This is a genomic window from Nonomuraea sp. NPDC005730, assembly GCF_040630865.1.
Taxonomy (GTDB): Bacteria; Actinomycetota; Actinomycetes; order Streptosporangiales; family Streptosporangiaceae; genus Nonomuraea.
This window is the reverse complement of the sequence record NZ_JBEXYK010000026.1, coordinates 1-111946: the sequence shown is the minus strand read 5'-3', so window position 1 is coordinate 111946 and position 111946 is coordinate 1. Positions and strand designations below refer to the sequence as shown.

Below are 111946 nucleotides of genomic sequence, written 5' to 3'. Positions count from 1 at the left end.
TTGGGGGGGTCGTTGTTATCAAATAGTCTCGTTCACCAGAAGTGAAGCTCGGGACAAAAGCCCGATAAATCGAAATTCTTCCCTTTACGGAGCATTACGGGAGGGTGTATTGGTCCACCATTCAGGCGCCGGGGGGCGGTGCGGGCGATGCGGCAGCGACACCGGCGCCCTCACACAGTGCCCCCGCTGCGGCGCCCTCCTCCCCGCCCCCTCACCCCCTGCCCCCTCACCCCCTGCCACCTCGCCCCCCACCACCTCGCCTCCCGCACCCCACACCATGGGTGCCGGCGCGCCGGACGTCGGCACCGGTGGTGTTCCGCCCGGGGTCCGCCCGTCCGGGGAGGGGGCGTTCGCCGGGCTTTCGCAGGGGCCGTTGGGGGACGAGCATCCGCCGCCGCCCTCGCGGTTGCGTCCGCCGGGGTGGCGGCGGCCGGTGGTACTGGCCAGCGTGGCGGCGGCGTGTGCGACGACGGCGCTGGTCTGGTGGGTGGCCGGGAGCCGCCCGTCCTCCCCGGCGGAGGCGGGCGGGAGCTCGGGCGGCGCGCCGTCGGCCGTCCAGCCTCAGGCGTCGGACGAGGCGACGGAAGACCCGCCGACCGGGGACGCCACCCCCACGGACGACCCGGCCGCGAGCGCCGGCCCGACGCCGGGCGCGGACCCCACGGCAGGCGCGGCCGGGCAGGCCGGGCAGGTGGACGAGCTGCTGTCCAGCAGCAGCTCCACCCGTTCCAGCCTGTCGGCGGCGATCGCGGAGGCGACCGGTTGCCGCCGAACCGGCGTGACCACGATCGAGGACATCACCGCGAGCCGCCGCGACCAGCTCGCCGCCGCCCGGACGCTGGAGGTGACGGCCCTGCCCGAGGGCGCGGCGCTGAAGCAGACGCTCATCACCGCACTCGACGCCTCCTACGACGCCGACACCGCCTTCCTGTCCTGGGCCCGGCGCCATCTGGCGGGCGGCTGCACCGGCCCGGTCTCGGACGACCGCGATTACCGGCGCGGTCTCAGCAGGTCGGAGGCCGCACAGACGGCCAAGGCACAATTCGCTCAGGCGTGGCGGCCGATAGCGGAGACATATGGCCTGACAATATGGAAAGCCGACCAGATCTAGCCATATTGGCCCATAATTCAGGCATAAGCACCGTAATTCCGAACGCCGATCAACGAGAGGTCCGCAGACGACACGTCCCGTCAGGAGCGTCGGCGGCACGTCCCAACAGGGGCTCCGGTGACGACGCCGCCGGTGACGACGCCGCCGGTGACACGCACCGCCGGTGACACGTTCCGTCCAGCGACATGTCTCGTCAGTGACACGAAGGAGTGCTGCGATGTTCCTGCCACGCCGTCTGTTCCGGCTGGCCACGGGTGCGGCGGCCGGGTACCTGCTCGCCGTGCGCCCCTGGCACCTGCGCTGGGGCGCGACCGACAGAGAGGTGCACGAGGACCTGCCGGGTGACGACATCGTGCCGCTCCCCCAGCTCCAGGCCACCCGTGCCGTCACCGTGGACGCGCCGCCGGCGGTCGTCTGGGCCTGGGTGGTCCGGCTCGGCGGCTACCCGGGCCCCGGCACCCGTTCCGGCACCCGTCCCGGCACGGGGCCCGGCACGGGGCCCGATGTACGAACGGAAGCAGCCGACGAGCCCGCGCAGCCCCCGCACGACCTCAAGCCCGGCGACGTCATGGACGGCGGCGGCTTCGTCGTCGAGCGGATCGAGGCCCCGCACAGCCTCGTGCTGGCCGACCGCGGCGCCGACGCCACCACGACCTGCTCCGTCGCGCTCCGCGACACCGGCGGCGGCACCCGGCTGGTCTACCGGCTCCGGATGCGCGGCGAGCCCACCGTACGCGGCGCCGCCCACGTCGCGATGACGGACGTCGGCGACTTCGTCGCGATGCGCAGGCAGCTCCTCGCCGTCAAGGCCGGGGCCGAGTCGGCGCGGTGAGCCACTGAACCGGCCCACCGGGTTGAGCCGGACCGAGCCGGGCTGACCGGCCCTGGTTCGGCTCCTCCGCCACTGCCCTATGGTTCATGCTGTGGATCAACGGGGAGCGAGCGCGACGGCCGAACGCGCATCCGCCGGCAAGCGTCCCTCACCCCGGCGGCGCAGGCGCTGGTTCGCCTGGACGGTGGTCGCGCTGCTGGCGGCCTGGGCGGCGCTGCGGGTCGGCGGCCTGGAGACCGGTTCCTTCCTCATCCAGCTCATGACGGTGACGCCGATCGGCGCGGGGCTGGCCGCGCTGACCGCGCTGCTGGCGATGCTCAGGCGCAACCGTCCGGCGGGGCTGTCCGCGGCGCTCGTGGGCATGGTGTTCATCGCGTGCCTGATCCCGAGGACGTCCGGGGTGGAGGCGGGCAAGGTGATCGACGGCGTCCCGCTGCGGGTGCTGTCGGTCAACCTGTTCGGACGGGCCGACGCCGAGACCGTGGTCCGCCTGGTGCGCACGTACGAGATCGAGGTGTTCAGCGCGCTGGAGCTGACCCCGGAGGCGGTCCGGCGGCTCGACCAGGCGGGGCTGCGCAAGCTGCTCCCGTACCGGGTGCTCCAGGCCGCGGACGGCGCGATCGGCAGCGGCCTGTTCGCCAGGCACCCGCTGCGGCCGCGGCGGGGGCTGTTCACCCCGATCGGCCACAACATGCCTGCCGCCACGCTGTCCCTGCCCTCGGGCGGCAAGGTCGAGGTCGTGGCGGTGCACCCCAACCCGCCACTGGGCCGGATGGCGGACGAGTGGGACGCCTCGCTCAAGGCGCTGCCGTCCCCTTCCCCGTCGGTGGTCAGGATCCTGGCCGGCGACTTCAACGCCAGCCTCGACCACCGCGCCTTCCGCGACCTGCTGGCCCGGGGTTACGTCGACGCGGCCGACCAGGTGGGCAAGGGGCTCGTCCCGACCTGGCCCAACGGCAGGGCGATACCGCCGATCATCACGATCGACCACGTGCTGGCCGACCGCCGGGTGGGCGTGGCCCGTACGGAGATCCTCGACGTGCCCGGCACCGACCACCGCGGCGTCTTCGCCGACCTGCGCCTGCCCGCCATCGGCTGACCCGCCGCTCCCCGCGCGGTCACCGCCCCTGCTGCTGCCCGTGCAGCCTTCTGAGGGACGCCCTGAGCAGCTTGCCGGCGCCGTTCCGCGGCAGTTCGGGGACGAGCTCCAGATACCTCGGGATCTTGAAGCGGGCCAGGCGGCCGTCCAGGTGGGCGAGCAGCTCCTCGGGCTCCGCGCTCGCGCCCGGCCGCAGCACGACCAGCGCCTTGCCGGTCTCCCCCCACTTCTCGTCCGGCACGCCGATCACCGCGCACTCGGCCACCGCCGGATGGGTGTGGAGCAGGTTCTCGATCTCGGCCGGGTAGACGTTCTCGCCGCCGGAGATGTACATGTCGCTGATCCGGTCGCGGATGCGGACGTACCCGTCCTCGTCGGCCACGCCGATGTCGCCCGACCTGAACCAGCCGTCGGCGGACAACACCTTCGCCGTCTCCTTCGGACGCCGCCAGTAGCCGGGCATGACGTTGGGGCCCTGGACGTACACCTCGCCGGGCTCGCCGGGGGCGGCGGGCGAGCCGTCGGGGGCGACCAGCCGCACGTCGGAGAAGAAGCACGGCACCCCGGCCGAACCGAGCCCGGCGTCCGGGTGCCCCGCCCCGAAGAAGAGCGCGCCCGGGGAGGTCTCCGTCATGCCGTACCCCTGCAGGAACGGCAGCCCGCGCTCCCGGTACGTCCTGATCAGCGGTTCGGGCACCGGCGCTCCGCCGCACAGCAGGTGCCGCAGGCTGGACAGGTCGGCGCCCGCCCAGCGCGGCGATCGCGCGAGGGCCGCGAACATCGTCGGCACGCCGAACATCATCGTGACCCGCTCGGACTCGACCAGGTCGAACGTCCTGTCCACCCCGAACGACGGCTCCAGCAGCGCCCTGCCGCCCTTCAGCACGGTCGGCACGAGCGTCTGCGCCAGGGCCGCGATGTGGCACAGCGGCGCGCTGACCAGCGTCACCTCGTCGTGCGCGAGCGGCACGTCGACCAGCAGGTTCACGGCGTTCCAGATGAGGTTGCCGTGGGTGAGCATCGCGCCCTTGGGGCGGCCGGTGGTGCCCGAGGTGTACATGATCAGGCAGATGTCGTCCTGGCTCACCGGCTCGTCCACGGGGTCGGCGGGCGCGTCGGCGATCAGCTCCTCGTAGGCGTCCTGGCTCAGGTGCCGGCCGGGCAGGCCGCCGCCGTCCTGGCCCTCGCCCTCGCCCTCGCCCGCGCCGAGGACGACGACGCGGGCGCCGGAGTCGTCCAGGAGGAAGCGCAGCTCGGGCGGGGCCAGCCGGGCGTTGAGCGGGACGAACACCGCGCCGAGCAGTCCCGCGGCGAAGAACGTCTCCACCAGGGACGGGTGGTTGGGCCCGAGGTAGGCGATCCGGTCGCCGCGGCCCACGTCCAGGCCGGTCAGCCCGTGGGCCAGGCGGGTGACCCGGTCGTACAGGTCGCCGTAGGTGCGGTCGATTCCCGGGTAACCGACGGCGGGCCGGGCGGGCGTCATCCGCGCCCTGCGTGCCGGCCATGACCCAAGCCCCTGATTCCGCATCGGCACTCCTTGACGGTCAGGACTCAAGGTAGGTCACCAAGCGCTTGCTGTCACCGGAATGCCACACTTTCTCCCCCCCTCACTCTCCTGCGGGCGGCAGTCGGGCCGGACGCCCGACGAGGCTCGGTGGGGTGGTCTCGGCCGGACGTCCGGGCGCGGTCAGTGGGGTGGCTGGGGCGGTCTGGCCGGACGTCCGGGCGCGGTCAGTGGGGTGGCTGGGGCGGTCTGGCCGGACGTCCGGGAGGGTCGGCGCGGTGGCTGGGGGCTTGGGCGGGGCCGACGGTCGGTGGTTTTCCGTCGGTGGCGGGCCCTTTCAGCGGCGGCACCCGCGCGTGACACTGGACGGCGTGTCCCCAGTCACGCGCGTTCCCGTGTTACGCGGCCGCGGCGCGGAGGAGAACGTCCTGCGGCGGCTGCTCGACGACGCCCGGGCCGGCTCCGGCGGGGCGCTGCTGCTTACCGGCGCGGCAGGCATGGGCAAGACGGCGCTGCTCGACCTGGCCGCCGCGCTGGCCCCCGGGTTCCGGGTGCTGCGGGTGTCGGGGGTGGAGTCGGAGTCGCGGGTCCCGTACGCGGGGCTGCACGGCCTGCTGAGGCCGGTGTCCGCGGCCGTCACGGCGCTGCCGGCCGTCCAGGCCCGCGCGCTGACCGAGTCACTGGAGTCCGGGACCTGCGGGACGGGGCTCGCACTGCCCGCCGCCGTGCTCGGGCTGCTGTCGGCGGTCGCCGCCGAGCGTCCCGTACTGGCCTGCGTGGACGACGCCGACCGGCTGGACGCGGCGAGCCTGGACGCGCTCTCGTTCGTGGCCCGCCGCCTGTCCGGCGAACCGATCGCCATGCTCTTCAGCACCAGACCCCCGGCCCCCGACGTACCGCCGCCGACCGGCACCTCCGCCTCCACCCCTGGCACGACACCCCACACCGGCCCTCCCCCGCCCTCCCATGCCGCCCCGGACGGCGAGCGGGAGCCGGAGGGGTTCGACGGCGGGGCGATGCGGGGGCTTGAGGGGGTACCCGCGCGGGAGTTGCGCGGGCTTGACGGGCCGGCGGTGCGGGAGCTGGCCGCGGACCTGGTGCCCGGCGGGCTCGCCGAGGACCTGTCGGCCGCGCTCGACCAGATCGCCCGCGGGAACCCGCTGGCGCTGCGCGAGCTGATCGGCGCGCTCACCCCCGACCAGCGGGCCGGGCTCGCGGCGCCGCCCGCAGTCCTGCCTCCTGGTGGGCGATTGTGGCGGGAGCACACGGGCGTGCTGGCCCGGCTGCCCGCGCGTACGCGGTGGCTGTCGCTGCTGATCGCCGCCGATCCGGCCCTGGACGTGGCGACCCTGGCCAGGGCGGCGACCCCGGCGTGCGCGTTGTCCGTGCTCGAACCGGCCGAACGGGTGGGCGTCCTGCGGGCCGACGGGGACACGTTCGTGTTCCGGGAACCCGCGATGCGGGCGGTCACCTACCACGCGGCGTCGCTGGCCGAGCGCCGCCGTGCCCACCGCCTCCTCGCCGACCTGCTCACCCCACCCCGGAACCTGCCCGCGAACGCCGCCGGCGCGGAAGCGGACGGCTCGGGAACGGGCGTCCCGGACGGGGGTCTTGCGGAGGTGGATGGGTGGCGGAGGTTGCGGGGGGCTTGGCATCGGGCTTGGGCTGGGGGTGGTGGGGAGGAGGAGGCGGGAGACGAGCTGGCGCGGGCGGCGCCGGCCGTCCGGTGGGCCGCCGGGAGCTCCGAGCCGTGCCTCGCCTCCGAGCGTCGTGCCGGGTTCCCCGAGCCCTACCTGGCGTTGGAGCGCGCCGCCGAGCTGACCGCCCATCCCGCGGTCAGGGCCGAGCGGCTGGCCGCCGCCGCCAGGCACGCCTGGGTGTCGGGGCGTCCCCGGGCCGCGCGTTCCCTGCTGGCCCGGCTCAGGTCGCCCGGCGCGTCCGAGGAGCTGCGCGGCCACGTCCAGCTCCTGCGCGGCAGCCTGGAGCTGCTGGGCGGCGAGACCGGCAGTGCCCGCGAGGAGCTGCTGGCGGCGTCCCGCCGGCTGCTGGACAGCCACCGCGTGCTCGGCGTGCGGGCGCTGGTCCGCGCGGCGGACGCCAGCTACCGGGCGGGCGACAACCGGGCGTTCATCGCGATCGCCCGGCAGGCGGCGGCGCTGCGGCGTCCGGACGAGTCGGCGCCGGCGCAGCTCATGTTCGAGTACCTGGCGGGCATGGCCCACACCTTCAGCGGCCTGCACCAGGAGGCGGCCGGGCCGTTGCGGCGGGTGCTGGAGCTGGCCGGGTCGGTACGCGACCCGGCCGTGCTCACGTGGGCCTGCGTGGCGGGCATGCTGCTGGGCGAGGACGCGGTGGCCCACCGGCTGTCGGCGCGGGCCGTGGAGGAGGCCCGGCTGCGCGGGGCCGCGTCGGCGGTGCCGCAGCTCCTGGAGTTCACGATCTACCCCGACGTCTGGATGGGCCGGTACGCCTCCGTCGCCGCGACCGCCGCGAAGGGCCTGCGGCTGGCCCGCGAGACGGGCCAGCTCAACACCGCCGCCCAGCATTTGGCCTGGCTGGCGATCAGCGCCGCCGTGGAGGGCGACCAGGAGACGTGCAGGATCCGCGCGGACGCCGCCATCGAGCTGGCCGACGCCCACGAACTGGGCCTGGCCGGCGCGGTCGGCAACTGGGCGCTGGCCTGTCTCGACCTGGCCGCGGGCCGCGTGGCCGACGCCGCCGGCAGGCTGCGGGCCGAGCGGCGCAACCACCACGTCGTCATCAAGGTCATGTCCACCCCGCACTACATCGAGGCGGCCGCCCGCACCGGCGACCGCGAGCGGGCCGCGGCCGCCCTGCGGGTGCTCGAACGCTGGGTCGGCAGCACGCGCAGCCCCGACCTGCGGGCGCTGGTCGCGCGCTGCCGGGCGCTGCTGTCGGTGCGTCCGGGCGAGGCCGAGGAGCTGTTCCGGGACGCCCTGCGGCTGCACGGCCAGGGCGTCTGCGCGTTCGAGGCGGCCCGTACGCACCTGCTGCTGGGCAGCGCGCTGCGGCGTGACCGGCGGCCCGGCGCGGCCAGGAACCACCTGCACACGGCGCTGGAGACGTTCGAACGGCACGGCGCACGGCTGTGGACCGGGCAGGCCAGGGCCGAGCTGCGGGCCTCCGGCGAACCGGTCCGCCCGGCCGCGGACGCGACGGTGTCGCAGCTCACCGCGCAGCAGGCGCAGATCGCCCGCATGGTGGCCGCGGGCGCCACCAACAAGGAGGTCGCCGAGCAGCTCTTCCTCAGCAGGCGCACGGTCGAGCACCATCTCAGGAACATCTTCAGCAAGCTCGGCATCCGCTCACGGGTGGAGCTGGTCAGGTTCATGTCCTGAGCGATGCCGCCGGAAGGACCCAGGTGAACGTACGACGTCCGCGTGCCCTGCTCGTCATGGACCCCGCCAGCTTCGCCGAGCAGTTCCGCGAGCCGCAGTTACGGCGGCTGCGCGAGCTGGCCGAGGTCGGCGATCCCGTCTCGACCGCCGATCTGGACGCGCCCGCGGCGCGGCGCGCGCTGAACGCGGCCGACGTGCTGGTGACGTCGTGGGGCTGCCCGCCGCTGACCGCCGAGCGCCTGGCGGAGGCGTCCCGGCTGCGCGCGGTCTTCCACTGCGCCGGCTCGGTCCGCGGGTTCGTCACGGACGAGGTCTGGCGCCGCGGCCTCCTGGTCACCACCGCGGCCGCCGAGAACGCGATCCCGGTGGCCGAGTTCACCCTGGCCGCGATCGTCTTCGCCGGGAAGAAGGCCCCGTTCCTCGCCCAGGACGCGCGCCTGCACCGCGAGGACCGGTCCTACCTGGCCCGCCGCGGCGAGCTGTCCAACCGCGGCAGGACGGTCGGCGTCGTCGGCTTCTCGCGGACGGGCCGCCGGGTCGTGGACCTGCTGCGCGTGCTGGAGCCGGCCGAGGTGCTGGTCGCCGACCCGTACGCGGCCGCGGACGAGGTGCGTGCGGCCGGCGCCCGCCTGGTGCCGCTGCCCGAGCTGCTGGCCCGCTGCGACGTGCTCACCCTGCACGTCCCGGCGCTCCCTGCCACCCGTCACCTCATCGGGGCCGCCGAGCTGGCCCTGCTGCGCGACGGCGCGACCTTGATCAACACCGCCCGCGGCTCGGTCGTGGACACCGCCGCGCTGGAGCGCGAGTGCGTGGCCGGCCGGATCGACGCCATCCTCGACGTCACCGACCCCGAGCCGCTGCCGGCCGGTTCGCCGCTGTACGACCTGCCCAACGTCATGCTCACCCCGCACGTCGCCGGCTCGCTCGGCTCGGAGACCCGGCGGCTGAGCGAGAGCGCGCTCGACGAGCTGGAACGGCACGTGTCGGGCCGTCCGCCGCGCGCCCCGGTGACCGCCGGCGACCTCGGCGTGAGCGCCTGAGCCGGGCGGCGCGCGGCACGAGACCGGTGATTTCACCGATGCACGGCTGACTGCGGGTCCCGACAATGGCGACAGACAGCAGTCATCCCCGATGAGCAGGGAGTTCGACGACGTGCAGCTCTCCACCCCCCACTTCGGCGCGCGAACGTTCACCAAGCTCGCCCTGGCCGTCACGCTGCTCGCCGGCGGCGTCGCGACGGCTCCGGCCGCCCACGCGGCCGGCCCGTACGAGCGCGGCCCCGACCCGACCGGCGCGGTCCTGGAAGCCGCGCGCGGCCCGTTCGCGACCGCGGAACTCAGCGTCTCGCGGCTGAGCGTCTCCGGCTTCGGCGGCGGGACGGTCTACTACCCGACCGACACCAGCCAGGGCACCTTCGGCGCGATCGCCATCTCGCCCGGCTACACGGCGACCTGGTCCAGCCTCGCCTGGCTGGGGCCGCGGATCGCCTCGCACGGGTTCGTGGTGATCGGCATCGAGACCACCACGATCTACGACCAGCCGGCCAGTCGCGGCCGTCAGCTCCTGGCCGCGCTGGACTACCTGACCTCGGGCAGCCCGACGGCGGTGCGGAGCAGGATCGACCCGTCCCGGCTCGCGGTGGCCGGTCACTCCATGGGCGGCGGCGGCACGCTGGAGGCCGCCGACGCGCGCCCGTCGCTCCAGGCGGCGGTGCCGCTCGCGCCGTGGAACCTCACCAAGAGCTGGTCGGGCCTCCGGGTGCCGACGATGATCATCGGGGGTGAGGCCGACACGATCGCGCCGGTGGCGACCCACTCCGAGCCGTTCTACCAGTCGATCCCGTCGTCGGTGGAGAAGGCGTACCTGGAGCTGAACGGCGCCTCGCACTTCTTCCCGCAGGTCACCAACACCACGATGGCCAAGTCGATGGTGGCCTGGCTGAAGCGGTTCGTCGACGACGACACCCGCTACGACCAGTTCCTGTGCCCCGCCCCGCGCGGGACCGCGATCGAGGAGTACCGCGACACCTGCCCGATCACCTGACGGGCCGAGCCCCGGAGCCGGTGACGACCGCCGTCACCGGCTTCTCCGGCGTTCCCGGCAGTTCCCCGGCGCACCCACGCGAGCCGCGCGAGCCCGTGCCGACCACGCGAGCCGTGCAGACCACGCAAGCCCGTGCAGACCACGCGAGCCGTGCGAGCCCGTGCAGACCTACCGATCGGCCGTGAGGGAGCCGTGCGGCGAGGGATCTCCCTGTCCGGCCGCGCCCCGGGGCTTCCAACCGGCCGGCGGGTCCTCGCCCACCAGGCCGTCGACGGCCTCGCGGAGGAGGTCGGCGTGGCCGGTGTGGCGGCCGTACTCCTCGATGAGGTCGCACAGCAGGCGGCGCAGGCTGGCGTGGCGGCCGTCGGGCCAGGACAGGTGGACGAGCCGCGCCGGGCCGCCGTCGGCCAGCGCCGCGCCGATCCGGGCGCGTGAGCGCTCGACCGCGTCGTCCCACAGGGCGTAGAGGTCGGCGGGGCTGTCGTGCACGGCGGAGGTGAACGACCAGTCGGGGCCGTTCCAGTCGGCCGACTCCCACGGCTCGCCGAGCGGGGCGCCGGTCAGCCTGACGGTGGACAGGTGGTCTTCGACCAGGGCCAGGTGTTTGAGCAGGCCGCCGAGGGTGAGCGCGGAGGCGCCGACGCGGGCCCGCAGCCCCTCGGCGTCGAGGCCGTCGGCTCTCCAGCGGAAGGTCGTGCGGAGGCGGTCGAGCGCCCCGAGCAGCTGTTCGGCCTCGCTGCCCGCGATGGGCGGCTCCCAGGGGGTGTCACTGTCGGTCATGCCGACCACCGTAGAACCCGCCACCGACAAAACCGACGGCCTTCCACCGGGCCACGCCCTCCCGCAGCGCGCCCACCGCGCCGCGCCCGGCTCGCCGTACGCGCTGGGCCGCGTTCGCCGCCGGTGGTCAGCGGAAGGCGGCGGCGTTGCGCCGGGCCCAGCCCGCGAACGTGCCGGGGGCCCGGCCGAGGATCTTCTCGACGTCGGGACTGACGGTCCGCTCGCGGACGGTGGGGGTGCCGAGGATGTCGAGGGTGGTGTCCGCGACGGGGGCGGGCATGAACGTGCGCATCTGGGCGTGGGCCTCCTCGCGGGACTGCTCGGTGAAGGTGACGGGCTCGCCGATGGCCTCGGCGATGGCCGCGGCCCGCTCGCGCGGGGTGGTGCGGGCGGGACCGGTCAGTTCGTACGTCGCGGCAGCGTGGCCCGGCTCGGTGAGGACGGCGGCGGCCACTGCCGAGATGTCCTCCGGGTCGACGATCGGCAGGCCGACGTCGCCGAAGGGCGCGGCCACCGCACGACCGGACCGGACGGACGGGGCCCAGGCGTAGGCGTTGGAGGCCAGGCCGCCCGAGCGCAGGATCGTCCACTCGGCGCCGGAGTTCATGACGGCGTGTTCGAAGGCGGCGAAGGACTTGCCGTGCGAGGCGGAGTCGGGGCGCGTGGCCACGCCCTGGGAGGAGAGCAGGACGATCCTGCCGGCCCCGGCGAACGGGGCCACCACGCGGGCCGGGTCCCCGGACATCATCAGGTCGCCGCCGATGAGCAGGAAGACCGCGTCCGACGTGGTCGGCAGGTCGGCGGAGGGACGGGACAGGTCGGCGGCGACCGCGCGCACGCCGGACGGCACGTCCGACGGGGTGATGCGGCGCGACACGGCGGTGACCTCGTGGCCCTGCTCGGCGAGCAGGCGGACCAGTGTGCGGCCGACGTTCCCGGTGGCACCCGTGACAACGATCATGGTGGTTCTCCTCAGTCATTAGTCAGTTGCCTGACTAAGAAGAACAGTAGCACAGAAACTAAGTCAGGCAACTAACTTGTCTCGGCGAAGGTGTGAGACCTGCCCACGCCGGGGACATCTGGGCAAATGGGGACGGCGTTCGCCACGGCGGCACTGGCCGGGCAAGGATGGACCCAGCTGGGAGAACTGGGCCTGGCCCTGCTGCTGTCGGCCGCCATCGGGCTCGAACGCGAGGTCCGCCAGAAGAGCGCCGGCCTGCGCACCCATACGCTGGTCGGCTTCGCCTCCGCGCTGATCATGCTGGTGTCCAAGTACGGCTTCGCCGACGTCCTGGGCGACCACGTCACGCTCGACCCCTCCCGGGTGGCCGCGCAGATCGTGTCGGGCATCGGGTTCATCGGCGGCGGCCTGATCTTCGTCCGCCGGGACGCGGTGCGCGGCCTCACGACCGCCGCGGTGGTCTGGCTGACCTGCGCGGTCGGCATGGCCGCCGGGGCCGGACTGTGGCTGCTGGCGGTCGCCGTCACCGCCGGCCACTTCCTGGTCCTGTTCGCCTTCACCCCGCTCAGCGCCCGGCTGCCCCGCTCGAAGTACGCCCAGTCCCGCCTGCACCTGACCTACCTCGACCGCCACGGCGCGCTCCGGCGGGTGCTGGCGCTGTGCAGCGAGAGGGGCTTCGTCATCGCCGAGCTCACCCTGGAACGTGACCACCCGGGCAAGGACCGGGAGTCGATCTCGATCTGGCTCGTCGTCCAGGGCGCGGGGCCGGTCGGGGAGCTGATCACCGAGCTGCTGGACATCGACGGCGTGCTCGGCGTCTCCAGCGTCGACCTCGACGTCACCACGCCCTGACACCGGCGGGAGCCGCACAACCGTTCAAGACCGGAGCCCGTCCCTGCCGCTACAACGGTGGCGGCGGGACACGGAGAGCGGGAGGGTGGATGGCCGGAACGGGATTCATCGGACTGGGGATCATGGGCCGGCCCATGGCGCTCAACCTGGTGCGGGCGGGCACGCCGGTCGTGGTCTGGAACCGTACGGCGGCCGGGTGCGAGCCGCTGCGGGCGGCCGGCGCGCGGGTGGCGGCGAGCCCGGACGAGGTGTTCGCGCAGGCCGGGGTGGTGCTGCTCATGCTGGCCGACGAGGCCGCCGTGGACGCGGTGCTCGGGCGCGGCACGCCGCGGTTCGCGTCCATGGTCGCGGGGCGGATCGTGGTGCACATGGGCACGACGTCCCCGGCGTACTCGGCGGATCTGGGCGCGGCGGTGCGGGCGGCCGGCGGCGACTACGTCGAGGCGCCCGTGTCGGGCTCGCGCGGCCCGGCCGAGGCCGGGCGGCTGTTGGCGATGCTGGCCGGTGAGCCCGCCGCGGTCGAGGAGGTACGCCCCCTGCTCGCGCCGATGTGCGCAGGGACGATCGCGTGCGGCCCGGTCCCCGGCGGGCTGCTGATGAAGCTGGCGGTGAACATCTTCCTGATCACCATGGTCAGCGGCCTGGCCGAGGCCGCGCACTTCGCCGCCCGGCACGGCCTGGACCTGGACAGGTTCGCCCAGGTGCTCGACTCGGGCCCGATGGCCAGCGACGTGTCGCGGGGAAAGGTCCGCAAGCTGCTGGACGGCGACTTCGTCGCCCAGGCGGCGATCGCCGACGTGCTGAAGAACAACCGGCTCATCGCCGGGGCGGCGCGGGCGTCGGGCGTGGCCTCGCCGCTGATCGACGTCTGCCACGCGCTGTTCGCCGAGACCCTGGCGCTCGGGCACGGCACGCTGGACATGGTGGCCGTGGTCCGCGCGATCGAGGCCAGGACCGACGGCCGCCAGGTGAGCGCCGCGATGGACGCGCCGGGCGTCAGGTGAGCGCCGGGGTCCATTCGCCGGGCGTCAAGGTGAGGGCCGCGGTCCATTCGCCGGGGGTGAGCCCGTAGGCGCGCTTGAACATGCGGGTCAGGTGGCTCTGGTCGGCGAAGCCCGCCCGCAGCGCAACCTCCCGCAGCGGCAGGCCGCCGCGCATCGCCCGCCGGGCCACGTCCAGCTGCCGCATCGTCCTGAACCGGGTCGGGCTGGTGCCGAATGCGGCGCGGAACTGGCGGGCGATCGTCCAGCGGTCGAGCCCGGAGACGCGTTCGAACTCGGCCACCGGGTGCCGGGTCGCGGGGTCGGCGGCGATGAGCTCGCGCACCCGTGCCAGCGCCTCGACCGCGAGGGGGTCGCGCCGCCGCCGGACGGGGACGTCGGCGTGGCGCTCCAGGGCGGCCGCGACCAGCAGCGCCACCTCCAGCCGGGCCAGCTCCTCCAGGGGCTCGTCCAGGTGCCGCAGCCAGGCGAGCAGCGCCGGCGACATCCCCTCCGGCCGCACGACCGGGTCGGCGACGAACGGCAGCGGCCGGCCGCCCAGCGCCTCCTGGATCAGGTACGGGTCGATGTAGAAGATCCGGTAACCGAAGCCCGCGTCGGTGCCCGCGGCCCCGTCGTGCAGCTCGTCGGGGTGCAGGACGTGCCACTCCCCCGGCAGGCATCGCCGCAGCTCGCCGCGGTAGCGGAAGGTCTGCACACCGGCGAGCGTGACGCCGATCGCGTACGTGTCGTGGCGGTGGGGCGCGAACGCCTCGCCGACGAGCGAGGCCGCCAGCCGCTCGATGCCCTCGGCGGCCGGGCCGAAGCGCAACCGGTGTCCCGGCCGCCCCGCCCCGCCGCGGACAGGTCGTGTCTCCACCACCCCAGTGTCGGCCCGGTGCCGGCCGTCGAGCCAGACTTCACTCCTCCGGCACGGTAAGCGCCCGCGCGTCGTTGCCGACGATCGGGTTGCGCACGCTGCCGAGGCGTTCGGCCTCGACCTCGACGACGTCGCCGGGCCGCAGCAGCCACGGCGGGGTGCGCGCGTAGCCGACCCCGGCGGGCGTGCCGGTGGCCAGCAGGTCGCCGGGCCGCAGCGTGAACGTGCGCGAGATCAGGGCGAGCGTGTCGCCGACGCCGTAGACCATCTCGTCGGTACGCCCGTCCTGGACGACCTCGCCGTTCACCCGGGTCCGCACCCGCAGGCCCGCACGCAGGTCACCGACCTCGGACGCGGGCACCAGCGGGCCGAGCGGGCCGGAGCGGTCGGCGTTCTTGCCGAGGATCCACTGGCTGGTGAGCTTCTGCGCCCTGCGCGCGGTGAGGTCGTTGAAGACCGAGTAGCCGGCGACCGCGGCCAGCGCCTCCTCCGGGTCCGCGTCCACCAGCGGCGCGCCGACGTACGCGACCACCTCGCCCTCCCAGTCCAGGCCGTCCTCGCCCGAGGGCACCGGCACCGGGACGCCGCCCACGGTCAGCGACCGCGTCCAGCGGGCGAACAGCGTCGGGTGCGGCGGCACGCCCTCCCCGGCGTAGGAGCCCTCGGCGACGTGCCTGAGGTAGTTCAGCCCGACGCAGATCACCCGGGCCTCCGGCAGCACCGGCGGCACGAGGGTGACCGACGCGACCGGGACCCGCTCACCGGCCGGCTCGCGGGCCAGGAACGCGGCCGCGCCGGCCCAGAACCGCTCCAGCGGGGCGAGAACGGTGACCTCGGCCCCGTCGGCCGACAACGCGCCCGCCTCGACGCCCCCGGCGGCGTTCCGGCGGATCCCGACGATCCTCATCGCTCATCTCCTCACGGCGGCGAAAACCTGCCAAAGGTTCGCAGGTTTTGTGGTTGGATCCGGACTATGCCCTACCACCCCTCGCCCGGACAACCGGCCGCCGCGCTCGGGCAGGGCGCGGGTACGCGGGCCGAGCGGCTGGCCGCCGCGCTCGACGACCGGATCAGGTCCCGCGGGCTGGTCCCCGGCGAGACGGTCGGCACGCTGGAGTCGCTGCGTACGGAGACGGGTCTCGGTTACGCGACGGTCAGCGAGGCCGTCCGGCTGCTGCGCGACCGGGGCGTGCTGGAGATCCGGCCGGGCCGCGGCGGCGGGCTGTTCGTCGCCGACCCCGGCCCGGTGGTACGGCTGCGGCACACCCTGCTCGGCGTCACCGAGGAGCCGGGCACGATCGCCGACGCCGTCGAGCTGCGCGACCACCTGGAGGAGCTGATCGACGTCGGCGCCGCCCGCCACCGCACCCGCCGGGACGTCGCCGACCTGCGCCGCCTGCTGCGACGGCTGCGCGCCGCGCCCGGCTGGGACGCCTTCATGCGCGCCAACTGGGCCCTGCACGAGCGCATCGCCGCCATCAGCCCGAACGCCATGGCCCGGGCCGTCTACATCGGCACGCTCGGCCATCTGGGCGCCGCGTCCCCGCGCCCCGACGACGCGGCCGGCGCCGGCTACCGCGAGCTGCGCCACCAGATCCACGCCGACCTGGTCGAGGCGATCGCGGCCGGCGACGAGAGCGCCGTACGGGCCGCCGTCGCCCGGCACAACACCACCGCCTGAGACAGACCGGAGAGCCCTCATGCCCGGCGAGTACCGCCAGTACCTGTTCCCGCACGACCACCCGCGGCTGGCCGGCGTACGCGGCCTCGACCCCTACGCCTACCGCGAGCTGGCCAGGAGACCCGGGACGTTCACCGGCGGCCTGATCGAGGGCTGGACCCCGCTGTACGGGAACGACTTCCGCGGCGTCACCGAGGACGGGATCCTCCGGGACGGCCTCCACCCGCTGACACCGGCCGCCCCCGGCGAGGAGGCGCCGGTCGCCGCGATGGTGTCGGCCGCCCGCGACCTGCTGGCCTGCCTCGACGGCGAGGACCGCGAACGCCTCTCGCACGAGGTCGACGCCGTGGCGTGGCAGACCTGGGCCAATCCGGAGTTCATGCAGTTCGACACCGGCCTGCGGCTGGACCTGCGACCGCCGGCCGTCAGGGAGAAGGCGCTGGCGCTGGTGGCCGCCTCGCTCTCGCCCGAGGGCGGCCGGCTCGTCCGCGCGGTGATGCGGGTCAACGGCTTCCTGGGCGAGGTGGTCGGCCTGGAGACGATACTCAACGAGTTCAGCTACAACTTTGCCCTCTACGGCACGCCCGGCCCGCGGGCCCCCTGGGGCTGGCAGCTCTACGGCCACCACTGCGCGCTCAACTGCCTGGTCGTCGAGGGCCGCATGGCGCTGTCGCCGGTGTTCCTCGGCGCCGAGCCCGACGAGATCGACGCCGGTCCGCACGCCGGCCTGCGCGACCTGTTCGCCGACCGGGTCGCCCGCGGCCTCCGGCTGATGGCCGCCCTGCCCGAGGAGCAGCGCCGGCAGGCCGTCCTCTACGAGCGCATGGTCGACCCGGCGATGCCCGAGGGACGGGTGCATCCGGGGGACGAACGCCATCTGGCCGGGGCGTTCCAGGACAACCGCGTGATCCCGTTCGAGGGGGTACGGGTCGCCGCGATGCCCGCGGCGGCCCGGGAGCACGCGCTGGCCGTCGCGGAGCCGTTCGTCGGCCTGCTCCCGGCGGGGCCGCGCGCCGCCCGGCTGCGGGAGATAGCCGCGCACCTCGACGAGACCTGGTTCTGCTGGATCGGCGGCCACCAGCCGGGCGACGTCTTCTACTACCGGCTGCAGTCACCGGTGATCGTCGCCGAGCTCGACCACCACCGCGGCGTCTTCCTCGACTACGACACGCCCAAGCCGTTCCACGTCCACACCGTGCTGCGCACGCCGCACGGCAACGACTACGGCCGCTCGTGGGTCCGGCAGTGGCGGGCGGGTCAGGACTCGGGCTGGAGGTAGACGACCGTGGACATCGGGACGCGTTCGCGGATGCGCCGCTCGGCCTCGGCCAGCGCCTCGGCCACGGCGTCCCCCTGGTCGGCGACGGTGACGCGGGCGGCGACGAGCAGTTCCTCCGGGCCCAGGTGCAGGGTGCGCAGGCGGGTGAAGGAGGCGACGGCGTCGTCCTCGCGCAGGGCCTCCTCGATGGCCCGCTGGACCTCCGGCGACGCCGACTCGCCGATGATCATGCTCTTGGTCTCGGTGGCCAGGGTGACGGCCACGATGATCAGGAGCACGCCGATGGCGATCGAGCCGATGCCGTCGTAGACCGGGTCGCCGGTGACCAGCGCGAGCGTGACCCCGATGAGGGCGAAGGCCAGCCCGAGCAGGGCGGCGGTGTCCTCCAGCAGGACCACGGGCAGCTCGGGGGCCTTGGCCTCGCGGATGTAGCGCGCCCACGACCGGCCGCGGCGGGCCCGGTTGGCGTTGCGCACCGCCGTGCGCAGGGACAGGCCCTCCATGACGATCGCGCCCACGAGCACCCCGATGGCCCACGGCCAGCTCTCCAGGGGCTTCGGGTGGCTGATCTTCTCGTACCCCTCGTACAGGGCGAACAGGCCGCCGCCGAAGAACAGCACCACCGAGACCAGGAAGGCGTAGAAGTACCGCTCGCGCCCGTAGCCGAAGGGATGGGACGGGGTGGGCCCGCGCTTGGCGCGGGACTGGCCGAGCAGGAGCAACCCCTGGTTGCCGGAGTCGGCGAAGGAATGGATGCCCTCGGCGAGCATCGAGGACGAGCCGGTGAAGAAGAACGCCACGAACTTGGTGACGGCGATCCCCAGGTTGGCGGCCAGCGCCGCGTAGGTCGCCTCCTGCGAGCCCTTACCGCTCACGCCGTCCCCGCAACCGGTGCTGCGACCAGTGCTCGTACAGGCTGTCGCGTCATCACGTTCCTCCCGTGCGGGTGAGCTGTCGGATGCGTGCCTTTGCCCCGTGGGCCCGCGGACACACCTTGATCCGGCGTCCGAATGGAGATGCACAACGTGCATTGATGCGCGTCGTGCATCTTTGTAGGGTGGAACGGCCCGCATCCGAGAGAACAGGACGTGCCGATGAGCGACCGCAGCCTGACCGACGACTCCCCCGGCGCGAGCCCCACGGCGATGCGCCGGATCCTGCCCGCCGACCTGGTCGAGCGCGGCGGATGCCCGTTCGACCCGCCGCCGGGCCTGCGGGAGCGGCGCGGCCAGGACCCGGTCCGGCCCGTGGAGCTGCTCAACGGCGCGCGGGCGTGGCTGGTCACCGGCTTCGACGAGGCCCGCACCGTCCTGTCGGACGCCCGCTTCAGCGCCGACCGGGTCCGCCACCGCGAGGCCACGTCGCTGCAGCCGCACGAGGTGACCGAGCAGGCGGCCGGCGCCCTCCCGGCGGGCCCGTCCGTCGAGAGCCGCGAGGACGGCTTCTTCGTGTTCATGGACCCGCCCGAGCACACCCGCATCCGCCGGCTGCTGACCGGCCAGTTCACCGTACGGCGCATGCGGGAGCTGGAGGCCCGGGTCACCGAGATCGCGGTCGAGCACATCGAGGCGATGAAGGCGGCCGGCACGGAGGCCGACCTCGTGCCGTCGTTCGCGCTGCCGCTGCCGTCCCTGGTCATCTGCGAGCTGCTCGGCGTCGACTACGCCGACCGCGCCGAGTTCCAGGAACGCACCTCCGTCGGGCTGAACGCCAACGCCACCGACGAGGAGCGGGCCGTGGCGGGCGTCGAGCTCTACGCGTTCATGCAGCGGCTGGTGGCCGCCAAGCGCGCCGAGCCGGCCGACGACCTGCTGTCGGGGCTCGTCCACGACGCCGACCCGCCGCTGACCGACGCCCAGCTCGTGGACGTCGCCCTCGTCCTGCTCGGCGCGGGCCACGAGACCACCGCCAACATGCTGGGACTCGGGGCCTTCGCCCTGCTGGAGCACCCCGCCCAGCTCGCCGCCCTGCGGGCGGACCCGTCCCTCGTCGACAACGCGGTCGAGGAGCTGCTGCGCTTCCTGAGCATCATCCAGCTCGGCGTCAGCCGCGTCACGACCGAGCCCGTCACGCTGGGCGGCGCCGACCTCCCCGCCGGCGCGACCGTCGTGATCGCCACGCCCGAGGTCAACCGCGACCCCCGCCACTGGCCCGACGCCGACCGCTTCGACGTCAACCGCGCCCGCGTCCCGCATCTGGCCTTCGGGCACGGCGTGCACCAGTGCCTGGGCCAGCAGCTCGCCCGGGTGGAGATGCGCATCGGCCTCAAGGAACTGATCACCCGCCTGCCGGACCTGCGGCTGGCGGTGCCGGCCGACCAGGTGCCGGTGCGCAACGAGATGCTCATCTTCGGCGTGCACTCCCTGCCCGTCGCCTGGTCCTGATCAGGTGCGGTGCCTGCCGGAGCCCATAATGAGGACCGTGGCAGAGGAGGCCGGGGTGGTTCAGCTCGCATCGGGCGGCGGGAAGCCCGCGTCGCCGGCCGTCGGCCGCCGCGAACGCAAGAAGCAGGCCACCCGCGCCGCCCTCCGCGAGGCGGCGCTCCGGCTGGCCCTGCGCCACGGCGTCGAGAACGTGACCGTCGAGCAGATCGCCGGCGAGGCCGACATCGCGCTGCGCACGTTCTTCAACTACTTCTCCAGCAAGGAGGAGGCGGTCGTGGCCCCGCTGGCCGCCGCCGCGCAGGAGCTCATCGCCCGGTTCAGGGCCCGGCCGCGGACCGAGCCGGTCCTGCGCGCCTTCCGCGAGGCCGTGCTGACCGTCATGAACGAGAGCGACGCCGCCGGCCGCGAGCACGTCCGGGCGTTGCAGCTCGTCCGGTCGGCGCCCACGCTGGTGCCCCAGCAACTGGCCGTGCTCGCCGCGCAGGAACAGGCCCTGGCCGAGGCGATCGCCGAGCACATCGGCCACCCCGCCCCCGGACGTCCCGGCGACACCGGCTATCCCCTGCTGTGCGCGGCCGCGGCCCTGACGGCGCTGCGCGTCGTCCTCGACCAGTGGCTCCGGCAGACCGCGGCCGCCGCGGGGCCGCCGGACACCGCCCTGCTCGGACGTCGGATCGATACGGCCATCGACCAGCTCACCGCCGGTCTCGACCATCCCGGCCACCCCGAGCCCGCCAGGCAGCCGGCCGCGAGGTGAGCAGCCCCTTCGGCGGGCGGCACGGGCTGTCCGGCGGGCAGATCCGGCGCTAGTGTCGGCAGTCTCCGGTGCTGATCGACCTGGGAGGGCGTCGTGCGGCGTGTCCTGATCCTGCTGGCCCCGATCGCGGCCCTCGCCACCGGGCTGGTCGTCGCCCGGCGGCGCCTGGTCATCGTCCGGATCAGCGGGGCGAGCATGCTGCCGACCTACCGCACCGGCGACCGGGTGCTCGTGCGCCGGACGACGGGGGCGGGCGTCGGGCGCGGTCAGGTCGTGGTGCTGCAGACGTTGCCGCCCGGGGGCGAGTGGCGTACCGGGCCGCTGCCGGCGCCGGGGGCGGCCATGTGGTTCATCAAGCGGGCGGTGGCCGTGCCGGGCGACCCGGTTCCGCCCGAGGTCGCGGGCCGGGTGGGGGCGTCGCCCGGCGACCCGGTCCCGGCGGGCCGGCTGGTGGTCCTGGGTGACGGGCCGGTCAGCGAGGACTCGCGGGTGTGGGGTTACGTGCCGTTCGACCGGGTGCTCGGCGTCGTCGTCCGGGCGCTGTCGCCTGCCCGTGAGCCCTGAGGGGCGGTCGGCTCGTAGCCCTGGGCCTGGAGGGTGAACAGGCTCGCGTACTCCCCGCCGAGCGCCATCAGCTCCGCGTGCGAGCCCTGCTCCGCGATCCGGCCCTCGGCGAGCACGACGATCACGTCCGCCTCCCGGACCGCGCCCAGCCGGTGGGAGATCAGCAGGCTGGTGCCTCCGGCGCGGTGGCGGCGCAGGCTCTGGTGGATGGCGTGCTCGGCCTGCGCGTCCAGGCCGGAGCTCGGCTCGTCCAGCACGAGCAGGTCGCGGCCCTTCCGCATCAGGGCGCGGGCCAGTGCGAGGCGCTGCCACTGACCGCCGGACAGGACCACTCCGGCCTGGGGGTCGTCCCGGTCGCCGAAGAAGATCCGGCTCAGCAGCGTGTCGTAGCCCCGCGGCAGCCCGGCGACCGTCTCGTGGACGCCGGCCAGCCGGGCGGCGGCCTCGACCCGCTCCCGGTCGCCGATCGCCGCGACGTCGCCGAGCCCGATGTTCTCGGCCGCGGTCAGGTCGTAGGACATGTAGTCCTGGAAGACCGCGCCGATACGGCCGCGCAGCTCGGCGGGGTCCGTCTCGCGCAGGTCGACGCCGTCCCAGAGGATGGACCCGCGCACCGGGTCGTACAGCCGGCAGATCAGCTTGACCAGGGTGCTCTTGCCCGCGCCGTTCAGGCCGACGAGGGCCAGCGAGCCGCCGCGGGGGACGAAGAGGTCGACCCCGCGCAGCACCCACGGATGGGCCTCGTCGTACCGGAACCAGACGTCGCGCACCTCGATGCCCTCGCGCAACGCCGGGACGGGCCGCGGCCGCCCCGGCACGGGCAGGTCCGGCGGGTCGGCCACCACGTCGAGGTAGTGCCCGAACATCAGCAGCGCGTTGTGCGCGTCCGCCGACTGGCCGACGATCGACGCCAGCGCCGACTGCACCCCGGCCACGGCCGCGACGAACACGGCGACGTCGCCGACGCTCAGCGCGCCCGACGCGGCGGCGATGATCGCCCAGAGCAGCCCGGCCGCCGCTACGGCCGCGCCCACCAGCGACAACGCGCCCTGAGTACGCAGGGTCCGGCGGGCGAGCCCCTGCTCGGCGGCGTTGACCGCGCGCAGCTCGGCCAGCATCCGGCCGCGCAGCAGGTCGCCGAGGCCGAACAGGCGGATCTCCTTGGCCGCGTCGGGGCTGGTGAGCAGCCCGGCGAAGAAGATCTGCCGCCGGGCCCTGGAGCTGACGCCCCACATCATGCCCGCGCGGCGCCTGGACAGGTCGAGCTGGGCGCGGACCGAGGGGATCGCGGAGAGCACCACGACGACGATCATCCCCGGCGCGAGCACGGCCAGCGCCGCGGTGAACCCGGCGAGGGTGACGGCTCCCTGGGCGATCCCCAGGGTCGAGCGGACGATCCGCTGCGGCGCGTTCTGACCGGCCTCCTGCGCCAGCCGTACGCGGTCGTGGAAGGCCGGGTTCTCGAACCGGCTCAGCCCCGGATGGGCGTTGACGGCCTGGAACAGCCGGTCCTGGATCAGCACCTGGAGCGCGCGGCGGAGCTGCTCCTGGGCGTACTCCGCGACCGCGGGCAGGGCCGCGCCGGCCAGGCCGGTCACGCCGAGAGCCACGCCGGGCGGCAGCAGTTCGGCGGGCCCCGCCCCGGCGGCCAGGCCGTCCAGGACGAGCTTGGTCAGCCACGCCGCGGCCACCGGGACCAGGCCCATGAGCAGCACCGCGATCCCCGACCCCAGGACGGCGGCCGGGTGCGCCCGCCAGGCGAGCGCCACGGCCGCGCGCACCCGGCGTCCCCGGGCGGCCCCGCCGGGCCCGGCGGGAGGGGTCATCGGCGGGTGACCGCCGGCAGCCTGCCCGGGGCGGTGTCGGCCGCCACGACCACCGCGTCGCCGTCGACCAGGAAGAAGCTGGGGAACTGCGAGACCTGCAACGCCCTGCTCACCGGGCCGCCCATCGGCTCCACGACGACGGTGGCCGAGGTCAGCTCACGGGTGAACCGCCTGGCCTCGTCCGGGTCGCCCGTCACCACGGCCAGCACGCGCTCGGGACGCGTGTCGGCGAGGTAGGACGTGAACTCCGGCAGCAGCTCGTGGCAGGACGCGCACTCGGTGGAGAACACCGCCACCACGGAGACCCCCGAGAAGAACGCGCGCGACACGGTCCCGCCGTCGGCGGTGGTCGCGCTGAACTCGCCGATCGTCGTGCCCGGCTGCACCGTCGGGGGACGCGTCGGCCCCAGCTCCGCCAGCCGCAGCGTGTGCGCCCGCAGGCGGCGGATCACCGCCAGGGTCAGCACCAGGTTCACCAGGCACAGCAGTCCGACGATGACGACGGCGGCGACGAGATAGGGCATGCGGGCTCCTCAGGGGTGACGCGGTTGTGCGGCGAACAGGTCGGCGAGGTCGTCGAAGAAGATCACGATGACGGCGAGGAAGCCGCCGGCCAGCACGCTCAGGGCGACGCCCGCCGGATGCGGCGCGGCGTGCCCCGGGACGAGCCCGGCGGCGACGAGCGCGAGCAGCCCGGCGTTGCGGACGAGGTGGCGGCGGCCGAGCGGCGTCCCGGCGGCGCCGAAGCACCGGCACGGCGTCGTGGAGCCCGAACGCGTCGCCCTGACGATGCCGGCGCAGAATCCCACCAGGACGGTGCCGGCCAGCATCATGCCGGCCCGCACTGTCCCGGGGATCGCCAGCAGTACCACGACGCACCCTTCGGCCAGGGCGACGGCGCCGCTCAGCACCGTGACGGCCCGCGGCCCCAGGGGGACCAGGCCGCGCACGGACCCGCGGAACCCGGCGAACGCGGACCTGCCGCGCACCTTGCCGGCCACCGCGACCAGGAAGACCACGCCCAGCGCCACCCGGCAGGCCAGCGCGACGTACTGCATGGCTGTCATGGGAGATCGGGAGGGGTCGTCAGCAGTAGTCGAAGCTGCCGCAGCTGACCGTGCCGCTGGAGTCGTGGTAGCAGCAGGTCCGGCAGAACTTGCCCTGGCAGCACCAGTCGGTCCAGCACGCGGCCGAGGCGTTCGCCGAGGGGAGGAGTTTGTCGAGGAGGCGGTCTCCCAGCTGGTTGAGTGCGCGGATCATGGCAGCTCCTTGCGTGGGGATCTTTACGCGATCAACGTCGCCCAGCAAGAGACCGGAGTTAACGGAGAGATCGGCTGAGACTGGAGATGGCTTTGAGCAGCAAGTGATCTTGACATTTCGGATCTGATCTTTATGCGCACGTAGGCCGTCGGTGTCGTTCACTGTCCGTTCTGGTGAACCGGGGGGCCCGATTTCTTGAACGCCGCGCGCGAGGCGTCCTTGAGCCACTTGGCCGCGCTGGCGGCTCGGGTGAGGTTCGTGTAGACGGCCAGGGTGCGGATCACGTACCGGCCGCGCTGCCCGGTCCACGAGTAGAGCTGCACGTCCCACCAGTTCGACGTGTAGCAGATGCCGGTCGACCCCGGACCCGTCTGTGGGCACCGGATGCCCCACTCCTGCGCGTAGACGTTCTTGAGCCTTCCGTACGCGGCGCGGGCCCGGCCCGAGTCCTTCAGCGGGACGACCCAGACGGTCACCATGATGCGTCCCTTCGGGGCGCCCGAGCTGACGTAGGCGCCCACGGCCATGTCGTCGCAGCGCGCCTTGCGCAGGGCGGACTTGACCCTGGCGACGGGCCACGGGCTCGGACAGTCCTCCACCCCGGCCGCCTTACGGCTGAAACGCACCCCCATGGCGCTCGTGAAGGACTGCGGGAGCAGGGCGTCGGCCGTGATCGGGGTCGGGTCCGTGCTCTCCTTGTCGAGGTCGGCGGGGGTGAACGGGTCCTCGCGCGGCTTATCCGAAGCCGTCTGCGAAGGCGCCTCGGAAGGCGCCTGGGAAGGCGTCGGTGTGTCAGAGGGGCTCGGCTGGGGGGAGGAGGCAGCGGTGGAGGGACTGCCGCTCGACAGCGCTCCCCGTACCGCGTTCTTGACCACGGCTCGTACGCCCACCACGACCAGCACCAGAGCGACCGCTCCGGCGCCGACGGCCAGGCCGATCCTCTTCGACCGGCCGCCGCCGTCGCCGTCGCCGGGAGGACGGGGAGGGACGCTCCATCCGGTCGGCCCGTGCGGCGCCGGTGGGACGGGAGGTTCGTCGCCGGTCAGGCGGCGTACCAGGGCGGCGGCGCCCGGCCGGGCCGCGGGGTCCTTGACCAGGCACGCCGCCAGCGCCGGACGCAGTTCCGGCGGCACCGAGGACAGGTCGGGTTCGCGGGTCATGATGGCGTGCATGATCGCGGGGAAGGTGTCCCCGCGGAAGGCCTGCCGCCCGGTGGCCGCGTAGACCATGGTGGCCGCCCAGCTGAACAGGTCGGCCGCCGGGGTGATCGGCGCTCCGCCGAACTGCTCCGGCGCCATGTAGACGGGGGTGCCCATCACGCTGTACGTGGCCGTCTGGGCGGTCACCCTGGCGATCCCGAAGTCGATCACCACGGGCCCCTCAGGGCCCATGATCACATTGTGCGGCTTGAAGTCGCGGTGGACGATCCCGGCCCGGTGAATGGCCGCCAGCGCGGTGAGCGTGGCCACCGCTAGCCGCTCCAGCCCGCTGCCCGAACGCGGCCCCTCGGTCCTGACCAGCAGGTCGAGCGACGGCCCCGGGATGTGCTCGCTGACGATGTACGGCCGCCCGCCCACCAGGCCCGTGTCGAGCACCCGCGCGGTACAGAACGCGGCGACCCGGCGGGCCGCCTCGGCCTCGCGCAGGAACCGGCGGCGCGCGTTCTCGTCCGCCGCGGCATCGGCGTGCAGCACCTTGATCGCGACCTGCTCGCCGGACGGCCCCTGCCCCAGGTAGACCGTTCCCTGACCGCCTCGCCCCAGCACTTCGACCAGCCCATAGGGGCCGATCCGAGATAAGTCTTCCGGCGTGAGCGACTGCACGAGATCTTACCTTAGCGTTCGCCGGCAAGATCTCCTCAATGTCACACACAGTGGGTCAAGTCACTGTGGAGCACCCGGTGACCGCCATCGGGATCTCCGGGCGGCGTCGGGGCGGCGGCCGGGCGGCGGTCGGGCCGCCAGGTGTCGCAGGCTCGGCGGCACCCGGCGGTCGTCACCGTCCGGCCAGGACGCCGGGCCTACTCGGGCAGCAGGCCGTTCAGCGCGCCGGCACCCCCGCGGCCGGACTTCGCCTTCCGGCCTGCGGCCGGAGAGGTCCCCGCCTGCTCGGCGGCGTCGAACCTGGCCAGGTAGGCGTTGATGAAGTGGTCGCGGATGCCGTCGGCGCCGGGGGCCAGCGGGTCGGCGGTGGCACCGGCGAACCGGTCGATCAGACCGGTCACGGTCGGCATCCTGTCGTGCAGCTTCCCGTGGGTGTCGAAGTACCGTTCTTCGGCGACGTGGTGGAACAGCGGGGCGGGCGGGAGCTGGGCGACGATGTCGTTGTTGTTGACGAACCGGAAGGTGCGCCCGCCGAAGGCCTGGTCGTAGGCGGCGGCGAGCTTGGGGCAGCAGGTGCGGGGCTGGCCGTAGGTGTAGACGCCGTCGGCGAGCAGCGTGGGATCCTCGAAGTGGGTACGGGCGGCGGCGAGCATGGCCAGCGCGCCGCCGAGGCTGTGCCCGGTGAACCACAGCGACTGGCGTGAGGTGTGCCACTCTTCCAGGGTGTGCAGCAGGGCGGGGTGCACGACGTCCAGGGCGCGGTAGAAGCCGGCGTGGATGTTGCCGTCGGCGGCGGTGTACGGGGTGAGCAGGGTGTCGGCGTCCGAGAGCCAGTCGCGCAGCTCCTCTGGCTGGGTGCCGCGGAAGGCGACGATGATCATGTGATCGCTGGCGGCGACGTACGCCTGGGTGTCCTCCAGCGGGAACGGCGCGGCGTGCGGCACGCGGAAGCTTCTGACGCGGTCGAAGCCCCAGCCGTTGGCGGTGGCTCGGACCTCGGGTTCGTCCTTGTAGGCCAGGGCGGCGGCGTGGGCCAGGCGGCGGGCCTGGGCCAGGGTGTAGCCGGTGGCGGCGTGGTCGAAGGTGATCGCGGTCATGGACGTCCCCCGTGTGAAGCGCTCCGAGCTGTCGTCACTGTCCGTACCCGCTGCTTGACCAAGCGTCCGCGCTGTGCGGGTATGCCGCCCTCCATGTCGGCGCGCTCGGACGTCTAGCGGCCCGGTCGCGACGGGTTGCCGGTCAGGCCGCTCGCGTCGAGGGTGAAGGTCTGCCCGTCGACGGGGAAGACGATGTTGGGACGGTCTGAGCCGGTGACGTCGTCGCCCAGGTGGGTGGGGATGAAGGTGCGGTCGGGCCAGCGTCCGGCCAGGGCCTCGACGTCGTCCAGGCCCATGTGACCGGCCCTGGAGGTGCGGAAGGACGTGTCGAGCACCACGACCGCGCCGGTGGCGGCGAGGTCTTCCACCGACGGGCAGTACACGGTGTCGCCGGTGTAGCCGAGCGTGGTGGACTCGTCGTCGGTGACGGCGTAACCCAGCGCGATCGGCGTGGTGTGCTGCACCGGCAGGGCCCGCACCAGGTAGTCGCGCCCCTGGCCGGGGCCCTGCCATCGGCCGCCGTCGTGGCCGAACTCGACGAATCGCGGCCGCAGGTTGGGCTCGACGGTCTCCCAGGTGCCCGGATAGCCGATCTGGAACAGGTGCCGGATGCGTTCTTCCAGCCCGGTGGGACCGAGCAGGACGAGCTCACGGTCGCGCTCGCGCAGCAGCCCCTGCTCCATGAGCAGGAAGATGATGTCGAAGAAGTGGTCGGCGTGGAAGTGCGTGATCAGGCAGATGTCGATGGCCGTCAGGTCGATCCCGCCGCGGCGCATCGCCTTGACCTGCCGAGGGGCTTGGCGTCGCGCATGCCGACCGGCGGCAGGTGGAGAGCCGGGGATTGGGGATGCGGCGACTCCATTGGGGGCTTCGCCGGCGCCGCGGGAGTGCGGGGGAAGATCCGGAGGCCGGCCCTGCGAGGCGCGTGCGGAGGGCCGGCGGGAGTGCTCGGCGCTGCCTGGCGGATCGGCCCGCCGGGTGAGCGGCCCTCCGGCCGCTCCCGGCCGCCGCCGGACCGGCGGCGCTCACGATGCAGTCACCAGTCCCAGCGGTTCACGTACTTCCCGGACGGACTCCCCCACGCGCCCACGACGGTTCGGGCCACCGCTCTGAACCGTCGGCCGGTCAGGAGCTCTGGAGCCGCCGGCAGCCTTGGCCGCGGACCCACAGGCTGCCTTCGGCCCAGCCGGTGGCGCAGTGGTAGACGGCCCGGTCTCTGGAGTTGATGAGGAAGTTTGACACGGGCCCCCAGTGGCCGGTGTCGCAGCCACGGGCGAAGACGTCCGGCAGTTGCGCGTCCACCTCCTGACACGTGAAGACCTCGCCCGCCCGCGCCATCGGCGCGTTGAGCGAGACAGCGGAGGCGGCCTGGGCTGTGGTGAGCGGGGCCATCGCCACGGCGCCGGCGGCGGCGAGGGCGGCCAGTGCGATCGGGATGCGTCGCATGATCGGTTTCCCTTCGAAGACGGGCGCGGATGCCACCCAACCCCAACCATAAGCATAGAGTGATTAATCAACTACTATCGGTAACGACAGTAAGGGGAGCCTGTCAGCCAACAGCCCGGAACAACGAACCCCGCCTCCCTGCAACGGGGAGACGGGGTTGCGGCGTCAGGGGCTACTTGGCGAGCTGGCGGGCGATCACCAAGCGCTGGATCTGGTTGGTGCCTTCGAAGATCTGCATGATCTTGGCCTCGCGCATGTACCGCTCCACCCGGAACTCCCTGGTGTAGCCGTAGCCGCCGAACACCTGGACCGCGTCCGTCGTGACCTTCATGGCGGTGTCCGTGGCGACCAGTTTGGCCACGCTGGCCTGCCTGCTGTAGTCGAGGCCGGCGTCCCGGCGGCGGGCGGCGTCCAGGTAGGTCGCCCGTGCGCTGTCCACCCCTGCCGCCATGTCGGCCAGCAGGAAGCCGAGGCCCTGGTGGTCGATGATGCGCTTGCCGAAGGTCTGCCGCTCCTTGGCGTAGGCGACGGCCTCGTCGAGGGCCGCCTGGGCCAGGCCGACGGCGCAGGCGGCGATGCCGAGCCGGCCGGAGTCGAGGGCGCTGAAGGCGATCTGCAGGCCCTGGCCCTCCTCGCCGATCAGCCGGTCGCCGTCGATGACGGCGCCGTCCCAGTGGGCGCTGGTGGTCGGCACGGCGTGCAGGCCCATCTTCTCCTCGGGGCGGCCGAACGTCAGCCCTTCGGCCGCGCCGGGCGCGACGAAGCAGGAGATGCGCTCGCCGGTACGGGCGAACAGGGCGTAGAAGTCGGCGATGCCGCCATGGGTGATCCATGCCTTGTTGCCGGTGATGCGGTAGTCACCGCTCTCGGTGCGCTCGGCCCGGCAGGTGAGCGCGCCCGCGTCCGAGCCCGCCTGCGGCTCCGACAGGCTGTAGCCGCCGACGATCCGCCCGGCCAGCATGTCGGGCAGCCAGCGTTCGCGCTGCTCGGGGGTGCCGTACGCGGCCACGGGGAAACAGGCCAGCGTGTGCACGCTCGTCGCCACCGCGACCGCCGCCCAGCGCGCCGCCAGTTCCTCGATCACCTGGAGGTACACCTCGTACGGCTGGCCGCCCCCGCCGAACTCCTCGGGGTAGGGCAGCCCGAGCAGCCCGGCCGCGCCGAGCGTGGCGAACAGCCCCTCCGGGTACGTCTCCGCGCGCTCGTGCTCGTCGACCCGGCGCGCGAGCTCCTTGTCGGCGATGTCGCGGGTCAGCTCGATCAGGTCCTTGGCGTCCTGGTCGGGGAGCAGGCGGTCAACGGTCACGACGACTCCTTGGGTGCGGCTTCGGCGAGGCGGGCCAGGGCGGCCGCGGCCCGCTCACGGAACTCGGCGACGCGGGCGAGCTTGATGTCCTCGTACCCGCGGATCGACTCGGGAAGGCCGGCGATCTCGACGACGGCGTCGATCGTGCCGGAGGTCAGCCGGGCGAGGGCGGCACGCATGAGATCACGATATTCGGTGATCAGTTCCCTTTCGACCCGGCGGACCTCGGCCTGGCCGAACACGTCGAAGGCGGTCCCGCGCAGCACGCGTGCGGCCCGCAGGCCGCGGAACAGCGTCGGGGCGGAGCGGCGCAGCCGGACCTTGCGCTTCATGCCCATCGCGCGCAGCAGCGGCGGGTGCAGCAGCACGGACACGACCGCGTCGGCGCCGTACTCGCGCTCGCGCCTGGCCTGCTCCTCGGGGTCGAGGTGCAGGCGGGCGACCTCGTACTCGTCCTTGTAGGCCATGAGCTTGTGCAGGGAGCGGGCGTAGGCGAGCCCGACGCGCGCGCCGGCCTCCTCCCCCACGCGCCCGGCCGCCTCGGTGATCACGCGCCTGACGTCGGTCTCGTACGTACGGGCGTAGGTCTGGTTCTGGTAGCCGGTCAGATCCGCCACCCGCAGAGCCAGCGTCTCCTCGAAACCGGGCGCGGGCCGCTCGGCGGGCTCGGCGAGCGCGGCCCGGCGTACCGCCTCACGGTCGGCGACGGCGGCCCGGCCCCAGCGGAAGGCCGCGAGGTTCTTCTCGACGGCGGCCTTGTTGAGCCTGATCGCCGCCTCGATCGAGGCGGCCGAGACGGGCAGGCAGCCGTGCTGGTACGCCGCGCCGACCAGCAGCATGTTGGCCGGCATGTGGTCGCCGAACAGCGCCTCGGACAGCTCGTGGGCGTCGAGGTACAGGTTGTCCCCGCCCTCCGTGGCGGACTCCAGCCTGACCACGGCGTCGGCCGAGGAGCCCGGCACGGTCGCCCGTCCGGTGACCATGGCGGCGGTGGGCACGATGGAGGTGTTCACCACGGCGACCGTCCGGCCGGGCGCGGCGACGGCGAGGTTGGCGTCGGCCGCGACCCCGAGCAGGTCGAACCCGATCAGCACGTCGGCCGTGCCGCGCGAGGCGCGCACCGAGCCGTCCACCGGCCGCTTGGCGATGCGCACGTCGCTGACGACCGGGCCGCCCTTCTGCGCGAGGCCGGTCTGCTCGATGCCGGCGGCGTGCAGGCCGTCGAGGTGGGCGGCCATCTGGAGGATCTGCGAGACCGTGACGACGCCGGTGCCGCCGATGCCGGGCATCCGGATCAGCGTCTCGGCGTCACCGTCGAGCCTGGCGACCGGCTCCGGCAGCCGCACGGGCAGCGGCGGCAGCTCGCGCGGCGCCCTGGTGCCGGGCTCGACCAGCAGGAACGACGGGCAGTCGCCCTTGAGGCAGCTCAGGTCGGAGTTGCACGAGGGCTGGTGGATGCGGGTCTTGCGGCCGTACTCGGTCTCGACGGGCTGGACGGACAGGCACGTCGAGACGTCGCCGCAGTCGCCGCAGCCCTCGCAGACGCGCTCGTTGACCACGACCTTCGCCGTCGGGGTGGGCAGCTTGCCGCGCTTGCGCAGCCGCCGTTCCTCGGCCGCGCACTTGTCGTCGTGCAGCAGGACGGTCACGCCGTCGAGCGCGGCCAGCTCCCGCTCGACGTCGGCGAGGTCGTCGCGGTGCCGCACGGAGGCGATCGGCGCGAGCCGCACCCCGCGGTACGTCTCCGGCTCCGGCGTGGTGATGACGATCCTGCGCACGCCCTCCTCGGCCAGCGAGCGCGTGAGCGCGGGCACGTCGAGCCGCCCTTCGGCGCGCTGGCCGCCGGTCATGGCGACGGCGTCGTTGTAGAGCAGTTTGTAGGTCATCGTCACCCCGGCCGCCACCGCGGCCCGCACGGCCAGGGAGCCGGAATGGTGGAAGGTGCCGTCGCCGAGGTTCTGCACGAAGTGCCGGTCCCGGGTGAACGGCGCGAGCCCGATCCACTGGGCGCCCTCGCCGCCCATCTGGGTGATGCCGATCTGGGTGCCGCGGCCGTGCCCGTCGAGGGCGATCATGGCGTGGCAGCCGATGCCGACGCCGACCAGCGTGTCGTCGGACGTTCGGGTGGAGGAGTTGTGCGGACAGCCCGAGCAGAAGTACGGCGTGCGCGCGGCGACCATCGGCAGCAGGCGGCGCGCGGCGGACGCGGGCTTGGCCAGGTGGACCGTCCCGCGCGGGAGCCGGTCGGGGCCGAGGCAGGTGGCCAGCGCCTTGGCGACGTCCTCGGCGCCGAGGGTGCCGCGGGCGGTCAGCAGGTCCCGGCCCGACACGACGGGAGCGCGCTCGCCGCCGTACAGGGCCTGCTTGAGCTGCCCTTCCAGGAACGGCACCTTGTCCTCGACCACCAGCACCCGGTCGAGGTCGGAGGTCATGGCGGCCAGGTCGGCCTCGGCCAGCGGGAAGGGCATGCCGAGCCGGATCAGGCGCAGCCCGAGATCCTCGGTGGCGCTCTCGTCCAGGCCGAGGTCGGCCAGGGCGCGCAGGACCACGGCGTACGTGGTGCCGGAGGCCAGGATGCCGAGCGTGGCGCGGGGGGCGTCGCGCATGACGCGGTTGAGCCCGTGCCTGCGGCCGTAGTCGCGGGCCAGCTCCAGCCTGCGGGTGAGCAGGTCGTACTCGGCGTCCAGGGCGGAGGGGCCGACCAGGATCGGCGACTTCCCGCGGTCGGCGTGGTCGGGGAGGGGGATGTCGTCGTACGGCGCGCCCAGCTCGACGGTGGCCGAGGCGTCGGCGATGTCGGCGACGATCTTCAGCCCCGTCCACAGGCCGGTGGCGCGGGACAGGGCGACGGCGTGCAGGCCGAACTCGATGATCTCGGCGACCGAGCCGGGCGCGAGCAGCGGCATCGACAGGCTCTGGCACATCGGCTCGCACGAGCTGGGCACGGTGGAGGACTTGCAGCCGGGGTCGTCGCCGATCCAGGCCACCGCGCCGCCGAGCGCGGCGGTGCCGGCCATGTTGCCGTGCCTGATGGCGTCGGCGGCGCGGTCGAGGCCGGGGTTCTTGCCGTACCAGAAGGCGGTGACGCCGTCGTGGCTGCGGCCGGGGACCTGGCCGAGGAGCTGCGTGCCGGCCACGGCCGTCGCGGCCAGCTCCTCGTTGAGTCCGGGCTGGAAGACGACACCGGCCTCGTCCAGGAAGCGGGCCGCGCGGCCCATCTCCAGGTCCAGGCCGCCCAGCGGGGAGCCCTGGTAGCCGGAGACGAAGGCCCTGGTGTTCAGGCCGCGGTCCCGGTCCAGGCGCCGCTGTTCGAGGGTCAGCCGGACGAGGGCCTGGATGCCGGAGATCAGCACCCGGCCGTCCGGCGCGGCGTACTTGTCGTCGAGCGACACGGTCGCGCTGTTCACGCTCACGCGAACCTCCTGGCGGGCAATGCGTATGTGGGGTTTCCCAGCACAGCAACGGAGAGCTACTGTGCGCAAGTATCAGACGTGAAACCACAACGAAGACGCAAATAATGTGAGCTGGGCGATTCTGGCGCAGAAGATCTTTGCGTCACCAAGGAGGATTCTCACATGCCGGACATCGACGACATCGACCACCAGGTGCTCCGGCTGCTGCGCGAGGACGGCCGCCGCACCTTCTCCGAGATGGCCGAGCGGGTCGGGCTGTCGGTGGCGGCGGTCAAACGGCGGGTCGACCGGCTCAGGGAGATCGGGGTGATCACCGGGTTCACCGTCCAGATCGACTACGCCAAGCTCGGCTGGGGCATCGAGGCGTTCACCGAGCTGCGGTACCCGGGGACGACGCCGGTGGGCGAGATCGTCCGTACGGCGACGGACGTGCCCGAGGTGCAGGCCGTCTTCACCATCGCCGGCGACCCCGACGCCCTCATCCACGTACGGGTGCGCGACCTCGGGCACCTCCAGCAGGTCATCGACCGGCTGCGCCGGGCCGGCAACGTCACCGGCACCAAATCCCTGCTGGTCCTGGGCTCCTGGACGCGCGACGCCCTCACCTGACCCGCGCTGCGCGCGTGGCCGGACGGTCAGTTCACCCGCCAGGCGTACTCCAGCTCGGGCAGCTCGAACCCCTGCCGGAAACGGCACATCCGCTCGTCGGTGCGGCGTGCGCCGTGCCGTTCATAGAAGCCGATGGCCCGGGTGTTCGCCCTGAGCACCTCCAGGTAGACCTCCCGGCCGGGATGCTCGTCCGCCGCCCAGGCCAGTCCGTGCCGCAGCAGGCGCGACCCGGCGCCCGAGCCCGTGCTCCCCGGCCGCACGTGCAGGTTGTCGAGCAGGATCCGGCCGTCCGGGGCCGGCAGCAGGTAGGCGAAGCCGAGCAGCTCCCCGTCGTCGTCGTGGCCGACGAACAGGCCCGCCCCCCGGACGGGCGGGTCCAGCCGCTCCCGCCAGAGCGCGAGCCGGTCGTCGTCCAGGGGGCCGTTCAGGAAACCGTCGGGCATGATGCCGGCATAGGCCGTACGCCAGCTCTCCACGTGCAACGCCACGATCGGGGAAATGTCGTCAAATGTCCCGTTCCTTATCAGCATGGCGGAGAGCCTTCCATACCGGGACGGACCGTCGGGCGCGACGGGCCGGCCGGTCGCCGGCGAGGTCATGCCCGCAGCTTCACCCCATACGTAGATTTCCCGATGCTTTGCCCGCCGGATGTCCCTACTGTCGGGCCCATCCGAAGCCTTCCGAGCAAGGTGGGTTCATGCGCGCGCTGACCGTCCTCCTGTCCGGACTCCTGCTGGCCACCACCCTCCAACCCCCCGCCGTCGCCGCCGTCGCGGGAAAGGACGTCGCCGTAAGGAAGCCGGGTCCCGTCGTCCCCGACGTCGTCTACCAGCGGGCCGACTTCGCCACCGGCACCGGCGAGGGCACGTCCGCCGGTGCCGGGCTGTCGTTCGCCTCGGCCGCCGGCACCGCCTCCTACACCGACGCCCTGGGCACCAAGACCTGGGAGTACGCCCGCTGGACCGGCCCCGAGCGCACGGTCGGCTTCCCGGCCACCCAGCTGATCGCCTCCTGGACCGCCGACGTGCCCCAGGGAAGCTGGCTGCAGGTCGAGGCCAGGGCCAGGAACACCGCCGGGCTGAGCAAGTGGTACGTCCTCGGCCGCTGGTCCTACGCGGAGGGCGACATCCTGCGCACCTCCGTGGCCGGCCAGGGCGACGCGGACGGGTCCGTCGCCGTGGACACGCTGGTGGCGGCGTCCGGGCGGCAGCTGTCGGCGTACCAGCTGCGCCTGACCCTCTACCGCAGGCCGGGCTCGGCCGTGACGCCCCGGGTGCGCACGTTCGGCGCGATGGCCTCGAACGTGCCCGAGCGCAAGACCGTCCCGGTCAGCCCCGGCGGCGGGGCGTGGGGCGTCGAGCTGAACGTCCCGCGCCGCTCCCAGAACGTGCACGCGGGCCACTACCCCGAATGGGACGGCGGCGGCGAGGCGTGGTGCAGCCCGACCTCGACCACGATGGTGCTCGGCTACTGGGACAGGTGGCCGAGCGCGCAGGACACCTCCTGGGTGGACCCCTCCGACCCGAACCCCGAGGTGGACCACGCGGCCCGCTACACCTACGACCACGCCTACCAGGGCGCCGGCAACTGGCCGTTCAACACCGCCTACGCCGGCCGGTACGGCCTGGACGGCTTCGTCACCCGCCTGCGCACCCTGACCGAGCTGGAGCGGCTGATCAAGGCGGGCATCCCGGTGATCACCTCGCAGTCGTTCAAGAAGGGCGAGCTGCCCGGCGCCGGTTACGGCACCGACGGCCACCTCATGGTGGTCGTCGGCTTCACCGCGACGGGCGACGTGATCGCCAACGACCCGGCCTCCGCCGGCAACGACGCCGTCCGCCACGTCTATCCGCGCGCCGACTTCGAGAACGTGTGGCTGCGCAGTTCGAGCAGCGGCGGCGTCGCCTACGTCATCCGCCCGCCCGGCCACGCCCTGCCCGCCACGACGCCGGGGCTGCCCGCCAACTGGTGATCAGTCCAGGACCGGGTAGTTGGCGCGGAACACGCCCTGCGGGTCGCGCGACCGCTTGATCTCGCGCAGCCGGGCGAGCGCCGGCTCGGGGAACGCCTGAGCCGCCCGCTCGCCCGGCGACAGGAACGTGTACGGCTTGCGCCCGCTGACCCGGTCGCCCAGGGCGGCGACGACCGCGTCCTGCTTGGCCCGTACGGCCTGGCCGAGCTCGGGGCTGATGCCGGCCCCGAGCAGGTAGAGCAGGTACGGCTCGGCCAGCGCGCCCCCGGCGCCGCCCCCCGGCCGGGTCAGCGCGCCGCCCAGGTGCCTGACCTGCATGGCGACCAGCGGCCCGACCGGCTCGGCCAGCAGGATCTCGACGGTGCCGGCGTCCAGCCCGGTCAGCAGCTCGGTACGCGCCACCGCGGGCGCCGGGTCGGTCGGCTCGGCGGTGATCGCGCCGAGGTCGGCCGTGGCCATGGCGGCCCGCGTGTCGCTCAGCACGCCGTCGATCTTGGCGAGCCGGCCCAGCAGGCCCTCGGCCTCGGCCGCCTCGCCCAGGTAGGCCAGGTCCACGGTCACCATCGGGGGCGCCTTGGGGAACTGCACCCGGTTCACCCACAACGACAGCTCGGGCGGCGCGTCGGCGGTCAGCTCGCGGAAGGCCGCGAACACCTCGGCCTCCTTCTGGCCGGGCCACATGAGCCGGCCGCCGTACAGGGCGCGCTCGGCGTACAGGTCGAACTCGACGGCGGTCACCAGCGCGAAGTCGCCGCCGCCGCCGCGCAGCGCCCAGAACAGGTCGGGGTCGCTCTCCTCGGTCACCCGCGCGGGCCGGCCCTCGGCGTCCACGACGTCGAAGGCGCGCACGCTGTCGGCCGCCCAGCCGTACCTGCGACCGAACCAGCTCAGGCCGCCGCCGAGGGTGTAGCCGGCGACGGTGACCGCGGGGTTGCTGCCGGCGAGCCCGGTCAGGCCGTGCCTGCCCGCCTCGGTCTGCACCGCGCCCCAGGTCACGCCGGCGCCGGCGCGGGCGCGCCGCTCGGCCGGGTGGATCTCCAGCTCGTCCAGCCGGTCGGTGCGCAGAAGGATCACGCCGTCGGCGGTGCCGCTCGCGCCGTGGCCGCGCGGCTGTGCGGAGACGGTCAGCCCCTCCTCGCGGGCATGGCGGACCAGGGCGGCCACATCGCCGGCGTCGGCCGCCTCGACCACGGCGGCCACCGGCTGGGCCACGGTCAGGTTCCACGCCTTGGCCGCCGCCTCGAAACCCTCGTCGCCGGGCAGCCAGACGCGTCCCTCGACCGCGGTGCGCAGCTTGTCGTACGTCATCGTCCACTCCTTCATGAAGACTCACCACCTTGACGACGCGGGCCCGGGAAAGGTGACAGCCCACCGGAAAAGAGGGCGATCGCCCCGGAGACATGCCGGCGGGCCCCGCCGCACTCGTGCGCCGGGGCCATTCACCCTGTCCGGACGGGCTTAGGATGCCGCCATGGTCGCCCCCCGTCGTCGCCCAGCCGCCTGTATGACGACCCGGCGCGACGAAAGGTGACCGATGAACGCGCAAGCCGACCTGGCCGGCCACTTCGACCTGACCAGGAGCCACCTGCGGGCGGTGGCGTACCGCATGCTCGGCTCGGCCGACGAGGCCGACGACGCCGTCCAGGAGACCTGGCTGCGGGCCGCCCGCGCCGGCACGGGCGGGGTCGCGAACGTGCCCGGCTGGCTGACCACGATCGTCGGCCGGGTCTGCCTCGACATGCTGCGCGCCCGCGGGCGCAGGGACGAGCAGCTCGTGGAAGGCGAGCGGTTCGACCAGGTGAGCGTCCATGACGGCGATCCGGCCGACGCGGCGGTGCTGGCCGACTCGGTCGGGCTCGCCCTGCTGGTCGTCCTCGACACGCTGAGCCCCGCCGAGCGGGTCGCGTTCGTGCTGCACGACCTGTTCGCGATGCCGTTCGGGGAGATCGCGCGGATCGTGGCGCGCTCCCCCGCCACGGCCAAGAAGCTGGCCAGCCGGGCGCGGCAGCGGGTGCACGGCACGCCCGTCCTGCCCGCCGCCGACCACGCCAGGCAGCGCAGGCTCGTGGCCGCCTTCCTCGCCGCGGCCCGCGCCGGCGACCTGAACGCCCTGCTCGCGGTGCTCGACCCCGACGTGCTGCACCGGTCGGACGTGCCGGGGTCGGGCGGCGAGCGGCGCGGCGCCCGTCCGGTGGCCCAGGGGACGCTCACCGACTCCGGCCGCGCGCGCTTCGCCGATCTCGTGCTCGTCGACGGCACGCCGGGCATCGGCGTCCTGCGCGGCGGCCGGCTGTTCCTGGTGCTGCGCGTCACGACGGACGGCGAGCGCATCACCGAGATCGACATCGTCTCCGACCCCGCCCGCCTCGCCGCCCTCGACCTCGCCCTCGATCCCGCGCTCGACCCCGCCCCGGACGACGGCGTGCCGGCGCCCTGATCCGTCAGGCCAGCCGCGGCACGAGCCGCAGCGCGTTGCGCGCGTACACCTGCTCCAGGACGTCGTCGGGCAGGTCGAGCCCGGAGATCGTCCACCGGCCCATCAGCGGCGGGTCGTCGAGGGAGTGCGCGAACGCCTCGTCGTCGGTCTCCATGAACCGGAAGTGGATCCGGTAGACGTCCGGGTGCGGCGGGATCTCGTCGGTGCCGAACAGCACCCGGCCGGGGTGGCGGAGCATGAGCGCCCGCGTGGCGCGCGGCTGGCGTCCCAGCTCGGCGACGCGCGCCGCGATGTCGATGTGGAAGTTCGGGTACGCGTCCAGCATCCGGCCGGCGAACCCCAGGTTCTCCGGCCAGCACCCGGCGTGCACCCCGATCACGGTCGTGTCCGGATGCCGGGCGACCATCGACTCCATGGCCTCCATGAGCCGCTCGAACCGCGGGAACCGCGGCCCGGAGAAGTTCCAGTCGGGCCGGGCGGCCAGCAGTTCGAGGCGTTCGTTGCGCTCGTCCATGGGCTCGAAGAAGGCGACCGGGTCGGCGGTGTGCAGGGCGATCGGGACGCCCGCCTCCCCCACGGCGGCCCACAGCGGGTCCAGCCGGGGGTCGTCGAGCATGACCGGCTCGTCCCGGTGGTCGCGCACCCGCAGCCCGACGTCCTTCCACACCTTCAGCCCGGCCGCGCCCTCGGCGACCGAGCGGCGCAGCTGGGCGGCCAGCCGCTCGCCGAAGCCGGGCGTGCCGGTCTCGGACCAGTCGACGTGGCAGAACGTGGCGAACCGGCCCGGATGGGCGGCGTCGTAGCGTTCGATGTTCTCGGCCAGCTCCCGGCCCCAGCGGCCGTCGAGGTTGACCATGCCGCGCAGGTTGAGCTCGTCCATCATGCCGATCAGGGCGGGGACGTCCTCGACCATCCAGCCGTCGTCCTCGGTCAGCCAGCGGCCGAGGTGGATGTGGGCGTCCACGACGGGCAGCCGGGCCCGGTCGACCTCGTGGACGGCCACCCGGAGCTGCGACACCGGACGGTAGCGGGACAACGGCAGGCCGGCGTCGGACAGGGTCACTTCCTGATGCCTTCGGGCAGCAGCTCGCCGTGGGCCTCGATGAGCGCGTCCACCAGCTCGCGGACCTTGCGGACCGGGAGGGTGGCGGCGGTGTTGGGGTCGAGCAGCGCCGCCTGGTAGACGTGGTCGCGCCGCCCTTCCAGGGCCGCCTTGACGGTCAGCTCGCCGACGCTGAGGAAGGCCCGGTTGAGGGCGGCGACCTGGGCGGGCAGCTCGCCGACGGGCACCGGCTGCACGCCGGACCCGTCCACGTGGCAGGGCACCTCGACGGTGGCCTCCGGCGGCAGGTTGGAGATCAGGCCGCCGTTGCGCACGTTGCCGTGGATCAGCCTGCGGGTGCCGGTCTCCATCGAGTGGATGTCCAGCGAGGCCAGCTCGTCGCCGCGTTCGATCGGCACGCCCCGGCCGGCCTCCAGCGAGCTCTTGTACTGCTCGTACTCCTCGTAGCCCTCGGCCAGCCACTCCAGGTAGACGTTGATCGGGATGCGGTACCGCTCGACCTCCTGGGCGTGCGGCAGGAACCACGGCAGGTACTCCGAGCCGTGCTCGGAGGACTCGGTCGGGAAGTAGCCGAAGTTGCGGTAGACCTCCACGCGCACCCGCCGCCGCAGCTCGGGGTCCCGGTCGATCAGCTCGTCGAGCCGCCGGTACAGGTTCTCCCCGTCGCGCTCGAAGCGCAGCACGAACGCCTGGTGGTTGACGCCCGCGGTGAGGAAGGAGATCTCCTCCTCCGGCACGCCGACCATGGCGGCCAGCGTGCTCTGCGTGTCGCGGGCGGCGTGGCAGACGCCCACGACGTTCTTGAACGGGGTGCCGGCGTAGACCGACCAGGGGATCATCGACATCGGGTTGGTGTAGCTGAACAGCACCGAGTCGGGGGCGAGCTCGGCCAGGTCGTCGCCGATGCCCACCATGACGGGGATCGTGCGCAGGGCGCGGAAGATGCCGCCGATGCCCAGGGTGTCGCCGATCGTCTGGCGCACGCCGTACGCGGCGGGGATCTCCAGGTCGCGCCTGACCGCCTCCAGGCCGCCCACCGCGATCTCGTTGATCACGTAGTCGGCGCCCTCGACGGCGGGCCGGCGGTCGGCGTACGCCTCGATCCTGGCGCCGATGCCCAGCTCGGCGACCATCCAGCGGGCCATCGCCGCGGCGGTGTCGAGCCGGGCCCGGTCGATGTCGTGGAGCACGATCGTGGACTCCGACAGTTCCGGAAATGTCAGGATGTCGGAGAGAAGGTTCTTGGCGAACGTGATGCTGCCGGCGCCCACCAGGACGATGCGGGCCATGGGTTACCTCGATTCCGGGGTCAGCAGGGCTTTGACGGGGATGGCCTGGCCGTTCATCAGCCGGGTGAAGACCTCGGCGCCCTCTTCGAGGGGGAAGGTCCGGACCCAGCTCAGGTCCCAGCGGGCGACCAGGTCGACGGCCGCGGCGAAGTCGGCCGCGTCGTAGGCGAACGAGCCCAGCACGCGCTTCTCGCCGCGCACCAGGTCGGCGGCGTCGTAGCCGGCCACGTGGTCGGCCAGGCCGAGCCAGACGGCCACGCCGCCGGGGCGCAGCCGGGACAGGGACTGCTCGTGGGTGGAGGCGGCGCCGACCGCGTCGAAGATCACGTCGTACTCGCCGGTCAGCTCGGCGCCCGCCGCCACGCCGCCGAGCCCGGTGGCGACGGCCAGCCGCTCGGGCGAACGGTCGGCCACGTCCACGCCGGCCGCGCCGCCGGACAGGGCGGTCAGCAGGCAGGTCAGGCCGATGGCCCCGGCCCCGATCACGCCCACGCGCGCCCCGGCCGGCCGCCCGGCCAGCCCCCAGGCGTGCACGGCGTTCGCGGCCGGCTCCACCACCCCCGCGGCGGTCCAGCCGAGCCCGTCGGGCAGCGGCACCACGGCCGCGGCCGGCACCGCGACGCGCTCGGCGAAGGCGCCCGGCCGGTGCACGCCGATGATCTGCCGCTTCCTGCACACGTTGGGCCGGCCGATCAGGCACACGTCGCACCCGCCGCACGACAGGATCGGGTTGACCGTCACCGGCCGCCCGTCGTCGGTGCGCCCGGCGAACTCGTGCCCCATGACCAGCGGCGGCACCCGGAACCCGGGGGTCTTCACGCCGTGCAGCTCACTGCCGCAGATGCCGGAGGCGACCACGTGCACCAGCACCTCGTCCGGTCCGGTCACGGGCTCGGGCACGTCCCGCTGCTCCACGACGCCGGGGGCGGTGAAGACGAGAGCCCTCACGAGGGCCGGCCGGCGGTCGAATGCGCGCGTTCCATGGAGATCCCCGTCCTATTCCGTCATAAGGAATGCTATTCCGAACTGGCGCTAGGAGACCATTGAGGCGAAGAGCGTGTCAAGAGGCGGGGGCGAACTCCCCCGGACCGCAGACGGCATCACCGCACCCGGCAACGCAGGAGCGGCCGGAGCGAGGACGTCACCCTCACCCCGGCCGCCCTGTTCCGAATGACGGAAAGCCGGTTTGACAGGCAGAATCAGCGCAGCAGTACGGGCACCGCCAGCGGCCCCTCGGTGATGATCGACGCCGTGTAGGCGATCTCCTCGGGGCGGACCGCCAGGCGCAGCCCCGGGAATCTGCCGAACAGCGACGACAGCGCGATCCTGGCCTCCAGCCGGGCCAGCGGCGCCCCCAGGCAGAAGTGCGGGCCCCGGCCGAAGCCCAGATGCCCCTCCTTGGCCTTGCCCAGGTCGAAGCGGCCGGCGTCCGGGCCGTAACGGGCCGGGTCGGTGCCCGCGCCGGTGAGCCCGACGACGATGGGCCGGCCCGCCGGGACGGTCGTGCCGGCGACCGTGACGTCCTTGAGCGCGTAGCGGAAGACCAGGCCGACGACCGAGTTGCGGCTGCGCAGCGCCTCCTCGACCACCTGCTCCCACGCGTCCTCCGTACGGGCGCGGTCGAGCTGGGCGGGGTCGGCGCACAGGGCCACGACCGCCTTGGCGATCAGGTGCACGGTCGTCTCGTGGCCGGCGACGAGCACGACCCACAGGATCCACAGCAGCTCGTTGTCGGACAGGCGGCCGCCGTCGTCCTCGTTGGCGCGGATCAGCCCGGTGGTCAGGTCGTCGGCCGGCTCGCGGCGGCGGCGCGCGATGAAGGCCGCCAGGTAACCGAGCAACGACCCGGCCGCCGCGTTCACCTCGTCGGGGGCGGCGGCGTGCGACAACATCACCCCGGTCCACTCGCGGATCTGCGCCCGCTCCTCCCGGGGGACGCCGAACAGCTCGCAGATCACGGCGACCGGCAGCGGCTCGCTGAAGGCGGACACGAGATCGACCTCGCCGTCCCGCCCGGCCAGGCGGTCGAGCAGCTCGTCGGTCATCTCCTGGACGCGCGGCGCCAGCGCGGCCACCCGGGCCGGCGTGAAGGCGCGGTTGATCAGGCTGCGCAGCCGCCGGTGGTCGGCGCCGTCCTTGGTCAGCAGGTGGTCGCCCTCGATGACCTGGCGCAGCGGCCAGTCGGCGGGCACGGTGCCGTCATGAAGGCCGGTGAAGTTCCTGGCGTCCTTGCTGTAGAGCGCCTCGTCGTTGGCCAGCACCTCGTCCGTCGCCTCGTAGGAGGTCACCAGCCAGCCGTTCACCCCCCCGGGCAGCAGGACGGGCAGGACCGGGCCGTGCTCGTCCCGCAGGCGGCGGATCGTCTCGGACGTCCGCTCGCCGGGAACCGGGAACGGAAGTGGCGCGGTGTCCAATGCAGCCTCCCATGTACGGATGTCTCCCTACTCTCCGTGGTAACGCCGATGGATCCAAGGGGTGAGGTTGTCACCGCCAGGCAGCCAACATCTGCCTCCTCCGCCACGTCGGAGCCCCAGGATCGGCGGTCTCACACGTTCGGCAGCCCCTCCCCCTCGGGTTCGAGCGCGTACGCGATCCCGGCGTCGACCTCGCCGTCGTACCCGGCGCTGAACGCCGACCCGTACGCGTCGTCGCCCAGGGCCTCGCGCGCCTGCCGCTCGCACTCCTGCCGGGCCGCCACCCAGGCCGGGACGCTGGCCTGCGCCTGCCCGTGGCTGCTCCAGATCCGCTGCGCCAGCCCCAGCAGCCGGGCCGCCCGCTCCGGCCGGCCCGCGGCCCCCGCGCCGAGCGCCAGCAGGTCGACGGTCAGCCCGATGCCGAAGTCGTCGTGCAGCCGGCGCTTGGTGCGCAGCGCCGCCTGCCCGTAGGCGACGGCCGCAGCCACCTGCCCGCGGGCCAGCTCGGCCTGGCCGCGCAGCAGGTCGCCGTGGGAACGCATCGCCTGCTCGCCCTGCTGGTCGCACAGGGCGCGCAGATCCTCCAGCACCGAGATCGCCTCCTCGATCCGGCCGGCGACGGTGTGCGTGACCGCCCGGCACATCAGCGCCAGCAGCCCCGCGATCGTCAGCTCGTCGCCGCTCCAGCGCATCGCGTACGCCGGCTCCGACTCCGCCATGGCCTGCTCCAGGTCGCCGCGGATCACGCCGGCCGCCGAGCGCAGCGCCTTGACGCACAGCGCGGCGAAGGCGTCGTCGTCGGCCGCGGCGGCCTCGCACTCCTCGGCCCGCGCCTCGACGGCGGCGGCGTCCCCCTGGGTGGCGGCGAGCAGGCCGTCGGCCCACAGGGCGCGGGCGCGGACCGGCCCGGGGGCCGGGTCGAGCGCCAGGGCCTGGCCCAGGTAGTGGCGGCCCTCCTTGGCGTAGCCGCAGCCGTACCAGAAGAAGGCCAGCGTGCCGGCCAGGTCGAGGGCGGCCCCGCCGTCCTGCTCGCCGAGCGCGGTCTCCAGCGCGGCGCGCAGGTTGTCGTGCTCGCCGACCATCCGGTCGTACCAGGCGGGCTGGCCGGCGCCGAGCCAGCCGGCCGCGCCGCGCTCGGCCAGGTCCTGGTAGTGGGCGCGGTGCCGGCGGCGCAGCTCCTCCTCCTCGCCGAGGCCGCGCAGCCAGCCCGCGCCGTACTCGCGCAGTGTGTCGAGCATGCGGTAGCGCTCGCCCGAGCCGGTCGGCAGCCAGGTCAGGATCGACTCGTCGGCCAGTGCGTCGAGCAGCAGCCCGATGTCGGCCGCGGGCAGCCGCTCGTCGGCGCACACCCGGCGGGCCGCCTCGGCGTCGAAGTCGCCGGCGAACACCGACACCCGCGCCCACAGCAGCCGCTCGGCGGGCTCGCACAGCTCGTGGCTCCACCCGACGGCGGTACGCAGCGCCTGGTGCCAGGGCGGGTCGGCCTCCTGGGTGAGCGCGAGGTCGTCCTCCAGCGTGGCGAAGCGGTCCTCCAGCCGGTCGGCCAGATGGCCCAGGGGCAGGTCGCGCAGCCGGGCCGCGGCCAGCTCGATCGCCAGCGGGATGCCTTCGAGCCTGCGGCACAGCCGGACGACGTCGTCGCGGTTGGTGTCGGTGATCTCGAAGGACGGCATCGTCTCCGCGGCGCGCTCGACGAGCAGGGTCACGGCGTCGTGGCCGAGCGGCGCGGTGGCGCCCGCGGCCGGCACCGGCAGCGGGTCGACCACGATCACCAGCTCGGGGTCCACCTCCAGCGGACGGCGGCTGGTGGCCAGGACGTGCAGGCCGGGCACCGCCGCGAGCAGCCCCTCGACGGTCGCCGCGCAGGCGCCGACCAGGTGCTCGCAGGTGTCCAGCACGAGCAGCAGCTCGCGCCCGAACAGGTGCTCGGCCAGCACCTCGGACATCGGCCTGGTGGTCTGGTCGGTGAGCCGGAGCGCCTCGGCGATGGCGTGCGGCAGCAGGGTCCCGTCGTCCAGCGGCGACAGCTCCACCAGCCAGCACCCGCCGGCGAAGTCGGGCCGCAGGTCGGCGGCGGCGCGCAGGGCCAGGCGGGTCTTGCCGACGCCGCCCACCCCGGTCAGGGTCACCAGCCGCGAACGCCGGCACGCCCTGCGCACCTGCTCCAGCTCCGCGCCGCGGCCGATCAGGCTCGTGAGTTCCGCTGGAAGGTTGCCCGCCTGCCACTTACCTGCCATCGTGATCGCCACCTATCGGATGAAGTTGTGACAGCAGCTTGCCGGAAGCTGATGCACTGCGTGACTAAAAGTGAGAAAGTAGCTACTCACCCTGTTCGCCGCGTCCGGAAAGAAGAAGCCGATAACCGGAGACACACCATGCGTTCACAGCGAGGCTGGTTCCTGCTGTTCCTGCTGGTCGAAGGGGTTGTCGCGCTCTATGTCACCTTCGGGCGCGCCGGTTTCGACCCTCTGACGGGCCTGCTCGTCCTCGCTCCTGCGGCCGGGCTGACGTCCGTGGCCTACCGGTTCCAGTGCGACCAGGAGCGCGAGCTGTCCCGGGTACGCCAGATCGCCGAGCTGGCCCAGCAGGCGATCGTCCGGCCGCTGCCGCCCCGGCTCGGCGGCATGAGCCTGGCCGTCCACACCCGTTCGGCCACCGACCAGGCGCTGATCGGCGGCGACCTGCACGACGCGCTGGTCGCGCCCTCGGGGGCGCGGCTGATCGTCGGCGACGTCAAGGGCAAGGGCATGGAGGCCGTCCGCCTGAGCGCCGTCGTGCTGGCCTCCTTCCGGCGGCACGCGCCCGACGCGTCCGACCTGGTGGCGCTGGCCGCGGCGCTCGACGCCGACCTCGTCCCGCACCTGGGCGAGGAGGACTTCGTGACCGTCCTGCTGGCCGAGTTCGTGCCCGGCGAGGTGCGGCTGGTCAACTGCGGCCATCCGGCTCCCCTGCGCATCGGCCACCGCCTGGAGGCGCTGGAGCCGCCCGAGCCCTCGCCGCCGCTCGGCCTGGGCCCCGAGCCGCGGATGCGGCGCGCCGGTCTCGGCCTGTCCCAGCGGCTGCTGCTCTACACCGACGGCCTGAGCGAGGCCAGGGACGCCGACGGCGTGGACTTCCCGCTCGACCACCACGTCCGGCACGCCCTGGCCGCGCCCGGCCTCGACCACGCGCTGCCCAACCTGCTCGACCTGCTGGACGAGCACGCCGGCGACCTGCGCGACGACCTGACGCTGGTGCTGGTGCAGCCGGTGCCCGCACCGGACCCCGTCGAGCGCGCGGCCGGTCCCGCGCCGGACGGCCCGGCCGCCACCGTCCTTCCGGCCGACTCCGGCAAGGACGGCTTCTGAGGGAGGACCGCACCGGGCGCCGCCGAGATCCGACCCCCTAAGGTGGGGACGTTCGTTGGCGGCGTCCCCGAGAGGAAGTTCCGGTGAGCGGTACCAGTGGGCTTGCCATCCCCGAAGCCGTCGAGAGCGCAGGCCGTACCGGGCCGCCGTCGAGCGGCCTGGCGCGATGGTTGCTACGGCACCAGGTCCAGCCCGTCGGCCCTGAGGCGGCCGAGGGCCACGGCGAGCCGCAGCCCTGGTGGAAGGTCATGTGCCTGACCGGCGTCGACTACTTCTCCACCCTGGCCTACCTGCCCGGCATCGCCGCGCTCGCGGCCGGCGCGCTGTCGCCGCTGGCCACGCTGCTCATCGTGGCGCTGACGCTGCTGGGCATGCTGCCGATGTACCGGCGGGTGGCCAAGGAGAGCCCGCACGGGCAGGGGTCGGTCGCCATGCTGGAACGCCTGCTGCCGTTCTGGCGGGGCAAGCTGTTCGTGCTGGTCCTGCTGGGGTTCGTGGCCACGTCGTGGATCATCACGATCACGCTGTCGGCCGCCGACGCCTCGGTGCACATCCTGGAGAACCCGTACTTCCCGAGCTTCCTGCACGGGCACGCGGTGATCATCACCGTGGTGCTGCTGGTGGTGCTCGGCGGGGTGTTCCTGATGGGCTTCACCGAGGCGGTCGGCGTCGCGATCCCGCTGGTGGCGCTGTTCCTGCTGCTCAACGCGGTCGTCGTCGCCGTCGGGTTCGCCGACGTGGCGGCCGAGCCGGAATTTCTGGCGCGCTGGACGGACGCGCTGCTGCGCGGGCGCGGCGGCGTCACCGGGCTGCTCGGCCCGGCGGTGCTGGCCTTCCCGCTGCTGGTGCTGGGCCTGTCCGGGTTCGAGACGGGCGTCAGCATGATGCCGCTCGTGGCCGCCCAGGGCGACGACCCCGAGCAGCGGCTGCGCTCGCGCATCGGCAACACCCGCAAGCTGCTGACCGTGGCCGCGCTCATCATGAGCGTCTACCTGATCGCCACCAGCTTCGTCACGACCGTGCTCATCCCGGCCGAGCAGTTCGCGCCGGGCGGGCAGGCCAACGGCAGGGCGCTGGCGTACCTGGCGCACGAACGGCTCGGCGAGGGCTTCGGCACGGTCTACGACGTCAGCACCATCCTGATCCTCTGGTTCGCCGGCGCCTCGGCCATGGCGGGCCTGATCAACATCGTGCCGCGCTACCTGCCCTCGTACGGCATGGCGCCCGAGTGGGGCAAGGCCGTCCGGCCCGTCGTGCTGGTCTACACGGCCATCTGCGTGCTGCTCACCCTGGCCTTCAACGCCGACGTCGACGCCCAGGCCGGCGCGTACGCCACCGGCATCCTGGCCATGATGGTCTCCGGCGCGGTGGCGGTGACCATCTCGGCCGTCCGCCACCGCCAGACCCCGGCCGTCGTGGGCTTCGCCGTGCTGACCCTGGTGCTGGTCTACGCGCTGGTGGAGAACATCAGGGAGAAGCCCGACGGCATCACCATCTCGGCCTTCTTCATCCTCGGCATCGTCGCGATCTCGCTGATCTCGCGGGTGTCGCGTACGACCGAGCTGCGGGCCGACCGGATCGAGTTCGACGAGGCGGCCCGCCGGTTCGTCACCGACTCGCTGAACCACGACGGCGCGCTCAACATCATCGCCAACCGGCGCGGCCCCGGCGACGCGGCCGAATACCTGGCCAAGGAGAGCGAGCAGCGGTCCATGAACCCGGTGCCGGGCCGGGCCGACGTGCTGTTCCTGGAGATCGACGTCATCGACCCGTCCAGCTTCAGCGACGTGCTGCGGGTGCGCGGCGTCGAGGTCGACGGCCACCGCGTGCTGCGCGCGGAGAGCCCGGCCGCGCCCAACGCGATCTCGGCCGTCCTGCTGGCGCTGCGCGACGGCACCGGGGTGCGCCCTCACTGCTACTTCGAGTGGGCCGAGGGCTCGCCGATGGTCCACCTGCTGCGTTACCTCATCCTGGGCCGCGGCGACACCGCGCCGGTCGTCCGCGAGATCATCCGCAAGGTCGAGCCCGACCCGCAGCGGCGGCCCGGCATCCACGTCGGCGGCTGACCGGCCGGAGCCGGTTCAGGGCCGCGTCAGGGCCGGCGGGTGTCCGGTCCGGGGGCGGGCGGGTCGTGCTGTTCAGGTGGTGTCATCCGGTTGCCGGGCCTCCTGGTGGTCGGGCTGGGCGGCGTCGCGGTCGAGGCCCAGCAGGGCGAGGCGGAAGCGGGCACAGCGTGCTTCGAGCTCGCGCTCGTCTTCGAGGATCCACTGTTCGATCATGGTCATCCAGTGAACACACCGGCCGCCGGGGGACGGCCGACTTGGCGCAGTCTTTTCACTGGAGCAACTCGACCGTGCCGCGCTCGCCGTCCACGCGCACGCGGTCGCCGTCGCGCAGCCGCATGGTGGCGTTGCCGGTGCCGACCACGGCCGGGATGCCCAGCTCGCGGGCCACGATCGAGGCGTGCGACAGCGGCGCGCCCATGTCGGTGACGACGGCGGCGGCGCGCGGGAACATGGGCGTCCAGCCGATGTTCGTCAGGGTCGTCACCAGGATCTCGCCGGGCCCCAGGCGGTCGCCGTCCTCCGGGCCGGCGATGACCCTGGCCACGCCCTCGACCACGCCCGGCGCCCCGGGGAACCCGGTCACGGTGTCGCTGACCGGGACGTCGAAGCCGCGGGCGTCGTAGACGTCGGCCCGGCGGCGCGGGTCGGCGGCCCACCGGACGGGGTCGAACCGGCCGACGATCACCGTCGGGTACGGCGGCAGCGCGGCGTACCGGTCGTGCGTCGCCCGCCGGACCGGGATCCGGGCGAGGGCCGAGGTGTCGCCGCGCAGCACGTCGAGGATCTCCTCCAGGTAGAGGTGGAACAGGTCGTCGCCGTGCCCGGTCAGCTCCCCGGCGCGCACCACGAACGCGCGCAGCACCCAGAAGGCCCGCATGTTCTCCGAGCGGGCGCTCTCCCGGTCGCGGACGACCGCGTTCCACCGCCGTACCCGGGCGCGCATCCTGGCCTCCTTGCCGGGGTGGCGGGCGGCGAACCGCGCCCAAGCCTCCCGCCCGGCCTTCTCCTGCCGGGCCAGCAGCGCCTCGGTGTCGGCCCGCAGGTCGCGCAGGCCGGCGAGCTGGGCGTCGATCCAGGCCGGGTCCTCGCCGGGCCGGGGCCGTGAGACCTCGAACTCGTGGGGGCCGCGGTGCCCGTAGGCCAGCGCGAACTCCTCCCTGCTGATCTCGCCCCTGGCCAGCCTGCCCAGGCCCAGGACGGGCCCGAGGCTGGCCAGCTCGCCGTCGGCGTTGACGCCGGTGAGCATGGCCTCGGCGTCCACCTCGCCCATCAGCCTGCGCAGCCGGTCGCGGGTCCAGACCAGCGTGGCGCCGCCCTGGCGGCCGGCGGCCTCCAGCATGCGGCTGGAGGTGACCATGTGCGGCTCGATGTCGGACGTCCACAGGTCGGCCAGCTCGGGACCGGAGGACGTGGCGGCCACGCGCTCGCGCAGCTCCTCGCAGCGCTGCCGGGAGGTGGCGAGGAAGGCCGGCATGTCCTTGAGGTTCCGGCGCACCCGCCGCTGGAGGTCGACGGCCATCGGCAGGACGCGCCGGACGATCTCCCAGCGGGACAGCCGAACCGGGGGCACCTCCAGGCCGGCCGGCAGCCTGCCGAAGACCTGCTCGACCGCGCCCAGCCTGCTCCGCATGCCCAGGGCGGCGGCGATGGAGTGGACGACGCTGAGGTTCATGTAGAAGCGGCCGCCGATGTTGCCCACCAGGTCGAAGCCGGGCAGCGCCGAGGCCGACATGGCCTCGTGGATGAAGATCCGGACGAACGACCAGGTCGCCGGCGTCATCACGTCGGGGATGGCCTCGCCCAGGTTGCCCGCGGTCCACAGGTAGTCGCCCTTGAGGCTGTCGTTCCACTCCTCGACCTGCGGCTTCAGGCCGGTGATCGGGCGGGCCTGGAGGATCGCGAACGTGCCGTCGCGCCTGGCCCACTCGACGTCCATGGGCATGCCGTACAGGGCCTGGACGCGTTCGCCGAGCGCGGCCAGCTCCACCGCCTGCGGCTGGTCGAGCACGGGAGCGTGGCGCAGTTCCTCGGGCACCGGCTCCTCGCGGGTGCCGCTCGCGGTGCGCACGGTCATGACGGTCTTGTCGGCGACCCGCGAGCCGGTGACCCGGCCGCCCGACAGGGTGATCGTGTCCGGCGTGACCTGCCCGCCGACGACGGCCTCGCCGAGCCCCCAGGACGCGTTGACCACGATCTCGTCGCGCGCGCCGGTGACCGGGTCGGCGGTGAACATGATCCCGGCCGCGTCGGCGTCCACCAGCTCCTGGACGACCACCGCCAGGGCCACGTCGTCGTGCGGGACGCCGTTGCGCTCGCGGTAGGCGACGGCGCGCGGGTTCCACAGCGAGGCCCAGCAGCGGCGGACCGCCTCCAGCAGGCCGTCGGCCCTCACGTTGAGAAAGGTGTCCTGCTGCCCGGCGAACGACAGCTCGGGCAGGTCCTCGGCGGTGGCCGAGGAGCGCACGGCCACCGCGACGTCGTCGCCGAGCGCGGCGTGCGCGGCCCGGATCGCCTCGGCCAGGCCGGCCGGGATCTCGTGCGCGGCGAACAGCGCGCCAGGGTCGTCGCTGGAGGCGATCTCGTCGCCGAACGCCGCCACGAACGACCGGTACGCCAGCGTCGTGACGACGAACCCGCCGGGCACCGGCAGCCCCGCCCTGACCAGCCGGGCCAGCGAGGCGCCCTTGCCGCCCGCGGTGCCGAGGTCGGCGGCGGCTTCGTCGTCGAGGGGGATGACTACCTTCATTGCACGCGCTCCTTGGCCGGGCTCATGGATGTCGCCAGTTTGCGCCGGGCGACGTCGGCGAGTGCGTCGAGGAGGTCGAGCGTGGCCCGCGCGACGGCGGCGGCGCCGGCGGGCGGCAGCGCCCGTCCGGTGCCCACCGCGCGCTCGACGGTCTCGGCCAGCAGCTCGGCGATGCGGTCGTCGGGCAGCCGCTCGGACTCCGGCTGCGCGCCGGGCAGGAACATGAAGCCGTAGAAGATCGAGCCGATCACCGTGACGTGCTCGGCCGGCTCCGCGCGCACGGCGCCCAGCCGGACCAGCTCGCGCAGGTAGGCGTCGAAGGGACCGCCGAGTTCGAGGCCGCCGGCCGCCGGGCCCTGCCGCTTGAGCCGGGTGAGCTTGCCGAGCACCTCGGAGTCGTCGAGCAGCACCGCGTGCAGCAGCGGCCGGTGCAGCAGCGCCGCGGCCAGGCTCCCGAACAGCTCGCCGAGGGTGGCGGGCGCGCCGTCGCGCGCCCGCTCCAGCATGAGCACCCGCTCGCGCCGCAGCAGCGCGGCGAACAGCTCCTCGCGCGTCTTCCAGTGCAGGTAGATCGTGCCCTTGGCGACTCCGGCGCGCCTGGCGACGTCGTCGACGGTGGTCTTGTCGTAGCCCCAGCGCAGGATCAGCTCGGCGGCGGCGTCGAGGATCCGGTGGGCGCGCTCGGCGTGCCGCGCGGGGTCCTGGGGCGGCCTGCCCGCTCTGGCCATACGTCGTCCTCCAATTGTTTGACCAGATGAGCTTAAGCGGTCACGCAATTAACGGCAAGGCCGGATCTCCCGTACGCCGCCGGGAAGGCGCCGCCGGGCCGTAGCGTAGGGGGCATGGGCAAGGCGTTCTGGATCGACCAGGAGTTCGACAGGGACCGTGACGGGCGCTACGCCGTGCACGTGCGCAAGAACCTCGACGAGTTCGAGTGGGGGGACATCGCGCCGGTCAGGTTCGCCTGCGCGGCCTGGCGGCTGGCCACCCCGCCTGCCCTCACCCCCGGCTACGTGCGCTGGGACCGCCGCGTCCTGGAGGCCACCTGCCACCGCAACACCTGGGACGGCACCCTGTTCGCCCGCGTCCGGATCGTCTCGCCGCCGCCCGCCGAGCTGACCCGGTCGCGTGCCTGGTGGCGCGACCGCGGCTGGCTGGGCTGGCAGGAGACCTTCGGCCAGTACGTCGAGCCGAGCCAGCAGGACCTCGCCCGCATCCCGTTCCTGCGCGCCACGCTGCTCGTCGAGGCGCCCGTACCGCTCGGCGACCTCCCGCCGGAGCCCGAGGGGCCGCACGACGAGGTCGAGCAGCGTGCCCACCGCGCCGTGCTCGTGCTGGTCCGCGAGCTCAACGCGCTGGTCGCGCCGGTGCTCGACCAGCTCGGGTAGCCCCCCACCGGCCAGCATGCCCGCTGCCCCCGTGGGTAGCGGGAGGCGCATGAGATTTCCGTTCGTCGTGACGGCGCTCCTCCTGGCGGCCGTCGGCTGCGCCGTGGACACGACGTCCCCCGCCCGCGCCGCCGAGCGTTTCCACGCGGCGCTGGAGGCTCACCAGGAGGACGCCGCGTGCGGGCTGCTGGCCCGGACCACCGCCGAGAAGCTGCCCGACCGCGGCCAGACCTGCGGCCAGGCGCTGGGCGACCTCAAGCTCGGGCCCGGCGGCGCGGTCACCGAGGTGAACGTGTGGGGGAAGGAGGCCCAGGTGCGGCTGGCCGGCGACACGCTGTTCCTGCACCGCTTCGACGACGGCTGGCGGGTCAAGGCCGCGGGCTGCCGGCCCGTGCACGACCTGCCCTACGAATGCGAGGTGGAGGACTGATGCGGATGATGTTCACGCTGACCCTGCTCGTCATCGCGGCGGGGCTGGCCTGGTTCCTGGTCATAGGGTGGGCGCGGTTGTGAAGTGGTTGAAGGAGAACTCCCTCTCGCTGGCCTTCCTGGTCATGTTCCTGCTGGCGCTCGGCGGGCAGGCGGTGGCGGGCATGCTGCAGTTCAACGACCTGCAGATGGTTCAGGGCGCCGACCCGGTGTCGTTCGCCGAGTACGTGACCTCCTCCGACTTCGCCGTGGACGTGGCCGAGAACTGGCAGTCGGAGTACCTGCAGTTCTTCCTGTACATCATGCTGACCGTCTGGCTCGTCCAGAAGGGCTCCCCCGAGTCCAAGAAGGTGGAGGACGCCGGGGCCGAGTCGGACGAGGAACAGCAGGTCGGCGCGCACGCCACCAGCTACTCCCCCGCCTGGGCCAAGGCCCGCGGCGCCCGGCTGTGGTTGTTCAGCAACTCGCTCGGGCTGGTGATGGGGGCCATCTTCGTGCTGTCGTGGCTGGCCCAGTCGGTGGCGGGCCAGGCGGCCTACAACGCCGAACGGCTCGGCGACCTGCGCGACCCCGTCTCGTGGGGCCAGTACGTGACCTCCGCCGAGTTCTGGAACCGCAGCCTGCAGAACTGGCAGTCGGAGCTGCTGGCCGTGTTGTCGATGGTGGTGCTGTCGGTCTACCTGCGTCAGCGCGGCTCGCCCGAGTCGAAGCCGGTCGGCGCCCCGCACGCGGCCACGGACGTCGAGGGCTGACCGGTCAGCACGGCCACGACGCGGGTGCCCGGCGCGAACGCCCCCTGCCGGGCCAGGTCGAGGACGCCGTAGAGCATCTTGGCCACGTAGACGCCCTCGACCCGGTGCTCGGCGGCGAACCGGTCGAGGGCGGGGGTCGAGCGGGCGTAACCGCCGAAGTGGTAGTCGAGGTTGAGCGACCAGTTCGTCCAGGTGCGGGCGTAGGCCTCGTGCTGGAGCCGGGCCACCTCGCCGGCCAGGAAGCCGGCCCCCTTGAGCACCGCGAAGCCCAGTGCCCGCCTGCCCTCGGGCAGCCCGGCCGAGATGCCGGCCAGGGTACCGCCGGTGCCGACAGGGCAGCAGACGACGTCGTAGTCGACGTCGATCTCGGGCGGGAGCTCGGCGCAGCCGCGCACGGCCGCGGCGTTGCTGCCGCCCTCGGGCAGGATCGTGACGTCGCCCCACCGCTCCCGCAGCCGCGCCTGCACCTCGGGCGTGTGCTTGAGCCGGTAGGAGGCGCGGTCGAGGTAGGTGAGGGTCATCCCGCAGGAGGCGGCGAAGGCGAGCGTGGGGTTGAGCGGCAGATGCTCCTCGCCCCTGATCACCCCGATCGTCTCGATGCCGTGCAGCCCGCCCGCCCGGGCCACCGCCCTGATGTGATGGGAGTACGCCCCGCCGAAGGTGAGCAGCCGCCGATGGCCCAGGTTGTACTTGAGCTTGCGCCGCTTGTTGTCGTCGTGCATCAGGAACACCCGGACCTCGCCGAGCGCTGGATCCAGGAGCTCCTCCATGGCGCTAGTCTACGGTCGGGCCTTTGTTGAGGAGTGTTGGATTATGCGCGTTGCTGAAGCTTTTCGTGCCGCCTTCGGTGCCGATCCCCGGACGGTCTGGCGCGCGCCCGGCCGGGTCAACCTGATCGGCGAGCACACCGACTACAACGACGGTTTCGTCCTGCCCTTCGCGGTGCCGTGGGGCGTGAGCGCCGCCGTCACCCCGCGCGCCGACCAGACCGTCCGGCTGCTGTCCCTCCAGTCCTCCGGTGGCCCGATCGAGCTGTCGGCCAGGGAGGAGGCGACCGGCTGGGCCCGCTACGCCGTGGGCGTCCTGGCCATGCTCGGCGACCGGGTCGCCGGCGCGGACATCGCGATCGACGGCGACGTGCCCCAGGGCGCGGGGCTGAGCTCCAGCGCCGCGCTGGAGGTGGCCGTCGCCTCCGCGCTGAACGACGTCCACGGGCTCGGCCTGACGCCGATGGAGATCGCCCTGCTCAGCCAGCGGGCCGAGAACGACTTCGTCGGCATGCCGTGCGGCATCATGGACCAGGCCGCCTCGGCGCTGTGCGAGGAGGGCCACGCGCTGTTCCTCGACTGCCGCTCGCTCGGCTCCAGGAAGATCCCCCTCGACCTGGCCGCCGAGGGCCTGAGCATCCTCATCATCGACACCCAGGTCCACCACGAGCACGCCGGCGGCGAGTACGCCAAGCGCCGCGCCGAGTGCGAGTCCGCCGCCCGCAAGCTGGGCGTGCCGTCCCTGCGCGACGTCACCGACCTGGCCGCGGCCCTCGACCGGCTCCAGGGCGACGAGCGCAAGCGCGTCATGCACGTCGTCACCGAGAACCACCGGGTCGAGGCCCTGGTCGGCCTGCTGCGGGCGGGCAAGGTCACCGAGATCGGCGCCCTGCTCAACGCCTCCCACCTGTCGCTGCGCGACCAGTACGAGGTCTCCTCGCCGGAGCTCGACGTGGCCGTGGAGGCGGCCTTCCGCGGCGGGGCCCGCGGCGCCAGGATGACGGGCGGCGGCTTCGGCGGCTCGGCCATCGCCCTGGTCCCGGACGACCGCCTGGACAACGTGCGCGAGTCGGTCTCGGCCGCCTACGCCGAGCGCGGCTTCCAGCCCCCGCGCTTCCTGGCCGCCACCGCCGCCAAGGGCGCCCACCGCCTGGCCTGAGCCGGTCAGGGCGTGCGGGCCGCTCCCGCCCGTGCCAGGTTGACCCCGCTGGCGATCACCCCGATGTGGCTGAACGCCTGCGGGAAGTTGCCCGCGAACGCGCCCGTGGCCGGGTCGATCTGCTCCGGGAGCAGGCCGAGCGGGCTGGCGCGGGCGCACAGGGAGGCGTACAGCTCCTCGGCGCGGACCCGGTGCCCTTGCAGGATGAGGTTGTCCACCAGCCAGAAGCTGCACAGCAGGAAGGCGCCCTCGTCGCCGGGCAGGCCGTCCGGCGACCGCTCGTGCAGGTAGCGGTAGAGCAGGCCGTCTCCGGCGGACAGGCGTTCGGCGACGGCGGCGGTGGTCGCCGCCATCCGCGGGTCGTCGGCCGGCACGACCTTGCGCAGCGGCAGCGCGAGCAGGCTGGCGTCCAGGCCGCCGCCGCCGTCGAGGTGCTCGCTCAGGCACTGCTCCTCCTCGTCCCACGCCTGCTCCAGGATCAGCCGGCGCAGCTCCTCGGCGGTGGAGCGCCATCTGGCGATCGGACCGGCCAGGCCCAGCCGTTCGCCGATGGCCGCGGCCCGGTCGAGCGCCACCTGGCACATGCCCGCCGAGTAGGTGAAGACCCGGCCCTGGCTGCGTACCTCCCAGATGCCCTGGTCGGGCTGCCGCCAGGTGTGCGCGGCGGCCTCGGCCAGCGCCGACAGCCCCGACCACAGCGCGGGCTGGAGGTCGCGGCCGGGCAGCAGCCACTGGTCGGCGCAGTCCAGCACCTCACCGTAGACGTCGTGCTGGCGCTGGTCGGCCGCGCCGTTGCCCCACCGCACCGGCGCCGAGCGCCGGTAGCCCTCCAGGTCGGCGTCGACGACCTCCTCGGGTACGGGGTCGCCGCGCAGCGTGTACATGATCCGCGGCTGGCCGCTCTGCTCGAAGGCGTCGAGGACCCAGCCGAGGAATCCGTCGGCCTCCTCCGCGAAGCCGACGCGGCGCAGCGCGAAGACGGCGTAGGCGGCGTCGCGGATCCAGGTGTAGCGGTAGTCCCAGTTGCGCACCCCGCCGACGGGCGCGGGCAACGAGGACGTGGGTGCCGCGACCAGCGAGCCGTTCACCCAGTCGTCGCACAGCTTCAGCGTGATCACCGAACGCCGGACCAGCGCCTCCTGCGGGCCCCGGTAGGTGCACGCGCCCATCCAGCGCCGCCAGGCGTCGGCGGTCTGCCGCACCATCGCCTCGGGGTCGAACCGGTGGTGACGGTGGATGCGCCCCCACGACAACACCAGGTCGAGGCGCTCGCCCTCGTGGAGGTCGTGCACGGTGCGCAGCCCGGTCAGCGGCCGGTCGGACCGCAGGTGCAGCCGCAGGTCGGGGCGGCGGGACGCGCGCACCTCCAGGCCGCTGCCGAGCACCCGGACCTGCCCGCCGCCGCGCGGCGCCAGCTCCGCCCGCAGGCGCACGTCCCCCGCCAGGACGACCGCGGACCTGACCAGCTCGCCCCGTCCGCCGCCCGCGTCGTCGCTGAGGTCGGCGCCGGCGCGCAGGACCAGCGCGTCGGTGATCCGGACCACGCCGGACGGGCCGCGCAGCTCGGTGACCAGCACGGCGGTGTCCGGCTCGTAGTACTGCCTGGCCTCGCGCAGGTCGTCGGTCGTCAGCGTGAAGCAGCCGCCGCGCTCGCGGTCGAGCAGGCCGCACAGCAGCGGGTCGCTGTCGAAGCGCGGCAGGCACAACCACGGGATCGAACCGTCGAGGGCGACCAGCGCCGCCGTCGTGCCGTCGCCGATGAGCCCCAGGTCCTCCAGCGCCGGGTAGCCCTCCCGGTGGCGCACCGGGCGGAAGGGTGGATCGAGATCGAGCATGGCCGGCGTTCTCCTCTGGGATCACCGCTGGAAGGTGATCATCACCTTCACCACGTCGTCGAGTTTCTTGTCCGAGACCTCGAAGGCACGTTCCATCTCCTCGAAGCGGAACGTGTGGGTGGTCAGCGGCGTGGGATCGACCCGGCCGCCCTCCAGGACGCGCAGCAGGCGTTCCATGCGCAGCCGCCCGCCCGGGCACAAGCCGGTCGTGATCTTCTTCTCGGCCATGCCGACGCCCCACTCGACGCGCGGGATGCGGACGAACTCGCCCTGGCCGTAGTAGCCGGTGTTGGAGACCGTCCCGCCCGGCTTGATGATTTTGATCGCGGTCTGGAAGGTGGCGTCCGCGCCGAGCGCCTCGATGGCGGTGTCCACGCCCTGTCCCCCGGTCAGGCGGAGCACGCCCTCGACGACGTCCTCGGCGCTGAAGTCGACGATCTCGTCGGCACCGAAGTCGCGGGCCAGTTGCTTGCGGCGGGGCACCGACTCGACCCCGATGACCAGGCCGGCGCCGCGCAACCGGGCGCCCGCGGTGGCCATGAGGCCCACCGGGCCCTGGGCCAGCACCGCGACCGCCCCGCCGATGGGGATGTCGCCGTTCTCGGCGCCCATGAACCCGGTCGAGAGCATGTCCGAGCAGTAGACGGCCGTCTCGTCCGGCACCCCGCCGGGGATCTTCGCCATGTTCGCGTCGGCCTCGTTGACGTGGAAGAACTCGGCGAAGACGCCGTCCTTGGAGTTGGCGAACTTGAACCCGCCGAGCGGGCCGCCCGACTGCGACGGATGGCCGTCCTGGCAGGCGAGATCGCCCCAGTCGGGGGTGATGGCCCCCACCAGGACTCGGTCGCCCGGCCGGAAGTCCCGTACCTCCTCGCCGACCTCGTGCACCACGCCGACGCCCTCGTGCCCGAGCGTGAGATCGGTGCGCGGCCCGATGCCGCCCTGGACGGTGTGGGAGTCGGAGGTGCAGATGAGGGCGGTGGTGGTGCGGACGACGGCGTCGCGCGGACCCGCCCGCGGCACCGGCTTGTCCATGAAGCCGACCCGGCCGATCTCCTTCATGACGAAAGCCTGCACCGCGCCCCCCGAACGTGCCCCCGCTGGACGTCCCCCACGCCCCGGCCTGGCCGCGGACCCTTCGGACACGCCCAGCCCTACCCTGCCGGGCTCGCCGTCTAACCTCGGCGCGCTCTGCCCGTACCCCCTCCGGCCTGCGGTTTCACAGCGCCGGGAAGTCCGGCGGGCGGCGCTCGAGGAAGCTGGCGACGCCCTCGGCGAAGTCGGGCCGCCCGAAGGAGGCCAGCATCTCGTGGACTGCCTTCCTGGCCGACTCCTCCAGGGTGACGTCCCAGTCCTGCCACACCTGCCGCTTGATCACCGCCATGGACGCCGGCGAGCTGTGCACGGCCAGCTCCCTGGCGTACTCCTGGGCCTGCTCCAGCAGCGACTCCCCCGGCACCGCGCGGTTGGCCAGCCCCAGCTCGTAGGCCTCCCGCCCGCTGAACACCCGGCCCGACAGCAGGACGTCCATGGCCCGCTGCTGCCCCATGACCCGCGGCAGCACCCAGGACAGGCCGTACTCGGCGACCAGGCCGCGGCGCGGGAACGCCGTCGTCCACTTGGCCTCCTCGGCCGTGAAGACCAGGTCGCAGACGAGCGCGTGCACCATGCCGAGCCCGGCGCAGGCGCCGTTGACCGCGGCGATGATCGGCTTGCCGATGGTGGTGGGGAAGGTGTTGGGGCGGGGGTCGGGGGTCTCGTCGTAGGAGCCGGTCTGGATGGCGGCGAGCGTCCTGAAGTCGGCCCCGGCGCAGAAGCCCTTGCCCGCGCCGGTCACCACGATCGCCCGGACGTCAGGGTCCTTCTCGGCCTCGGCCAGCAGGTCGAAGTAGCGCCGGCCCATGGCGTCCGTCCAGGCGTTGAGCGTGTCGGGACGGTTGAAGGTCAGCGTGAGCACGCCCCGGTCCGACGATGAGAGCACGAGTTCCGCCATGCGCTAACCGAATCATGTTCTGGGCGGGGCTGGCAAGCGGCTCAGCGGGTGGGGTGGCGGTGCACGTACGCGGGGGTCAGCTCGCAGGTGTCGTAGTAGCGGTGGAAGACCGGGGTCGCGCCGCTCGACAGCGGCGGCACGATCCACGACCAGTCGGCCGGGCAGCGGCGTCCGGCGCGCTCCTCGCGTTCCAGGTGGGTCAGGAAGCGCCGGGACTCGGTGTGGTGGTCGGTGATCGTCACCCCCGCCCGTTCGAACGAGTGCAGCACCGCCACGTTGAGCTCGACCAGCGCGTGGTCGCGCCAGAGCGAGCGCTCGGTGGAGGTGTCCAGCCCGAGGCGCTTGGCCACCTCCGGGAGCAGGTCGTACCGGTCGGAGTCGGCCAGGTTGCGCGCGCCGATCTCGGTGCCCATGTACCAGCCGTTGAACGGCGCGCACGGGTAGCAGACGCCCCCGATCTCCAGGCACATGTCCGAGATGACCGGCACGGCGTGCCAGCGCAGCTCCAGCTCGGCGAACCACGCGTACTCGGGATGCAGCAGCGGCACCTCCAGCACGGCGTCGCCCGGCAGGTTGCACAACAGCGGATCGCCGAGCCCGGCCCGCACGACCAGCGGCAACACGTCGAACCGGCCCGGCCCGCCGCGCCAGCCCAGCTTCTTGGCCAGGTCGGTGAGCTCGGCGTTGCGCGGGTCGCCGAGGACGCCGCCGCCGTTCAGCCGGTGGCCTGCGTAGCGGACGAGCTGGTCGTTGAGCACCCGCGGCCCCGGCATGGCCGGGGTGTCCTGGGCGAAGACGGTGACGGTGGGCCTGATGCGCCCCTCCCCCGTCGCCTCGCGCAGGTGCGCCACGCACTCCACCGCCACGCCCTCGGCCGTCGTCACCTCCCGCCGATCGCGCACCTTCAGCGAACGCCAGTACAGGCGTCCGATGCACCGGCCGCTGTTGCGCCAGGCGACCCGGGCGCCGAACTCCAGTTCCTCGAAGGTGTGGACGTAGGTGCCGTGGCGGGCGACGTCTCTGGCGACGTCGCGCAGCCGGGCGGCCAGGCCGCCGGCGGAGGGGTGCTCGGCGTGGAAGAGCCTGACGAAGCGCTCAGCCTCGCGGAGGTCCGTGGTGCGCTCGAACAGCGCGTGCACGGCATGCACATCGAAGGGACGCAGTGACCTGATCCAGGTACGCACGCGGCAACCAACATTTCGCTCAGCGGAGCGCCCCGCCGATTCCGGGTCGGCGGCACGTCCTGCCGGCGGCGCCCTCTCCACGCCCCCGTCACGACTTCCCGCGGCTGCCGGCCGCACCCGGCCGACTCCCCCATCTTCCCGCCCCAACCCCCCCGTTGTCCCCGTAACGCCAAAATCGGTAACCCACCCACTACAACGCGTGAATCCCCTTCTTTCAGGACATGCCGATGTCCTGATCGTTCAGGGTTTCGGATCGTCAGCGATCCGTGATTCTTCGAGCGCGTCGGTAATCCGCTGCGTCAGTTCCCGCACTTCCTCGCCCGAGAGGCCGCGCAGATTCGTCGCCGCCAGTTCGATCGTCGTCCCGCCCTCGTTCCGCACCCGGATGCGGACCTCGGTACCGTGTCGCCGCAGTCTGAACCAGGCCAGCAGCGCGGAGGCGAACGCGCCCAAGGCGCCCGATCCGGCGAGGACGACCGCGAGGCCGAGAACATCGGTCATCGGCCGGCCGCCAATCCGACGCAGGCGGCACTGGCGGCCAGGGTGAGAACGAACAGCGTCAGGGAGACGTTGGCGACAGTGCCCGGCCCCGCCATGGCCACCTGGGTGTACGCGACCGCGTTCCCTATGCAGCAAAGGAGCGACGAACCCACCATCATGGCTCTCATGATCTGCCATTCATGACCGAAGGGCGCGAAGACCAGTTCACCCACCGCCGCGGCGGCCAGCGCGGAGGACGCGATGAAGAGCTCCCCCTTGGCCAGGATGGACATCCAGCTGAACCGCTGAGGCGACATGACGCCACGCAACGCGTCGATCCATATGGGCAGCAGGCCGAAAATCACCCCGAACACCACCCAGAGCGTGAGACGCCCGATGATCTGACGGGCCCTGGCACGGGTCAGGCCCGCCGGCGGAGTGCGGCCCTGTTCCGGGCTGAGCGGTGCTTCAGACGTGGTCAACGGCTTCTCGCGGAGTGAGGAGGACGTTCACTGGAACCGCTGTGAATGTACAACTTCTCGATGAGGGTGTCAGCGAGATGGCACCCTGGCGTCCCGCCCGCGCTCGAACCACGCGTACGCGACGCGGCCGACGGGTGATCACGGTGGAACGCATCAGGCCCTCCCACCTGTCTCGGTGAGAGGGCCTGAGCTGCCAACCTCTTGGTTGACTGCAGCTCCCGCGATAGGACTCGAACCTATAACCTGCCGGTTAACAGCCGGCTGCTCTGCCGTTGAGCTACGCGGGATCGTACGTTCGCCCTGCTGGTCGGGCTTGTTGGGCCCTTCCGTCGTGCGCAGGAATAGATTAGCGCACTCCTGGAGTGCGTGTCGCATCGCAACTGGGGTAGGCCGGGAGACAGCGGAGGTGCAAGATGCGTTATCGGATGACATTCGCTGTCGGTCTGGCTGTCGGTTACGTGCTCGGCAGCCGGGCGGGCCGCGAACGGTACGAACAGATCAAGCGGGCGGCCCAGCGTGTGGCCGACAGCCCGAGGGTCCAGGAGGCCGCGGGGGTGGTCGGCGCGCAGGCGTCGAGGCTGGCCGGGGCGGCCAGGGAGAAGGTGGGCGGGACGCTTCAGGAGAAGATCCCGTTCCTCGGCTCCGACGGCCACCACAGGTCCGGCAGCGGCTGGCCCGAGGAGGAGGATCTCGCGGAACGGAAGTCCCGCGAGACCGGCATCCCCTACTGAGGGGGTCCACCCCGAGATCCGGCCCCGAGATCCGGCCCCGAGATCCGGCGCGGCACGGACGTGTGATCCCTCACACGCCCATGCTGCGCCGGACGCCTTCCAGGGCCTGCTCGGCCTGCGCGCGCAGGCCCGGGTCCGCCGGATCGAGCCCCTCGTCGAAGACGAGCGTCCAGCCCAGCACCTCGCCGCCCGGCGGGCGCCTGGCCACCAGCCGTACGCCGCCGCGCCCCGGCAGGCTGACGTGCTTGTTGACCACGATGGTGGAGTTCACCCGCTCGCGCACGGTCTCGGGCACCATCCGCGGTTCGGCGACGCGCTCGAAGTGGCGGGCGCCGGCGGTGGTGACGACCCGCAGCCCCTCGTCGTCCCAGGACGCCTTGTCGATCTCCTCGTACGGCAACCGCGTCCCGTCGGACAGGAACAGGGCCAGGTTGGTGGCCACCAGGTGACCGTCGCCGGTCTCGGTGAACGTCAGCACCCGCTCCCCCGGCCGGGTGTCCAGCGATCGGCGCACGTCGGCGGGCAGGCGGCGAAGAATGCTCATATCTCCACGGTATCGGCGAGCAGGTCGAGGGTGAGCGCCGCGCTCCAGGAGAAGTCCCTGCATCCGCGCCCGCTGCCGTCGAACGGGTCGAAGCACTCGCGGAACCCGGCCTGCCGGACGAGCCGCAGGGTGCCGTTGGCGAGCTGCCGGCCGAGCTGGTCGAGCGAGTGGACGGCGGCGGCCCGGCGTAACAGCCAGTTGGTGTTCACCCAGGACGGCCCGCGCCAGTAGCGTGTGCGGTCGAACTGGGCGGCGCGGATCTCGCAGCTCGGCACCGGGTAGCCGGTCGCGCCCATGAACCGGGCCGACTCCAGCACCTCGACGCAGGCGTGCAGGTGGTCGCTGGGCAGCCCGGGATCGAGCAGCGGCCCGAACGCGCCCACCGTGCAGACCTTGATCAACCGGCCGGAGCGCAGGTCGCGGGGGTAGAAGCAGCCGTCCCAGAGCCGGTCGAGCATGGCCCGCCTGATGCGTTCGGCCTGTTCGGCGTGGGGCGCGGGGTCGGCCCCTGCCACCGGCGCCAGCTCGGCCAGCGCCTGGCAGGAGGCGAGCCAGATGCCGTTGAACATCGGGTCCTCGACCGCGAACGGGTGCTCGTCGCGCAGGTACTCCGCGCGGTAGCCGGCGTCGCGGTAGCGCATGGCCAGCCAGACGTAACGGTCGTGGTCGCTGTCGGGGTGGCGGTCGGCCAGCTCCACGTTGCGGTAGCCGTAACCGATGGCGGGCAGCGCGGCGAGCGGCTGGTCCCAGGCCGGGCTGTCGTCCATGCCCGACTCCCAGGGGTGGACGATCGCCGCCAGTCCGGCGCCGCCGAGGTCGCGGGCCGAGGCGAGGTAGTGGTGCTGGGCGACGAGCAGCGGGAACGTCCGCCGGACGAACGCCACGTCGCCGGTGTGCCGGTAGAGCCACCGCAGCGCCAGCGCCTGCAGCGGCGGGGAGGTCAGCCCGGAGGTGTAGACCCTGGGCGCGGACGCGTGCTCCTGCGAGCGCCAGACCGACGGCCCGGGGAAGTACGCCTCGCGGGTGTGGAAGACGATGTGGGGCACCATGCCGGTCGCCCACTGGCCGCTCAGCAGGCTGAGCAGCTCCTCCCGGGCGCGCTCCGGGCGGTGCCTGGCCAGGCCGATGACGACGAACGCGGAGTCCCAGCTCCACTGGTGCGGGTAGAGACCCGGCGCGGGCACGGTGCCGCTGCCCGTCCAGTTCGCCTCGAGCACGGCCAGCGCCTCGCGCCCGAGCGCGGCATCGTCAACCGCCGGCCGCGCCTCCATTCACTCACTATGCCTTGGGAAGCGGGCGGAAGCTACGGCCTCTTGGCCCACTTCGCGACGAACGTGACACCGAGGACGACGGCGCCGATGATGAGAGCCCACTTGAGAAGCGTGAAGACGAAACCCACGAGCGGGCCGACGAGAAGCAGTGCGACGATGATCGCGGCGATGATCAGAAGGATGCGTGCCATGTCTCCACCGTAGGAGATCCTTTAAGCCGTTTGCAGGTGACCGAGGGTTGAATCAGGGACAAGTCAGGGTCACCCCTACCCTTTGGAACCAACCGGTCATGACTCCCGTTGAGCCGGTAGGACACGGGGCGTCGGGGGCCCTCTTCACGGGGAGCGTGATGAGTCTGGGACCACCCATGAGCAGGGAAGGTGCCGAGTACGCGCTGCGCGCTCGGGCCGACGAACGTGACCGGATCTCCGGCGACCTGCTCGATCTCGAATCCCACACCACGTACCAGTTGCTCAAGGGCGCGACGCTGGACGGGGTGACGCGGCAGCGCTGGGCCGCCGTCCAGGCCGCGCTGACCCGGCTGTGGCTGCTGAACGACGCCTACCGGGCCGTGCTGCGCGACGCCGAGCAGGTCAGGGCCGCGCGCGCGAAGCTCGGCGCCGAGCAGCTCGACGAGCTGACCCGGCTGCTGTCGGGCACGTCCGTCGTGCTGCGGGCCGCGGCCAAGCCCGTCGAGCAGCGCTCGCTGCTGCCCGAGGCCGACGAGCGGCTGACCCTCGACGAGACCGTCGCCCGCATGGACGGCGCCTTCCGCGAGGTCACCTCGGCGCTCAACGACATCGACGCCGTGTGGAACGCCGTCCTGCCCCGGCTCGACGACGCCGACCGCGCCCTGCGCGAGATCCACGACCTGGAGCGCGAGCTGGGCGAGAGCGTCGGCCTGGAGGCGCAGGAGTCGGAGCTGCGGCGGATGCGCGCGGCCCTGCTCGCCGACCCGCTCGGCGCGGGCGTCGGCCCCGACCTCGGCGGGGTCACCCGCGTGCTGGCCGAGGCCCGCGCGGAGGTCGACCAGGCGATCGTGGTCAAGCGCGAGTACGCCAGGCGCCGCGAGGACCTGGTGGCCGCCCTCGACCGGGTACGCGCGGCCGAGAGCGAGGCCAGGCTGGCCCACGGCGCGGTCGTGGTCAAGATCGCCCTGCCGCCGCAGGCCCGCCCGCGCAGCCGGGTCGAGGAGCTGACCGGCGAGCTGGCCGCGCTCGACGCCTCGGCCGACACCTGGGTGGTGCGGGCCAGGCGGCTGGCGAGCGTGGAGAGCGAGGCGGAGAAGGCGGCCGACCGCGCGCGGGCCACCGCCAAGGCCCTGTACGGCCTGGTCGGCAGGCGCGACGAGTTACGCGGCCGGCTCGGCGCCTGCCAGGCCATGGCGGTGCGCAAGGGCATGGCCGAGGACCCCGGCGTCACCGCGTGCTTCGAGCGGGCACGATCCCTGCTGTGGAGCGCTCCCTGCGACCTGACCGAGGCGGCCGCCGCGGTCGACACCTACCAGCGCGCGATACACGGAGGTAAGCCATGACCCGCTGCGCGCAGCCGGGCTGCACCGGCACCATCGAGGACGGCTACTGCGACCTGTGCGGGAACGCGGCGGGCGCGCCGCCCCCGGCGGCGGTGTCCGTCCCCCAGCAGGCGTCGGCCCCGGCATCGGGGCCGCTCTCCGGGCCGCTCTCGGGCCCGCTCTCCGGGCCGGTGAACACCCAGCCGGTGAGCCGGTCGCTGACCTCGCCGGTGAGCAGCAGCGGCAGGTCGCGGGCCGGGGTGCTGGGCGGCATCGCCGACCTGCCGTCCGTGCCGTACCGGGATCCGGCGACGGCCGTGATGGCCGATCCGCAGGTGCCGGAGGAGAAGCGGTTCTGCGCCAACCCGGCCTGCGGGGAGCCGGTGGGCCGGTCCCGGCAGGGCCGTCCCGGGCTGACGGAGGGGTTCTGCCCGCACTGCCGCACGTCGTACTCCTTCACCCCGAAGCTGGCCAAGGACGACATGGTGGCCGGGCAGTACCGGGTGCTCGGCTGCCTGGCGCACGGCGGTCTCGGCTGGATCTACCTGGCCGCCGACGAGGCCCTGGACGGCCGCTGGGTCGTGCTCAAGGGCCTGCTCAACACCAACGACGCCGAGGCGCTGGCGGCGGCCGAGGCCGAGCGCAAGTTCCTCACCACGGTCGACCACCCGAACATCGTCAAGATCCTCAACTTCCAGCTCTCCGGCGGCCTCGGCTACATCGTCATGGAGTACGTCGGCGGCCAGTCCCTGCACGAGCTGCGCCGCCAGGGCCCGCTGCCGCTGCGCGAGGCCCTGATCTACGGCCGCGAGATCCTGCACGCGTTCGGCTACCTGCACGAGAACGGCCTGGTCTACTGCGACCTCAAGCCGGCCAACGTGATCCGGGTCGGCCGGCGGCTCAAGCTGATCGACCTGGGCGCCGTCCAGCCGGTCGGCTCGCCGCCCGGCACGTCCTGGGCGACGGTCGGCTACCACGCGCCCGAGCTGGACACCCGTCCCTCGTCCGTGGCCTCCGACCTCTACACCGTGGCCAGGACCCTGGCGGTGCTGACGATCCCGTCCTGGAGCCCGGCCAAGGGCGGCGTGGCCAGCGCGCTGCCGCAGGACTGCGGGCACGAGTCGTTCGCGCGGCTGCTGCGCAAGGCCACCGCGCCCGACCCCGCCGACCGGTTCCAGAGCGCGTGGGAGATGGAGGAGCAGCTCGTCGGGGTGCTGCGGGAGATCAGCGCGGCCGAGGGGGGCGTGCCGTTCCCGGCGCCCTCGACCCTGTTCGGGCCCGAGCGCTCGGCCGTGTGGACGGCGCTGTCGGACTCGCGTCAGGAGGTGTTCGGGCCGCTCGACCCGGCCGTGGTCGCGGTCGAGCTGCCGGTGCCGCACGTCGATCCGCTCGACCCGGCGGCGGGCGCGCTGGCGGGTCTGCTCGGGTTCGACGGCAAGGAGCTGTTCGACCAGCTCTCGGCGATGCCGCCGACGCCCGAGATCCGGCTCATGCGCGCCAGGCTGCTGGCCGAGGCGGGCGCCGCCGAGACCCCGGTGGCGCTGTCGGAGCTGACACAGCAGCTCCCCGGCGACTGGCGGACGACCTGGTACCGCGGGGTGCTCGCGCTGGCCACGCGCCAGCCGGACACCGCGGTGACGATGTTCGACGCGTGCGTGTCGGCGCTGCCCGGCGAGCTCGCGCCCAAGCTGGCGCTGGCGTTCGCGCTGGAGTGCGCCGGCAGGCAGGCGGCCCACTGGTACAACGCCGTCTGGCGGACCGACCACTCCTACGTCAGCGCCGCGTTCGGGCTGGCCAGGACGGGCCGCGTCAACGTGCTGGACGAGGTGCCGCCCACCTCCAGCTACCGGGTGGCGGCGCAGGTGGCGCTGGCCGCCTCGGTGTTCCGCCGGACCGACCTGAGCACGCTGTCCGCCGCCGACCTGGTCGGCGCGGCCGGGCGGCTGGCCAACCTGGCCGACCTCGACCCGCGCCGCCGCGACCTGCTCACCGCCGAGCTGCTGCGCTGCGCGCTGGCCTGGCTGGCGAACAACCCCGCGCCGCCCGGGACGAAGCTGGCCGAGGCCGACTTCACCGAACCGGGGCTGCGCAGGCGGTTGGAGTCGATCTACCGGAAGCTCGCGGTGGCGGCCGGCTCCCGCCATGAACGCCACGCGCTCATCGACGAGGCGAACGCCGTACGACCGAGGACGTGGCTGTGACGGAACCCGTACCGACCCCCCAGACCTGCCCGATGTGCGCGTCCCCCGTCGTCCAGGGGGACGTCTACTGCGAGCGGTGCGGGCACGCGCTCGGCGCGCCGGTCTGCACCTCCTGCGGCGCGGCCGCGGTGGACGCGGAGGGCTACTGCGAACGTTGCGGCGCCCGCCAGCCCACCGGCCGGGACCATGCCGAGATCGTGCTCGACGGCGGGGCCGCCGCCGTGACCGACAGGGGGCTGCGGCGCGCCCGCAACGAGGACGCCATGGCGCTGCTGACCACCGGCGACGCCGTGGTCACGGTGGTGTGCGACGGCGTGGGCAGCTCGCCGCGGGCCGACGAGGCCTCGGCCGCGGCGGTGCAGACGGCGGGGGCCGCCCTGGCCAGGGGGGCGTCCGCGCAGGAGGCGTTCGAGCTGGCCGGGAAGGCGGTGACCGCGCTGGCGACCTCCGTGGACGACGCCCCCGCCTGCACCTACGTCGCCGCGGTCACCGGCCCCGGCGGGATCACGCTGAGCTGGGCGGGCGACACGCGGGCGTACTGGCTGCCCGGCGAGGCCCCCGGCCAGGGCGTGCTGCTGACCGAGGACGACGTGGTCCCGACCGGCGAGATCACCGCGTGGCTCGGCGCGGATTCCGGCGAGGTGTCGCTGCACGTGCGCACGCTCGCCCCGGGGGCGCCCGGCCTGCTGCTGGTGTGCAGCGACGGGCTGTGGCGCTACCTGGACGGCTACCGGTTCCCGCAGCCGGGAACCCCTCTCGACATGGCCCGCGAGATGCTGCGCCACGCACTGGCCTCCGGCGGCCAGGACAACGTGACGATCGTTCTCATCCCCCTAGGAGAAACGCATGGGTGACCAGCCCACGTTCACGCTGAACATCGACCAGAACAAGTACCTGTCCACCGACGCCCGTGAGGTGCACGCGGTCCTCACCGTGGCCTCCTCCGGCGGCGGCTTCGCCCAGGCCGCGCCCACCGAGGCGGCCGAGGTCATCATCGTCGACACCTCCGGCTCGATGAGCGGCGGCAAGATCCGCGAGGCCCGGCAGGCCGCGGCGGCGGCCGTGCACGCGCTGCGCGACGGCGTGCACTTCGCGGTGATCGCCGGGACCGAGAAGGCCAGGGTCGTCTACCCCGGCGGCAACGCCAACCTGGTCAGGGCCACGCCCGCCACCCGTGCCGAGGCCGAGCGGGCGATCAGCAGGCTGCTCGCGCACGGCGGCACGGCCATCGGCGAGTGGCTGAAGCTGGCCGGGCACCTGCTGAGCGGGTACCCGAACGCGATCAGGCACGCGCTGCTGATGACCGACGGGCAGAACAACGAGCGTCCCGAGGTGTTCGGGGCCGTGCTGCAGGGGTGGAGCGGCAAGTTCGTCTGCGACAGCCTGGGCGTGGGCGACGACTGGGTGCCCGCCGAGCTGCGGAAGGTCGCCGAGGCGATGCTCGGCTCGTTCGAGTTCGTACGGAACCAGAGCGATCTGGCCGAGTTCTTCCGGCGGGTGACGCAGACGTCGATGAGCAAGACCGTGGCGGACCTGTCGCTGCGGGTGTGGGTGCCGCAGACCGCCAAGCTGAAGTTCGTCAAGCAGGTCTCCCCCACGCTGCTCGACCTGACCGGCAAGCGCACCGACGTCAACCCGCTGACCGGCGACTACCCGACCGGCTCGTGGGGCCAGGAGGAACGCGAGTACCACCTGTGCGTCGAGGTGCCGCCGGGCCAGATCGGCCAGGAGATCAGGGCGGGCTGGGTGAAGCTGGTGCGCCCCGACACCCAGGACGTCGTGGCCAGCGGCAACGTGCTGGCCCAGTGGACCGACGACCTGGCGCAGTCCACGCAGATCAACCGGAAGGTCGCCCACTACACCGGCCAGGCGGAGCTGCACGAGCTCATCCAGGACGGCCTCAGCGCCCGCGCCGCCGGGGACGTGGAGGCCGCGACCGCGCGCCTGGCCAAGGCCAGGGAGCTGGCCGCGGAGTCGGGCCGCGAGGACACCGCCCGGCTGCTGGAGAAGGTCGTGGAGGTCGATCCCGCGACCGGCACGGCCCGGTTGCGCAGGAACGTGGACAAGGCCGACGAGATCGAGCTGGACACCGGTTCCGTCCGCACCAGCCGGCTGCGTAAGGGCGAGGGCTGATGGCGACCTGTCCCCAGGGGCACGCCTCCGGCTCCGACGACTACTGCGACGTCTGCGGCGCGCAGATGGGCGGGACGCCCGCCGCGTCCCAGCCCCAGCCGGCGGCGGGCGCCGGCGGTGGTGACGACGCCTGCCCGGTCTGCCAGACGCCGCGCGCCGGGCAGTTCTGCGAGGTGTGCGGGCACGACTTCACCGGCGGCGGGGGCGGCGTCCCGCTCCAGGTGCGGGGGGCGCGGTGGGAGGCCGTCGCCGCCGCCGACCGCACCTACTACGAGAAGGTGGTCGCCGAGGGCGGTCCCGACGCGGCGCGCATGGCCTTCCCGCCGTACTGTCCCGAGCGCTCGTTCGGGCTGGTCGGCGAGCAGGTGCGCATCGGGCGGCGCAGCAGGGCCAGGAACCTGGCGCCGGAGATCGACCTGACCGGCCCGCCCGAGGACCCGGGCGTGTCGCACCTGCACGCCGTGCTGCTGGCCCAGCCCGACGGCACCTGGACGCTGGTGGACCCGGGCTCGGCCAACGGCACCCAGGTCAACGGCAGGACCGTGGAGATCAACACGCCCGTCCGGGTCGGTCCGGGCGACCGGATCCACCTGGGCGCCTGGACGGTCATCACCCTCAGGGAGGGGACGCCGTGACCCTGGTGCAGAACCCGGGCGCCCTCGTCCCGGCGGGCGCCGCCCCGCTGCCGCGCCACAGCGTGCCCGGCCGCATCCGCGTCATCTCCGGCGTCACCGTGGCGGCGCTCGCGCTGCTGTTCGCGGCGCTCGGGGTGGGCAGCCTGACCGCCGGCGACGGGCTGCAGGTCATCGGCCGTGACGCCGGGCCGCAGGTCGTCGCCACCGCCGGGCTCTACCTGGCGCTCAGCGACATGGACGCCCAGGTCGCCAACGCGCTGGTCATGGGCGACCAGTACGGCCAGCAGCGCCGCGAGGCCGTCGACCGGTACGAGCGGCGGCGCACGGAGGCCAACCAGGCGCTGCTGAAGGCGTTCGAGCTGGCCGGGGACAACGCGGCCGAGCGGCGGACCGTGCAGTCGGTGCTGGACGGCCTCGGCCGCTACGAACGGCTCGCCGGGCAGGCGCTGCTGCTGAACGAGCAGTCCCGGCACGCGCCCGGCGCGCCGCCGGACACCGTCGTGGGCACCTACCGGCAGGCCACCGACCTGATGCGGCTGGTGCTGCTGCCGCAGGCCTACAACCTGACCCTGGAGAGCGGCACGATCGTCCGCCGCACCTACGACGACAAGAACGCCATGGTCCCGCTGCTGCGCTCCGCGGTGCTGCTGGCCGGGCTGCTCGCGCTGGGCTGCCTGATCTGGCTCCAGATCTTCCTGGCCCGGCGTTTCCGCCGGGTGTTCGGCCCGGCTCTGCTGGTCGCCACGCTGGCCACCGTGGTCTCGCTGATCCTCGGCGTGAACGTGCTCGGCCAGGACCAGACGGACCTGCGCATGGCCAAGACACAGGGCTTCGACTCGGTCCTGACGCTGGCCAAGGCCCGCGCGATCAGCAACAGCATGCAGGGCGACCAGAGCCGGTACCTGCTCGACAAGGACCGCGCCGACACCTACGAGCACACGTTCCTGGACAAGTCGCAGTCGGTCGTCTACTTCGAGTCGGGCAACCTCACCCAGTACCACGCGAAGGTCGCCGCCGACGCCGGGGCGGCCCGGGGCATGCTGGGGCCCGAGCTGACCGGCCCGGAGGGCACCCGCGTGCTGGACGCGTACCGGGCCTTCCAGCAGGCCGACACCTCCTTCCGGGCGCTGGCGCTGGAGGGCAGGACCGCCGAGGCCGTGACCGCCAAGCTCGGGCCGGTCACCGCCGCCTTCGACGCCTACGACCAGGCCCTGGTGGCCCTGGCCGAGCGGCACGAGCGCACCTTCGACCGGTCCATCGACGCCGGCGAGAACGCGCTGGACAACCTGTGGCGGCTGCTGCCGTTCGCGATCGCCGGGATCGGGCTGCTGATGATCGCCGGAGTGTGGCCGAGACTCAAGGAGTACCGTTGAAGCGGACGCTGGTAGCGGCCCTGGCCCTGACCGCGGTGGCCGCCGCGGCCTGCGGGACCGGCGGCCGGGAGTCGATACTCGACAAGGACTCCATCGTCATCGCCGTCCGGTCCGACCTGCCGTCGGTGGGCTTCCGCAAGCCGGGCGGCGCCTTCGAGGGCTTCGACGTCGACGTCGCGCGTTACGTGGCCAAGCGGCTGGGCAAGGACTTCAAGCTGATCCCCGTGCTGGCGGGCGACCGGGAGAAGGTGCTGGTCCAGGGGCGGGCCGACATGGTGGTGGCGACGTACACGATCAGCATGGACCGTAAGGCGAAGGTGCTGTTCGCGGGGCCGTACCACATCTCCTACCAGGACATCCTGACGCGGCCGGACGACAAGGTGAACGACGTCCGGGAGCTGAAGGGCCGCCGGATCTGCGCGGTGGAGGGCTCGAACGCCGCCGAGCGGGTCGTGGAGGAACGCAGCGTGGCGGCCAAGCTGGTGCCGTTCAAGGACTACGCGACGTGCCTGAGCGCGCTGAAGAACCGGCAGGTGGACGCGGTCACCACCAACGACGTGATCCTGGCCGGCCTGGCCAACCAGGACGGCTCGGGGCTGCGGCTGGCCAACGCGCAGTTCAACGAGCAGCGAAGCGGGGTGGGCCTGCACAAGGACGACGTGCCGGGCTGCGAGGCGGTGAACCGGGCGATCACCGACATGTACCAGGACGGCACCGCGGGCAGGCTGCTGCACAAGTGGTTCGGCAAGGCGGGCCTGCACCTGGACAACATCGCCGTACCGCAGTTCGAGGGCTGCTCCTGAGCCCGCCGCCCGGCATGCGGACGGGCCCGGCACGCTCGCCGGGCCCGTCGCGGGGTCGAAGGGTCAGTCCAGGTAGTCCCTGAGCATCTGCGCGCGCGTCGGGTGGCGGAGCTTGGCCAGGGTCTTCGACTCGATCTGCCGGATGCGCTCGCGCGTCACGCCGAACTCCCTGCCCACCTCCTCCAGCGTGCGCGGATGCCCGTCGGCCAGGCCGAAGCGGAGCTGGATGATGCGCTGCTCGCGGTCGGACAGCGTGGCCAGGATGTCGTCGAGCTGGTCCTGCAGCATGATGAAGGCGGCGGCCTCCATGGGCACGACGGCGTCGGCGTCCTCGATGAAGTCACCGAGGTCGGAGTCCTCCTCGCCGATCGGCGACTGCAGGGACACCGGCTCCTGGGCGATGCGCTGGATCTCCACCACGCGGTCGACCGGGAGGTCCATCTCCTTGGCGATCTCCTCGGGGATGGGCTCGCGGCCGAGGTCCTGGTGGAGCTGACGCTGCACTCTGACGAGCTTGTTGATGGTCTCCACCATGTGCACCGGAATGCGGATGGTGCGCGCCTGGTCGGCGATCGCCCGGGTGATCGCCTGCCTGATCCACCAGGTGGCGTAGGTGGAGAACTTGTAACCCTTCGTGTAGTCGAACTTCTCGACCGCCCTGATGAGCCCGAGGTTGCCTTCCTGGATCAGGTCGAGGAACAACATGCCGCGGCCCACGTACCGCTTGGCGATCGACACCACGAGCCTGAGGTTGGCCTCGATCAGCCGCTGCTTGGCCCTGGTGCCCTGCCAGACGAGCTCCCTGAACTCCGGGAAGGCCAGACGCGAGACCCCGTTGGCCAGCTTGTCCTCGGCGAACAGGCCGGCTTCGATCGACTTGGCGAGCTCCACCTCCTCCTCGGCGGTCAGCAGGGGGACGCGGCCGATCTCCCGCAGATAGATACGGACGAGATCGCTGGTCGGCGCCCGCTTGCCTACGTCCTCCTCATCGGCGCGGGTGGACTCCTCGTCGCCCTGGGGCTCGAGGACCTCCACGCCGTTCTCTGCGAGCATCCGCACGACGCGTTCCAGCGCGTCGGACGGCAGCTCGGATCGGTCAAGCGCGGCGGCGACGTCATCGACGGTTACGCTTCCGCGCTCCCTTCCCTTCGCGACGAGGTCCGCCACCTGATCTACCGATGGCGGCCCGCTTGGCAGCACCGATGCACCCACGGGAGACAGTCTGCAGTATTGGTTCCATCAAATGGCAGACCCATTTTTGTTGCGGAAGGTAAGACGATCAGCATTACCGAATTGAGATCGAGTAAAGGTTTGGCCCGAGTTTGATCAGGAAAGAAAAGTCAATTACGCGGTCTGGAATCCCACGTCCGGCGACGTCCGCCGGCCGGACGTATCTCTTTCGCTGCCCGGATGATGTCCGACATGCCCCTTAACGGCAGCGCGAACCGGCCGGGATTCCCCGTACACCCCCCGGTTCACCGGCTGTCTCCGCTGCCGAACTGTTATCAAAGGCTCCGGCGGTCAGCTTCCCGCGGCGCGGTCGCGCAACACCCGGCGCTGCTGTTCCAGCGCCACCAGCTCGCCGAACAGCTTGTTGTACTCCTGCTGCTCCTCCACCGGGTTGAGGCGCTGCATGCGGGACTTGACCTGAGCGATGGCCCGGTCGACCGCGATCGCCTCGATGGCCGCCAGCATGGCCCCCGCGTAACGCTCCTCGGTGTGCGCGTCGGCCTGGACCGGCTCCACCGCGAACCTCGTCACGAGCCCCCTGGCGCCCTCGTCGTGGGCGTGCTCCAGCAGCTGGTCGACCCACTCACGGCCGCCGTGACCGGCCGCGCCGGCGCCTCCGGCGGCCTGGATGACCTTGTGCAGCGCGACGTGGTCGGGCGCGGTGAACGCCTGCGGATCGAGGGCGTCGAAGCGCGGCCCGAGCAGCGCGGGCCGCTGGACGGCCAGCTTGAGCAGTTCGCCCTCCACCCGCACGCTCGGATCGACGGGAGCCGCCTTGGGGGCGCGCTGGGGGCGGCCCTGCTGGGCGTTGGCGACCTCGCCGATGCGCTGCATGACGAAGCGCTCGTCCATGAACCCGAGCCAGCGGTCGAGGTCGATGGCGTAGCGCTTGCGCAGGCCGACGTCCTTGATCCCGGCCACGATGGGCGCCGCCGCGTCGAGGGCGGCGATCTTGCCCTCGTTGCTGCGCAGGTCGTAGCGGGAGATGGTGCTCCTGATGGCGAACTGGAACAGCGGCTCGCGGCTCGCGATGAGGTCGCGCACCGCCGCGTCGCCCTGCTTGATCCGCAGGTCGCACGGGTCGAGGCCGTCGCCCTGCACCGCGACGTAGGTCTGCGTGACGAACTTCTGCTCGTCGGCGAAGGCCCGCAGCGCCGCCTTCTGGCCGGCCGCGTCGCCGTCGAAGGTGAAGATGACCTCGCCGCGGAACTCGGCCTGGTCGAGCAGGAACCGGCGCAGGATCTTGATGTGCTCCTCGCCGAACGACGTGCCGCAGGTGGCCACCGCGGTCGGAACTCCGGCCAGATGGCAGGCCATCACGTCGGTGTATCCCTCGACGATCACCGCCTGGGCGCGCTTGCTGATCTCTCGTTTGGCGAGATCAATGCCATAAAGGACCTGGCTCTTCTTGTAAAGCGGCGAGTCAGGCGTATTCAGATATTTCGGACCATCGTCGGAATCGAGCAACTTGCGTGCGCCGAATCCGATCACGTCGCCCGTGGCGTCCCTGATCGGCCAGATCAGCCGCCCCCTGAACCGGTCGATCGGCCCCCGCCTGCCCTCCTTGGCCAGGCCGCCCTTGACCAGCTCGTCGGCGGTGAACCCGCGCCCCATCAGGTGGCGCGCCAGCGCCTCCCACTCGGCCGGCGCGTAGCCGACGCCGAACGCCTCGGCGTCGGCGCGCTCGAACCCGCGCTCGGACAGGAACCGCCGCCCCGGGGCCGCGTCGGGCCCGAACAGCTTCTCGGCGTAGAACTCGGCGGCCACCCGGTGGGCCTCGATCAGCCGGGCCCGCTCACCGTGGTCGCGCTTGGGGACGTAGCCGCCCTGCTCGTACTGGAGCTGGATGCCGGCCCGCTGCGCCAGCCGCTCGACCGCCTCGCCGAACGGCAGGTGCTCGATCTTCTCGACGAACGTGATCACGTCGCCGCCTTCTGAGCACCCGAAGCAGAAGTACATTCCGCGCTCGGGGGTGACGTTGAACGACGGGCTCTTCTCGTCGTGGAAGGGGCACAGGCCCTTGAGGTTGCCCCCTCCGGCGTTGCGCAACTGGATGTGCTCGCCGATCACGTCGGCGATGGGGGAACGCTCGCGTACGAGCGCGATGTCGACATCACGGATCCGGCCAGCCACGCCGGTGAGTCTATTCCGCCCGACCGACGGTTCCGCCCCTCGCGGGGTGTGCCGCGGCCGGTGAACGGCGGGGCACGGGCCGTCGACGGCCGGGGAAGACGGGCGTCACCTCTGGGTTGCTAAAGCGGGAAACTGGTGATGCGGAGTCCCGTGGTCGGCTACAAAGGTGAGGGTTGTCGGTGGAAACGGTGACACGGGTGAGGAAGACTATGCATTCCGGGCATATCGTACGGTGGGCGATTGTCGCCGGCGCCGTGCTGCTCACCGGCGCCTGCGCCCAGGCGACCGGGGTGGCGGGCGTCAGCGCCCAGTCGCCCTCCACGGCCCCGGCCACGGGCACGCCCACCGCCACGCCGGCGGTCACCGCCACCATCCCCTCGCCCGGCCCGTCCGGCCAGGAGGGCGAGCAGCAGGCAGAGCGGCCACCCAAGGGGGACGACCCGGTCAAGGTGCCGCCGCCCAAGCTGTCGAAGTTCACCTACACGTTCCCGGTCAAGGGCTGCGGCACGACCTACCAGCGCAGCCTGCTGGTGCTGCCCAAGACGACGATCTGGGCCCCGCAGGGCTGCTCGTTCGTCGCGCCGGTGGACGGCGTCGTGGACGAGGTCAACGTCAAGAACCGGTGGGCGCCCTCCACCGACAAGGGCGCCGACCGCGAGGGCAGGTTCGTCACGATCGTCGGCGACGACGGCGTGCGCTACCTCGGCGGCCACCTCGACTCCGTCGCCGACGGCGTACGGCCCGGCGTGCGGGTCAAGGCCGGGCAGCTGCTCGGCCGGGTGGGCAGGTCGGGCAACGCCCGCGACGCCGGCTCCAACCTCTACTTCGCGATCTCCTGGAAGACCGGCCCGGCCTACTGGTGGGTGCGCCGGGGCATGGTCGAGCCGTGGGACTACCTGGACGCCTGGCGCTCCGGCAACCGCACGCTCTCCCCCCGCAAGGAGACGCTGGCGCTGCGCGGCAGGCTCGGCGAGACGCCGCGCTGCGCGGTCCAGTGCAGGTCGAAGAAGGTGCCCCAGGCCACCAAGCAGCCCAGGAAGCCGCGCAAGACCGACGACGCCCAGGACGACAACCCGATCACGGCGAACCCGTCGTCGACTCCTTTCGGTCAATGACGACGCCCGACCTGATCAGCTCCTGGATCTCCGGCACGGCGTCCCGGGTGTTGACGCTCATGCCGGCGACCACCCGGCCGTCGCGCAGCCAGAAGGCGACGAACCGCAGGTCCTCCACCGACCCCCGGCAGACGATCTCGTCGTGGCCGCCGGTGTCGCCGGTGAACTCCATGCTCAGGTCGTACTGGTCGGTGAACAGGTAGGGGATCTCGTCGTGGACGACGTCCTGGCCGAGCATGGCCCGGGCGGCGGCCGGACCGCCCTTGAGCGCGCCCGACCGGTGCTCGACGCGGACGTGCCTGCCGTACAGGGGGTGGAAGGGCTCGGCGGCGTCGCCGGCGGCGTACACGTCGGGGTGCGAGGTGCGCAGGGAGGCGTCGGTGCGGATGCCGTGCCGGACCTCCAGGCCCGCGTCGCGGGCCAGCTCCACCTCGGGCGCGACGCCGATGCCGGCCACCACGAGGTCGGCCGTCAGCCGCTCCCCCGTGCTGAGCCGCACGCCGGTGCCGGTGACCTCGGCGACCGCGGTGCCGAAGCGCAGGTCCACCCCGTTGCGGGCGTGCAGGCGGGCGAACACCGCGCCCAGCTCGGGGCCGAGCGCCCGGTGGAGCGCGGTGGGCTCGGGCTCGACGACGGTGACCGGGCAGCCCGCCGCGCGGGCCGCCGCCGCGCTCTCCAGCCCGATCCAGGACGCCCCGACCACGATGACGCTGCCGCCCTCGGCGAAGCGCCGCCTGAGCGCCTCGCAGTCCTCGACGGTACGCAGGTAGTAGGCCGGGCCGGGCAGGCGTCTCGGCGTCGCGCCGGTCGCGATCAGCAGCTTGTCGTAGGCCCGCCGGGACCCGTTGGCGAACCTGACGACGTGGTTGCGGGGCTCGATGCGGGTGACGGGCAGGCCGAGCCGCAGCTCCACGTCGTTGTCGGCGTACCAGCCGGGGGCGTGGACGTAGATCTTCTCCCGCTCGCCACCGCCCCGCAGGTACTCCTTGGACAGGGGCGGCCGCTCGTACGGGCGTTCGCTCTCCGCGCCGGCGAGCACCACCTCGCCGGCGAAGCCCTCCTCGCGCAACGTCTGCGCGGCCTTGGCTCCCGCAAGGCCCGCGCCGACGATGACATATGTAGCCATGCGCGCAGTATCCGCCGACGAGGCAGGTCCGCAAAGCCGCTCGTGGGGGCGGTTTCACCGGCCCCGGCGGCATGCCGTCACTGCGACAGGCGCCGGTGCCAGGCCACGGCCGAGGTGTCGGTGAGCGAGGCGATCTGGTCGATCACGACGCGCACCCGGGCGGGGTCGTCGGGGGCGTCGACGAAGGCGGGACGGAAGGCGGGTTCGAGGGTGCCGGGGGCGCCGAGCGTGATCAGCGAGGCCAGCTCGGTGATCAGCTCGCGCTGCCTGGCCTGGTTGGCGTGGTGGCCCTCGGTGGTCATCACGTAGTGGGCGGTGACGCCCTTGAGCAGGGCGCACTCCAGCAGCGTGGCGCGCGGCACGACGAGGTCGGCGCGGTGGCGGGCGCCGTGGACCTCCTTGGTGGCGGTCTGGGCCGAGCGGCAGAACCGGCCGATCAGGCCGCTGGTGAGCGCCTTGAGGCCGGCCAGGTCGGCGAGCGTGGCCTCGAAGCGGCGTGGCCACAGCGGGTCGGCGATCAGCTTGGCGAAGACCTCCTCCAGCTCGTTGAGGTCGGCGCCGGGCGCGTACCAGGTGCGGGTGATGCGGGCCACCGCGCCGCGCTCCACGGGCGACTGGAGCGCCTCGGGGGTGACGTGGCCGGAGTGGAGTGCGTCCTCCAGGTCGTGGACGGAGTAGGCGACGTCGTCGGCCCAGTCCATGATCTGGGCCTCGAAGCTCACGCGGCCCGCCGGGGCGCCGTCCCTGATCCACTCGAAGACCGGCAGGTCGTCGTGGTAGACGCCGAACTTCGGGGACTTCTCGCACGTCCAGGGGTATTTGACGGAGGCGTCGAGGGCGGCCCTGGTGAGGTTGAGGCCGGCGCTGCGGCCGTCGTCGGTGAGGACCTTGGCCTCCAGCCTGGTGAGCAGGCGCAGGCTCTGGGCGTTGCCCTCGAAGCCGCCGCACGAGGTGGCCAGCGCGTTGAGCGCCACCTCGCCGTTGTGCCCGAACGGCGGATGGCCGAGGTCGTGGGCCAGGCAGGCGGTCTCGACCAGGTCGGGGTCGACGCCGAGCGTGGCGCCCATCTCCCTGCCGACCTGGGCGCACTCGAGCGAGTGGGTCAGCCGGGTGCGCGGGATGTGCTGGCCGCCGCCGAGCGTCTCGCCGGGGCCCACGACCTGGGTCTTGGCCGCCAGCCTGCGCAGCGCGGAGCTGTGCAGGACGCGGGCGCGGTCGCGTTCGAACGCACCGCGGCCGGGGTTGCCGGGTGGTTCCGGGACCCATCGTTCCTGGTCGTGCTCGTCGTAGTACGCCATTGGTGCAGTGATTTTATCCAGTTTCCTGTCTCCGCTAGTGTCGAGCCTCGCGAGAACCCCTTCCCCGGGAGCCCTCCCCCATGACGACAGCGTTCCGAGCGGTGCTGGCCTTCAGTCTGCTCGCCGGCTTCTACGTGCTGGTCGGCGTCATCCTGGTGGCCGCCGTGTTCTTCGACGTCCTGCTGCTGGTGGACTTCCACACCGCGGCGCTGAAGGCCGCGATCGTGCTCACGCTGGCGGCGGGCGCGCTGGTGCGGGCGCTGTTCATGGTCGGCGGGAACCAGGGGGGCGAGCTGCCGGGCGTGCCGGTGGGGCGCGAGCACGAGCCCGCCCTCTGGCAGGCGGTGGAGGACCTGGCCCGGCGGGTGCGCACCGCGCCGCCCGACGAGATCCGGCTCGTCCCCGAGGTGAACGCGGCGGTCTCGGAGGACACCCGGTTCCTGGGGCTGCGCGCGACGCGGCGGCGGATGTTCATCGGGCTGCCGCTGCTCCAGACGCTCACCGTCGACGAGATGCGCGCCGTGCTCGGGCACGAGCTGGGCCACTACAGCGGGGCCCACACGCGGCTCGGCGCGCCCGTCTACCGGGGGCGGGTCTCGCTGATCGCGACCGTGCAGGGGCTGGGCAACCATCCGATCATTCAACGGCTCTTCACCTGGTACGCCAAGCTCTACCTGCGGGTTTCGCAGGCCGTGTCGCGCCGCCAGGAGCTGGAGGCCGACACGTTCGCGGTGGCGATCGGCGGGCGTCAGGCCATGTCGGGCGCGCTCCGCAAGATCCACGACGCCTCCCTGGGCTGGGACCTTTACGCCGGCGACTACCTGTCGCTGACCGGCGTGGGCGGCACCCGGCCCGCCTCGGTGTTCGGCGGCTTCCACGCGCTGATGAACGACCCCGGCCGGCGGGCCGAGATCGCCAGGCTGGGCGAGCGGCCGGAGGAGGTCTCGCCGTACGACTCCCATCCCAGCCTGGCCGACCGGCTGGCCGCCATCGCGGTGCTGCCCGAGCCCGAGCACGTCCCCGACCCGCGGCCGGCGCTGACGCTGCTGCGCGACCCCGACGTCGCGGCCGAGGCGGTGGAGCGGTCGATGTGGACGCCGGAGGCGCTGGCCGGGCTGCGCCCGGTGCCGTGGGACGAGCTGGTGGCCCAGGGCATGTACGCCGGGCGCAACGCCGAGGCCCTGCACGACCTGGCGGTGGCGGGCCAGCGGGTGATGGGGGCCACGCGGCCCTACCTCGACGCGGCCTTCGAGTCGATCGCCAGGGGCCGGCAGGCCGAACTGGCCGAGCGGCTGCGCGAGCTGGGCTGGAAGCCCTCGGAGACGCTGCTCGCCGGGGTGCTGGGGCAGGCGCTGGAGGCGGTGCTGATCCAGCTCGGCGAGGCCAGGTGGACGCTGTCCTGGTCGGGCCCCGCCCGGCTGCTGTTCGAGGACGGCGAGGAGGTGGCCCTGGCCGAGTACGCCGCCCGGGTCGCCGGCGATCCGGAGGCCGTGGCCGGGCTGCGGCAGTGGCTGGGCGACCACGGGATGCGGCACGACTACGTGCCGGCCGAGGAGACCCTGCCCCGCTAGCCCGCCGCGGGCAGCCCGGTGTCCGGCCGGCGGACCATGAGGACGTCGACCTGGTCCTCGCCCTCGACCGTGAAGCCGTGCCGCTCGTAGAGCCGCTGGGCGGCGCTGCCCCGCAGGACGACCAGGCGCACGGTCGCGCGCTCGGCGTCGGCGCGGTCCAGCAGCACCCGCAGGACGGCCGTGCCGAGCCCGCGTCCCTGGACGGGGGGCGCGAGGTAGAAGTGCTCCAGCCGGTGCCCGTCCTCGGCGGGGCGCAGGGTGACGCAGCCGGCGAAGGCGCCGTCGGCCAGGATGACGGAGGTGTGCCCGGGAGCGAAGGAGTCGCGGAAGCGCTGCCGTACCCGGTGCTCGTCGAAGCGGCCCAGCCGTTCCAGGTCGGGGCGCATCACCGTCGCCCGCAGCTCCGCGATCGCCTCCACCTCGTCCGGCCCGGCGGTCCGCAGCTCCCATTCCAGGAGATCTTTCATGGCGGAAAGTATCCCAATGGCCGGTTTTAGCGCGACCTCCGGGGGTTCATGGACCGGAAATCAACAGATCCTCAACCGCGCGCTCCTACGATCCGTCGCAAGGAGCGCTCCTCCAGGGGGCGCCGGTAGGGAGGGAACCCTCGTGAACTTAGGCGTCCCGGAGATCATCATCGGCTTCGTGCTCTTCTTCCTCCTGATCGGGCTCGTGGTGTTCACCGCCGTGGCGCTGGCCAACCGGCGCCGCGGGTAGGGGCGGCCGGGCTGCGGGGTCCCGGCCGCCGCGCTCGTCAGCGGGTGTCGGAGTCGGTGTCGGTCAGGGCGGCGCGGCCGGCCTCCAGCCGGGCCACCGGGATGCGGAACGGGGAGCAGGAGACGTAGTCGAGGCCGACCTCGTGGCAGAAGTGCACCGAGTCGGGGTCGCCGCCGTGCTCGCCGCAGATGCCGACGTGCAGGTCGGGGCGGGCCGCGCGGCCCTCCTCGACGGCGATCCTGACCAGCCGTCCGACGCCGTCGCGGTCCAGGGTCTCGAACGGGCTGACGCCGAAGATGCCGAGCTCCAGGTAGCGCGAGAAGAAGGCAGCCTCCACGTCGTCGCGGCTGAAGCCCCAGGTCATCTGGGTCAGGTCGTTCGTGCCGAAGGAGAAGAACTCGGCGGCCTCGGCGATCTGGCCCGCCGTCAGCGCCGCCCTCGGCACCTCGATCATGGTGCCGATCAGCGCCTCGACGCCGGTCTCCGCGAGGATCCTGGTCGCCTCCTCGCGTACGGACTCCAGCTCCTGGACGGACGCCACCAGCGGGATCATGATCTCCGGACGCGCGCCGGGGACCTCGGCCGCGGCCTGGGCGATCGCCCGCACCTGCATGGCGAACAGCCCGGGGATCACCAGGCCGAGACGTACGCCGCGCAGGCCCAGCATCGGGTTCTGCTCGTGCAGCCTCTTGACGGCGGCCAGCAGCCTGCGGTCCTTGTCGGTCACGTCGGGCGAGGTGGCGACCTTGACCGACAGGTCCACGAGGTCGGGCAGGAACTCGTGCAGGGGCGGGTCGATGAGCCGGATGGTGACCGGGTCGCCGCCCATGGCCTTGAGGATGCCGATGAAGTCGGCCTTCTGGAGGGGTTCGAGGGCGTCGAGCGCGGCCTGCCGCTCCTGGTCGCCGTCGGCCAGGACGAGGTCCTCGACGAGCTGGCGGCGCTCGCCGAGGAACATGTGCTCGGTGCGGCACAGGCCGATGCCCTGGGCGCCGAAGCGGCGGGCCCGCGCGGCGTCCTCGGGGGTGTCGGCGTTGGCGCGCACCCGGAGCCGGCGCACGGAGTCGGCGTGGCCCATGATCCGGTCCACGGCCCTGACCAGGTCGTCGTCCGGCTGCGCGCCCTCGAAGTACTCGACGACGGCCGAGTCCACGACCGGGACCTCGCCGAGGTAGACCTCGCCGGTGGTGCCGTCGATGGAGATCACGTCCCCTTCGGAGACGACCTCGCCGCCGGGCGCGGTGAACCTGAGTTCGCCGGTGGAGACCTCCAGTTCCTCGGCGCCGCACACGCACGTCTTGCCCATGCCGCGGGCGACCACGGCGGCGTGCGAGGTCTTGCCGCCGCGGCTGGTCAGGATGCCCTGGGCGGCGATCATGCCGGCCAGGTCGTCGGGGTTGGTCTCGCGGCGGACGAGGATGACGTCCTCGCCCCGTCCGGCCAGCTCGACGGCGCGCTCGGAGGAGAAGACGACCTTGCCCACGGCGGCGCCCGGCGAGGCGTTCATGCCCTTGGCGATCTTCTTCTTCTCGGCGCCGCCGTCGAAGCGGGGGAACATGAGCTGGGCGAGCTGGTCGCCGGTGACACGGGTGACGGCCTCGTCGAGGGTGATCAGGCCCTGGTCGACGAGCTGGGTGGCGATGCAGAAGGCGGCCGCGGCGGTGCGCTTGCCGACCCGCGTCTGGAGCATCCACAACTTGCCGCGCTCGATCGTGAACTCGATGTCGCACAGGTCCTTGTAGTGGTTCTCCAGCGTCTCCATGATCTGCAGCAGCTCGTCGTAGGAGCGCTTGTCGAGGCGTTCGAGTTCCTGGAGGGGGATGGTGTTGCGGATGCCGGCGACGACGTCCTCGCCCTGGGCGTTCTGCAGGTAGTCGCCGTAGATGCCCTGCTGGCCGGAGCCGGGGTCGCGGGTGAAGGCGACGCCGGTGCCGGAGTCGTTGCCGACGTTGCCGAAGACCATGGCCACGATGTTGACGGCGGTGCCGAGGTCGGCCGGGATGCGCTCCTGGCGGCGGTAGAGGATGGCGCGCGGGGCGTTCCAGGAGTCGAAGACCGCCATGACGGCCAGCCGCATCTGCTCGCGGGGGTCGGCGGGGAAGTCCTTGCCGGTCTGCTCCCGGACGATGCCCTTGTAGGTCTCGACCAGACCCTGCAGCTCGCCCGCGTCGAGGTCGGTGTCCTGGCGGCGGCCCTTCAGCTCGTCGAGCGCGTGCTCGAACAGGTCGCCGTCGAGGCCGAGCACGGTCTTGCCGAACATCTGGATCAGCCGGCGGTAGGAGTCCCAGGCGAAGCGGTCGTTGCCGCCCGCCTGCTTGGCCAGGCCGTGCACCGACTCGTCGTTGAGCCCGATGTTGAGGACCGTCTCCATCATGCCCGGCATGGAGAACTTCGCGCCCGACCGTACGCTGACCAGCAGCGGGTCGTCGGCCTGACCGAGCCGGCGGCCCATCTGGGCCTCCAGGGCGTCCAGGTGCTCGGCGACCTCGCGCTCCAGGCCGTCGGGAAGAGCGCCTTCCGTCAGGTAGTGACGGCAGGCTTCAGTGGTGATCGTGAATCCGGGGGGTACGGGCAGCCCGAGATTCGTCATCTCGGCGAGATTCGCGCCCTTTCCACCGAGAAGATCCTTGAGATTCCTGTTGCCCTCGGTGAAGTCGTAAACGTACTTGGCCACCACAGCTCCAATCCAACGCTTCTGTCCCGGACTCTACCGGCGGAATTGATGATGAAACTGCACTCCTCGGTTAAGTCATCGTTTTTGCAGGTCAACCGCCCGTGACAGGTCTAATCCAATTATAGGACCGCTGCCCGATAAATTGGTTTATACCAATTGGTTTACACCAATTCTTGAGAAAGAGGAGCGAGAGGTGGGGAATCGGATCCGGTCCCGCCAGGAGACGTCCATGGCCGCTCCCGCCAAGCCAAAGCGTCGTGCAGGCTTCGTCGCGGGATCGGCCAAGTCCCCCGCGGACACGGTGATCTACCTGGACCTCCGGCCGCCGCGCCCGACCGGCGGCCGTCGTGATCGCTCAACGTGACCCAGCTCGGGTCGTTCCGCGATATGGACGTGATCGAGGCATGACACTCTGCTCGCATGCCCCGCACGACGCCACGAGGTCTGATGGCCGCCTGCCTGGTCCTGGCGCTGTCCGCCTGCGGCTCGGGAACGCCCGAGCCCTCCGCGGGGTCGCTGGTGCCGGGGGCGGAACAGCGACACGCGACCCAGCTCCGGCCGGGCGACTGCCTCGTGTCCATCCCCGGCGACCTGATCGCGACGCTCGTGCCGTGCGGCAACCCGCACGCGGCCGAGTTCGGCATGATCTACGTCGTGCCGGAGGGCGCGTGGCCGGGCGCCGAGCGGGCCAAGCGGCAGGCCACGGACTTCTGCGCGCCGCGGCTGCGGGTCGCGCCGGGCAGGCTGAGCGAGGTCGAGGTGACCGCGCTGCCGCCGCTGGAGGAGGAGTGGCCGCGCCACCGCACGGCGTACTGCCTGGCGGTGGCGCGTCACGGGCAGCTCGTCGGGCGCGTGCTGGAGTAGGCGCCGGGCCCGCGTCGGCGCGGGCCCCGCGGGGTGGTCAAGCAGAGCGATCAGGCGGGGCGGTCAGGCGGGGATGGGGTTGCCCTCGGGCGCCGGGCCCGGCGCGCCGTCACGCGGCGGCAGCCACAACACGAACGTGGCCCCCTGCCCGAGCCTGGAGAACACCGCCACCCGTCCCCCGTGCGACTCCACGATCTGCCGGACGATGGCCAGGCCGAGGCCCGTGTGCCGGTCGCGCCGGCTGGCCTCGCCGCGCCAGAACCGGTCGAAGACCCGCTCCTGCTCCGCGACGCCGAGCCCGGGGCCGTCGTCCCTGACCGCGACCCACAACCAGCCGCCCGACCGGCCGGCCTCCACCCGGACGCTGCCGCCCGGCGGGGTCAGGCGCACCGCGTTGGACAGCAGGTTGGCCACGGCCCGGCGCAGCGCGTCCTGGTCGCCGGTCATCTCCAGGTTCCGGCCCAGCCCGCGGGTGATCGTCAGGCCGCGGGCGGCGGCCGGCGCCGCGTACTCCTCGCACGCCTCCCGCGCCACCCTGCTCAGGTCGAGGTCGGTGTCGGCGAACGCGGTCGCCTGCCGCCGGGCGCTGGCCAGCAGGTCCTCCACGAGCCTGGTCATGCGGGTGGTCGCCCGGTCCACGATCTGCACGGCCCTGGCCCGCTCCTCCTCACTGGCCTCGGGCGAGGCGAGCACGGCGTCCACGTTGGCCCGGATGATCGTCAGGGGGCTGCGCAGCTCGTGCGAGGCGTCGTCGATCAGCCGGCGCTGCGCGCTGAACGCCTCCTCCAGCCGGTCGAGCATGGTGTCGATGGTGTCGGCCAGGTCCTTGAGCTCGTCGCGCGAGCCGCCCAGCCTGATCCGCCGCGTCAGGTCGGTCGCCTGGATCTCCTCCGTCGTCCGGGTGATCGACCGCACCGGGCGCAGCACCCGTCCCGACAACACCCAGCCGATGCCCAGGGACGCCAGGTAGAGCCCGGCCAGGGTGGCCAGCGAGTAGTCGCGCAGCGTGGCCAGCGTCCTGATGTTGACCTCGTTCTCGACCTCCTCGATGAAGACGACCTCCTGCTTGCCCACGTACTGGTTGCCGCGGTACGCCTTGGCGTACTCGGTCGAGTACGGGCGTTCCTCGGTGGTCTTGGAGACCGCGACGTAGATGCCGCCCAGCACCAGCGCGGCCAGCACGAACAGCAGCCCCGAGTAGAGCACGGTGAGCCGGAAGCGGATGGTGTGGATCACGCCGGTTCCCTGAGCCGGTAGCCGCGGCTGATCACCGTCTCGATGAGGCCGTCCTCCTGGAGCTTGCGGCGCAGGTTGCCGACGGTGACCCGGACGGTGTTGGTGAACGGGTCGGCGTGCTCGTCCCAGACGTGTTCGAGCAGTTCCTCGGTGGAGACCACGTGGCCGGGGCGGGTCATCAGGTAGTGCAGCACGCCGTACTCCTTGGGGGTCAGGGCCAGCGACCGGCCGTCGAGGGAGACCTCCATGCGGGCGGTGTCGATGCGCAGCCCGCCCACCTGGAGGACGGCGGTGCCGCCGGTGTCCCTGCGCAGCAGCGCCCGCACCCTGGCCAGCAGCTCGGGGAAGGCGAACGGCTTGACCAGGTAGTCGTCGGCGCCCTCGTCGAGGCCGCGCACCCGGTCGTCGAGGCGGTCGCGGGCGGTGACCATGATGATCCGCACCCCGCGGCCGGCGGCCCGTACCGAACGGCAGAGCTCGAAGCCGTCGCCGCCGGGCAGGTTCAGGTCGAGCAGGACCAGGTCATAGGTGTTGACCTCCAGCTTCTCGTGCGCCGACGGCGCGTCGTAGGCCACGTCCACCGCGTAGCCCGCCCGGACCAGACCCACCCGTAACGCGTCGACCAGGTCTTCCTCGTCCTCGACCACCAGCAGTCGCATGATCTTGACCATAGTTCCGGATGAGGTGTCACGCCATGGGTCCGGAGCGGCGTTCCCGGCTTCAGCACCACCTCACCAAACGCCAGCGAAAGCCCACATAACTATCGCCTTTACACGATTTTTCGGTGTTCACCGTTAGATCTTTCGACCATGACGCCCTTCCAGCGATATTTGGCAGAAGAAGTGGCACTCGACCACGTAGAGGGCCTGATCTCGCGGCGGGAGGCCCTGCGCCGCCTGGGCCTCCTCGGGCTCGCCCTCCCCGCCGCCACTGCCCTCCTCGCCGCCTGCGGCGCCACCTCGGACACCGACCCGGCGAGCACGCCCACGCCGCTCGCGGCCTCGCCGTCCGGCACGGCCTCCCCCGCGGGCCCGGCCCCGCTGCCCACGCAGGAGATCTCGTTCGCCGGCCCGGACGGGACCACCCTGCGGGCCGCCTGGGCGCCCGCCGCCGACCCCAAGGGCGCGGTGCTGGTCATGCACGAGAACCGCGGGCTGACCGAGCACATCCGCTCGGTCGCCGGCCGGCTGGCCGCGAGCGGCTACTCGGCCCTGGCGCCCGACCTGCTCTCCCGGGAGGGCGGCACGGCCGCGTTCGCCGACACCGCGCAGGTCACGGCCAAGCTGGGCGAGATCGCCCAGGACCGGTTCGTGGCCGACATGAAGGCGGCCGTCGGCGAGCTGGAGACGCGGGCGAAGGGCGCCGGGCTGGGCATGATCGGGTTCTGCTTCGGCGGCGGGATGACGTGGCTGCTGTTGTCGTCCGGGGAGACCCGGCTGGCCGCCGCCGCGCCCTTCTACGGCCCGCTGCCCGACGACGCCGACCTGACCGGCACCGAGGCGTCCGTGCTGGCGATCTACGCCGAGCAGGACGACCGCGTCAACGCCACCAGGGACGCGGCCGAGGCGGCGCTGACGAAGGCCGGGCTCACCCACGAGCTGGTGACCGTCCCCGGCGTCGGCCACGCCTTCTTCAACGACACGGGCGCCCGCTACGACGAGCGGGCCGCCTCGCAGGCCTACGACTACGTGCTGACCTGGTTCGGCCGCCACCTGTCCTGACCGGCGGGGCCTGTCCTGCTCGGCCGGGGCTGTCCTGACCGGCCGGCCCTGTCCTGCTCGGCCGGGCCGGAAAACGCGAGCGCCGCCCGCGGCGGAGAGCCGGGGCGGCGCCGGCGAGGCGAGGCCGGGGGTCAGTCGTTGAGGCGCTGGCGCAGGTAGGAGTCGACCTGGTCGATGGCGATGCGCTCCTGGGCCATGCTGTCGCGCTCGCGGATCGTCACCGCGTGGTCTTCGAGGGTGTCGAAGTCGACGGTGATGCAGAACGGGGTGCCGATCTCGTCCTGGCGGCGGTAGCGGCGGCCGATGGCGCCCGCGTCGTCGAACTCGACGTTCCACCGCCGGCGCAGCTGCGCGGCCAGGTCGCGGGCCTTCGGCGACAGGTCGGCGTTGCGCGACAGCGGCAGCACCGCGGCCTTGACCGGCGCGAGCCGGTGGTCGAGCCGCAGCACCGTGCGCTTCTCCAGGACGCCCTTGGCGTTGGGCGCCTCGTCCTCGGTGTAGGCGTCGATCAGGAAGGTCAGCGTGGCCCGGTCGACGCCGGCGGCCGGCTCGATGACGTAGGGGACGTAACGCTCACCGGTGTCCTGCTCGAAGAAGCTCAGGTCGACGCCCGAGGCCTTGGAGTGGGCGGTGAGGTCGAAGTCGGTGCGGTTGGCGATGCCTTCGAGCTCGCCCCACTCCGAGCCCTGGAAGTTGAAGCGGTACTCGACGTCGACGGTGCGCTTGGAGTAGTGGGACAGCTTCTCCTGCGGGTGCTCGTAGAGGCGCAGGTTGTCCTTGTTGATGCCCAGGTCGGAGTACCAGCGGAACCGCTCGTCGATCCAGTACTGGTGCCACTCCTCGTCGGTGCCGGGCTTGACGAAGAACTCCATCTCCATCTGCTCGAACTCGCGGGTGCGGAAGATGAAGTTGCCCGGGGTGATCTCGTTGCGGAAGGACTTGCCGACCTGGCCGATGCCGAACGGGACCTTCTTGCGCGCCGACTGCTGCACGTTGAGGTAGTTGATGAAGATGCCCTGGGCCGTCTCCGGACGCAGGTAGGCCAGGCCCGACTCGTCCTCGACCGGGCCGAGGAAGGTCTTGAGCAGGCCGCTGAACTGCCGGGGGTCGGTGAAGGTGCCCTTGTTGCCGCAGTTGGGGCAGGTGATGTCGGCCAGGCCGTTCTCGGGCTCCTTGCCGTTCTTCTCCTCGTACGCCTCCACGAGGTGGTCGGCACGGAAGCGCTTGTGGCAGGACATGCACTCGGTCAGCGGGTCGCTGAAGGTCTCGACGTGGCCGCTGGCCCGCCAGACCTCGGGGGCCAGGATGACGCACGAGTCGAGGCCCACCACGTCGTCGCGCGACTGGACCATGGACAGCCACCACTGCCGCTTGACGTTGTTCTTCAGCTCGACACCCAGAGGACCGTAGTCCCACGACGCGCGAAGTCCGCCGTAGATCTCGCTCGACGGGTAAACAAGCCCGCGGCGCTTGGCGAGGCTGACGATGGTGTCCATGACGTCGGTGCGTCGTGCCATTTTGGTTGCGTCTCTTTCCGGCTGGAGGTCGGCGAGTGAATTCGGTGAGATCCCAGCTTAGGGGACGCTCACCCGGTCTCGCGCGCGAGTAACGCTACGCACCCTCTTGCGTGTACACGTCCTCGTACGCGCTGGGTTCGTTGACCATGAGGATCATCAACGGGTACATGACCATCCTGGAGGCCGACAGCGCCCTGCGGTAGAACCCCGCGCCCTCCCATTCGCTGACCAGCGCCCACAGGTTGGGCTCGTCGACCGAACGGGCCAGCCGCCCGCGGTGGTAACCCGGCTGGGCGGCGAAGGTGTCGAGGATGGTGTGGCCCTGCTTGAGGAAGTCCTGGGACTGGGACTCTGGCACGGTGTATCGGATCACGGCGAGCACCAGCCCAGCCTAGAGGTGCGCACCCTGCTGTCACACGAACTCCCATAGGCTCTCGACGTGGCCTCCAAAAACAAGCGCCCGCTGCCCCAGGGCGAGCAGTTCTTCACGCCGGGCGCGGGCGGCGCGCGCAAGGCCGTCGAGCGGCGCAGCGCGGTCCCGATGACGTTTCTGTTCACGCAGGTGCCCAGGTGGGTGGCCCCCGCCCTGCTGGTGATCCTGCTGCTGGCCGCCTTCGCGCTGGCCAACTGGCTGGGCGGCGTGGCGGCGCTGCTGGTGCTGGCGTTCGTCGGGTGGCTGGCGTACCTGTCGTGGCCGTCGCTGGGCATCGGCGGGCGGCTGCTGCGGGTCGTGATGCTGGTCTTCCTGGCGATCCTGGCCGCTGACCGGTTTGGGGCGTTCTAGGCCGGCCCGCCGGAGATTTTGACAATCATTTTCATTTTCTCCATACTTGAGGGCGTGATGTCCCGTACGCCCCCAATGCGCGCCCTGACCTTCCTCGCCGGAGCAGCCCTGCTGGCCACGTCCGCCTGCGGCGCCGGGGCGGCGGAGAGCACCGAGACCGCCGCGGGCGGCAGGCCCGAGGTGATCGCCGCCTTCTACCCGCTCCAGTGGCTCACGGAGCAGGTGGCCGGGCCCGACGCGAACGTGACCGTCCTGACCGCGCCCGGCGTCGAGCCGCACGACCTGGAGCTGGGCATCCAGCAGATGACCAAGCTCCAGGACGCCGCGCTCACGGTCTACGTCAAGGGCGTGCAGCCGGCCGTCGACGACGCCGTCTCCGCCGACACCGCCTTCGACGCCGCCGCCGCCGTCACGACGATCCCGGCGGGCGGCCACGCCGATGAGGAGGGGCACGCGGAGGAGCACGGCGTCTCCTACGACCCGCACATCTGGCTCGACCCGTCCCGGCTGGCCACGGTCGCCGGAAAGCTGGGCGAGCGCCTGGCCGCCGCCGATCCCGCCCACGCGCAGGCGTACAAGGGCCGCGCCGCCACGGCGGCGGGCGTGCTGGGCGGCCTCGACCAGGAGTTCGCCGAGGGCCTGGCCGCCTGCGCCGGCAAGACGCTGGTCACCGCGCACGCGGCTTTCGGCTACCTGGCCGACCGCTACAAGCTCAAGCAGGTGGGCATCACGCTCGACCCCGAGACCGAGCCGTCGCCCAAGCGCCTGTCGGAGGTGGCCGCGCTGGCCAGGTCCGAGGGCGCCACCACGATCTTCACCGAGTCCCTGGTGAGCCCGAAGGTGGCCGAGGTGCTGGCCGGCGAGGTCGGCGCGAAGACGGCCGTGCTCGACCCGCTGGAGAGCAAGCCCGCCGGCGACTACCTGACGGCCATGCGCGACAACCTCAAGACCCTCCGGACGGCTCTGGGGTGTGCGGCATGAGCGAGACGGCCTTCGCGATGACCGGCGGCCGGGTCAGCTTCGACGGCCGGCAGATCCTGCGCGGCGTCGACCTGACCGTGTGCCCCGGCGAGGTCGTGGCCCTCCTGGGCGCCAACGGCTCGGGCAAGTCCACCCTGGTCCGCGCGCTGCTCGGCCTCACCCCGCTGTCCGGCGGCCAGACCCTCCTGTACGGCTCCCCGCCCGCCAGGTTCCGCGAGTGGTGGCGCATCGGCTACGTGCCCCAGCGCCTCCAGGTCGGCGGCGGCGTGCCCGCCACCGTCCGCGAGGTCGTGGCCTCGGGCCGCGTCGCCAGGCAGAGCCGGCTGCGCAGGACCAGCGCGGCCGACCGGGCGGCGGTCGCGCACGCCCTGGACGCGGTCGACCTGACCGGCCGGGCCGGCGACCCCGTGCAGTCGCTCTCGGGCGGCCAGCAGCAGCGCGTGCTCATCGCCCGCGCCCTGGCCGGGGAGCCCGACACGTACGTGATGGACGAGCCCACGGCGGGCGTCGACGCCGAGACCCAGCGGCTCCTGGCCGACACGCTGGGGGTCCTGGTCCGCGACGGCAAGACGATCGTCCTGGTCGCCCACGAGCTGGGCCCGCTGGAGCCGCTGATCACCCGCGGCGTCGTGGTCCGCGAGGGCCGCGTCGCGCACGACGGCGAGCCGCCGCGGCCCGAGGGCGAGTGCGCCAGGCCGGGACACGAGCACCAGCATCCGCACGCCGAGGAGCCGGCCGCCGGCCCGCTGACCGGCTGGCAGGGAGAACCGCGATGATCGACCTTCTGCAGGAGAACCTCTTCCAGCTCGCGCTGATCGCCGCGCTGCTGGTGGGGCTGTGCGCGCCCGCGGTGGGCACGTTCATCGTGCAGCGCAGGCTGTCGCTGCTCGGCGACGGCATCGGGCACGTCGCGCTGACCGGCGTGGCGCTGGGCTTCCTGACCGGCACGGCGCCGGTGCTGACGGCCGTGATCGTCTCGGTGCTGGGCGCGGTGGCGATCGAGCTGGTCAGGGCCCGGGGCCGGACCAGCGGCGACGTCGCGCTCGCCCTGCTGTTCTACGGCGGCATCGCGGGCGGCGTCATGCTCATGGGCATCGCCCCCGGCGGCAGCAACGCCAAGCTGAACTCCTACCTGTTCGGCGCCATCGCCAGCGTCACGCGGGAGGACATCTGGATCATCGGCGCGCTGGCCGTGGCGGTGATCGGCGTGGTCGTCGTCTTCGGCAGGGAGCTGTTCGTGCTCTGCCAGGACGAGGAGATGGCCAAGGCCAGCGGCCTGCCGGTGCGCTTCCTCAGCCTGCTGATCGCGGTCACCGCCGCGCTCACCGTGGTCATCGCCATGCGCGTGGTCGGCCTGCTGCTGGTCAGCGCCCTGATGGTGATCCCGGTGGCCACGAGCCAGCAGCTCACCAGGGGGTTCCGGGCCACGATGGGGCTGGCGATGTTGTTCGGCGTACTCGCCTCGGTGGGCGGTCTGCTGGCCTCGACGATGTCGTCGCGGGTGCCTCCGGGCGCGGCGATCGTGCTTCTCGCCCTCGCCGGCTTCGTCCTGGCCCTGGCTGTCGGTAAATTCGTACGGCGAGGCCGTATCCAGGAGTCCCCAGTGAGCCGGCGACCACATGTCCGTGTCGAGGAGGTCGCATGACGACGAGGCGCGATGCCGTGCACGACACCCTTCGCCGCAGCGAGGGGTTCCGCAGCGCCCAGGACGTCTATGCAGAGATGCGCCTGCACGGCGCCAAGATCGGGTTGACCACCGTCTACCGGGCGCTGCAGGCGCTGGCCGACTGCGGCCAGGTCGACGTGCTGCGCACCGACGAGGGCGAGTCGGTCTACCGGGCGTGCGCCAGCGACGACCATCACCATCACCTGGTCTGCCGCCGCTGCGGGCACACGGTCGAGGTGGCCGGGCCGGCCGTCGAGCGCTGGGCCGAGGCGGTCGGCAGCGACCACGGCTTCACCGAGATCACTCACACGGTCGAGGTCTTCGGCACCTGCTCGTCCTGCTCGGCGCCGGCCCGCGTGGGCTGAGGGCCGCGGGAGCCGTACAGCACGCCGAGCACGACCGCGGCGCACCCGGCGAGCTGCAGCGCGGAGGGCCGCTCCCCCAGCGTGAGCGTGGAGATGGCGACCGTGGTCATCGGCTGCACGAGCAGCAGCAGCGCCGTGAGCGCCGCGGGCTGCCTGGGCAGCGAGTACGTGATCAGCAGCCATCCGGCCACCTGCGGCCCCAGCGCGAGCAGCAGCAGCCACCCGTGCGCCGGCCATTCCGGCGCCAGGTCGGCCCCGCCGAACAGCGGGCTGAGCGCGGCGATCAGCACGGTGGCCACGACGGTCGCGTGCGCCAGCGGCCCTGCCGTCCGGCCCGGCCCGGCCTTCATGAGCAGCAGGTAGGCGGCGTACACGACCGAGGTCGCCAGCCCGGTGGCGGCGCCCATGACGGGGTCGAGCCCGTACGCCGCGCCGTCGAACACCCCGGAGATCAGCACGACCCCGCCGAAGACGATCGGCGTGCTCGCCATGAGCCGGTTGGACGGACGCTCGCGGAAGACGCCCCAGGCGGCGAAGGCCACGATGAACACCTGGAGGTTGCCCAGCACGGTCGCCAGGCCCGCGCCGACCAGCTTGATCGACTGGTGCCAGAACAGCAGGTCGAGCGAGAACAGCACGCCCGCCGCCCAGGCCGGCAGCGCGTTCCGCCAGGGCAGGGGCCCCAGCTTCCGCCGTTCGAGCCAGGCGAGCAGCAACATGGGCGGCACCGCGTACGCGCAGCGGAACAACGCCGACGTCGCGGGCGACACCCCGGACAGGCGCACCAGGGGCGCGGAGGTGGAGATGATCAGTGCTCCGGCGATCGCGATCAGCACGATACGCCGATATGCACTCACGGAAACCCCCGGAGTCCCATGGGAGAGATACGCTGCGACCACGCTAGAACCGGCCCCGACAGGAGTCAACATGCCGTTTGGCCATGACATGGTGCATTCTTTGGCGACCGTTGTCGACCTGGTCAACACCTCGCCGTCCACCGGCGGCGACGACGGTCTGGCCAGCCTGGCCGAGCTGCAGGCGTTCGTGGAGTCCCGGCAGATCAGCGGCATCGGCGGGCTGACCGCCCGCGACCTCGGCCAGGTCCGCATGGTGCGCGAGGCGTTCCACCGGGTGTTCACGGCCTCCGACGTGGCGAGCGCCGTGCGCACGCTCAACGCCCTGCTCGCCGAGACGCGCATCACGCCCAGGCTGACCGAGCACGACGGCCATCCGCTGCACGTGCACTACTTCGCCACCGACGCCTCCCTGGCCGAGCACGTGGCCGCCGACTGCGGCGTGGCGCTGGCGCACCTGCTGGTGGAGGGCGAGATGGAGCGCCTGCGCACCTGCTCGGCCCCCGACTGCGACCGCGTGTTCGTCGACGAGTCCCGCAACCGCTCGCGGGTCTACTGCGACAGCCGCACCTGCGGCAACCGCATGCACGTCGCCGCCTACCGGGCCCGCCGCCGCGCCTGACCGTTCGCGGTCACACAGGCCGGTCGCACAGGCCGGTCACACGAACCGCCCGTCCCCGCGATGACCGGGGGACGGGCGGCAGGTGCGGGTGGTTCAGGGTGCTTCGCTGGACGTCTGCCACCACGGCGGCTTGGCGGTGGCGAAGACGTCGGAACAGTTGCACGAGCCGCAACCAGGGATCATCGGCCCTCCTTCATCGTGGGGGAACGGGTTGTACCCGCCTTCACCGGCTCTCAGCCTGACCCTCGTGCCAGAATTCCGGATACCGCCGCGCCGCCACGTCCCTCAGCCGACGTCGCGCCGCCGCAGGGCCAGCAGCCCGCCGGCCGTGAGCGCGGCCGTCAAGGCGAGCAGCGTCAGCTCCGGCACCGTGCCGAACGCCTGCCCCGCCATGATGTTCGGCAGGTAGTGGAACGGCTCGAACGGCGTGCCGCCCCACACCCCGTAGAAGGGGGCGACGACCTGGCCGAGCAGGGCGGTCAGGATCCAGGCCGCCCAGCACAGCGGCACGCTCGCCCTGGGCAGCAGCCCGTAGGCCGCCAGGCAGACCGCGCCGAGGCACCACGCCGCCGGGGCCTGGCTCAGGGCGGCGGCCAGGAAGCGCGGCGCGGTGCCGGCGAAGTCGCCGAGGAGCGCTGCGTACACGGCGCTGAAGACGAGGGCGGCGAGCGCCGGCAGCACGGCCGTGCCGAGCGCGGCCACCACCAGGTGCCCGGCCGCCCAGCGGACCCGGGTCAGGGGCGTGGCCTGCACCTGGGCGGCGCGGCCCGAGGTCTCCTCCGCACGCAGCCGCATGATCATGAGCACCGGGTAGAGCGCGCTGCAGTAGGCGAGGATCAGCAGGTAGTACCACATGTATCCGTCGAGGGCGGCGTCCGCGGGGACGCCGAGCAGGGTCGTGATGTTGGTGACCACGATGCTCGGGCGGGCCAGCACGTCCTTGGCCTGCGGGCCCATCGCGCCGCCCACCGCCGCGAACGCCGCCGTCCCCGCCGCCCACTTCAGCAGCAGGCCGCGGTGCAGCCGCCAGGCCAGGGCGACCGGGCCGCGCAGCCGGGGGGCCTCCTCCTTGCCCGGCCGTTCCGGCAGCAGTCCCGAGCCGAGGTCGCGGCGGCCGAGCAGCGCGTACGCCAGCGCGCACAACGCCCCCGCGGCCGGCACGGAGACGCCGAGCAGCCACCAGCGGTCGGCCCGGTAGGCGTCCACGAGGTGGCTCCAGCCGAGCGGTGACAGGGCCTTGAGCCACGGCCGGTCGCTCGCGTCGGCGGCGTAGCGCAGGACGTAGGCGAGGCCGAGCGCGTACAGGCCGATGACCGTGGCGGTGCGGGCGTCGCGCGCCAGTTGCGCGGCGACGGCGCCGACGCCCGCGAACACCCAGCCCGCCACCACGACGGCGGCGCCGTAGGCGAGCGTGCCGGCGGGTTCGAGGCCGGCGGCGAGCAGGGCGGCGGCGGTCAGCGCCCCGCCGGCCAGGCTGGTCGCCCCGGCCACCAGCAGGGCCGCGCCGAGCGGCGCCCGGCGGCTCACCACGCCCGCGCGGACCAGCTCGGTCCGGCCCGCGTCCTCCTCCCTGCGGGTGTGCCTGATCACGGTCATCAGGGCGGCGAACGCGTTGATCACGTAGAGGAAGCCGCCGCTGCGCCAGGTCGCCAGCACCTCCAGGCGCGGCTCGACGACCCCGCCGCCGAGCGCCCGGAAGAAGGCGTAGCGGCGGACGACCTCGGTGTAGGCGAGCTTCAGCTCGTAGGTGCCCATGTTGCGGTTGATGTAGCCGACCATGGCCAGGCTCATGGCCACCAGCAGCAGGAACCACCAGGGGGCGATGGCGCGCTCGCGGCGCAGCGCCAGGCGGACGAGTGTCCCGGTGCCGCTCATCGCACGGCCTCCGCCCGCCGGCCGCCCTCGTAGTGGCGCAGGAACAGCTCCTCCAGCGTGGGCGGGCGGCTGTCCAGGGTGCGCACGCCCGCCGCGGTCAGGCGGCGCAGCGCCGGGCCGAGCGCGTCCGCGTCCACGTCGAAGCGCACCCGGCCGCCCTCCTCGCGCAGGTCGTGCACGCCGGGGAGCCCGGCCAGCCCTTCGGCGGGCCGGTCGAGCTCGGCGTGCACGGTGGTGCGGGTCAGGTGACGCAGCGCCGCCAGGGTGCCGCTCTCGACCGCGCGGCCGTCGCGGATGATCGTGACCCGGTCGCACAGCGCCTCGACCTCCGACAGGACGTGGCTGGACAGCAGCACGGTACGGTCGCCGCGCCGCCGCTCCTCCCTGACGACCTCCCGGAACGTCTCCTCCATGAGCGGGTCGAGCCCGGAGGTCGGCTCGTCGAGCAGCAGCAGCTCGGCGTCGGAGGCGAGCGCCGCGACCAGCGCGACCTTCTGCCTGTTGCCCTTGGAGTAGGCCCGGCCCTTCTTGCGCGGATCGAGGCCGAACCGGTCGAGCAGGTCCTTCCTGCGCCCGCGGTCGAGACCGCCACGCAGCCGGCCCAGCAGGTCGATCACCTCGCCGCCGGACAGGTCGGGCCACAGTGTGACGTCGCCCGGCACGTACGCCAGGCGGCGGTGGAGCCCGGCGGCCTCCCGCCAGGGGTCGCCGCCGAGCAGCCGGACACTGCCCGCGTCGGCCCGCGCGAGGCCGAGCAGGATCCGGAACGTCGTGCTCTTGCCCGCGCCGTTGGGGCCCAGGAAGCCGTGCACCTCGCCGGTGCGCACGCTCAGATCGAGCCCGTCGAGGGCCCTGGTCCGGCCGTACGCCTTGACGAGTGCGGCCACCGAGATGGCGTCGCTCATGATGATCTGCCTCGTGACTGTTCGCTCGTACAGTTGACTACCCGAACGAGCAGGACGCTATATCTGCGTATAGTCGTTGTCCAGCGCGGCAGCTCAGCGGGGGTGAACCCGGGATGTCTCTAGGCGCCGGTCACCTCGTTGGGGATCGCGCCACCGTAGCGGCGGTCGCGCCTGGCGTAGATCTCGCACGCCGCCCACAGGTCGCGGCGGTCGAAGTCGGGCCAGAGCCGGTCGAGGAAGACCATCTCGGCGTAGGCCGACTGCCACAGCAGGAAGTTCGAGAAGCGCTGCTCGCCCGAGGAGCGCAGGAACAGGTCGACCGGCGGGATCTCCGGCTCGTCGAGGTAGCGGGCGAACACCTTCTCGCTCACCTTGGACGGCTTGACCCGCCCGGCCGCGATGTCGGCCGCCAGCTTGACCGCCGCGTCGACGATCTCGGCCTGGCCGCCGTAGTTGACGCAGAACTGCAACGTCAGCTTGTTGTTGCCGACGGTCATCTGCTCGGCGCTCTGCAGCTCGGAGATCACGCTCTTCCACAACCGGCCAGGACGGCCCGCCCAGCGCACCCGCACGCCCATGGCGTTGAGCTCGTCGCGCCGCCGCCTGATGACGTCGCGGTTGAAGCCCATCAGGAAGCGCACCTCGTCGGGCGAGCGCTTCCAGTTCTCCGTGGAGAAGGCGTACGCGCTCAGGTAGGGGACGCCCAGCTCAAGGGCCCCCTCGATGACGTCGAACAGCGAGGACTCGCCCGCCTTGTGCCCTTCGGTGCGCGGCAGGCCGCGGGCCTTGGCCCAGCGGCCGTTGCCGTCCATCACGATGGCGACGTGCCGGGGCACGAGGTCACGCGGGATCGGCGGCGGGGTCGCGCCGGACGGATGAGGGGTCGGAGGCCGGACGTTCACGCATGCTCCCTTTCGACGTGTCGCAGAGAGCGTATTCCGTGTTCCAGATGCCATTGCAGATATGCGGCCACCAGACCGCTGCACTCGCTGCGGTGGCGCGACTCCGAGGCGTCGGCGGTGGCCCAGTCGCCGCGCAGCAGCGCCGTCATGAGCCCGATCGTCTCCCCCGCCGGCACCGCCGAGCCCGCCGGACGGCACGCCCCGCACACCACGCCGCCCGCGACGATGGCGAAGGCCCTGACCGCCGGGGCCTGGCACTTGGCGCACGCCTCCAGCGCGGGCGCGTAACCGGCCACCGCCAGCGAGCGCAGGAAGTACGCGTCGAGGACCAGCCTGGCCTCGTGGGCGCGTTCGGACAGCGTGCGCAGGCCGCCGACCAGCAGCAGGAACTGCCGCAGCGCCGGCTCCTTCTCGCCGTGGGTCAGCCGGTCGGCCGTCTCCAGCATGGCGCTGCCCGCGGTGTAACGGGGGTAGTCGACGGCCAGCGCCTCGCCGTAGGGCCTGATGGTCTCCGCCTGGGTGATCACGTCGAGCGTGCGGCCGGTGTGGAGCTGGAGGTCGACATGCGTGAACGGCTCCAGCCGCGCGCCGAAGCGTGACTTGGTGCGGCGCACGCCCCTCGCCACCGCCCGGATCTTGCCGGTGCGCTTGGCCAGAACGGTGACGATGCGATCGGCCTCACCGAGTTTCTGCGTCCGCAGGACGACGCCTTCGTCGCGGTAGAGACTCACTTGCCCATCTTACGGCCGCACGCGCGGCATGTTCCGGGCATGCTCTGGTGACGCGAGTTTGCCCTGCCGTCACTAGACTTTGACGTCTGTCCCCGCATCACCCGTTGTTCAACCCCCCGCTACTGCCTCGAAAGGGAGTCATGACCCGCGTGGTCCTGCTGGGCTCTTCGCCCGGCCCCGACACCTCTCCGACCGGCCTGAGGCTGGCCGCGCTGCCCGGCAATCCCACCGTGGCCGAGCGGCTGCGCAGCCAGCTCGTCTCCTATGACCCGCGGCCCGCCACGATCGAGACCGGCGACGTGGCCGCCGCCCTGCGTGCCCTGGCCGACGTCGCAGATTCGGCAACGGAGAACCTCTTCATCATCCCCCAGAACTCGGTCCTCCACGACGAGCTGATCTACCAGATCAGCAAGGCCAAGCGCGGCGCGCTGGCGCTCGTGGCCAAGGAGCCGCGGCTGGAGGTGACCGAGGAGGCGCAGGAGGACACCGTACCGATCGACGAGGCCGACCCGGAGATCGGCTACGGCCGTCTCGAGGGGCTGCCGGTGCGCGCGCGGGTCGGCAAGTCGCGCGTCGTGTCGGTCGGCACCGCCAACCACGCGGTGACCAGGCCCAACGCGGTGGTGCTCGGCCCGCTGCACATCAGCGCCCGCAACGCCCCCGTGCTCGCGCAGACCTGCCGCGAGCTGGCCCTCATGGCCGACCGCTTCGGCGCGGACGACGACCTCGTCCAGCTCGTGGTGTTCGGCCTGGTGCGCAACGGCGTGTCGGTCGGCGTGCGCGGCCGCCGCGACCTGTTCTACCGCCGGGTGAGCACGCCGGAGGAGGTCAACGAGGCCGGCGCCGAGATGGCCGGCATGAACGAGGACCGCGCCCGGCTCAACAACGCGGTCAAGGGCGCCGACGGCTTCTTCACCACCTACTTCGTCTCCACCTACTCGCGCTTCATCGCCCGCTGGGCGGCGCGGCGCGGGCTCACGCCCAACCAGGTGACGCTGATCTCGATCCTGCTCGGCGTGGCCGCCGCCGCCTGCTTCGCCACCGGCGACCGGCCGTGGATGGTCGCCGGCGGCCTGCTGATCTACTTCGCCTTCGTCTTCGACTGCGTCGACGGGCAGGTGGCCCGGTATGCCCGCAAGTTCGGCGTGCTGGGGGCCTGGCTCGACGCCACCTTCGACCGCTTCAAGGAATACGTGGTCTTCGCCGGCCTGGCCGTCGGCTGGGTCGTCTCGGGCAACGGCGACGACATCTGGATCCTGGCGCTGGCCGCCATCGGGCTCCAGTCCGTACGCCACCTGCTCGACTTCTCCTTCGGCATCTCCAACCGGCGCAAGCCGCCCGGGCAGCTCCCCACCCTCCCGCTCGACGCCCCCGACGACCGCGACCTGCGCAGGGCGCTGGAGCGGCGCAAGGTCGAGCGCAGCCAGGGCCTGCGCGGCGTGCTCAAGATGTGGACCAGGGCGGGCAAGTTCCGCGCGGTCCACTGGGCGCGGAAGATGATCGTGTTCCCCATCGGCGAGCGGTTCGCGGCCATCGCGATCACCGCCGCCCTCTTCGACGCCCGGATCACTTTCCTCACCCTCGTGATCTGGGGCTCCGTCGCCGCCGCCTACACCCTCACCGGACGCCTCATGAGGTCGCTCGTATGATCACTCAACCGCAGGCCATGGCCACCCCCACGCCGGACCCCGACGAGGAACGCCGCCGCATCCAGACCGCCCGCCTGCTCGCCTACCGCGACGACGGCCCGCTCGTGCACGCCCTCGCGGGCAAGCTGGGCAAGGGCCTGCCACCCGTGCCCGCCACGCTCGTGGCGCTGCTCGCCGTCATCGCCGTCACCGTCGTCGGGCTGCCCAACAAGGGGCCGATGCTGCTCCTGCCGGTGGCCATCACGCTGCTGCTCGTGCTGCCGACCGCGCCGCGCGACCACCTGGGCCGCTTCGACTGGCTCACCCCGCCGCTGCTGCGCGGCACCGAGTTCCTCGCCATGATCGCGATCGGCCTGGCCGCCGGCGCGCCGAAGTGGCTGCTGTTCGTGCTGGTCTACGTGGTGGGCTACCACACCTACGACACCGTCTACCGCACCCGGCAGAGCATCTGGCCGCCCGCGTGGGTGTTCCACGCGGGGCTCGGCTGGGAGCTGCGCCTGCTGATCATCGGTGCCGGCGCGGCGCTGGGCTGGCTGACGCCGGTGCTCGCGGTGCTGACGGCGTACCTGTTCGTGCTGTTCGCGGTGGAGAGCGTGACGAGCTGGGTGCGCCTGGACAAGGCCTCCGCGCAGGCCGGGGCCGACGCCGAGCAGGACCTCGAGGCCTCGCCCGAGGACGCGCTCGAGCAGGCCACCGGCGAGGCGGAGAAGGGCTGAGCGGCCACCTCCCCCTCCGGACACGACGGCGGTCACGGGCTCCCGATCAGGGTGCCGGTGGCCGCCGTCTCGCGTGCGGGCGCTGGATCGCCCCACCGGAAAGGACATGACGGACTAGTCTGAAATTTACGGACATTCGAGCCGGAGTCCGGTCCGGCCGGAGCCAGGAGACGCGGAGGGCGTTCTTGTCGCGGCCGTTCAGGCGAGGGAACCCGCCGGACGGGTGCGCGGAGGCGCCGTTCAGGCGAGTGGGCCCGCCGGACGGGCGTGCGGAGGCGCACCCCTCCTCCGCACGACGCGCCCGAGGTGGCCCGTCAGCGATCCCCGTGATGGTGCTGGCGTTGGTCGCGGGCCTGGTGAGCGGGTGCGGCACGGATCCGGGCCCGGTGTGCGGCGCGGTCGTCGACTCGACGGGCTACGCCGACCCGGTGACCTCCAGGAACGACGTCGACTCCGAGCTGCCGAAGTTCGCCAAGGGCTGCGACTGGATCGGCTTCGCGGCGGTGACCGGCAGCTCGGAGAGCAGCACGTGCCGCGAGGATCCGGCGCCCATCGCCGCCACCCGCACCGAGAACCCCGACGACGACCTCGCGGTCGAGGACCGGGTCAGGGCCCGCCGGATCACACAGGTGCTGCCCCGGGCGGTCGAGCTGTTCGACTGCCCGAAGGAGGGCCGGGGCTCGGACGTCCTGGGCGCCCTGCGGTACGCGGTCAAGCAGCTCAGCGCGCTGCGGCAGCCGGACAGGGAGCACCGGCTCATCGTGTTCAGCGACCTGGTCAACAACCACGGCGACCTGGACGTCGGCAAGCTGGACCTGAGCGAGGCCGCCCGCGGCCGGAAGATCGAGGAACTGCGGGACGCGCGGCTGCTGCCCGACCTGTCCGGGTACGCGGTGGTGGTGCACGGGTTCCTGCGGGGGAAGAAGTCCGACCCCGACCGGTTCCCGCTGCTGGAGAGCTTCTGGCGGGCGGCGTTCGAGGCCGCGGGGACGTCGTCCGTCGACCTGCTCTAGAGCGCTCTCCCATATTGACACGCGGTCAGCAGCGTGTTTACGTCGCCTCAAGAGAGCGCTCTCTCACTCGACTCCACCACCCCCCATGGAGCAGGGATGACAACAGAGATCCGGCACAGGCGCCGCCTGGTGGCCGTGGCGGTGGTGCTCGTGGCACTCACCGGCCTGCTCGTCAAAGTGGCCGTCAGCGCCTCGGCGTCCGTGCCGTCCACGCCGTCCGGCTGGTCGCTGGTCTGGTCCGACGACTTCAACGGCTCGGCGGGCACACCGCCCTCGTCCGCCGAGTGGATCATCGACACCGGGCACGGCTACCCCGGCGGGCCGGGCAACTGGGGCACCGGCGAGATCCAGAACTACACCTCCAGCACCTCCAACGTCAGCCTCGACGGCTCCGGCAACCTGCGCATCACTCCCCTGCGCAGCGGCTCGGGCGAGTGGACCTCGGCCCGCATCGAGACCCGGCGGGCCGACTTCAAGCCGGCCGCCGGGCGCGTCCTGCGGATCGAGGGCCGGATCCAGATGCCGAACGTGACCGGTCAGGCGGCGCTCGGCTACTGGCCGGCGTTCTGGGCGCTCGGGGCGCCGTACCGGGGGAACTACTGGAACTGGCCGGGCATCGGCGAGTTCGACATCATGGAGAACGTCAACGGCATCAACTCCGTGTGGGGCGTGCTCCACTGCGGCGTCAGCCCCGGCGGGCCCTGCAACGAGACGACCGGCCTCGGCGCGAGCCGGGCCTGCCCCGGATCGTCCTGCCAGTCGGCCTTCCACACCTACCGCTTCGAGTGGGACCGCGCCGCCAGCCCCAACCAGCTCCGCTGGTACGTCGACGGCCAGCAGTTCCACAGCGTGAGCCAGAACCAGCTCGACGCCACCACCTGGACCGACATGACCGGACACGGCGGCTACTTCCTGCTGCTCAACCTGGCCATGGGCGGCGCGTTCCCCAACGCCCTGGCCGGCACGGGCACGCCGACGGCGGCGACCGTCCCCGGACACCCGCTGCTGGTGGACTACGTGGCCGTCTGGCAGAGCGGCACGGTCTCCACCCCGACGGCGACCCCCACCGTCCCGGGCGGCGTGGACGCGCGCTCCACCATCCAGGCCGAGCGCTACCAGGCCCAGTCGGGCACCATCGTCGAAGCCACCACCGACACCGGCGGCGGCCAGAACGTCGGCGCCATCGCGGGCGGCGACTGGCTGCGCTACGACGGGGTGAACTTCGGCTCCGAGCCCGCCCGCCAGTTCAAGGCCAGGGTGGCGTCGGGGGCGGCGGCCGGCGTGAGCGGGCTGGTGCAGGTGCGGCTGGACAGCCCGTCCGCCCCGCCGATCGGCGACTTCGCGCTGGCCGGTACCGGCGGCTGGCAGAGCTGGCGCACGGTCCCCGCCAACATCAGCGGGGTGACCGGCACGCACACCGTCTACCTGACCTTCAGCAGCGGCCAGCCCGCCGACTTCGTCAACGTCAACTGGTTCACCTTCTCGACGACCTGACCGCCCGCGGACGGCGGAGGCTGCTTCGGTGGTGTTGGCGGGAGATGGGGAACAATGGGACGGTGCGCGAATTGCCGGTGATCGACATCTCCCCGCTCCTCAGCGACACCACAGGCGGTGACAGGCAGGCCGTCGGCGCGGCGATCGGCGCGGCCTGCCGGGACAGCGGCTTCTTCTACGTCCGCGGGCACGGCGTGCCGCAGGAGCTCCTCGACCGGCTCGACGCCGCCGCCAGGCGCTTCTTCGCGCTGCCCGAGGAGGTCAAGGACGAGATCTCGATGGACCGCGGCGGCCCGGCCTGGCGCGGCTTCTTCCCGGTGGGCGGCGAGCTGACCTCGGGGCGGCCCGACCTGAAGGAGGGCGTCTACTTCGGCGCCGAGCAGCCGCCCGGCCCGCTCCCGCTGCACGGCCCCAACCAGTTCCCCGTCCAGGTGCCGGAGCTGCGGGCCGCCGTGCTCGCCTACCTGGACACGATGACGGGGGTCGCGCAGGCGGTCATGTCGGGGGTCGCGCTCAGCCTGGGCCTGGACGAAGGCTACTTCCGCACCGGCTACACAGCGGACCCGACCGTGCTGTTCCGGATCTTCCACTACCCGCCCGCGCCCCCGGACGACGACGAGACCTGGGGCGTGGGCGAGCACACCGACTACGGCCTGCTCACCCTCCTCCTCCAGGACGCCAACGGCGGCCTCCAGGTCCGCACGGCGGACGGCTGGATCGAGGCGCCGCCGCTGCCCGGCACGTTCGTCTGCAACATCGGCGACATGCTCGACAAGCTCACGGGCGGCCGCTACCGCTCGACGCCGCACCGCGTGCGCAACCGCAGCGGCAACGAGCGCCTGAGCTACCCGTTCTTCTTCGACCCCGGCTGGGACAGCGTGGTGCCGCCCCTCCCCTACGCCGCCGGCGAGCGGTGGGACGGCCAGGTCGACTTCACCGGCACCTACGGCGAGTACCTGCTGTCGAAGGTGTCCAAGGTCTTCCCCCGCCTGTTCGAACGCCGGATCTAGGAGAGCCGCCCCCGCGGCTCCTTGTCCTCGCCGGTCTCCTCGCCCTCGGGATGCTCCACGACCAGGTCGTAGGTGGTGGGGAAGAGCTGCCGGAAGGCGGTGTCCACGCCGCCGGGATCCGGCTCACCAGCGTAGCGCGGAGAAGTCGATCGGCCGGGGCCCGAGTTCCGCGGTACGCCCGGCCAGGTCGCGCATCCTGCGGGCGAACTCCTCGGCGGGCAGCCGCCTGCGGTCGCCGTGGCCGGGCAGCAGCCATTCGAAGCGGATCCGCACCGCCGTACGGGCCAGCGACGCGGCCAGCACGGTGATGGAGTACCAGGTGACCGACTCGGCAACGGCGAGGTCCCCGGCGGACCTGGACCAGTAGAAGCTGTCGCCGCTGAAGCAGTACCTCTCGTCGGCGACGTACAGCACGCTGCCCTCGGTGTGCCCGGGCAGCGGGTGGGCCGTCACGCCGTCGGCGATCTCGACCGGCTCTTCTCCCCGGAGAACGCGGTCGGCGTCCGGGGCGGCGGTCAGGTCCCCCTCGTGGATCCACAGGCGGGCGCCGAACCGGTCGGCGTACCGGCGGCCGTGCGCGGCGTGGTCGCGGTGGGTGAGCAGGACGTCGGTGATCGGGCCGTACGCGGCGTACCGCGCGGCCAGGGAGTCGCTCCAGCGCGGCGTGTCGATCATCATGAGGTTGCCGGCGGGCCGGCGCAGCAGATAGGCGTTCGCGCCGGCGGTGTGCGGCGAATTGTGGCCGCACAGGTACACGTGCTCCGCGAGCGGCAGCGGAAAGGGATCGAGCGCGGGGTCCGGTCCGCGCGTGCCGCGCCGGATCGATCGGGTGTGGCAGGCGAACGCCGCGGCGTGCATCGCCCGCTCCTCCGTCTCGGTGCGCGGCCGGCGGACGACCACGGAGCGGCCGGCGACCTCGGCGATGAGCTCCGGGGCCAGCTGCCGGGCGGTGTCGCAGTTGGTGCAGCGACGGTCGACGCTCCAGACGACGTCGGCCGATGGCTCGTTCATGGCGTGGTCCTTCCCGGAATGGCGAGAATTGACGCTCGATTTACTATCACGCCCGCCGGGGACGGGACAAATGAAAAGCACCGTTGACTTTTCCGGAATATCCTGATCCCAAAAATACGCCGATGAGGAGATAGCCATTTCGGGAATTGTCAAGCGAGTCCGAGAAAGCGACCGTTTCGCTAAGCCGCGCGGTTTCCGTCTATGCCGACTCCCGCACCACCAGCCGGGTGGGCAGGACGACCGGCGTGGTGCTCCTGCCCTCCAGCCGGGACAGCAGCAGCCGCGCCAGCGCCAGCGCCTGCTCGGTGACGGGCACCCGGACGGTGGTGAGGGCGGGGGTGGTGGCCGAGGCGGCGTCGACGTCGTCGAAGCCCACGATCGCCAGGTCGTCGGGCACCCGCCGGCCCGTGGCGCGGGCGGCCAGCAGCGCGCCGATCGCCATCTGGTCGTCGGCCGCGAAGATCGCGTCCAGGTCGGGGGCGTCGCCGAGGAGCTGCCCGGCCGCCGCCGTGCCCGAACCCCGGGTCAGGTCGCCGATCGCCAGTCTGGGCCGCAGCCCGGCGCGGTCGAGGGCCGCGCGGTGGCCGGCGAGCCGGTCCTGGGTGACGACCAGGTCCATCGGGCCGCAGATCATGCCGATACGGCGGCGGCCGGTGGCCAGCAGGTGCTCGGTGGCCACCGCCGCGCCCGCGGCGTTGTCGGCGTCCACGTACGGCACCAGCGAGGCGACCGGCGGCCGGCCCAGCAGCACGAGCGGCACGCCGGTGCGCGAGAGCCGTTCGGCCAGGGTGTCGCCCCGCTCGGGCGGCAGCAGGACGACGCCGTCCACCAGCCGCGCCTCGGCGTGCCGGACGATGCGGCGCCGGCTCTCGGCGGTGTCGGCGAGCATGAGGGTGATCTGCTTGCCCGCGCCCTCCAGCAGGCTCGTCACGTACTGGACGACGGCCGCGACCATCGGGTCGGCGGCGTGCCTGGGTGCCGACAGCACGAGCGCGACGGTGTCGGTGCGCCGGGTCACCAGGCTGCGGGCGGCGGCGTTGGGCACGTAGCCGAGCTCCTTGACGGCCTGGAGGACCGTGGAGCGCACCTCGGGGCTGACCGACGCCTCGCCGTTGACGACGCGGGAGACCGTGGCCCGGGAGACGCGGGCGCGGGCAGCCACGGTCTCCAGCGTGGGACGCCTGGGCGGGGCCTCGGTCAGGCCGTTGCGCCTGATCACGTCGCGGTACCACAGCGCGCTGTCCTTGGGCCGCCTGCGCTGGGTGTCGAAGTCGACGTGCACGAGGCCGAACTTGCGCCGGTATCCCTCGGCCCATTCGAGATTGTCGAGCAGCGTCCAGGCGAGATATCCGCGGACGTTCGCGCCTTCCTCGACGGCGGTCCGCAGGGCCCGCAGGTGTTCCTCGATGAAATGCACGCGGTCGACGTCGTGAATGCCGTCGGGAGTGACCGTGTCGACGAAGTCCGCGCCATTCTCGGTGATCATCAGTTCGAGGCCGGGATATTCTCCGGTGAGCCGCCGCAGTAACACGGAAAGGGCGTTCGGGACGATCGGCCAGCCCATCGCGGTGACCGCCGTGGGAATGGTGCTGAAAAGCACGCCCGCGCTTCCCGGATAAGCCGGGTCGGCCGGTTCGCCGGGCTGCGCCTGGACGACGGCGGGCGCGTAGTAGTTGACGCCGAGCAGGTCGAGCGGCTGGGCGATGTCGGCCAGGTCGCCGTCGTGGACGTGCCCGAGCCCGGCGTGCTCCTCGATGACCGGCAGCAGGTCGGCGGGGTAGGCGCCGCGCAGCATCGGGTCGAGGAACTGCCGGTGGACGAGCGCGTCGATCCTGGCCACGGCCTCGGCGTCCTCCTCCGACAGCGGCCGGTCGAAGTCGCCGACCTGGGCCGGTGTCAGCACGGGCGAGAAGTTGAGCACGGCCCCCACCTCGGCGGCCCCGGCGGCGCGCAGGGCCTGGGCGCCCAGCCCGTGGGCGAGCAGCAGGTGGTGGGCGCTCCTGAACGCCTCGGCGGCCGACCGGCGGCCCGGCGCGTGCACCCCCGAGCCGTGGCCGACGAAGGCCGCCACCCACGGCTCGTTGACGGTGAACCAGGTGCCGACCCGGTCGCCGAGGCGCTCGGCCACGATCGCCGCGTAGTCCGCGAAACAGCGGGCGGTGTCGCGGGACGGCCATCCGCCGCGCTCCTGCAGCGCCTGCGGCAGATCCCAGTGATAAAGGGTGGCCAAAGGCGTGATGCCCGCCTCCAGCAGGGTGTCGACCAGCCGCTGGTAAAAGTCGAGACCGGCCGCGTTCACCTTTCCGGAGCCGTCCGGGAGAATGCGCGGCCAGCTCACCGAGAACCGGTACGCGGCCATTCCCAGGTCTTTCATCAGCGAGACGTCCTCGCGATATCGGTGGTAATGGTCGCAGGCGTCGGCCGGGCCACCGGCGAAGGCGTCCCAAATGGACGGCCCGCGGCCGTCGGCGGCCGTGCCGCCCTCGATCTGGAAGGCCGACGTCGAGACCCCCCAGACGAAACCCTCGGGAAAACGTGCGCTGTTCATGTGGCGGCAATCCTCCGGCAGTGGACCGAACGCCCAGTCTCCCGCGCGGCGCTCGTCGCGCGCCAGCCTGGCCAGGCGGTATACAGAGCCCGTGGAACTGGACCGGCTCGATCGTGACATCATCGCGGCGCTCGTCGACGACGCCCGCGCGACCTACGCGGACATCGGCCAGCAGGTGGGGCTGAGCGCGTCGGCCGTCAAGCGGCGGGTCGACCGGCTGCAGAAGAGCGGGGCGATCACCGGCTTCAGCGCGCGGGTGGCACCCCAGGCGCTCGGCTGGACCACCGAGGCGTACGTCGAGCTGTTCTGCCAGGGCAAGACCAAGCCGTCGGACATCGCCCTGGCGGTGGCCAAGTTCCCCGAGGTGGTGGCGGCGGCCACGATCACCGGCGAGGCCGACGCGCTGCTGCACATCAGGGCCACGGACGTGCGGCACGTCGAGCGGGTCATCGAGCGCATCGCGGCGCAGGCTTTCGTGGTGCGGACCAAGAGCTCGATCGTGCTGTCGAGGCTGGTCGACACCCCTCCGGGAGCCGCCCTGACGGAGTCGCGCAACGGATCGCACGTCGTCGGCCGATAGACGCAACAGACCTGCGCCAACGCGCAATGTGCACCGCTTGGCCTGCGCAAACGTCAATTCTTAGGCTGTGCTCGTCTCCCCCGACACGGGAACTTCCCCTGCAATGACGACGGAGCCCTGCATGCCCAAACACTTCCTCATGTGCCGCCCGGACCACTTCGCGGTCGAGTACGCCATCAACCCGTGGATGGACCCCGAGGCCGGCGCCGACCGTGAGGTGGCGATCCGGCAGTGGGAAGGGCTGAAGTCGGCGTACGAGGAGCTCGGGCACCAGGTGAGCCTCATCGACCCGATCGAGGGCCTGCCCGACATGGTGTTCGCCGCCAACGGCGCGCTGGTCGTCGGCGGCCGGGTCTACGGCGCCCGCTTCACCTTCCCCGAGCGCGGCCCCGAGGGCCCGGCCTACCTGCGCTGGTTCGTCGAGCGCGGCTACCCGACGCTGGAGCCCACCTACGTCAACGAGGGCGAGGGCGACTTCCTCACCCTCGACGACGTCATCCTGGCCGGCACCGGCTTCCGCACCGACGTGGTCGCCCACCAGGAGGCGCAGGAGTACCTGGGCCGCCCGGTCGTCTCGCTGAAGCTGGTCGACCCGCGCTTCTACCACCTGGACACCGCGCTGTTCCCGCTCGACGGCCGCAACGTCGCCTACTACCCCGGCGCCTTCTCCAAGGGCAGCCAGGAGGTGCTGCGCACGATGTTCCCGGACGCGGTGATCGCGACCGCCGAGGACGCCGAGGTGCTCGGCCTCAACGCGGTCAGCGACGGCAGGAACGTGGTGATCAACTCCGAGGCGTCCGGGCTCCAGCTGGAGCTCAAGCGGCACGGCTACGAGGTGATCCCGGTCGAGCTGTCGGAGCTGCGCAAGGCGGGCGGCGGTCCCAAGTGCTGCACACTGGAGATCAGGGGGGAGAAGTAACATGAGCACCAGCGCAGAGCTGATCGAAGTAAGCGAGCGCCGCAGCGCGCACAACTACCATCCGCTGCCCGTGGTCATCCACGAGGCGCACGGCGCGTGGGTCACCGACGTCGAGGGCAAGCGCTATCTCGACTGCCTGTCGGGCTACTCGTCACTGAACTTCGGCCACGGCAACCCGAAGATCATCGAGGCCGCCCAGGAGCAGCTGAAGAACCTCACGCTGACCAGCCGGGCCTTCTACCACGACCAGTTCGCCCGGTTCTGCGCCGGGCTCGGCGACCTCACCGGCAAGGACATGATCCTGCCGATGAACACCGGCGCCGAGGCCGTCGAGACCGCGATCAAGGTGGCCCGCAAGTGGGGTTACGAGGTCAAGGGCGTCGCGCCGGAGCAGGCCAACATCATCGTGATGGAGGACAACTTCCACGGCCGCACCACCACGATCATCAGCTTCTCCACCGACCCCGACGCGCACGACGGGTTCGGGCCGTACACGCCCGGGTTCCGGATCGTCCGCTACGGCTCGGCCGAGGCGATCAGGGAGGCGATCGACGACAACACCGTGGCCGTCCTCGTCGAGCCGATCCAGGGCGAGGCGGGCGTGCTGGTGCCGCCGGACGGCTACCTGACCGAGGTCCGGCGCATCTGCACCGAGAACAACGTGCTGATGATCGCCGACGAGATCCAGTCGGGCCTCGGGCGCACCGGTCGCACGTTCGCCTGCGACCACGAGAACGTCGTCCCCGACGTCTACATCCTGGGCAAGGCGCTCGGCGGCGGCGTGGTGCCGGTCTCGGCCATCGCCGCGGACGAGGACGTCCTCGGGGTCATCAAGCCGGGCCAGCACGGGTCCACGTTCGGCGGCAACCCGCTGGCCTGCGCGGTCGGCATCGCCGTCATCGACATCCTGAACACCGGCGAGTTCCAGGCCAGGGCCGCCCGGCTCGGCGAGGTGCTGCACACGCGGCTGCGCGAGCTGGCCGGCAAGGGCGTGGTGGCGGTGCGCGGGCGCGGGCTGTGGGCGGGCGTGGACATCGACCCGGCTCTCGGCACCGGGCGCGAGGTCTCCAAGGCGCTGATGGCGCGTGGCGTGCTCGCCAAGGACACCCACGGGTCCACGATCCGGCTCGCGCCGCCGATCGTGATCTCCGAGGAGGACCTGGTCTGGGCGGTCGACCAGCTCGCCGCCGTGCTGGAGAGCCGCTAGCTCCGCCGGCCCCCGCCGGGGCCTGGACGGGCGCGCCGGTGGGGCCGGCGCGCCCGTCC

General features: G+C 72.7%; 101 protein-coding genes and 1 tRNA gene. 48 read left to right on the top strand and 54 right to left on the bottom strand.

Features of this window, described 5'->3' with window-relative positions; genetic code table 11:
* The first annotated feature begins 433 nt into the window (after positions 1-433).
* The 3 genes from ABZ444_RS27430 to ABZ444_RS27420 all read left to right on the top strand — a co-directional run bounded on the left by ABZ444_RS27430 (position 434) and on the right by ABZ444_RS27420 (position 3042).
* The gene (locus ABZ444_RS27430) at positions 434-1111 is read left to right on the top strand and encodes a hypothetical protein (RefSeq protein WP_358002554.1); all 678 of its coding nucleotides are present in this window, start codon (positions 434-436) and stop codon (positions 1109-1111) included.
* Positions 1112-1328: 217 nt separating this feature from the next.
* Complete coding sequence (locus ABZ444_RS27425; RefSeq protein ID WP_358002551.1) at positions 1329-1943, top strand: hypothetical protein; 615 nt, start codon at positions 1329-1331, stop codon at positions 1941-1943.
* A 91-nt stretch (positions 1944-2034) separates the two neighbouring features.
* Positions 2035-3042 carry an endonuclease/exonuclease/phosphatase family protein gene (locus tag ABZ444_RS27420; protein ID WP_358002548.1) on the top strand — a complete coding sequence of 336 codons (1008 nt, stop codon included), beginning with the start codon at positions 2035-2037 and terminating at the stop codon, positions 3040-3042.
* 19 nt (positions 3043-3061) lie between these two features.
* Here the strand turns inward: ABZ444_RS27420 and ABZ444_RS27415 are convergent, their stop codons facing one another.
* Positions 3062-4570 (bottom strand): long-chain fatty acid--CoA ligase, encoded by a 1509-nt coding sequence (locus ABZ444_RS27415; protein ID WP_358002545.1) that lies wholly within the window; start codon positions 4568-4570, stop codon positions 3062-3064.
* A gap of 347 nt (positions 4571-4917) precedes the next feature.
* Here ABZ444_RS27415 and ABZ444_RS27410 point away from each other — a divergent pair, with 347 nt between their 5' ends.
* The 3 genes from ABZ444_RS27410 to ABZ444_RS27400 all read left to right on the top strand — a co-directional run bounded on the left by ABZ444_RS27410 (position 4918) and on the right by ABZ444_RS27400 (position 9948).
* Positions 4918-7905, top strand: coding sequence for a LuxR C-terminal-related transcriptional regulator (locus tag ABZ444_RS27410; protein ID WP_358002542.1), 2988 nt, complete (start codon positions 4918-4920; stop codon positions 7903-7905).
* A 23-nt stretch (positions 7906-7928) separates the two neighbouring features.
* Positions 7929-8945, top strand: a complete 1017-nt coding sequence (locus ABZ444_RS27405; protein WP_358002539.1) for a hydroxyacid dehydrogenase — start codon at positions 7929-7931, stop codon at positions 8943-8945.
* 91 nt (positions 8946-9036) lie between these two features.
* Positions 9037-9948: an alpha/beta hydrolase gene (locus ABZ444_RS27400; RefSeq protein ID WP_358002535.1), complete on the top strand. Its 912-nt coding sequence runs from the start codon at positions 9037-9039 to the stop codon at positions 9946-9948.
* Positions 9949-10116: 168 nt separating this feature from the next.
* Here the strand turns inward: ABZ444_RS27400 and ABZ444_RS27395 are convergent, their stop codons facing one another.
* A complete protein-coding gene (locus ABZ444_RS27395; RefSeq protein ID WP_358002532.1) occupies positions 10117-10728 on the bottom strand; it encodes a DUF664 domain-containing protein in 612 nt (203 codons plus the stop codon).
* A gap of 127 nt (positions 10729-10855) precedes the next feature.
* Complete coding sequence (locus tag ABZ444_RS27390; protein ID WP_358002529.1) at positions 10856-11689, bottom strand: NAD(P)H-binding protein; 834 nt, start codon at positions 11687-11689, stop codon at positions 10856-10858.
* 126 nt (positions 11690-11815) lie between these two features.
* Here ABZ444_RS27390 and ABZ444_RS27385 point away from each other — a divergent pair, with 126 nt between their 5' ends.
* Together ABZ444_RS27385 and ABZ444_RS27380 are read left to right on the top strand one after the other, a co-directional pair.
* The gene (locus ABZ444_RS27385; RefSeq protein WP_358002526.1) at positions 11816-12541 is read left to right on the top strand and encodes an MgtC/SapB family protein; all 726 of its coding nucleotides are present in this window, start codon (positions 11816-11818) and stop codon (positions 12539-12541) included.
* An 89-nt stretch (positions 12542-12630) separates the two neighbouring features.
* A complete protein-coding gene (locus ABZ444_RS27380) occupies positions 12631-13545 on the top strand; it encodes an NAD(P)-dependent oxidoreductase (protein WP_358002523.1) in 915 nt (304 codons plus the stop codon).
* Here ABZ444_RS27380 and ABZ444_RS27375 read toward each other — a convergent pair.
* Positions 13538-14401: an AraC family transcriptional regulator gene (locus tag ABZ444_RS27375; protein WP_358002520.1), complete on the bottom strand. Its 864-nt coding sequence runs from the start codon at positions 14399-14401 to the stop codon at positions 13538-13540. The two genes, ABZ444_RS27380 and ABZ444_RS27375, sit on opposite strands and share 8 nt — an antisense overlap.
* 40 nt (positions 14402-14441) lie before the next feature.
* A complete protein-coding gene (locus ABZ444_RS27370; RefSeq protein WP_358002517.1) occupies positions 14442-15308 on the bottom strand; it encodes a fumarylacetoacetate hydrolase family protein in 867 nt (288 codons plus the stop codon).
* Positions 15309-15374: 66 nt separating this feature from the next.
* Here ABZ444_RS27370 and ABZ444_RS27365 point away from each other — a divergent pair, with 66 nt between their 5' ends.
* Both ABZ444_RS27365 and ABZ444_RS27360 read left to right on the top strand, forming a co-directional pair.
* Positions 15375-16082, top strand: coding sequence for an FCD domain-containing protein (locus ABZ444_RS27365; RefSeq protein ID WP_358002514.1), 708 nt, complete (start codon positions 15375-15377; stop codon positions 16080-16082).
* Between the two features lie 19 nt (positions 16083-16101).
* Positions 16102-17361 (top strand): DUF3500 domain-containing protein, encoded by a 1260-nt coding sequence (locus tag ABZ444_RS27360; protein ID WP_358002511.1) that lies wholly within the window; start codon positions 16102-16104, stop codon positions 17359-17361.
* On the opposite strand, the gene ABZ444_RS27355 is transcribed toward ABZ444_RS27360, so the two are convergent.
* Complete coding sequence (locus ABZ444_RS27355) at positions 17340-18236, bottom strand: cation diffusion facilitator family transporter (protein WP_358002508.1); 897 nt, start codon at positions 18234-18236, stop codon at positions 17340-17342. The genes ABZ444_RS27360 and ABZ444_RS27355 overlap by 22 nt on opposite strands.
* A 219-nt stretch (positions 18237-18455) precedes the next feature.
* Here ABZ444_RS27355 and ABZ444_RS27350 point away from each other — a divergent pair, with 219 nt between their 5' ends.
* The 3 genes from ABZ444_RS27350 to ABZ444_RS27340 all read left to right on the top strand — a co-directional run bounded on the left by ABZ444_RS27350 (position 18456) and on the right by ABZ444_RS27340 (position 21066).
* Entirely contained in the window at positions 18456-19745 is a 1290-nt protein-coding gene (locus ABZ444_RS27350; RefSeq protein WP_358002505.1) for a cytochrome P450, read from the top strand.
* Between the two features lie 55 nt (positions 19746-19800).
* Positions 19801-20502, top strand: a complete 702-nt coding sequence (locus ABZ444_RS27345; RefSeq protein ID WP_358002502.1) for a TetR/AcrR family transcriptional regulator — start codon at positions 19801-19803, stop codon at positions 20500-20502.
* 93 nt (positions 20503-20595) lie between these two features.
* Entirely contained in the window at positions 20596-21066 is a 471-nt protein-coding gene (locus ABZ444_RS27340) for a S26 family signal peptidase (RefSeq protein ID WP_358002500.1), read from the top strand.
* On the opposite strand, the gene ABZ444_RS27335 is transcribed toward ABZ444_RS27340, so the two are convergent.
* The 10 genes from ABZ444_RS27335 to ABZ444_RS27290 form a co-directional block, all read right to left on the bottom strand.
* On the bottom strand, positions 21000-22892 hold the full coding sequence (locus ABZ444_RS27335; RefSeq protein ID WP_358002497.1) for an ABC transporter ATP-binding protein: 1893 nt from the start codon (positions 22890-22892) through the stop codon (positions 21000-21002). The genes ABZ444_RS27340 and ABZ444_RS27335 overlap by 67 nt on opposite strands.
* Complete coding sequence (locus ABZ444_RS27330; RefSeq protein ID WP_358002494.1) at positions 22889-23416, bottom strand: TlpA disulfide reductase family protein; 528 nt, start codon at positions 23414-23416, stop codon at positions 22889-22891. Before ABZ444_RS27330 ends, ABZ444_RS27335 begins: the two co-directional genes overlap by 4 nt.
* Positions 23417-23425: 9 nt before the next feature.
* Positions 23426-23959: a MauE/DoxX family redox-associated membrane protein gene (locus ABZ444_RS27325; RefSeq protein WP_358002491.1), complete on the bottom strand. Its 534-nt coding sequence runs from the start codon at positions 23957-23959 to the stop codon at positions 23426-23428.
* 19 nt (positions 23960-23978) lie between these two features.
* Positions 23979-24152 carry a hypothetical protein gene (locus tag ABZ444_RS27320; protein WP_352318817.1) on the bottom strand — a complete coding sequence of 58 codons (174 nt, stop codon included), beginning with the start codon at positions 24150-24152 and terminating at the stop codon, positions 23979-23981.
* 158 nt (positions 24153-24310) lie between these two features.
* Positions 24311-25975 (bottom strand): protein kinase, encoded by a 1665-nt coding sequence (locus ABZ444_RS27315; protein ID WP_358002488.1) that lies wholly within the window; start codon positions 25973-25975, stop codon positions 24311-24313.
* A 197-nt stretch (positions 25976-26172) separates the two neighbouring features.
* Positions 26173-27072 carry a lipase family protein gene (locus ABZ444_RS27310; RefSeq protein ID WP_358002485.1) on the bottom strand — a complete coding sequence of 300 codons (900 nt, stop codon included), beginning with the start codon at positions 27070-27072 and terminating at the stop codon, positions 26173-26175.
* Positions 27073-27185: 113 nt separating this feature from the next.
* The gene (locus ABZ444_RS27305; protein WP_358002577.1) at positions 27186-27914 is read right to left on the bottom strand and encodes an MBL fold metallo-hydrolase; all 729 of its coding nucleotides are present in this window, start codon (positions 27912-27914) and stop codon (positions 27186-27188) included.
* 283 nt (positions 27915-28197) lie between these two features.
* Positions 28198-28518, bottom strand: a complete 321-nt coding sequence (locus tag ABZ444_RS27300; RefSeq protein WP_358002482.1) for a hypothetical protein — start codon at positions 28516-28518, stop codon at positions 28198-28200.
* A gap of 172 nt (positions 28519-28690) precedes the next feature.
* Positions 28691-29824 carry an acyl-CoA dehydrogenase family protein gene (locus tag ABZ444_RS27295; protein ID WP_357979482.1) on the bottom strand — a complete coding sequence of 378 codons (1134 nt, stop codon included), beginning with the start codon at positions 29822-29824 and terminating at the stop codon, positions 28691-28693.
* Positions 29821-33258: an indolepyruvate ferredoxin oxidoreductase family protein gene (locus ABZ444_RS27290; protein ID WP_358002574.1), complete on the bottom strand. Its 3438-nt coding sequence runs from the start codon at positions 33256-33258 to the stop codon at positions 29821-29823. Before ABZ444_RS27290 ends, ABZ444_RS27295 begins: the two co-directional genes overlap by 4 nt.
* A 141-nt stretch (positions 33259-33399) precedes the next feature.
* On the opposite strand from ABZ444_RS27290, the gene ABZ444_RS27285 reads away from it, so the two are divergent.
* On the top strand, positions 33400-33846 hold the full coding sequence (locus ABZ444_RS27285; RefSeq protein WP_352352573.1) for an Lrp/AsnC family transcriptional regulator: 447 nt from the start codon (positions 33400-33402) through the stop codon (positions 33844-33846).
* A 26-nt stretch (positions 33847-33872) separates the two neighbouring features.
* Here the strand turns inward: ABZ444_RS27285 and ABZ444_RS27280 are convergent, their stop codons facing one another.
* Positions 33873-34334 (bottom strand): GNAT family N-acetyltransferase, encoded by a 462-nt coding sequence (locus ABZ444_RS27280; RefSeq protein WP_358002478.1) that lies wholly within the window; start codon positions 34332-34334, stop codon positions 33873-33875.
* A gap of 209 nt (positions 34335-34543) precedes the next feature.
* On the opposite strand from ABZ444_RS27280, the gene ABZ444_RS27275 reads away from it, so the two are divergent.
* On the top strand, positions 34544-35818 hold the full coding sequence (locus ABZ444_RS27275; RefSeq protein ID WP_358002475.1) for a C39 family peptidase: 1275 nt from the start codon (positions 34544-34546) through the stop codon (positions 35816-35818).
* Here ABZ444_RS27275 and ABZ444_RS27270 read toward each other — a convergent pair whose 3' ends face one another.
* Positions 35819-37126, bottom strand: coding sequence for an FAD-binding oxidoreductase (locus tag ABZ444_RS27270; RefSeq protein ID WP_358002471.1), 1308 nt, complete (start codon positions 37124-37126; stop codon positions 35819-35821).
* Between the two features lie 226 nt (positions 37127-37352).
* On the opposite strand from ABZ444_RS27270, the gene ABZ444_RS27265 reads away from it, so the two are divergent.
* The gene (locus ABZ444_RS27265; protein ID WP_358002468.1) at positions 37353-38255 is read left to right on the top strand and encodes a sigma-70 family RNA polymerase sigma factor; all 903 of its coding nucleotides are present in this window, start codon (positions 37353-37355) and stop codon (positions 38253-38255) included.
* A gap of 4 nt (positions 38256-38259) precedes the next feature.
* Here the strand turns inward: ABZ444_RS27265 and ABZ444_RS27260 are convergent, their stop codons facing one another.
* The 5 genes from ABZ444_RS27260 to ABZ444_RS27240 form a co-directional block, all read right to left on the bottom strand.
* Positions 38260-39318 (bottom strand): amidohydrolase family protein, encoded by a 1059-nt coding sequence (locus ABZ444_RS27260; RefSeq protein ID WP_358002465.1) that lies wholly within the window; start codon positions 39316-39318, stop codon positions 38260-38262.
* Positions 39315-40607 carry an alpha-galactosidase gene (gene melA / locus ABZ444_RS27255; protein WP_358002462.1) on the bottom strand — a complete coding sequence of 431 codons (1293 nt, stop codon included), beginning with the start codon at positions 40605-40607 and terminating at the stop codon, positions 39315-39317. The genes ABZ444_RS27260 and melA overlap by 4 nt, the downstream gene beginning before the upstream one ends.
* Before the next feature lie 3 nt (positions 40608-40610).
* Positions 40611-41555, bottom strand: a complete 945-nt coding sequence (locus ABZ444_RS27250; RefSeq protein ID WP_358002459.1) for an alcohol dehydrogenase catalytic domain-containing protein — start codon at positions 41553-41555, stop codon at positions 40611-40613.
* A gap of 251 nt (positions 41556-41806) precedes the next feature.
* The gene (locus ABZ444_RS27245) at positions 41807-43021 is read right to left on the bottom strand and encodes a cytochrome P450 (protein ID WP_358002456.1); all 1215 of its coding nucleotides are present in this window, start codon (positions 43019-43021) and stop codon (positions 41807-41809) included.
* A gap of 131 nt (positions 43022-43152) precedes the next feature.
* Positions 43153-45258, bottom strand: a complete 2106-nt coding sequence (locus tag ABZ444_RS27240) for an ATPase (protein WP_358002453.1) — start codon at positions 45256-45258, stop codon at positions 43153-43155.
* 138 nt (positions 45259-45396) lie between these two features.
* On the opposite strand from ABZ444_RS27240, the gene ABZ444_RS27235 reads away from it, so the two are divergent.
* Together ABZ444_RS27235 and ABZ444_RS27230 are read left to right on the top strand one after the other, a co-directional pair.
* Positions 45397-46368, top strand: coding sequence for a SpoIIE family protein phosphatase (locus ABZ444_RS27235; protein ID WP_358002450.1), 972 nt, complete (start codon positions 45397-45399; stop codon positions 46366-46368).
* 83 nt (positions 46369-46451) lie between these two features.
* Complete coding sequence (locus ABZ444_RS27230; RefSeq protein WP_358002447.1) at positions 46452-48434, top strand: amino acid transporter; 1983 nt, start codon at positions 46452-46454, stop codon at positions 48432-48434.
* 72 nt (positions 48435-48506) lie between these two features.
* Here ABZ444_RS27230 and ABZ444_RS27225 read toward each other — a convergent pair whose 3' ends face one another.
* Genes ABZ444_RS27225 through ABZ444_RS27215 form a run of 3 tightly spaced genes read right to left on the bottom strand, consistent with a single transcriptional unit; the run spans position 48507 to position 51908 of the window.
* Positions 48507-48653 carry a hypothetical protein gene (locus ABZ444_RS27225; protein ID WP_358002444.1) on the bottom strand — a complete coding sequence of 49 codons (147 nt, stop codon included), beginning with the start codon at positions 48651-48653 and terminating at the stop codon, positions 48507-48509.
* 49 nt (positions 48654-48702) lie between these two features.
* Entirely contained in the window at positions 48703-51180 is a 2478-nt protein-coding gene (locus tag ABZ444_RS27220) for a PEP/pyruvate-binding domain-containing protein (protein WP_358002441.1), read from the bottom strand.
* Complete coding sequence (locus ABZ444_RS27215) at positions 51177-51908, bottom strand: helix-turn-helix domain-containing protein (RefSeq protein WP_358002438.1); 732 nt, start codon at positions 51906-51908, stop codon at positions 51177-51179. Before ABZ444_RS27215 ends, ABZ444_RS27220 begins: the two co-directional genes overlap by 4 nt.
* Positions 51909-52022: 114 nt before the next feature.
* On the opposite strand from ABZ444_RS27215, the gene ABZ444_RS27210 reads away from it, so the two are divergent.
* The 3 genes from ABZ444_RS27210 (at position 52023) to ABZ444_RS27200 (ending at position 53749) form a co-directional block, all read left to right on the top strand.
* Positions 52023-52568, top strand: coding sequence for a hypothetical protein (locus ABZ444_RS27210; protein WP_357979448.1), 546 nt, complete (start codon positions 52023-52025; stop codon positions 52566-52568).
* A gap of 49 nt (positions 52569-52617) precedes the next feature.
* Complete coding sequence (locus ABZ444_RS27205; protein ID WP_358002435.1) at positions 52618-52998, top strand: hypothetical protein; 381 nt, start codon at positions 52618-52620, stop codon at positions 52996-52998.
* 79 nt (positions 52999-53077) lie between these two features.
* Positions 53078-53749 (top strand): DUF6766 family protein, encoded by a 672-nt coding sequence (locus ABZ444_RS27200; protein ID WP_357979444.1) that lies wholly within the window; start codon positions 53078-53080, stop codon positions 53747-53749.
* Here the strand turns inward: ABZ444_RS27200 and ABZ444_RS27195 are convergent.
* Positions 53683-54519 (bottom strand): 1-aminocyclopropane-1-carboxylate deaminase/D-cysteine desulfhydrase, encoded by an 837-nt coding sequence (locus ABZ444_RS27195; protein ID WP_358002432.1) that lies wholly within the window; start codon positions 54517-54519, stop codon positions 53683-53685. The two genes, ABZ444_RS27200 and ABZ444_RS27195, sit on opposite strands and share 67 nt — an antisense overlap.
* 43 nt (positions 54520-54562) lie before the next feature.
* Between ABZ444_RS27195 and galK the strand changes: the two genes are divergently transcribed.
* Positions 54563-55675, top strand: coding sequence for a galactokinase (gene galK / locus ABZ444_RS27190; RefSeq protein ID WP_358002429.1), 1113 nt, complete (start codon positions 54563-54565; stop codon positions 55673-55675).
* Positions 55676-55680: 5 nt separating this feature from the next.
* Here galK and ABZ444_RS27185 read toward each other — a convergent pair whose 3' ends face one another.
* From ABZ444_RS27185 to ABZ444_RS27155, 7 genes are all read right to left on the bottom strand, one after another.
* A complete protein-coding gene (locus ABZ444_RS27185; RefSeq protein WP_358002426.1) occupies positions 55681-57510 on the bottom strand; it encodes a glycoside hydrolase family 15 protein in 1830 nt (609 codons plus the stop codon).
* A gap of 21 nt (positions 57511-57531) precedes the next feature.
* Positions 57532-58572 carry an NAD(P)-dependent alcohol dehydrogenase gene (locus ABZ444_RS27180; RefSeq protein WP_358002423.1) on the bottom strand — a complete coding sequence of 347 codons (1041 nt, stop codon included), beginning with the start codon at positions 58570-58572 and terminating at the stop codon, positions 57532-57534.
* A 157-nt stretch (positions 58573-58729) separates the two neighbouring features.
* Positions 58730-59503 carry an enoyl-CoA hydratase-related protein gene (locus ABZ444_RS27175; protein ID WP_358002419.1) on the bottom strand — a complete coding sequence of 258 codons (774 nt, stop codon included), beginning with the start codon at positions 59501-59503 and terminating at the stop codon, positions 58730-58732.
* Positions 59504-59544: 41 nt separating this feature from the next.
* Entirely contained in the window at positions 59545-60687 is a 1143-nt protein-coding gene (locus tag ABZ444_RS27170; protein ID WP_358002416.1) for a nitric oxide synthase oxygenase, read from the bottom strand.
* Between the two features lie 240 nt (positions 60688-60927).
* Positions 60928-61188, bottom strand: coding sequence for a hypothetical protein (locus ABZ444_RS27165; RefSeq protein WP_358002413.1), 261 nt, complete (start codon positions 61186-61188; stop codon positions 60928-60930).
* Entirely contained in the window at positions 61185-61649 is a 465-nt protein-coding gene (locus ABZ444_RS27160) for a hypothetical protein (RefSeq protein WP_352352548.1), read from the bottom strand. Before ABZ444_RS27160 ends, ABZ444_RS27165 begins: the two co-directional genes overlap by 4 nt.
* A 215-nt stretch (positions 61650-61864) precedes the next feature.
* Positions 61865-61936 (bottom strand) — tRNA-Asn (locus tag ABZ444_RS27155).
* A 126-nt stretch (positions 61937-62062) separates the two neighbouring features.
* On the opposite strand from ABZ444_RS27155, the gene ABZ444_RS27150 reads away from it, so the two are divergent.
* Entirely contained in the window at positions 62063-62380 is a 318-nt protein-coding gene (locus ABZ444_RS27150) for a YtxH domain-containing protein (RefSeq protein WP_352318894.1), read from the top strand.
* 70 nt (positions 62381-62450) lie between these two features.
* On the opposite strand, the gene ABZ444_RS27145 is transcribed toward ABZ444_RS27150, so the two are convergent.
* From ABZ444_RS27145 to ABZ444_RS27135, 3 genes are read right to left on the bottom strand one after another with little or no spacing between them, the layout of a single operon-like run.
* On the bottom strand, positions 62451-62924 hold the full coding sequence (locus tag ABZ444_RS27145) for a hypothetical protein (protein ID WP_358002410.1): 474 nt from the start codon (positions 62922-62924) through the stop codon (positions 62451-62453).
* Positions 62921-64195: a hypothetical protein gene (locus ABZ444_RS27140; protein WP_358002407.1), complete on the bottom strand. Its 1275-nt coding sequence runs from the start codon at positions 64193-64195 to the stop codon at positions 62921-62923. The genes ABZ444_RS27145 and ABZ444_RS27140 overlap by 4 nt, the downstream gene beginning before the upstream one ends.
* Positions 64196-64227: 32 nt before the next feature.
* Positions 64228-64386: a hypothetical protein gene (locus ABZ444_RS27135; RefSeq protein ID WP_352318900.1), complete on the bottom strand. Its 159-nt coding sequence runs from the start codon at positions 64384-64386 to the stop codon at positions 64228-64230.
* A 176-nt stretch (positions 64387-64562) separates the two neighbouring features.
* Here ABZ444_RS27135 and ABZ444_RS27130 point away from each other — a divergent pair, with 176 nt between their 5' ends.
* Genes ABZ444_RS27130 through ABZ444_RS27100 form a run of 7 tightly spaced genes read left to right on the top strand, consistent with a single transcriptional unit; the run spans position 64563 to position 72853 of the window.
* Positions 64563-65729 carry a hypothetical protein gene (locus ABZ444_RS27130; RefSeq protein ID WP_358002405.1) on the top strand — a complete coding sequence of 389 codons (1167 nt, stop codon included), beginning with the start codon at positions 64563-64565 and terminating at the stop codon, positions 65727-65729.
* Positions 65726-67909 (top strand): tetratricopeptide repeat protein, encoded by a 2184-nt coding sequence (locus tag ABZ444_RS27125; protein ID WP_358002402.1) that lies wholly within the window; start codon positions 65726-65728, stop codon positions 67907-67909. Before ABZ444_RS27130 ends, ABZ444_RS27125 begins: the two co-directional genes overlap by 4 nt.
* Positions 67906-68763: a protein phosphatase 2C domain-containing protein gene (locus tag ABZ444_RS27120; protein WP_358002399.1), complete on the top strand. Its 858-nt coding sequence runs from the start codon at positions 67906-67908 to the stop codon at positions 68761-68763. The genes ABZ444_RS27125 and ABZ444_RS27120 overlap by 4 nt, the downstream gene beginning before the upstream one ends.
* Positions 68756-70042 (top strand): VWA domain-containing protein, encoded by a 1287-nt coding sequence (locus ABZ444_RS27115; protein ID WP_358002396.1) that lies wholly within the window; start codon positions 68756-68758, stop codon positions 70040-70042. Before ABZ444_RS27120 ends, ABZ444_RS27115 begins: the two co-directional genes overlap by 8 nt.
* The gene (locus tag ABZ444_RS27110; protein WP_358002393.1) at positions 70042-70677 is read left to right on the top strand and encodes an FHA domain-containing protein; all 636 of its coding nucleotides are present in this window, start codon (positions 70042-70044) and stop codon (positions 70675-70677) included. Before ABZ444_RS27115 ends, ABZ444_RS27110 begins: the two co-directional genes overlap by 1 nt.
* On the top strand, positions 70674-72050 hold the full coding sequence (locus tag ABZ444_RS27105; RefSeq protein WP_358002390.1) for a hypothetical protein: 1377 nt from the start codon (positions 70674-70676) through the stop codon (positions 72048-72050). Before ABZ444_RS27110 ends, ABZ444_RS27105 begins: the two co-directional genes overlap by 4 nt.
* Positions 72047-72853, top strand: coding sequence for a transporter substrate-binding domain-containing protein (locus ABZ444_RS27100; protein WP_358002387.1), 807 nt, complete (start codon positions 72047-72049; stop codon positions 72851-72853). Before ABZ444_RS27105 ends, ABZ444_RS27100 begins: the two co-directional genes overlap by 4 nt.
* A 63-nt stretch (positions 72854-72916) precedes the next feature.
* On the opposite strand, the gene rpoD is transcribed toward ABZ444_RS27100, so the two are convergent.
* Together rpoD and dnaG are read right to left on the bottom strand one after the other, a co-directional pair.
* Positions 72917-74053 carry an RNA polymerase sigma factor RpoD gene (rpoD, locus tag ABZ444_RS27095; protein WP_043627522.1) on the bottom strand — a complete coding sequence of 379 codons (1137 nt, stop codon included), beginning with the start codon at positions 74051-74053 and terminating at the stop codon, positions 72917-72919.
* Between the two features lie 321 nt (positions 74054-74374).
* Positions 74375-76216, bottom strand: coding sequence for a DNA primase (dnaG, locus tag ABZ444_RS27090; RefSeq protein WP_358002384.1), 1842 nt, complete (start codon positions 76214-76216; stop codon positions 74375-74377).
* A 209-nt stretch (positions 76217-76425) separates the two neighbouring features.
* Between dnaG and ABZ444_RS27085 the strand changes: the two genes are divergently transcribed.
* Complete coding sequence (locus ABZ444_RS27085; protein ID WP_358002381.1) at positions 76426-77331, top strand: M23 family metallopeptidase; 906 nt, start codon at positions 76426-76428, stop codon at positions 77329-77331.
* On the opposite strand, the gene ABZ444_RS27080 is transcribed toward ABZ444_RS27085, so the two are convergent.
* Positions 77294-78457: an FAD-dependent oxidoreductase gene (locus ABZ444_RS27080; protein WP_358002378.1), complete on the bottom strand. Its 1164-nt coding sequence runs from the start codon at positions 78455-78457 to the stop codon at positions 77294-77296. The two genes, ABZ444_RS27085 and ABZ444_RS27080, sit on opposite strands and share 38 nt — an antisense overlap.
* A 77-nt stretch (positions 78458-78534) precedes the next feature.
* Complete coding sequence (locus tag ABZ444_RS27075) at positions 78535-79755, bottom strand: deoxyguanosinetriphosphate triphosphohydrolase (protein WP_358002375.1); 1221 nt, start codon at positions 79753-79755, stop codon at positions 78535-78537.
* An 80-nt stretch (positions 79756-79835) separates the two neighbouring features.
* On the opposite strand from ABZ444_RS27075, the gene ABZ444_RS27070 reads away from it, so the two are divergent.
* The gene (locus tag ABZ444_RS27070) at positions 79836-81326 is read left to right on the top strand and encodes a M48 family metallopeptidase (protein WP_358002372.1); all 1491 of its coding nucleotides are present in this window, start codon (positions 79836-79838) and stop codon (positions 81324-81326) included.
* On the opposite strand, the gene ABZ444_RS27065 is transcribed toward ABZ444_RS27070, so the two are convergent.
* Entirely contained in the window at positions 81323-81793 is a 471-nt protein-coding gene (locus tag ABZ444_RS27065) for a GNAT family N-acetyltransferase (RefSeq protein WP_358002369.1), read from the bottom strand. The genes ABZ444_RS27070 and ABZ444_RS27065 overlap by 4 nt on opposite strands.
* A gap of 287 nt (positions 81794-82080) precedes the next feature.
* Positions 82081-84717 carry a pyruvate, phosphate dikinase gene (gene ppdK / locus ABZ444_RS27060; RefSeq protein ID WP_358002366.1) on the bottom strand — a complete coding sequence of 879 codons (2637 nt, stop codon included), beginning with the start codon at positions 84715-84717 and terminating at the stop codon, positions 82081-82083.
* Between the two features lie 420 nt (positions 84718-85137).
* Here ppdK and ABZ444_RS27055 point away from each other — a divergent pair, with 420 nt between their 5' ends.
* A complete protein-coding gene (locus ABZ444_RS27055; RefSeq protein ID WP_358002363.1) occupies positions 85138-85581 on the top strand; it encodes a hypothetical protein in 444 nt (147 codons plus the stop codon).
* 63 nt (positions 85582-85644) lie between these two features.
* Here the strand turns inward: ABZ444_RS27055 and ABZ444_RS27050 are convergent, their stop codons facing one another.
* Together ABZ444_RS27050 and ABZ444_RS27045 are read right to left on the bottom strand one after the other, a co-directional pair.
* Complete coding sequence (locus ABZ444_RS27050; RefSeq protein ID WP_358002360.1) at positions 85645-86817, bottom strand: HAMP domain-containing sensor histidine kinase; 1173 nt, start codon at positions 86815-86817, stop codon at positions 85645-85647.
* Positions 86814-87476 carry a response regulator transcription factor gene (locus ABZ444_RS27045; RefSeq protein ID WP_352323395.1) on the bottom strand — a complete coding sequence of 221 codons (663 nt, stop codon included), beginning with the start codon at positions 87474-87476 and terminating at the stop codon, positions 86814-86816. Before ABZ444_RS27045 ends, ABZ444_RS27050 begins: the two co-directional genes overlap by 4 nt.
* Positions 87477-87626: 150 nt before the next feature.
* On the opposite strand from ABZ444_RS27045, the gene ABZ444_RS27040 reads away from it, so the two are divergent.
* On the top strand, positions 87627-88538 hold the full coding sequence (locus tag ABZ444_RS27040) for a dienelactone hydrolase family protein (RefSeq protein ID WP_358002357.1): 912 nt from the start codon (positions 87627-87629) through the stop codon (positions 88536-88538).
* Positions 88539-88669: 131 nt separating this feature from the next.
* Here ABZ444_RS27040 and ABZ444_RS27035 read toward each other — a convergent pair whose 3' ends face one another.
* Both ABZ444_RS27035 and ABZ444_RS27030 read right to left on the bottom strand, forming a co-directional pair.
* On the bottom strand, positions 88670-90055 hold the full coding sequence (locus ABZ444_RS27035) for a glycine--tRNA ligase (protein WP_357979394.1): 1386 nt from the start codon (positions 90053-90055) through the stop codon (positions 88670-88672).
* 94 nt (positions 90056-90149) lie between these two features.
* Positions 90150-90437 carry an antibiotic biosynthesis monooxygenase gene (locus tag ABZ444_RS27030; protein WP_357979392.1) on the bottom strand — a complete coding sequence of 96 codons (288 nt, stop codon included), beginning with the start codon at positions 90435-90437 and terminating at the stop codon, positions 90150-90152.
* A 57-nt stretch (positions 90438-90494) separates the two neighbouring features.
* Between ABZ444_RS27030 and ABZ444_RS27025 the strand changes: the two genes are divergently transcribed.
* The 5 genes from ABZ444_RS27025 to ABZ444_RS27005 are packed head-to-tail and all read left to right on the top strand — an operon-like array spanning position 90495 to position 93851.
* Entirely contained in the window at positions 90495-90839 is a 345-nt protein-coding gene (locus tag ABZ444_RS27025; RefSeq protein WP_358002354.1) for a DUF6703 family protein, read from the top strand.
* Positions 90840-90896: 57 nt separating this feature from the next.
* Complete coding sequence (locus tag ABZ444_RS27020; protein ID WP_358002571.1) at positions 90897-91820, top strand: metal ABC transporter substrate-binding protein; 924 nt, start codon at positions 90897-90899, stop codon at positions 91818-91820.
* Complete coding sequence (locus tag ABZ444_RS27015; RefSeq protein ID WP_358002351.1) at positions 91817-92596, top strand: metal ABC transporter ATP-binding protein; 780 nt, start codon at positions 91817-91819, stop codon at positions 92594-92596. The genes ABZ444_RS27020 and ABZ444_RS27015 overlap by 4 nt, the downstream gene beginning before the upstream one ends.
* Entirely contained in the window at positions 92593-93465 is an 873-nt protein-coding gene (locus tag ABZ444_RS27010) for a metal ABC transporter permease (RefSeq protein ID WP_357979386.1), read from the top strand. Before ABZ444_RS27015 ends, ABZ444_RS27010 begins: the two co-directional genes overlap by 4 nt.
* Entirely contained in the window at positions 93462-93851 is a 390-nt protein-coding gene (locus tag ABZ444_RS27005; RefSeq protein WP_352323403.1) for a transcriptional repressor, read from the top strand. The genes ABZ444_RS27010 and ABZ444_RS27005 overlap by 4 nt, the downstream gene beginning before the upstream one ends.
* Here ABZ444_RS27005 and ABZ444_RS27000 read toward each other — a convergent pair.
* A complete protein-coding gene (locus tag ABZ444_RS27000; RefSeq protein ID WP_358002348.1) occupies positions 93791-94687 on the bottom strand; it encodes a DMT family transporter in 897 nt (298 codons plus the stop codon). The genes ABZ444_RS27005 and ABZ444_RS27000 overlap by 61 nt on opposite strands.
* Positions 94688-94799: 112 nt before the next feature.
* On the opposite strand from ABZ444_RS27000, the gene ABZ444_RS26995 reads away from it, so the two are divergent.
* Positions 94800-95327: a CGNR zinc finger domain-containing protein gene (locus ABZ444_RS26995; protein WP_358002569.1), complete on the top strand. Its 528-nt coding sequence runs from the start codon at positions 94800-94802 to the stop codon at positions 95325-95327.
* A gap of 285 nt (positions 95328-95612) precedes the next feature.
* Here the strand turns inward: ABZ444_RS26995 and ABZ444_RS26990 are convergent, their stop codons facing one another.
* The 4 genes from ABZ444_RS26990 to recO all read right to left on the bottom strand — a co-directional run bounded on the left by ABZ444_RS26990 (position 95613) and on the right by recO (position 99740).
* Complete coding sequence (locus ABZ444_RS26990) at positions 95613-97202, bottom strand: polyketide antibiotic transporter (RefSeq protein ID WP_358002345.1); 1590 nt, start codon at positions 97200-97202, stop codon at positions 95613-95615.
* Entirely contained in the window at positions 97199-98107 is a 909-nt protein-coding gene (locus tag ABZ444_RS26985; RefSeq protein WP_358002342.1) for an ABC transporter ATP-binding protein, read from the bottom strand. Before ABZ444_RS26985 ends, ABZ444_RS26990 begins: the two co-directional genes overlap by 4 nt.
* Positions 98108-98226: 119 nt before the next feature.
* Positions 98227-99009 carry an isoprenyl transferase gene (locus ABZ444_RS26980; RefSeq protein ID WP_358002339.1) on the bottom strand — a complete coding sequence of 261 codons (783 nt, stop codon included), beginning with the start codon at positions 99007-99009 and terminating at the stop codon, positions 98227-98229.
* Positions 99006-99740 carry a DNA repair protein RecO gene (recO, locus tag ABZ444_RS26975; protein ID WP_352352515.1) on the bottom strand — a complete coding sequence of 245 codons (735 nt, stop codon included), beginning with the start codon at positions 99738-99740 and terminating at the stop codon, positions 99006-99008. Before recO ends, ABZ444_RS26980 begins: the two co-directional genes overlap by 4 nt.
* Before the next feature lie 140 nt (positions 99741-99880).
* Between recO and ABZ444_RS26970 the strand changes: the two genes are divergently transcribed.
* The 5 genes from ABZ444_RS26970 (at position 99881) to ABZ444_RS26950 (ending at position 105622) form a co-directional block, all read left to right on the top strand.
* Positions 99881-101389: a CDP-alcohol phosphatidyltransferase family protein gene (locus ABZ444_RS26970; protein WP_358002335.1), complete on the top strand. Its 1509-nt coding sequence runs from the start codon at positions 99881-99883 to the stop codon at positions 101387-101389.
* Complete coding sequence (locus ABZ444_RS26965) at positions 101386-102105, top strand: DUF5941 domain-containing protein (protein ID WP_358002332.1); 720 nt, start codon at positions 101386-101388, stop codon at positions 102103-102105. The genes ABZ444_RS26970 and ABZ444_RS26965 overlap by 4 nt, the downstream gene beginning before the upstream one ends.
* A gap of 329 nt (positions 102106-102434) precedes the next feature.
* Positions 102435-103118 (top strand): hypothetical protein, encoded by a 684-nt coding sequence (locus ABZ444_RS26960; RefSeq protein WP_358002329.1) that lies wholly within the window; start codon positions 102435-102437, stop codon positions 103116-103118.
* Between the two features lie 96 nt (positions 103119-103214).
* On the top strand, positions 103215-104612 hold the full coding sequence (locus tag ABZ444_RS26955; protein WP_358002326.1) for a glycoside hydrolase family 16 protein: 1398 nt from the start codon (positions 103215-103217) through the stop codon (positions 104610-104612).
* A gap of 62 nt (positions 104613-104674) precedes the next feature.
* The gene (locus ABZ444_RS26950; RefSeq protein ID WP_358002323.1) at positions 104675-105622 is read left to right on the top strand and encodes a 2-oxoglutarate and iron-dependent oxygenase domain-containing protein; all 948 of its coding nucleotides are present in this window, start codon (positions 104675-104677) and stop codon (positions 105620-105622) included.
* Positions 105623-105745: 123 nt separating this feature from the next.
* Here the strand turns inward: ABZ444_RS26950 and ABZ444_RS26945 are convergent, their stop codons facing one another.
* Positions 105746-106633 (bottom strand): MBL fold metallo-hydrolase, encoded by an 888-nt coding sequence (locus ABZ444_RS26945; RefSeq protein ID WP_358002320.1) that lies wholly within the window; start codon positions 106631-106633, stop codon positions 105746-105748.
* Positions 106634-106832: 199 nt separating this feature from the next.
* Complete coding sequence (locus ABZ444_RS26940; protein ID WP_358002317.1) at positions 106833-109181, bottom strand: GH1 family beta-glucosidase; 2349 nt, start codon at positions 109179-109181, stop codon at positions 106833-106835.
* A 91-nt stretch (positions 109182-109272) separates the two neighbouring features.
* On the opposite strand from ABZ444_RS26940, the gene ABZ444_RS26935 reads away from it, so the two are divergent.
* The 3 genes from ABZ444_RS26935 (at position 109273) to rocD (ending at position 111887) form a co-directional block, all read left to right on the top strand.
* Complete coding sequence (locus ABZ444_RS26935; RefSeq protein ID WP_358002314.1) at positions 109273-109761, top strand: Lrp/AsnC family transcriptional regulator; 489 nt, start codon at positions 109273-109275, stop codon at positions 109759-109761.
* Positions 109762-109882: 121 nt separating this feature from the next.
* A complete protein-coding gene (gene ddaH / locus ABZ444_RS26930) occupies positions 109883-110680 on the top strand; it encodes a dimethylargininase (protein WP_358002311.1) in 798 nt (265 codons plus the stop codon).
* 1 nt (position 110681) lies between these two features.
* Entirely contained in the window at positions 110682-111887 is a 1206-nt protein-coding gene (rocD, locus tag ABZ444_RS26925) for an ornithine--oxo-acid transaminase (protein ID WP_358002308.1), read from the top strand.
* Positions 111888-111946: the final 59 nt, after the last annotated feature.

Excerpts from the sequence above, each read along its gene's own strand:
- ABZ444_RS27425 (WP_358002551.1), top strand. The coding sequence starts at position 1,329 with ATGTTCCTGCCACGCCGTCTGTTCCGGCTGGCCACGGGTGCGGCGGCC.
- ABZ444_RS27415 (WP_358002545.1), bottom strand. The coding sequence starts at position 4,570 with ATGCGGAATCAGGGGCTTGGGTCATGGCCGGCACGCAGGGCGCGGATG.
- ABZ444_RS27400 (WP_358002535.1), top strand. The coding sequence starts at position 9,037 with ATGAGCAGGGAGTTCGACGACGTGCAGCTCTCCACCCCCCACTTCGGC.
- ABZ444_RS27395 (WP_358002532.1), bottom strand. The coding sequence starts at position 10,728 with ATGACCGACAGTGACACCCCCTGGGAGCCGCCCATCGCGGGCAGCGAG.
- ABZ444_RS27390 (WP_358002529.1), bottom strand. The coding sequence starts at position 11,689 with ATGATCGTTGTCACGGGTGCCACCGGGAACGTCGGCCGCACACTGGTC.
- ABZ444_RS27385 (WP_358002526.1), top strand. The coding sequence starts at position 11,816 with ATGGGGACGGCGTTCGCCACGGCGGCACTGGCCGGGCAAGGATGGACC.
- ABZ444_RS27380 (WP_358002523.1), top strand. The coding sequence starts at position 12,631 with ATGGCCGGAACGGGATTCATCGGACTGGGGATCATGGGCCGGCCCATG.
- ABZ444_RS27370 (WP_358002517.1), bottom strand. The coding sequence starts at position 15,308 with ATGAGGATCGTCGGGATCCGCCGGAACGCCGCCGGGGGCGTCGAGGCG.
- ABZ444_RS27365 (WP_358002514.1), top strand. The coding sequence starts at position 15,375 with ATGCCCTACCACCCCTCGCCCGGACAACCGGCCGCCGCGCTCGGGCAG.
- ABZ444_RS27360 (WP_358002511.1), top strand. The coding sequence starts at position 16,102 with ATGCCCGGCGAGTACCGCCAGTACCTGTTCCCGCACGACCACCCGCGG.
- ABZ444_RS27350 (WP_358002505.1), top strand. The coding sequence starts at position 18,456 with ATGAGCGACCGCAGCCTGACCGACGACTCCCCCGGCGCGAGCCCCACG.
- ABZ444_RS27335 (WP_358002497.1), bottom strand. The coding sequence starts at position 22,892 with ATGACCCCTCCCGCCGGGCCCGGCGGGGCCGCCCGGGGACGCCGGGTG.
- ABZ444_RS27330 (WP_358002494.1), bottom strand. The coding sequence starts at position 23,416 with ATGCCCTATCTCGTCGCCGCCGTCGTCATCGTCGGACTGCTGTGCCTG.
- ABZ444_RS27325 (WP_358002491.1), bottom strand. The coding sequence starts at position 23,959 with ATGACAGCCATGCAGTACGTCGCGCTGGCCTGCCGGGTGGCGCTGGGC.
- ABZ444_RS27320 (WP_352318817.1), bottom strand. The coding sequence starts at position 24,152 with ATGATCCGCGCACTCAACCAGCTGGGAGACCGCCTCCTCGACAAACTC.
- ABZ444_RS27310 (WP_358002485.1), bottom strand. The coding sequence starts at position 27,072 with ATGACCGCGATCACCTTCGACCACGCCGCCACCGGCTACACCCTGGCC.
- ABZ444_RS27300 (WP_358002482.1), bottom strand. The coding sequence starts at position 28,518 with ATGCGACGCATCCCGATCGCACTGGCCGCCCTCGCCGCCGCCGGCGCC.
- ABZ444_RS27285 (WP_352352573.1), top strand. The coding sequence starts at position 33,400 with ATGCCGGACATCGACGACATCGACCACCAGGTGCTCCGGCTGCTGCGC.
- ABZ444_RS27275 (WP_358002475.1), top strand. The coding sequence starts at position 34,544 with ATGCGCGCGCTGACCGTCCTCCTGTCCGGACTCCTGCTGGCCACCACC.
- ABZ444_RS27270 (WP_358002471.1), bottom strand. The coding sequence starts at position 37,126 with ATGACGTACGACAAGCTGCGCACCGCGGTCGAGGGACGCGTCTGGCTG.
- ABZ444_RS27265 (WP_358002468.1), top strand. The coding sequence starts at position 37,353 with ATGAACGCGCAAGCCGACCTGGCCGGCCACTTCGACCTGACCAGGAGC.
- melA (WP_358002462.1), bottom strand. The coding sequence starts at position 40,607 with ATGGCCCGCATCGTCCTGGTGGGCGCCGGCAGCATCACGTTCGCCAAG.
- ABZ444_RS27240 (WP_358002453.1), bottom strand. The coding sequence starts at position 45,258 with ATGGCAGGTAAGTGGCAGGCGGGCAACCTTCCAGCGGAACTCACGAGC.
- ABZ444_RS27235 (WP_358002450.1), top strand. The coding sequence starts at position 45,397 with ATGCGTTCACAGCGAGGCTGGTTCCTGCTGTTCCTGCTGGTCGAAGGG.
- ABZ444_RS27225 (WP_358002444.1), bottom strand. The coding sequence starts at position 48,653 with ATGACCATGATCGAACAGTGGATCCTCGAAGACGAGCGCGAGCTCGAA.
- ABZ444_RS27220 (WP_358002441.1), bottom strand. The coding sequence starts at position 51,180 with ATGAAGGTAGTCATCCCCCTCGACGACGAAGCCGCCGCCGACCTCGGC.
- ABZ444_RS27215 (WP_358002438.1), bottom strand. The coding sequence starts at position 51,908 with ATGGCCAGAGCGGGCAGGCCGCCCCAGGACCCCGCGCGGCACGCCGAG.
- ABZ444_RS27210 (WP_357979448.1), top strand. The coding sequence starts at position 52,023 with ATGGGCAAGGCGTTCTGGATCGACCAGGAGTTCGACAGGGACCGTGAC.
- ABZ444_RS27205 (WP_358002435.1), top strand. The coding sequence starts at position 52,618 with ATGAGATTTCCGTTCGTCGTGACGGCGCTCCTCCTGGCGGCCGTCGGC.
- ABZ444_RS27195 (WP_358002432.1), bottom strand. The coding sequence starts at position 54,519 with ATGGAGGAGCTCCTGGATCCAGCGCTCGGCGAGGTCCGGGTGTTCCTG.
- galK (WP_358002429.1), top strand. The coding sequence starts at position 54,563 with ATGCGCGTTGCTGAAGCTTTTCGTGCCGCCTTCGGTGCCGATCCCCGG.
- ABZ444_RS27185 (WP_358002426.1), bottom strand. The coding sequence starts at position 57,510 with ATGCTCGATCTCGATCCACCCTTCCGCCCGGTGCGCCACCGGGAGGGC.
- ABZ444_RS27180 (WP_358002423.1), bottom strand. The coding sequence starts at position 58,572 with ATGAAGGAGATCGGCCGGGTCGGCTTCATGGACAAGCCGGTGCCGCGG.
- ABZ444_RS27175 (WP_358002419.1), bottom strand. The coding sequence starts at position 59,503 with ATGGCGGAACTCGTGCTCTCATCGTCGGACCGGGGCGTGCTCACGCTG.
- ABZ444_RS27165 (WP_358002413.1), bottom strand. The coding sequence starts at position 61,188 with ATGACCGATGTTCTCGGCCTCGCGGTCGTCCTCGCCGGATCGGGCGCC.
- ABZ444_RS27150 (WP_352318894.1), top strand. The coding sequence starts at position 62,063 with ATGCGTTATCGGATGACATTCGCTGTCGGTCTGGCTGTCGGTTACGTG.
- ABZ444_RS27145 (WP_358002410.1), bottom strand. The coding sequence starts at position 62,924 with ATGAGCATTCTTCGCCGCCTGCCCGCCGACGTGCGCCGATCGCTGGAC.
- ABZ444_RS27140 (WP_358002407.1), bottom strand. The coding sequence starts at position 64,195 with ATGGAGGCGCGGCCGGCGGTTGACGATGCCGCGCTCGGGCGCGAGGCG.
- ABZ444_RS27135 (WP_352318900.1), bottom strand. The coding sequence starts at position 64,386 with ATGGCACGCATCCTTCTGATCATCGCCGCGATCATCGTCGCACTGCTT.
- ABZ444_RS27130 (WP_358002405.1), top strand. The coding sequence starts at position 64,563 with ATGAGCAGGGAAGGTGCCGAGTACGCGCTGCGCGCTCGGGCCGACGAA.
- ABZ444_RS27125 (WP_358002402.1), top strand. The coding sequence starts at position 65,726 with ATGACCCGCTGCGCGCAGCCGGGCTGCACCGGCACCATCGAGGACGGC.
- ABZ444_RS27115 (WP_358002396.1), top strand. The coding sequence starts at position 68,756 with ATGGGTGACCAGCCCACGTTCACGCTGAACATCGACCAGAACAAGTAC.
- ABZ444_RS27110 (WP_358002393.1), top strand. The coding sequence starts at position 70,042 with ATGGCGACCTGTCCCCAGGGGCACGCCTCCGGCTCCGACGACTACTGC.
- ABZ444_RS27085 (WP_358002381.1), top strand. The coding sequence starts at position 76,426 with ATGCATTCCGGGCATATCGTACGGTGGGCGATTGTCGCCGGCGCCGTG.
- ABZ444_RS27080 (WP_358002378.1), bottom strand. The coding sequence starts at position 78,457 with ATGGCTACATATGTCATCGTCGGCGCGGGCCTTGCGGGAGCCAAGGCC.
- ABZ444_RS27075 (WP_358002375.1), bottom strand. The coding sequence starts at position 79,755 with ATGGCGTACTACGACGAGCACGACCAGGAACGATGGGTCCCGGAACCA.
- ABZ444_RS27070 (WP_358002372.1), top strand. The coding sequence starts at position 79,836 with ATGACGACAGCGTTCCGAGCGGTGCTGGCCTTCAGTCTGCTCGCCGGC.
- ABZ444_RS27065 (WP_358002369.1), bottom strand. The coding sequence starts at position 81,793 with ATGAAAGATCTCCTGGAATGGGAGCTGCGGACCGCCGGGCCGGACGAG.
- ABZ444_RS27055 (WP_358002363.1), top strand. The coding sequence starts at position 85,138 with ATGCCCCGCACGACGCCACGAGGTCTGATGGCCGCCTGCCTGGTCCTG.
- ABZ444_RS27045 (WP_352323395.1), bottom strand. The coding sequence starts at position 87,476 with ATGCGACTGCTGGTGGTCGAGGACGAGGAAGACCTGGTCGACGCGTTA.
- ABZ444_RS27040 (WP_358002357.1), top strand. The coding sequence starts at position 87,627 with ATGACGCCCTTCCAGCGATATTTGGCAGAAGAAGTGGCACTCGACCAC.
- ABZ444_RS27035 (WP_357979394.1), bottom strand. The coding sequence starts at position 90,055 with ATGGCACGACGCACCGACGTCATGGACACCATCGTCAGCCTCGCCAAG.
- ABZ444_RS27020 (WP_358002571.1), top strand. The coding sequence starts at position 90,897 with ATGTCCCGTACGCCCCCAATGCGCGCCCTGACCTTCCTCGCCGGAGCA.
- ABZ444_RS27015 (WP_358002351.1), top strand. The coding sequence starts at position 91,817 with ATGAGCGAGACGGCCTTCGCGATGACCGGCGGCCGGGTCAGCTTCGAC.
- ABZ444_RS27010 (WP_357979386.1), top strand. The coding sequence starts at position 92,593 with ATGATCGACCTTCTGCAGGAGAACCTCTTCCAGCTCGCGCTGATCGCC.
- ABZ444_RS27005 (WP_352323403.1), top strand. The coding sequence starts at position 93,462 with ATGACGACGAGGCGCGATGCCGTGCACGACACCCTTCGCCGCAGCGAG.
- ABZ444_RS26990 (WP_358002345.1), bottom strand. The coding sequence starts at position 97,202 with ATGAGCGGCACCGGGACACTCGTCCGCCTGGCGCTGCGCCGCGAGCGC.
- ABZ444_RS26985 (WP_358002342.1), bottom strand. The coding sequence starts at position 98,107 with ATGAGCGACGCCATCTCGGTGGCCGCACTCGTCAAGGCGTACGGCCGG.
- ABZ444_RS26970 (WP_358002335.1), top strand. The coding sequence starts at position 99,881 with ATGACCCGCGTGGTCCTGCTGGGCTCTTCGCCCGGCCCCGACACCTCT.
- ABZ444_RS26965 (WP_358002332.1), top strand. The coding sequence starts at position 101,386 with ATGATCACTCAACCGCAGGCCATGGCCACCCCCACGCCGGACCCCGAC.
- ABZ444_RS26960 (WP_358002329.1), top strand. The coding sequence starts at position 102,435 with ATGGTGCTGGCGTTGGTCGCGGGCCTGGTGAGCGGGTGCGGCACGGAT.
- ABZ444_RS26955 (WP_358002326.1), top strand. The coding sequence starts at position 103,215 with ATGACAACAGAGATCCGGCACAGGCGCCGCCTGGTGGCCGTGGCGGTG.
- ABZ444_RS26945 (WP_358002320.1), bottom strand. The coding sequence starts at position 106,633 with ATGAACGAGCCATCGGCCGACGTCGTCTGGAGCGTCGACCGTCGCTGC.
- ABZ444_RS26940 (WP_358002317.1), bottom strand. The coding sequence starts at position 109,181 with ATGAACAGCGCACGTTTTCCCGAGGGTTTCGTCTGGGGGGTCTCGACG.
- ddaH (WP_358002311.1), top strand. The coding sequence starts at position 109,883 with ATGCCCAAACACTTCCTCATGTGCCGCCCGGACCACTTCGCGGTCGAG.
- rocD (WP_358002308.1), top strand. The coding sequence starts at position 110,682 with ATGAGCACCAGCGCAGAGCTGATCGAAGTAAGCGAGCGCCGCAGCGCG.